General features: G+C 68.8%; 90 protein-coding genes. 36 read left to right on the forward strand and 54 right to left on the reverse strand.

All coding sequences use genetic code 11. From position 1 onward, the window contains the following. Positions 1-115 precede the first annotated feature (115 nt). Both msrA and msrB read right to left on the reverse strand, forming a co-directional pair. Positions 116-661 (reverse strand): peptide-methionine (S)-S-oxide reductase MsrA, encoded by a 546-nt coding sequence (gene msrA / locus CQ034_RS17625; RefSeq protein WP_105712095.1) that lies wholly within the window; start codon positions 659-661, stop codon positions 116-118. Next, on the reverse strand, positions 658-1,146 hold the full coding sequence (gene msrB / locus CQ034_RS17630) for a peptide-methionine (R)-S-oxide reductase MsrB (RefSeq protein WP_105712096.1): 489 nt from the start codon (positions 1,144-1,146) through the stop codon (positions 658-660). The genes msrA and msrB overlap by 4 nt, the downstream gene beginning before the upstream one ends. 173 nt (positions 1,147-1,319) lie before the next feature. Here msrB and CQ034_RS17635 point away from each other — a divergent pair, with 173 nt between their 5' ends. From CQ034_RS17635 to pnuC, 3 genes are read left to right on the forward strand one after another with little or no spacing between them, the layout of a single operon-like run. Then, positions 1,320-2,237 carry a DUF808 domain-containing protein gene (locus CQ034_RS17635; protein WP_091030665.1) on the forward strand — a complete coding sequence of 306 codons (918 nt, stop codon included), beginning with the start codon at positions 1,320-1,322 and terminating at the stop codon, positions 2,235-2,237. Positions 2,238-2,261: 24 nt separating this feature from the next. After that, positions 2,262-2,789, forward strand: a complete 528-nt coding sequence (locus CQ034_RS17640) for a GNAT family N-acetyltransferase (RefSeq protein WP_105712097.1) — start codon at positions 2,262-2,264, stop codon at positions 2,787-2,789. A 2-nt stretch (positions 2,790-2,791) separates the two neighbouring features. Next, positions 2,792-3,505 carry a nicotinamide riboside transporter PnuC gene (gene pnuC / locus CQ034_RS17645; protein WP_105712098.1) on the forward strand — a complete coding sequence of 238 codons (714 nt, stop codon included), beginning with the start codon at positions 2,792-2,794 and terminating at the stop codon, positions 3,503-3,505. Between the two features lie 49 nt (positions 3,506-3,554). On the opposite strand, the gene CQ034_RS17650 is transcribed toward pnuC, so the two are convergent. From CQ034_RS17650 to CQ034_RS17675, 6 genes are all read right to left on the reverse strand, one after another. Next, complete coding sequence (locus CQ034_RS17650; RefSeq protein WP_105712099.1) at positions 3,555-4,292, reverse strand: amino acid ABC transporter ATP-binding protein; 738 nt, start codon at positions 4,290-4,292, stop codon at positions 3,555-3,557. Then, positions 4,289-5,155: an amino acid ABC transporter permease gene (locus tag CQ034_RS17655; RefSeq protein WP_029264322.1), complete on the reverse strand. Its 867-nt coding sequence runs from the start codon at positions 5,153-5,155 to the stop codon at positions 4,289-4,291. The genes CQ034_RS17650 and CQ034_RS17655 overlap by 4 nt, the downstream gene beginning before the upstream one ends. Then, positions 5,152-6,006 (reverse strand): ABC transporter substrate-binding protein, encoded by an 855-nt coding sequence (locus tag CQ034_RS17660; RefSeq protein WP_105712100.1) that lies wholly within the window; start codon positions 6,004-6,006, stop codon positions 5,152-5,154. The genes CQ034_RS17655 and CQ034_RS17660 overlap by 4 nt, the downstream gene beginning before the upstream one ends. A gap of 94 nt (positions 6,007-6,100) precedes the next feature. After that, positions 6,101-6,529 (reverse strand): cupin domain-containing protein, encoded by a 429-nt coding sequence (locus tag CQ034_RS17665; protein ID WP_105712101.1) that lies wholly within the window; start codon positions 6,527-6,529, stop codon positions 6,101-6,103. Next, entirely contained in the window at positions 6,526-7,884 is a 1,359-nt protein-coding gene (locus CQ034_RS17670) for an amidohydrolase family protein (protein ID WP_258134260.1), read from the reverse strand. Before CQ034_RS17670 ends, CQ034_RS17665 begins: the two co-directional genes overlap by 4 nt. Continuing rightward, the gene (locus CQ034_RS17675) at positions 7,881-9,323 is read right to left on the reverse strand and encodes an adenosylhomocysteinase (RefSeq protein ID WP_105712102.1); all 1,443 of its coding nucleotides are present in this window, start codon (positions 9,321-9,323) and stop codon (positions 7,881-7,883) included. The genes CQ034_RS17670 and CQ034_RS17675 overlap by 4 nt, the downstream gene beginning before the upstream one ends. Positions 9,324-9,404: 81 nt before the next feature. Here CQ034_RS17675 and CQ034_RS17680 point away from each other — a divergent pair, with 81 nt between their 5' ends. The 7 genes from CQ034_RS17680 (at position 9,405) to CQ034_RS17710 (ending at position 14,871) form a co-directional block, all read left to right on the forward strand. After that, positions 9,405-9,983 (forward strand): AAA family ATPase, encoded by a 579-nt coding sequence (locus CQ034_RS17680; protein ID WP_029264317.1) that lies wholly within the window; start codon positions 9,405-9,407, stop codon positions 9,981-9,983. A gap of 60 nt (positions 9,984-10,043) precedes the next feature. Next, positions 10,044-10,292, forward strand: a complete 249-nt coding sequence (locus CQ034_RS17685) for a type II toxin-antitoxin system Phd/YefM family antitoxin (RefSeq protein ID WP_029264316.1) — start codon at positions 10,044-10,046, stop codon at positions 10,290-10,292. Then, positions 10,289-10,546, forward strand: coding sequence for a type II toxin-antitoxin system RelE/ParE family toxin (locus CQ034_RS17690; RefSeq protein ID WP_105712103.1), 258 nt, complete (start codon positions 10,289-10,291; stop codon positions 10,544-10,546). Before CQ034_RS17685 ends, CQ034_RS17690 begins: the two co-directional genes overlap by 4 nt. Before the next feature lie 683 nt (positions 10,547-11,229). Beyond that, positions 11,230-12,231 (forward strand): Abi family protein, encoded by a 1,002-nt coding sequence (locus tag CQ034_RS17695; protein ID WP_105712162.1) that lies wholly within the window; start codon positions 11,230-11,232, stop codon positions 12,229-12,231. An 84-nt stretch (positions 12,232-12,315) separates the two neighbouring features. Further along, positions 12,316-13,701 (forward strand): LLM class flavin-dependent oxidoreductase, encoded by a 1,386-nt coding sequence (locus CQ034_RS17700; RefSeq protein WP_181156367.1) that lies wholly within the window; start codon positions 12,316-12,318, stop codon positions 13,699-13,701. Between the two features lie 110 nt (positions 13,702-13,811). Continuing rightward, positions 13,812-14,219 (forward strand): hypothetical protein, encoded by a 408-nt coding sequence (locus CQ034_RS17705; RefSeq protein ID WP_105712105.1) that lies wholly within the window; start codon positions 13,812-13,814, stop codon positions 14,217-14,219. Positions 14,220-14,328: 109 nt separating this feature from the next. Then, positions 14,329-14,871: a dihydrofolate reductase family protein gene (locus CQ034_RS17710; RefSeq protein WP_105712106.1), complete on the forward strand. Its 543-nt coding sequence runs from the start codon at positions 14,329-14,331 to the stop codon at positions 14,869-14,871. A 41-nt stretch (positions 14,872-14,912) separates the two neighbouring features. On the opposite strand, the gene CQ034_RS19640 is transcribed toward CQ034_RS17710, so the two are convergent. Together CQ034_RS19640 and CQ034_RS17715 are read right to left on the reverse strand one after the other, a co-directional pair. Further along, complete coding sequence (locus CQ034_RS19640) at positions 14,913-15,089, reverse strand: hypothetical protein (protein ID WP_029264313.1); 177 nt, start codon at positions 15,087-15,089, stop codon at positions 14,913-14,915. A gap of 9 nt (positions 15,090-15,098) precedes the next feature. Continuing rightward, positions 15,099-15,464: a DUF4406 domain-containing protein gene (locus CQ034_RS17715; protein WP_105712107.1), complete on the reverse strand. Its 366-nt coding sequence runs from the start codon at positions 15,462-15,464 to the stop codon at positions 15,099-15,101. Between the two features lie 54 nt (positions 15,465-15,518). On the opposite strand from CQ034_RS17715, the gene CQ034_RS17720 reads away from it, so the two are divergent. Both CQ034_RS17720 and CQ034_RS17725 read left to right on the forward strand, forming a co-directional pair. Then, positions 15,519-16,268 (forward strand): DeoR/GlpR family DNA-binding transcription regulator, encoded by a 750-nt coding sequence (locus CQ034_RS17720; RefSeq protein WP_105712108.1) that lies wholly within the window; start codon positions 15,519-15,521, stop codon positions 16,266-16,268. Positions 16,269-16,303: 35 nt separating this feature from the next. Next, positions 16,304-16,933 carry a hypothetical protein gene (locus tag CQ034_RS17725; protein ID WP_105712109.1) on the forward strand — a complete coding sequence of 210 codons (630 nt, stop codon included), beginning with the start codon at positions 16,304-16,306 and terminating at the stop codon, positions 16,931-16,933. A 27-nt stretch (positions 16,934-16,960) separates the two neighbouring features. Here the strand turns inward: CQ034_RS17725 and CQ034_RS17730 are convergent, their stop codons facing one another. Continuing rightward, positions 16,961-17,878: a hypothetical protein gene (locus CQ034_RS17730; protein WP_146114875.1), complete on the reverse strand. Its 918-nt coding sequence runs from the start codon at positions 17,876-17,878 to the stop codon at positions 16,961-16,963. A gap of 65 nt (positions 17,879-17,943) precedes the next feature. Then, a complete protein-coding gene (locus tag CQ034_RS17735) occupies positions 17,944-18,642 on the reverse strand; it encodes a MerR family transcriptional regulator (protein WP_105712111.1) in 699 nt (232 codons plus the stop codon). Between the two features lie 85 nt (positions 18,643-18,727). On the opposite strand from CQ034_RS17735, the gene CQ034_RS17740 reads away from it, so the two are divergent. The 6 genes from CQ034_RS17740 (at position 18,728) to CQ034_RS17765 (ending at position 22,998) form a co-directional block, all read left to right on the forward strand. Continuing rightward, a complete protein-coding gene (locus CQ034_RS17740; protein ID WP_105712112.1) occupies positions 18,728-19,168 on the forward strand; it encodes a DUF6194 family protein in 441 nt (146 codons plus the stop codon). Between the two features lie 2 nt (positions 19,169-19,170). After that, entirely contained in the window at positions 19,171-19,701 is a 531-nt protein-coding gene (locus CQ034_RS17745; RefSeq protein ID WP_105712113.1) for a putative immunity protein, read from the forward strand. 54 nt (positions 19,702-19,755) lie between these two features. Beyond that, entirely contained in the window at positions 19,756-20,433 is a 678-nt protein-coding gene (locus tag CQ034_RS17750; protein ID WP_105712114.1) for a response regulator transcription factor, read from the forward strand. Continuing rightward, a complete protein-coding gene (locus CQ034_RS17755; protein ID WP_258134261.1) occupies positions 20,426-21,742 on the forward strand; it encodes a HAMP domain-containing sensor histidine kinase in 1,317 nt (438 codons plus the stop codon). The genes CQ034_RS17750 and CQ034_RS17755 overlap by 8 nt, the downstream gene beginning before the upstream one ends. Before the next feature lie 78 nt (positions 21,743-21,820). Next, positions 21,821-22,648, forward strand: coding sequence for a PepSY domain-containing protein (locus tag CQ034_RS17760; RefSeq protein ID WP_105712115.1), 828 nt, complete (start codon positions 21,821-21,823; stop codon positions 22,646-22,648). Between the two features lie 122 nt (positions 22,649-22,770). Next, on the forward strand, positions 22,771-22,998 hold the full coding sequence (locus CQ034_RS17765) for an RNA-binding S4 domain-containing protein (RefSeq protein ID WP_029264302.1): 228 nt from the start codon (positions 22,771-22,773) through the stop codon (positions 22,996-22,998). Between the two features lie 9 nt (positions 22,999-23,007). On the opposite strand, the gene CQ034_RS17770 is transcribed toward CQ034_RS17765, so the two are convergent. Both CQ034_RS17770 and CQ034_RS17775 read right to left on the reverse strand, forming a co-directional pair. Continuing rightward, positions 23,008-23,460: a hypothetical protein gene (locus CQ034_RS17770; RefSeq protein ID WP_105712116.1), complete on the reverse strand. Its 453-nt coding sequence runs from the start codon at positions 23,458-23,460 to the stop codon at positions 23,008-23,010. Positions 23,461-23,558: 98 nt separating this feature from the next. Continuing rightward, a complete protein-coding gene (locus CQ034_RS17775) occupies positions 23,559-24,182 on the reverse strand; it encodes a LysE family translocator (RefSeq protein WP_105712117.1) in 624 nt (207 codons plus the stop codon). A gap of 98 nt (positions 24,183-24,280) precedes the next feature. Here CQ034_RS17775 and CQ034_RS17780 point away from each other — a divergent pair, with 98 nt between their 5' ends. Beyond that, positions 24,281-24,736 carry an Lrp/AsnC family transcriptional regulator gene (locus tag CQ034_RS17780; RefSeq protein ID WP_029264299.1) on the forward strand — a complete coding sequence of 152 codons (456 nt, stop codon included), beginning with the start codon at positions 24,281-24,283 and terminating at the stop codon, positions 24,734-24,736. Positions 24,737-24,769: 33 nt separating this feature from the next. On the opposite strand, the gene CQ034_RS17785 is transcribed toward CQ034_RS17780, so the two are convergent. The 4 genes from CQ034_RS17785 to CQ034_RS17800 form a co-directional block, all read right to left on the reverse strand. Beyond that, positions 24,770-25,168 carry a siderophore-interacting protein gene (locus CQ034_RS17785; protein WP_105712118.1) on the reverse strand — a complete coding sequence of 133 codons (399 nt, stop codon included), beginning with the start codon at positions 25,166-25,168 and terminating at the stop codon, positions 24,770-24,772. Next, on the reverse strand, positions 25,165-26,064 hold the full coding sequence (locus tag CQ034_RS17790) for an RNA polymerase sigma-70 factor (protein ID WP_105712119.1): 900 nt from the start codon (positions 26,062-26,064) through the stop codon (positions 25,165-25,167). The genes CQ034_RS17785 and CQ034_RS17790 overlap by 4 nt, the downstream gene beginning before the upstream one ends. Before the next feature lie 25 nt (positions 26,065-26,089). Next, positions 26,090-26,860, reverse strand: a complete 771-nt coding sequence (locus CQ034_RS17795; protein ID WP_105712120.1) for an SDR family oxidoreductase — start codon at positions 26,858-26,860, stop codon at positions 26,090-26,092. Between the two features lie 100 nt (positions 26,861-26,960). Further along, positions 26,961-27,551: a hypothetical protein gene (locus tag CQ034_RS17800; RefSeq protein ID WP_105712121.1), complete on the reverse strand. Its 591-nt coding sequence runs from the start codon at positions 27,549-27,551 to the stop codon at positions 26,961-26,963. Positions 27,552-27,773: 222 nt separating this feature from the next. On the opposite strand from CQ034_RS17800, the gene CQ034_RS17805 reads away from it, so the two are divergent. After that, entirely contained in the window at positions 27,774-28,511 is a 738-nt protein-coding gene (locus CQ034_RS17805; RefSeq protein ID WP_105712122.1) for an SDR family oxidoreductase, read from the forward strand. A gap of 67 nt (positions 28,512-28,578) precedes the next feature. On the opposite strand, the gene CQ034_RS17810 is transcribed toward CQ034_RS17805, so the two are convergent. The 3 genes from CQ034_RS17810 to CQ034_RS17820 form a co-directional block, all read right to left on the reverse strand. Further along, positions 28,579-29,517: an alpha/beta fold hydrolase gene (locus tag CQ034_RS17810; RefSeq protein WP_258134262.1), complete on the reverse strand. Its 939-nt coding sequence runs from the start codon at positions 29,515-29,517 to the stop codon at positions 28,579-28,581. Between the two features lie 69 nt (positions 29,518-29,586). Continuing rightward, positions 29,587-30,330, reverse strand: coding sequence for an alpha/beta fold hydrolase (locus CQ034_RS17815; RefSeq protein ID WP_105712124.1), 744 nt, complete (start codon positions 30,328-30,330; stop codon positions 29,587-29,589). Between the two features lie 40 nt (positions 30,331-30,370). After that, complete coding sequence (locus CQ034_RS17820) at positions 30,371-31,321, reverse strand: alpha/beta hydrolase (protein ID WP_105712125.1); 951 nt, start codon at positions 31,319-31,321, stop codon at positions 30,371-30,373. A gap of 205 nt (positions 31,322-31,526) precedes the next feature. Here CQ034_RS17820 and CQ034_RS17825 point away from each other — a divergent pair, with 205 nt between their 5' ends. Both CQ034_RS17825 and CQ034_RS17830 read left to right on the forward strand, forming a co-directional pair. Next, positions 31,527-32,282, forward strand: coding sequence for an SDR family oxidoreductase (locus CQ034_RS17825; RefSeq protein WP_029264290.1), 756 nt, complete (start codon positions 31,527-31,529; stop codon positions 32,280-32,282). 98 nt (positions 32,283-32,380) lie between these two features. Continuing rightward, positions 32,381-33,136, forward strand: coding sequence for an SDR family oxidoreductase (locus CQ034_RS17830; RefSeq protein ID WP_029264289.1), 756 nt, complete (start codon positions 32,381-32,383; stop codon positions 33,134-33,136). A 58-nt stretch (positions 33,137-33,194) separates the two neighbouring features. Here CQ034_RS17830 and CQ034_RS17835 read toward each other — a convergent pair whose 3' ends face one another. From CQ034_RS17835 to CQ034_RS17860, 6 genes are read right to left on the reverse strand one after another with little or no spacing between them, the layout of a single operon-like run. Next, on the reverse strand, positions 33,195-35,723 hold the full coding sequence (locus tag CQ034_RS17835; RefSeq protein ID WP_105712126.1) for a VCBS repeat-containing protein: 2,529 nt from the start codon (positions 35,721-35,723) through the stop codon (positions 33,195-33,197). 49 nt (positions 35,724-35,772) lie between these two features. Then, on the reverse strand, positions 35,773-37,290 hold the full coding sequence (locus CQ034_RS17840; RefSeq protein ID WP_105712127.1) for a hypothetical protein: 1,518 nt from the start codon (positions 37,288-37,290) through the stop codon (positions 35,773-35,775). Then, complete coding sequence (locus CQ034_RS17845) at positions 37,283-39,859, reverse strand: family 78 glycoside hydrolase catalytic domain (RefSeq protein WP_146114876.1); 2,577 nt, start codon at positions 39,857-39,859, stop codon at positions 37,283-37,285. Before CQ034_RS17845 ends, CQ034_RS17840 begins: the two co-directional genes overlap by 8 nt. A gap of 19 nt (positions 39,860-39,878) precedes the next feature. Continuing rightward, on the reverse strand, positions 39,879-41,150 hold the full coding sequence (locus CQ034_RS17850) for an ABC transporter substrate-binding protein (RefSeq protein ID WP_105712129.1): 1,272 nt from the start codon (positions 41,148-41,150) through the stop codon (positions 39,879-39,881). Between the two features lie 51 nt (positions 41,151-41,201). Continuing rightward, the gene (locus CQ034_RS17855; protein WP_197021093.1) at positions 41,202-42,026 is read right to left on the reverse strand and encodes a carbohydrate ABC transporter permease; all 825 of its coding nucleotides are present in this window, start codon (positions 42,024-42,026) and stop codon (positions 41,202-41,204) included. After that, positions 42,023-42,958 (reverse strand): carbohydrate ABC transporter permease, encoded by a 936-nt coding sequence (locus CQ034_RS17860; RefSeq protein WP_258134263.1) that lies wholly within the window; start codon positions 42,956-42,958, stop codon positions 42,023-42,025. The genes CQ034_RS17855 and CQ034_RS17860 overlap by 4 nt, the downstream gene beginning before the upstream one ends. A gap of 158 nt (positions 42,959-43,116) precedes the next feature. On the opposite strand from CQ034_RS17860, the gene CQ034_RS17865 reads away from it, so the two are divergent. Beyond that, positions 43,117-43,983, forward strand: a complete 867-nt coding sequence (locus tag CQ034_RS17865) for an AraC family transcriptional regulator (RefSeq protein WP_167635406.1) — start codon at positions 43,117-43,119, stop codon at positions 43,981-43,983. A 25-nt stretch (positions 43,984-44,008) separates the two neighbouring features. Here the strand turns inward: CQ034_RS17865 and CQ034_RS17870 are convergent, their stop codons facing one another. Further along, positions 44,009-44,803, reverse strand: a complete 795-nt coding sequence (locus tag CQ034_RS17870; protein ID WP_105712130.1) for an SDR family NAD(P)-dependent oxidoreductase — start codon at positions 44,801-44,803, stop codon at positions 44,009-44,011. Positions 44,804-45,122: 319 nt separating this feature from the next. Here CQ034_RS17870 and CQ034_RS17875 point away from each other — a divergent pair, with 319 nt between their 5' ends. Both CQ034_RS17875 and CQ034_RS17880 read left to right on the forward strand, forming a co-directional pair. After that, on the forward strand, positions 45,123-45,749 hold the full coding sequence (locus tag CQ034_RS17875; protein WP_219860811.1) for an RNA polymerase sigma factor: 627 nt from the start codon (positions 45,123-45,125) through the stop codon (positions 45,747-45,749). Further along, entirely contained in the window at positions 45,736-46,857 is a 1,122-nt protein-coding gene (locus CQ034_RS17880) for a hypothetical protein (protein WP_105712132.1), read from the forward strand. Before CQ034_RS17875 ends, CQ034_RS17880 begins: the two co-directional genes overlap by 14 nt. A gap of 98 nt (positions 46,858-46,955) precedes the next feature. Here CQ034_RS17880 and CQ034_RS17885 read toward each other — a convergent pair whose 3' ends face one another. Beyond that, a complete protein-coding gene (locus tag CQ034_RS17885) occupies positions 46,956-47,924 on the reverse strand; it encodes a helix-turn-helix transcriptional regulator (protein WP_372467716.1) in 969 nt (322 codons plus the stop codon). Between the two features lie 156 nt (positions 47,925-48,080). Between CQ034_RS17885 and CQ034_RS17890 the strand changes: the two genes are divergently transcribed. Continuing rightward, entirely contained in the window at positions 48,081-48,482 is a 402-nt protein-coding gene (locus CQ034_RS17890; protein WP_105712165.1) for a RidA family protein, read from the forward strand. A gap of 156 nt (positions 48,483-48,638) precedes the next feature. Here the strand turns inward: CQ034_RS17890 and CQ034_RS17895 are convergent, their stop codons facing one another. The 6 genes from CQ034_RS17895 to CQ034_RS17920 form a co-directional block, all read right to left on the reverse strand. Beyond that, positions 48,639-49,667 carry a LacI family DNA-binding transcriptional regulator gene (locus CQ034_RS17895; protein WP_181156368.1) on the reverse strand — a complete coding sequence of 343 codons (1,029 nt, stop codon included), beginning with the start codon at positions 49,665-49,667 and terminating at the stop codon, positions 48,639-48,641. Positions 49,668-49,742: 75 nt separating this feature from the next. After that, a complete protein-coding gene (locus tag CQ034_RS17900; protein ID WP_146114877.1) occupies positions 49,743-50,519 on the reverse strand; it encodes a hypothetical protein in 777 nt (258 codons plus the stop codon). A 60-nt stretch (positions 50,520-50,579) separates the two neighbouring features. Further along, the gene (locus tag CQ034_RS17905) at positions 50,580-52,160 is read right to left on the reverse strand and encodes a hypothetical protein (RefSeq protein WP_105712136.1); all 1,581 of its coding nucleotides are present in this window, start codon (positions 52,158-52,160) and stop codon (positions 50,580-50,582) included. A 49-nt stretch (positions 52,161-52,209) separates the two neighbouring features. After that, positions 52,210-53,079, reverse strand: a complete 870-nt coding sequence (locus tag CQ034_RS17910; protein ID WP_105712137.1) for a carbohydrate ABC transporter permease — start codon at positions 53,077-53,079, stop codon at positions 52,210-52,212. Between the two features lie 4 nt (positions 53,080-53,083). Next, positions 53,084-53,959 carry a carbohydrate ABC transporter permease gene (locus CQ034_RS17915; RefSeq protein ID WP_105712138.1) on the reverse strand — a complete coding sequence of 292 codons (876 nt, stop codon included), beginning with the start codon at positions 53,957-53,959 and terminating at the stop codon, positions 53,084-53,086. A gap of 60 nt (positions 53,960-54,019) precedes the next feature. Continuing rightward, positions 54,020-55,291: an ABC transporter substrate-binding protein gene (locus tag CQ034_RS17920; protein WP_105712139.1), complete on the reverse strand. Its 1,272-nt coding sequence runs from the start codon at positions 55,289-55,291 to the stop codon at positions 54,020-54,022. A 181-nt stretch (positions 55,292-55,472) separates the two neighbouring features. Here CQ034_RS17920 and CQ034_RS17925 point away from each other — a divergent pair, with 181 nt between their 5' ends. Further along, positions 55,473-56,864 (forward strand): alpha-L-fucosidase, encoded by a 1,392-nt coding sequence (locus CQ034_RS17925; RefSeq protein WP_181156369.1) that lies wholly within the window; start codon positions 55,473-55,475, stop codon positions 56,862-56,864. Positions 56,865-57,050: 186 nt separating this feature from the next. After that, positions 57,051-59,543 (forward strand): glycoside hydrolase family 2 protein, encoded by a 2,493-nt coding sequence (locus CQ034_RS17930; RefSeq protein WP_181156370.1) that lies wholly within the window; start codon positions 57,051-57,053, stop codon positions 59,541-59,543. 22 nt (positions 59,544-59,565) lie between these two features. Here the strand turns inward: CQ034_RS17930 and dnaB are convergent, their stop codons facing one another. Then, positions 59,566-60,939, reverse strand: coding sequence for a replicative DNA helicase (dnaB, locus tag CQ034_RS17935; RefSeq protein ID WP_029264272.1), 1,374 nt, complete (start codon positions 60,937-60,939; stop codon positions 59,566-59,568). 531 nt (positions 60,940-61,470) lie between these two features. On the opposite strand from dnaB, the gene CQ034_RS17940 reads away from it, so the two are divergent. After that, positions 61,471-62,475 carry a hypothetical protein gene (locus tag CQ034_RS17940; RefSeq protein WP_105712141.1) on the forward strand — a complete coding sequence of 335 codons (1,005 nt, stop codon included), beginning with the start codon at positions 61,471-61,473 and terminating at the stop codon, positions 62,473-62,475. Positions 62,476-62,578: 103 nt separating this feature from the next. After that, on the forward strand, positions 62,579-64,132 hold the full coding sequence (locus tag CQ034_RS17945; RefSeq protein ID WP_105712142.1) for a chaplin family protein: 1,554 nt from the start codon (positions 62,579-62,581) through the stop codon (positions 64,130-64,132). Positions 64,133-64,393: 261 nt separating this feature from the next. On the opposite strand, the gene CQ034_RS17950 is transcribed toward CQ034_RS17945, so the two are convergent. The 5 genes from CQ034_RS17950 to CQ034_RS17970 are packed head-to-tail and all read right to left on the reverse strand — an operon-like array spanning position 64,394 to position 68,699. Further along, on the reverse strand, positions 64,394-64,729 hold the full coding sequence (locus CQ034_RS17950; RefSeq protein ID WP_146114878.1) for a hypothetical protein: 336 nt from the start codon (positions 64,727-64,729) through the stop codon (positions 64,394-64,396). Positions 64,730-64,737: 8 nt separating this feature from the next. Further along, positions 64,738-65,580, reverse strand: a complete 843-nt coding sequence (locus tag CQ034_RS17955; protein WP_105712144.1) for a hypothetical protein — start codon at positions 65,578-65,580, stop codon at positions 64,738-64,740. A 21-nt stretch (positions 65,581-65,601) separates the two neighbouring features. Further along, positions 65,602-66,465: an amidohydrolase family protein gene (locus CQ034_RS17960; protein WP_105712145.1), complete on the reverse strand. Its 864-nt coding sequence runs from the start codon at positions 66,463-66,465 to the stop codon at positions 65,602-65,604. Beyond that, positions 66,465-67,664 (reverse strand): CaiB/BaiF CoA-transferase family protein, encoded by a 1,200-nt coding sequence (locus CQ034_RS17965; protein ID WP_105712146.1) that lies wholly within the window; start codon positions 67,662-67,664, stop codon positions 66,465-66,467. The genes CQ034_RS17960 and CQ034_RS17965 overlap by 1 nt, the downstream gene beginning before the upstream one ends. Positions 67,665-67,694: 30 nt before the next feature. Next, complete coding sequence (locus tag CQ034_RS17970; protein WP_146114879.1) at positions 67,695-68,699, reverse strand: alcohol dehydrogenase catalytic domain-containing protein; 1,005 nt, start codon at positions 68,697-68,699, stop codon at positions 67,695-67,697. A gap of 193 nt (positions 68,700-68,892) precedes the next feature. On the opposite strand from CQ034_RS17970, the gene CQ034_RS17975 reads away from it, so the two are divergent. The 3 genes from CQ034_RS17975 (at position 68,893) to CQ034_RS17985 (ending at position 70,598) form a co-directional block, all read left to right on the forward strand. Beyond that, positions 68,893-69,969 (forward strand): ABC transporter substrate-binding protein, encoded by a 1,077-nt coding sequence (locus CQ034_RS17975; RefSeq protein WP_105712148.1) that lies wholly within the window; start codon positions 68,893-68,895, stop codon positions 69,967-69,969. Positions 69,970-70,074: 105 nt separating this feature from the next. Continuing rightward, on the forward strand, positions 70,075-70,344 hold the full coding sequence (locus CQ034_RS17980) for a type II toxin-antitoxin system Phd/YefM family antitoxin (RefSeq protein WP_055871358.1): 270 nt from the start codon (positions 70,075-70,077) through the stop codon (positions 70,342-70,344). Then, positions 70,341-70,598, forward strand: a complete 258-nt coding sequence (locus CQ034_RS17985; protein ID WP_105712149.1) for a type II toxin-antitoxin system RelE/ParE family toxin — start codon at positions 70,341-70,343, stop codon at positions 70,596-70,598. The genes CQ034_RS17980 and CQ034_RS17985 overlap by 4 nt, the downstream gene beginning before the upstream one ends. A 177-nt stretch (positions 70,599-70,775) precedes the next feature. On the opposite strand, the gene CQ034_RS17990 is transcribed toward CQ034_RS17985, so the two are convergent. From CQ034_RS17990 to CQ034_RS18015, 6 genes are read right to left on the reverse strand one after another with little or no spacing between them, the layout of a single operon-like run. Continuing rightward, complete coding sequence (locus tag CQ034_RS17990) at positions 70,776-71,609, reverse strand: ABC transporter permease (RefSeq protein WP_105712150.1); 834 nt, start codon at positions 71,607-71,609, stop codon at positions 70,776-70,778. Beyond that, a complete protein-coding gene (locus tag CQ034_RS17995; RefSeq protein WP_105712151.1) occupies positions 71,606-72,439 on the reverse strand; it encodes an ABC transporter permease in 834 nt (277 codons plus the stop codon). The genes CQ034_RS17990 and CQ034_RS17995 overlap by 4 nt, the downstream gene beginning before the upstream one ends. Beyond that, entirely contained in the window at positions 72,436-73,263 is an 828-nt protein-coding gene (locus tag CQ034_RS18000; RefSeq protein ID WP_105712152.1) for an ABC transporter ATP-binding protein, read from the reverse strand. The genes CQ034_RS17995 and CQ034_RS18000 overlap by 4 nt, the downstream gene beginning before the upstream one ends. A gap of 40 nt (positions 73,264-73,303) precedes the next feature. Further along, entirely contained in the window at positions 73,304-74,278 is a 975-nt protein-coding gene (locus tag CQ034_RS18005) for an LLM class flavin-dependent oxidoreductase (RefSeq protein WP_105712153.1), read from the reverse strand. Position 74,279: 1 nt separating this feature from the next. Beyond that, a complete protein-coding gene (locus tag CQ034_RS18010; protein ID WP_105712154.1) occupies positions 74,280-75,686 on the reverse strand; it encodes a dihydroorotase family protein in 1,407 nt (468 codons plus the stop codon). Continuing rightward, complete coding sequence (locus tag CQ034_RS18015) at positions 75,683-76,741, reverse strand: alpha/beta hydrolase (protein WP_219860812.1); 1,059 nt, start codon at positions 76,739-76,741, stop codon at positions 75,683-75,685. The genes CQ034_RS18010 and CQ034_RS18015 overlap by 4 nt, the downstream gene beginning before the upstream one ends. 153 nt (positions 76,742-76,894) lie before the next feature. On the opposite strand from CQ034_RS18015, the gene CQ034_RS18020 reads away from it, so the two are divergent. From CQ034_RS18020 to CQ034_RS18030, 3 genes are read left to right on the forward strand one after another with little or no spacing between them, the layout of a single operon-like run. Beyond that, positions 76,895-77,875, forward strand: coding sequence for a putative F420-0 ABC transporter substrate-binding protein (locus tag CQ034_RS18020; protein WP_105712155.1), 981 nt, complete (start codon positions 76,895-76,897; stop codon positions 77,873-77,875). Further along, positions 77,872-78,942: a putative F420-0 ABC transporter permease subunit gene (locus tag CQ034_RS18025; protein ID WP_374956824.1), complete on the forward strand. Its 1,071-nt coding sequence runs from the start codon at positions 77,872-77,874 to the stop codon at positions 78,940-78,942. Before CQ034_RS18020 ends, CQ034_RS18025 begins: the two co-directional genes overlap by 4 nt. Continuing rightward, complete coding sequence (locus tag CQ034_RS18030; protein ID WP_258134264.1) at positions 78,939-79,754, forward strand: ABC transporter ATP-binding protein; 816 nt, start codon at positions 78,939-78,941, stop codon at positions 79,752-79,754. Before CQ034_RS18025 ends, CQ034_RS18030 begins: the two co-directional genes overlap by 4 nt. A 14-nt stretch (positions 79,755-79,768) precedes the next feature. On the opposite strand, the gene CQ034_RS18035 is transcribed toward CQ034_RS18030, so the two are convergent. The 7 genes from CQ034_RS18035 to CQ034_RS19690 form a co-directional block, all read right to left on the reverse strand. Continuing rightward, entirely contained in the window at positions 79,769-80,236 is a 468-nt protein-coding gene (locus tag CQ034_RS18035) for a hypothetical protein (protein WP_105712156.1), read from the reverse strand. Between the two features lie 185 nt (positions 80,237-80,421). Beyond that, positions 80,422-81,420: a 2-phospho-L-lactate transferase gene (cofD, locus tag CQ034_RS18040; RefSeq protein WP_105712157.1), complete on the reverse strand. Its 999-nt coding sequence runs from the start codon at positions 81,418-81,420 to the stop codon at positions 80,422-80,424. Next, complete coding sequence (gene cofC / locus CQ034_RS18045; RefSeq protein WP_105712158.1) at positions 81,417-82,088, reverse strand: 2-phospho-L-lactate guanylyltransferase; 672 nt, start codon at positions 82,086-82,088, stop codon at positions 81,417-81,419. Before cofC ends, cofD begins: the two co-directional genes overlap by 4 nt. Before the next feature lie 9 nt (positions 82,089-82,097). Continuing rightward, entirely contained in the window at positions 82,098-83,123 is a 1,026-nt protein-coding gene (gene fgd / locus CQ034_RS18050) for a glucose-6-phosphate dehydrogenase (coenzyme-F420) (RefSeq protein ID WP_105712159.1), read from the reverse strand. Next, complete coding sequence (gene cofE / locus CQ034_RS18055) at positions 83,120-83,965, reverse strand: coenzyme F420-0:L-glutamate ligase (RefSeq protein WP_105712160.1); 846 nt, start codon at positions 83,963-83,965, stop codon at positions 83,120-83,122. The genes fgd and cofE overlap by 4 nt, the downstream gene beginning before the upstream one ends. Beyond that, positions 83,962-84,954 carry a TIGR03557 family F420-dependent LLM class oxidoreductase gene (locus CQ034_RS18060; protein ID WP_105712161.1) on the reverse strand — a complete coding sequence of 331 codons (993 nt, stop codon included), beginning with the start codon at positions 84,952-84,954 and terminating at the stop codon, positions 83,962-83,964. Before CQ034_RS18060 ends, cofE begins: the two co-directional genes overlap by 4 nt. Before the next feature lie 77 nt (positions 84,955-85,031). Then, positions 85,032-85,215 (reverse strand): hypothetical protein (locus CQ034_RS19690; RefSeq protein WP_219860814.1); only part of this gene is annotated, 184 nt, incomplete at its 5' end.

Raw genomic sequence — 85,215 nt, forward strand, 5'->3', positions numbered from 1 at the left:
CGCCCGTTGCGAAGGAGTTCTCACGGATTGAAGGAGCGGATGCCGCATCCGGTCCTTCATTCCGTGATTTCTCCTTCGTTCCGTGCGAGCGAGGTGAGGGGCGCGGGCCCCCGGCCTAGACGGCGGAGCTCTCCGCGCGCTGGGGCAGCACCCATCCCGCGCGCGGGAAGTGGCAGGTGTAGCCGTTGGGGTACTTGATCAGGTAGTCCTGGTGCTCTTCCTCGGCCTCCCAGAACGGACCCTCGGGCTCGATCGTGGTGACGGCCTTGCCCGGCCACAGGCCCGAGGCGTCGACGTCGGCGATCGTGTCGCGCGCGACCGTCTCCTGCTCGGGCGAGAGCGGGAAGATCGCCGAGCGGTAGCTCGAGCCGATGTCGTTGCCCTGACGGTCCTTGGTGGACGGGTCGTGGATCTGGAAGAAGAACGCGAGGATGTCGCGGTACGTCGTCTTGGTCGGGTCGAACACGATCTCCACTGCCTCGGCGTGGCCGGGGTGGTTGCGGTAGGTCGCGTGGTCGTTCGAGCCGCCCGTGTAGCCGACGCGCGTGCTGAGCACGCCGGGCTGGCGGCGGATCAGGTCTTCCATGCCCCAGAAACAGCCGCCGGCGAGGACGGCCGTCTCGGTCCCGGGCGTGCGGGTGATGGTTCCGGTGTCGGTCATGACTGCTCCTCAGAGATGTCGGTGGTGGGGGTGTTCGGTGTCTTCGCGAAGAGGGGACTGTAGCGACCGTACCCCTCCTCCTCCAGCCTGTCAGCCGGGACGAAGCGAAGGGCGGCCGAGTTCATGCAGTAACGGAGCCCGCCTTCCTCGCGGGGGCCGTCGTCGAAGACGTGGCCGAGGTGGCTGTCGGCGTTCGCCGAGCGCGCTTCGGTGCGCTTCATGAACAGCGAACGGTCGGTCCGCGTGGTGACGGCATCCGCCTCGATGGGCTTGGTGAAGCTGGGCCACCCGGTTCCGCTGTCGAACTTGTCGGTCGACGAGAACAGCGGCTCGCCCGAGACGACGTCGACGTAGATGCCGTCATCGTGGTTGTTCCAGTACGCGTTGCGGAACGGCGGTTCGGTCGCGTCCTGCTGCGTCACCTCGTACTGCAGGTTCGTGAGGCCGCTGACGGCCTCGGGGGTCTTGCCGTAGTCGTTCGACATGATCTGACTCCTTAGTCCGACGTCGCTGGCTGCGGCGTCATAGAGAAGAACCGTCGATGCGGTCGTTTTGGTCCCTCAGGGCTGGGAGCGCGCTGTGAGTTTCCACGAGTTCGGGGGACCCCTCGGACTCGATAGAGTTGCCTCCGCACTGCACACCGCCCGAGGGGAACCACATGTCCGTAGGACTGCTCGCCGTCGTCGACGACATCCTGAGCGCCGCGATGAAGGCCTCGGCCAAGGCGGCCGGTGTCGTGATCGACGACGCCGCCGTCACCCCGCAGTATGTGCAGGGCATCACGCCCGCACGCGAGCTGCCGGTGGTCGGCAAGATCGCGCTCGGCTCGCTCGCGAACAAGTTCCTCATCATCATCCCGGCCGCGCTGCTGCTCACCGCGTTCGCGCCGTGGGTGCTGCCGTACCTGCTGATCCTGGGCGGCGCGTACCTGTGCTTCGAGGGCGCCGAGAAGGTGCTGGAGTGGTTCGGCGTGCAGCACGGCCATGCCGACGAGGGCGCTCGCGACGAGAAGAAGCTGGTCCTGGGCGCGGTGCGCACCGACCTGATCCTCTCGACCGAGATCATGCTCATCTCGCTGGCGAGCCTCGAGAAGGGGCTCGACATCTGGGCGACGCTCGCCATCCTCGCCGTGATCGCACTCCTGATGACGGGGGTCGTCTACGGCGCCGTCGCCCTGCTCGTGAAGATCGACGACATCGGGCTGAAGATGGCGAAGAACCCGGTGCGGCGCGTACGGCACACCGGCACCCGGATCGTGCGTTCCATGCCCGCGGTGTTCCGCTTCATCAGCATCCTGGGCACGGTCGCGATGCTCTGGGTCGGTGGACACCTGGTGCTGGTGAACCTGGGCGAGGTCGGCTGGCACTTCCCGGTCGACGTGCTGCACGGCGTGGAGCACGCGCTCCACAACCTCGGCCCGGTCGTCGTCTGGATCGTCGACACCATCATCTCCGCGATCGCCGGTCTCATCCTCGGGCTGCTCATCGTCGGGATCGTGCTGGGCATCGCGAAGCTGTTCGGCAAGACGCCGAACTTCCACGAGGGCGAGGAATCCCCCGCCGACGTGCACGTCTGAGTCGGGAAGAGAGACCACCCGCCGATGACAGACGTCCGAATCAGGGATGCGGAGACCGCAGACCTCGAGACGATCACCGCGATCCACAACCACGCGGTGCTGCACACCACCGCGATCTGGAACGAGGATGCGGTCGACCTCGCCGACCGCAACGCCTGGCTCGCCGATCGCACCTCCCGCGGCTACCCGGTGATCGTCGCGGTCGACGACTCCGGCGTGCTCGGCTACGCGTCGTACGCGCAGTGGCGTCCGCACAGCGGCTACCGGCACACGGTCGAGCACTCCGTCTACGTCCTCGGCGGTCAGCACGGCCGCGGTATCGGCACCGCGCTGATGGCCGCACTCGTCGAGCGCGCCCGCGCCGCGGGGATGCACGTCATGATCGCCGGAATCGAGAGCGGGAACGCCGCTTCCATCGCCCTGCACGAGCGCCTCGGCTTCACCGAGGTCGGGCGGATGCCGCAGGTCGGGGCCAAGTTCGGGCGCTGGCTCGACCTGAGCATGCTCCAGCTCGTGCTCGACGACCGCGCCGAACCCGGCGCCGCATCCTGACCGTGGACCTGCTGCAGTGGTTCGTCGACGCCTTCAACTCGAACTGGACGCTGCCCGGCGGGCAGACGCTCCTCGTCCGTGAGGTCGTCGGCAACGCATTCGGCCTGGCGAGCGCGCTCGGCGGCATGCGCCGGAAGATCTGGGCGTGGCCGGTCGGCATCATCGGCAACCTGCTGCTGCTCACCGTCTTCCTCGGATCCGCGCTCAGCCCCGACCCCTCGCTGCCGCACCTGCTCGGCCAGGCCGGCCGGCAGATCATGTTCATCGCCGTCGCGATCTACGGATGGATGCGTTGGCGCAACGCCGAGGGTGGACAGATCGTGCCGAAGTGGGCGCCGACCGGGGCCCGCATCGGCCTGGTGATCGTGATGGTCGTCGGCACCGTCGCGCTGACCCCGCTGTTCCGCGCGCTGGGCTCGTGGGAGCCGGTGTGGGCCGACGCCTGGACCTTCGTCGGCTCGCTGCTCGCCACCTACGGCATGGCCAAGGGCTGGACCGAGTTCTGGCTCATCTGGATCGCGGTCGACGTGGTCGGCGTGCCCCTGCTCTTCAGCTCCGGCTACTACGCGACCGGCTTCATGTACGTCTTCTACGGCATCTTCACCGCGGTCGGATTCGTCATCTGGTGGCGGGCGCAGCGCACCGCCGCGCAGCCGGTCGTGATCCTGCCGCCGGACCCGAACCCGCGACGACCGGAAGACGACGAGCTCGCCTGAGCCCGCCGCTACCGGATCCGCCGTCGGCCGCGCTCAGTGCCGCACGAGCTCAGTGCCGCACGCGCGCGAGGAACTCCGAGGTCGCGGCCTGCTGCGGCGCATCGAACACCTGCGACGGCGGCCCCTGCTCGACGACCACGCCGTGCTCGAGGAACATGATGCGGTCGGCGACCTCGCGGGCGAACGACATCTCGTGCGTCGCCATGACGATGGTCGCGCCCTGCTGCTTGAGCTGACGCACCAGGTCGAGCACCTCGCCGACCAGCTGCGGGTCGAGCGCACTGGTGATCTCGTCGAGCAGCAGCACCTCGGGCTGTGTGAGGATCGCGCGCACGATCGCGACGCGCTGCTGCTGACCACCGGAGAGCCGGTCGGGGTATTCGTCGGCCTTGGCACCGAGGCCGAGCGTCTCGAGCAGCTCGCGCGCCTTGGTGCGGGCCTCGGTCTTGCGCATGCCGTGCACGCGGACGGCTGCGAGCGTGACGTTGTCGAGCACGGTCAGGTGCGGGAACAGGTTGAAGTGCTGGAACACGACCCCGATGCGGGCGCGCACGGCGTCGGCATCCACCCGCGGATCGGTGATGTCCTCACCCGACAGGAAGATCTGGCCGTCGTCGACGCCCTCGATGAGGTTCATCGTCTTCAGCAACGTCGACTTGCCCGAGCCGGAGGCGCCGATGAGCACGACCACCTCATGGGTGCCGACGGCGAGGTCGATGCCGCGCAGCACGTCGTGGTCGCCGAAGCGCTTGCGCACTCCCCTTGCCTCGATCACCGGAACGCTCATACGACCCCTCCGGCCTGCTCGCGCTTGTTCATCCGCGCGGTGACGACGTCGGTCAGGCGGATCATCGGCCAGCTGAGGATGATGAACATGAGCCCGGCGACGATGTACGGCGTGTAGTTGTAGGTGTCGGCGACCATCAGCTGAGCCGCGCGGACGGCGTCGACCACGCCGAGCACCGAGATCAGGCCGACGTCTTTCTGCATCGACACGAAGTCGTTCATGAGCGCGGGCACGACCTTGCGCACACCCTGCGGGATCACGACGATGCGGAGCGTCTGGCCGTGGGTCAGTCCGAGCGACCGTGCGGCGATGCGCTGCGATGGGTGCACGGCCTCCATGCCGGCGCGGAGCACCTCGGCGACGTACGCGGAGTACGTGAGGACGAGGGCGATCGTGCCCCAGAACATCGCGGGCATGCGCGGGAAGATCATCAGCGCGGGGATGCCGAAGCCGATCAGATACAGCACGATCAGCAGGGGGATGCCGCGGAAGAAGTCGGTGTAGGCCGCCGCGAGCGCGCGCAGCGGGAAGAACACCGGACCGCGCAGCGAGCGCATGGTGGCCAGGGTGGTTCCGAAGATCGCGACGCAGACCGCGGCGATCACCAGCACCAGGAGATTGACGAGCAGCCCCTGGAAGATCGGGCCGATGCTGTCGAGCGCGACCTGCGGGTCGAAGAAGGTCTGGCTGACGACTGCCCAGCCGGGGGTGTTGACGACGACGACCACCAGCACCGCGGCGACGACGAGGCTGCTGATCAGCGCGATCAGGACGGACCGGGTGGTCGCCCGGCGCCGCAGGACGCGGCGCGACAGCTCGAGCTCGCTCGGCTGCCACGCCGTGTCGACGGGCTGTGAGGTCATTTGAAGACGGGGACGTCGACCGCGTCGCTGAGCCACTTCTGCTGCAGCTCGTCGAGCGTTCCGTCTTCACGCAGGGCGTCGACCGCGTCGGTCACGGCCGGCGTGAGCGCGGATCCCTTCGGCAGCACGATGCCGAACTCGTCGCCGCCGTCGGCCCCGGCGAACTGTCCGGTGACCACGCCGTCGTCGAGCTGTGCGCCGACGACGTAGAACGCACCGGGGAGGTCAGTGATCATGGCGTCGATCTGGCCACCCTTGAGCGCGAGCACGACGTCGTCGACCGAGTTGAAGACGCTGAGGTTCGCCTCGCCGAGCTGCGCCTTGGCGACCGTGTAGCTGGTGGTGCCGCTGGCGACGCCGACCTTGGTGGCCTTGAGCTCGTCGATGGTCGTGGCGGATGCCGCGGGCGAGTCGCCGACCGCGACCACGGCCTGCGTGGTCGTGTAGTACGGCGACGAGAAGTCGACGGCCTTCTTGCGGTCATCCGTGATGGAGAACTGCTGCAGGTTGATGTCCCAGTCCTTCGGGCCCGGCGCGATGGCGCCGTCGAAGGTCGTGCGCACCCAGACGATGTCGTCGGCCTTGTAGCCGAGCTGCTCGGCGACCGCGTTCGCGACCGCACCCTCGAAGCCCTCGCCGTTGGAGGGGTCGTCGTCGACGAACCAGGGCTCGTAGTTGGGCTCACCCGTCGCGATGGTGAGCTTGCCCTCGGTCACGGTCTGGAGGCCCGAGTCGTCACCGCTGCCGGATCCGGTGTCGGCAGCGGGAGCGCAGGCGGCGAGTGTGACGGCGACAGCGGCGGCGGTTGCGGCAACGGCAACGGCGCGGCGGAGAGCGGGAGCGAAGGGCACGATGACTCCAGAGCGAGAAGGGTGAGGAGGAGGGTGGCGATGAGGCAGTCGGGTCTGCTTCTGCCGTGTCTGGTTCCGCAGAGACGGTCTGCCTCTACAGAGTAGGCGATTCGGCGAGACGCCAATCGGCGAAATCGAAACCTGGCGACACGAAGCACGAGACCAGGACCTCGTCGGCATCCAGCGGCCGGGCAGCCTGCCAGACGCCGGCCGGCACCAGCACCTGGGCGGCGTCATCGGGGCCGAGCACGACGGTCGTCGCCGCGCCCGGTTCCGCACCATCGCCGCCGAGGCTGAGCTCGAGCCGCCCCGGACCGTGCCAGAGCCACAGCTCGTCACTGGTCACGACGTGCCATTCGCTGCGCTCGGTGGGCAGCAGCAGGTAGTGGATGCAGGTGGCCGCGGGTCGTGGGCCGTTCGGCGTCTCCACGGGCAGCGGGCTCGTCCACGTGCGGCGGAACCACCCGCCCTCGGGGTGGGCGGCGAGGTCGAGGCGCTCGGCGGTCGCGGGGCGCTGTGTCATGCGGAACCTCCGGATGCGGGTTCGACGGGTCGGGATTCAGCGGGTGCGGATTCGGCTGGTGCGGATTCGACGGCGGCGCGTTCGAAGGAGTCGACCGCGAAGCGCACCTCGCCGGAGACGACTGTCGCGGCGGCGCGGCCGGCCCCGTGCTCGACGAGTTCGGCGACGGCATCCGGACCGGCCGGGATGTCGAAGAAGGTGAGGTCGGCGAGCGCGCCGACGGCGAGGTATCCGGTGCGGTCGGGGCCGACGTCGATCCCCATGGCGTGCGCGCCGCCGAGGGTCGCGGCGCCGAGCAGTCGCGCGTGCAGGTCGCGGTCGGTGTAGCCCTGCGAGCGGGCGATGCGGGCGAGCTCCGCCACATCGGCGAGCACGTCGAGCGAGGGGCTGGACGACAGCGAGTCGGTGCCGACGGCGATCGGGCTACCTTCGCGCAGGTACGCGGCGATCGGCGGCTCCTCGAGTCCGATGACGGCGTTCGAGCGCGGGCACAGGGCCACGGTCGTGCGGCGCTCCCGCAGGATGGCGCGGTCCCTGGCGCTCATGTACACGCCGTGCGCGATGTGGCAGTCGGGACCGAGGACCCCGAGCTGGTCGACGAACTCGGTGGCGCTGGTGCCGAAACCGGCCTTGCGCAGCTCTTGGAAGCTGGCGAGACCGGCCGTGTGCCAGGCCTGCGGATGCTCGTGCGCGAACTCGCTCTCGAACGCGGCCTCGCCGAGGTGGATATGGATGCGTCCGCCGCGCTCGCGCACGATGTCGGGGATCTCGAGCAGCGGCTCGATGTCGAGCGAGTAGGGGGCGTGCGGCGAGAGGCCGGTACCGGGCGGGGTGGGCAATGCGTCGAGGGCCTGCTCGACCTGCGCGCGTCCGGTGCGCGCCCAGTCGGCGTTGGTCCAGCTCATCACCTCCCAGTAGGTGATGCCGTGCAGTCGGGCGTCGTGCAGGGCGGTCGCCGCCGCGCGGTCGGTCACGACGTCGGCCACCGCGGTCGTGCCCGAGCGCAGCGCCTGTGCCGCGCCGTCGGCGGCATCCGCGGCCCAGTCGCGCCCGCCCTCGTAGACCGGGTCGAACGCCCGCACCCAGTCGTCGAACCCGTCGTACTGCCCGCGGCCGACCGAGGCCATGCCGGTGTACTGCAGGTGGGTGTGCGCGTTCACGAGGCCCGGGGTCAGCACGCCGGGCCAGTGCACCTCGTCGGCCTCGATCCCGCGCTCGGACAGCGACCGCAGCACCCACTCGCGCTCACCCACGTGCATGATGCGGCCGTCGCGCACGGCGACCGCGCCGTCGACGATCGGTGGCGCGGTGATCGGCACCACGAGCCCGGCGGAGTAGACGGTGACGGCGGTCATGCGGATGCTCCCGGGAATCGCGGCGAGCGCCACTCGCGCAGGGCGTCGACCTGCGCGGGGCTGCGCTCGTCGATGTGCTCTCCGCGGGCGGCGAGCGCGGCCGTGCCGATCGTGGTGTCGGCCTCGGGCGGCAGGGGATGCACTCCGGCGGGCAGGTCGTGCGTGAGCAGATACTCGACGGCGAAGAGCTGCACCGCGAACGACAGGTCCATGATCTCGATCGGGTTGCCCTCGCCGGCCGACAGGTTCACGCAGCCGCCGCGGGCGATCACGAGTGCCCCGTCTCCGGCGCGTTCGACGAACGGAGGGGCTTCGCCGTTCTCGCCTGCATACGGTCGCAGCGTCGAGGGATCGAGGTCGATCTCGTGCGGAATGCCGCCCGCGACCGCGACGACCGCCGCCGTACGCAGCACCTCGGCGTCGACCGTGTGCGGAGCGCCCGTGGCCGAGACGACGAGCGCGCCCGGGGCGAGGTCATGCAGCCGGCCGATGCGGTGGCCGTCGTGGGCGGCCCGAAGTGCGCGGACCGGGTCGGTCTCGGTGACCGCGACCTGCACGCCGAGCGCCCGCAGGTGCGCGGCGACGCCCTCGCCGACAGGGCCGTAGCCGACCACGACCGCGGGCTGGTCGCGGATGTCGATGCCCGCGGCATCCAGCGCATCGGCGATCGCGAACACGCACGACTGGCCGGTGCCGTAGCGGTTGTCGAAGGAGGTCTTGGTGAGGGCGTCGTTCACGGCGATGACGGGGATCTGGAGCACGCCTTCGCGCTGCATGAGCCGAAGCGGAGTGAGCCCGCTCGTGGTCTCCTCGGCCGCACCCTTCAGTTCTGTGGCGATCCCCTCCTCATGCGCGAGGCGGATCAGGTGCGAACCGTCGTCGAGCAGCAGGTCGAACCCGCGGCGCAGGAACGACACGGCGGCAGTGCGTTCGGCAGCACCCGAGAGGGTCGGGTCGCCGTCGACGGGGACGCCCCGGGCACGCAGCACCGCCGCGACCTCGACGTCGATCTCATCGGGGTGCGCGTAGACGGCGACCGTGGCTCCGGCATCCCGCAGCAGCAGGGCGAGTTGGGCGGTCTTGGGTTCGAGCACCATCGCGATGCCGATCCGGACCCCGCGCACCGTCCCCTTCTCGCCGAGGCGCCGGGCGAGGTCGGACGAGACGGGCATGTGACGTCCGGCCGCATCCACGCGGTCCTCGGCCGTCTTCCGCGCCGGAAGCGGGTGTCCGTCGAGCAGGATCTCGGGAGCCTCGCCCGTCACGAACGTCACGCCGCCGTCGCCGAGGTGCGCACCGAGCGCCGGCAGCAGCTGACGCAGTGCCTCGGCCACGGCATCCGACCCGACGACCGAGAAGTCACGACCCGACACGAGCAGGTTGGTCTCGCGGGCGAAGCGGCGCACCAGACGCTGGGCGGTCACGGTCTCGTCGGTCACCTGTCAAGGGTAGAGCCCGCGGGGGTGGGTGAATGCCAGCAGATGACGTCACATGATCCGCCCGAATGTGAGACTTGTGCGATGACGGCCGTGGGATCAGTGGACACTCGCCTCGTCGTGCTGCGCGGCGACTCCGGCTCGGGCAAGACGACGACGGCGACGGCGCTGCGCCCTCTGCTCCGCGGCAAGACCGCGGTCATCCATCAGGACCACTTCCGGCGCACGCTTCTGGCCGGCGGCGAGAAGGCGTCTCGATCCGCCGACGCCGCCGCGCTCATCGACACCGTCGCCCGCCAATCGCTGGACCTGGGATACGACGTCATCCTCGACGGGATCCTCAACCTCCGGGATTATGCCGGGCGGTTGGAACAGCTGTGGCGGGACCATCGAGGCGTCACTCGCATCTACCAGTTCGACGTCGGGTTCGAGGAGACCGTCCGACGCCACGAGACACGAGAACTGCGCGACGCCTTCAGTCCAGAGCAGATGCGCGCGTGGCACGACGGCTGGCAGCCGCTCGAGTTCGTCGAGGAAGGCCGTATCGGGCCGGCGGAGACGCTCCCTGAGATCCTCGCCCGCATCGTCGCGGACTTGCGGGAGGGCAGCTCGTCCCCAATCGCCGATTCTCGGAGGCCGAAGGATCGATTCGCGGATTCGTAGATGCCACCGCCTGGCCGCGGCATCATGTACATCTCAGACTTCAAGATGTACAATTTGCCCATGTCCACGATCAGCGTCGCCGACGCGCGCAACAACCTCTCGACGGTCATCGCCCGCTCCCAGGAGGAGGCCGTGTTCATCGAGCGACGCGGTCAGCGTGCCGCCGTCGTGGTCAGCCCGGAGCAGTACGAACGGATGATCGAGGCACTTGAAGATGCCGAAGACGTGGCCGCGTTCGACGAGGCGATGGCAGAAGAAGGCCCGGACATCCCCTGGGATCAGGTGAAGGCCGACCTGGGCTGGACGTGAGTTATCGGATCGAACTGCGCCCCGCTGCGGTTCGAGCATTGAAGAAGGTCGACCATCAGGATCGCGACCGGATCCGCGGTGCCATCGCCCTGCTCGGCGAGAACCCCCGCCCACCGGGAGCGAAGGCGCTGCAGGGACGCGACGGACTCCGCGTCCGCGTCGGGAACTACCGCATCATCTACACGATCGACGACGACCTGCTCATCGTCGCGGTCGTGACGCTGGGTCATCGGCGGGACGTCTACGAGCAGTAGCGAAGCCGGAGTGCTGGACGTCGCCGCCTAAAGCGAAGCCGATCCGATGCTTGCGGGGGCATCGACAACACAACGTAAGCCCCAATCGGTTCACGGGCTGCGGCGGCGTCACGGATGAGGGGCACCGGACGTTGGTGAACCTCACCCACAGCAGCGCACGGATCAGTCGCGCCGTTTGCCGCCGCGCTTGACGCGAAGGACCAGGTAACCGACGAGTGCGACGACGGCGATGAGCACGATCACCGTGATGACGAGGTACAGGGGTGCGATACCGGAAGTCATACGTGAGACGACCCTTCGTGTCGTGCCGGTTCCGCCCGGCGCCGGCGACGCACCCTCGCCCCGCCGAGGACCCCGCCGACAGTAAGGACCATGATTGCCGCGGAGACGTAGCCGTTCACGAAGAACGCAAGGACACCCACACCAACGACAATCAGGAGATCGGTCAGGGAACGCAGCCCGGTGTGGCTTCGTCGGGTGCTTCCAGGCCTCTGGATCACGTCGGTCCTCACTGTTCCTTCCGCGGCTCACTGGCGGCAGCAAGGGGTTCCTTCACGGTAACATGTTACACGCCGAATCGGGCTTAGGGCCCTCCTCACATGGGCTCGAGGATGCTAGTCTTGGAACATCACGATCAGCCCGCTCGCCTCACGGCTCGGGCTGATTTTCTTTTGGGGAGACACGTGGTCGAGTACACCAAGCCTTGGATGTCTATAAAGCAGCAGATTGCGCAACTCCAGGGCAGAGGTCTGATCGTCGACGACGAATCGGCCGCTGAACAGTTGCTCGAAGAGGTTGGCTACTACCGCCTCACGGGGTATCTCTATCCATCTCGCGAGTCGGAGAAGTTCATTGATGACCGCGGTCGCCAGTCGACTCGTATTCTGAGTTCGTATCGGAAGGACACCCGTCTGGAGCATGCTGCGGCGCTGATCGCATTCGATCGCGCGCTACGCCTGCTCGTTCTCGAGGCCGTCGAACGCATCGAGGTTTCGCTTCGTACTCAAGTCGGCTACATCCTCGGCCAGACTTCGGCCTTCGCGCACCTCGATCAACGATGCTTCACTCCGGCCTTCACCGCGCCATCCATCGATACGGGCGCTGGCGTGATGACGAGCAAACATGCCGAGTGGATCAGCCGCGTGGACGAAAGGCGAGCCAGCTCGAAGGAAGCCTTCGTCGAGCACTTTCGACGGAAATACGACGATCGAATGCCGATTTGGGCACTGACCGAGATTCTTGAACTCGGCCACCTCGCCAAGCTCTACCGCGGGCTGCAGAACGATCTCGCCACTCGGATCGCCCTTCATTACTCAGTACCCAGCAAGACTGTCCTGGCCAGCTGGATCGCGAGCACCAACTATGTACGGAACGTCGCGGCACACCAGGCGCGCTTGTTCAACAGAAAGCTCGTCGATGCGCCCACCAGACCAAAGAACAATGCGATTCCCGTGTTGGCGCACCTGCGTGAAGACACAGCGCCGAAGCAGGACTTCGGCCTCTACAACTCGTTGGCCGTAATCGCGTATCTGCTGCGCAGCATCGGTGGTTACGCCGATTGGACGCGGCGCCTCAAGGAATTGGTAGCCACCTTTCCGAGTGTCCCCCACGTGAGGATCGACAGCATGGGCTTCCCCGACGGGTGGGCTCAGCAAGGCCTCTGGAAAACCAGCGGATCGAGCTAGACCCATCGACCAGCATCCCCCGGAATGTGTCCGCGCATGTCGGCGGCCCTGGACCGCCCCGCGCCGTTCGCCTTTCATGGGGGCATGACCCGTCAGATCCGCTTCAACGCCTTCGACATGAACTGCGTCGCCCATCAGTCGTCCGGCCTGTGGCGGCACCCCGACGACCGGTCGCGGCAGTACAACACGATCTCGTACTGGACGGATCTGGCGAAGCTGCTGGAGAGCGCGACCTTCGACGGCATCTTCATCGCCGACGTGCTCGGCACCTACGACGTCTACGGCGGCACGAACGAGGCCGCGATCCGCAACGGCGCCCAGGTGCCCGTGAACGACCCGATCCTGCTGGTGAGCGCGATGGCCGCGGTCACCGAGAACCTCGGCTTCGGCATCACCGCGGGCACCGCATTCGAGCACCCCTACCCCTTCGCGCGCCGGCTGAGCACCCTCGACCACCTCACCCAGGGCCGGATCGGCTGGAACGTCGTGACCGGATACCTGCCCAGCGCCGCCCGCAACATGGGCCAGGAGGATCAGCTCGCGCACGACGACCGCTATGACCACGCGGACGAGTACGTCGAGGTGCTCTACAAGCTCTGGGAGGGCTCGTGGGAAGACGACGCCGTGGTCGAGGACCGCGAGCGCGGCATCTTCACCGACCCGTCGAAGGTGCACCCGATCGGGCATGAGGGGAAGCACTTCAGCGTTCCCGGCATCCACATCTCAGAGCCGTCGCCGCAGCGCACGCCGGTGATCTACCAGGCCGGTGCGAGCCCGCGCGGAGTGAAGTTCGCGGCCGAGAACGCCGAGGCCATCTTCGTCGCCGCCCCCTCGAAGGAGGTGCTCGCCGGCACGGTGAAGCGCATCCGCGATGCCCTGGAAGCCGCCGGCCGCGACCGGTACGACGCCCGCATCTACACACTGCTCACGGTGATCACTGCCGCGACGAGCGAGGAGGCGACCGCGAAGCACGCCGAGTACCTCTCCTATGCGAGCCCCGAGGGCGCGCTCACCTTCATGTCGGGCTGGATGGGCGTCGACCTCTCTCAGTACGCAGAGGACGAGCCGGTCGGGAACGTCGAGTCGAACGCGATCCAGTCGGTGCTGCAGCACTTGAAGGAAGAGGCCGACCTCGGCCGCGAATGGACCGTCGGCGACTTCGGACGCCACAACGCGATCGGCGGCCTCGGCCCCACGGTCGTGGGCTCTGGTGTCGAGATCGCCGACGAGCTGCAGTCCTGGGTGGAGGAGACCGACATCGACGGCTTCAACCTCGCCTACGCGGTCACACCCGGCACGTGGCAGGACGTCATCGAGCACGTGATCCCGGTGCTGCGCGAGCGCGGCGTCTACCCGAATGAGTACACGCCCGGCACCTTGCGCAACAAGTTGCAGGGCAAGGGAGACCGCGTGCAGGACACGCACCGCGCCGCGAAGTACCGGGTCGGGGCGTTCGCGCCGAGCGCCTGAGAGCAGTACTCCGGAATAGAACAAGTCGTATTTGTACTCGTGGTACAAGCATCATTGGTGCAGACCGCGTTCCCGAACACTCCGAGCGCATGGAATTGAAGGGCAGAGACATGACGACCAGACTCAGTGCCCGCGCCTCCCGCGATGACGACGGATCGTGGACGATCGAGATTCCGGAGCTCACCTCCGAGACGCCCAGCGGCGCAACGATCGTGGCGACGGGCAGCGCGCTCACTTTCCGCGGAATCAAGAAAGCCGCCTCCGACCTCGCGTCCGTCTGGCTTGATGTCGAGCCCACTGATGTCGAGGTCGACGTCGTCATCGATGCGCCCAGCCGAGTTATGCAGTTGCTCGCGGAGAGCAATGACGCGACGGCCGCCGGAGAGGCGGCGATAGAACGAGCGGACAGGCTCCGGCGCGAAGCAGCTCGTGCGCTCCGCGCCGACGGCTACCCTCTCGAAGCAGCCGGCGCTATCCTCGGCGTCACGTACCAGCGGGTGCAGCAGCTCGCCAGCTAGTACGCGCACGTTGCTGAGGCGCCCCGGTGGCGCCGGCTGGGGGCGGGTTGGATCACCAGCGCTCCGACGAAGCAAGTCGCTCGACTCACCTCCACGGAAGGAGCAGATCATGGCTCGAGTGATCGTCCACGCGACCGTGACCCTCGACGGGTTCCTGGCGGATGCGGACGGCGGAGTCGACTGGATGTTCGGTCGCCCCTCCGCTCCCGAAGACGATGTCGTCGTCGAGAACGTCATGAAGAACATCGGCGCCATCGTCGGCGGGGCGAACAAGACGCAGACCATCGACGACGGCGAGATCCCCTATGGCGGCATGCTCAAGGTGCCGGTCTACCTCATGACCCACAGCGAGCACGAGCCGATCGAACGCGACGGGATCACCTACACGTTCGTGGTCGACGACATCGCGCAGGCGGTCGAGTCAGCCGCGCAGGCGGCGGGCGACAAGTGGGTCAGCCTGCTCGGCGGGAGCATCTCGCGACAGTGCCTCCAGCTCGGACTCGTCGACGAACTCCACCTCGACGTCGCGCCGGTCCTGCTGGGCGACGGCATCTCCCTGTTCGCCGGGCTCGGGCAGCGCATCGAGTTGGAACGCCTCGAGACCTCGGCCTTCGCGAGCGAGACCCACCTTCGCTACCGCGTGCTCCGCTAGGACCTCTCGCCGAGAACGCGTCCGACGAGGGGGCCGCGCCGTCAGTCGTCGCTGCGGCTGAAGATCCCGCGCAGAATGAGGAACACCACCACGGCGACGACCGCGACGATCGCGAGCTTGAAGATGAACGCGAGCACCGAGAACAGCGCGCTCACGATCCACCACGCGATCACGACGGCGAGGATGACGCCGAGGATGGTCCAGATGTTCTTGGTCATACCTCCAGCCTACGGAGTCGAGGCTGGGGGGATCTCCTCGAGCGAGCGATAGACGGGCAACCCGCGCTCCTTCGCGATCTCGACATCCTTGTCCGCACCTGACGACTCACCGGGAAGGCGCAGCACGGCGTCGCAGTGCTGCAGCAGCCGGTACGCCGTCTCGTACATCACGTCCCCCTCACCGGCTTCGGCGGCATCGAGGGTGCGCAGGATCGGCAGCGCCGCCCATTCACCGATCATCGGCACGTGGCCGAGGCGGAAGATCGGCCCGGAGACCTCTTCGAGGCGCGCCAGGTTCTGGGCGATGAGTTGGGGGTCGCCGCCGGTACCCGAGCGGTACGGACCGGCGATCAGGATCAGGAGTGGTTTCGTCATGCGGATGACTGTAGTCTGAATCATGCAAGAACGTGCAACTTCGTGAGGAAACATATGCTGGCCGCGCAACGCAAGGATCACCTGCTCGCTCTCCTGGAGCGTGACGGACGGGTGGTGGCGAAAGCCGTCGCCGACGAGCTCGGCGTTTCGGAGGATGCCATCCGCCGTGACCTCCGAGAGCTCGCGGACGAGGGCAGACTCCTGCGCGTGTACGGCGGTGCGCTGCCAATCCCCGCTCCCGAGCCCCCGGTTCGCGAACGCGCCGCGCTGGCGACCGAGAGCAAGGAACGCGTCGCGCGCGCGGCGGTGGCCACCGTCCGCCCCGGATCGACGATCGTCCTCGACGCCGGCACGACCACGCTGGCGATGGCCCGGCTCCTTCCCTCCGGCACAGGGATCACCGTCATCACGCCGAGCCCCGCCATCGCCCTCGCCGTCGCCGAGCACTCGGACGCGCGGGTGATCATGATCGGCGGCGAACTCTCCCGACACTCACTGGTGACCGGGGGCGGCCTGGCCATGGAGGCGATCCAGCGCCTCGCTGCCGACACGTTCTTCCTCGGCGCCACCGGCATCGACCCCGAACGCGGCCTCACCACGGGCGAACTCGACGACGCCGTCACCAAGCGGGCACTCGCTTCGCGCTGCGCCGAGACAGTGGTGCTCGCGAGCGAGGAGAAGATCGGCGCTGCCGCTCGCTACCCCGTGCTGGCACTCGACGCCGTCACCGCGATCATCACCGACCCTGCCGACGACAACCCGCTCATCGCGGAGGTCGAAGCACGGATCGGCAGCCCGGCGTGATGAGCGCCGATGGCCGACCGCACTAGCGTGATCCCATGAGCTTCACGCCCCTCCGGTCCCGGTCGCGCAATCTCTACACCTGGTTCGCCACACGCCCAGATCTCTTCGTCTCCGAGCGCTCTCCCCGCAAGTCGGCGACCTGGCTCGTGATCGCCGGGCTCATGGTGGTCGTGATGCTCCTCGTCTACCTCAACCCGGAGGCGACGGTCGAACTGCTCGGCGGACGCGTGCGCAGCGGGCTCGCGATCGCCGGTGCCTTCTTCCTCCCGCCGGCTGTCTTCGTCGCCGCCATCGTGATGTTCTTCGTCAGTGCGCGGCGCTGGCGGATCAAGGGCGGCGGCGTGCTGACGAATCCGGTGATCCACGGTGTCGCCGCGGGATTCCCGCTCGATCAGGCCCTGTCCACGCTGCAGCGCGGCAGCTCGGACAGCGCCGGGATCGTCGCCGCCCTGAAAGACGTGATCGCACACCGGGGCGATGACCGACTCCTCACGATCTGGACGTCCGACGCCGACCGGGCGATGTACATCGGCGTGATCCGCGTCGCGGGGAAGGAATTCTGGATCGACTCCGAGCCGCTCGCGCTGGACCCGGTACTCTTCTTCGACGCGAAAGACCTCGACCTCGCCGCGATGCGCGAGCAGGCCGGCCTCGGCGGTCGCTGAACCGAGGCGGCATCCCGGAGGCGCGGATCAGGGCAGGGCGCGACCGAGTCCGGAGAACTCGAGCGAGGCCTGCTCCGGATCACGCCACGCGCGGTACGCGAGGGCATCGGGGCTCGTCACCCCATAGGCATCACGCAGCGCAGCGACGCACCGCTCGGCGAGTTCCCGGAAGTCGACCGCGTACGCGGGCAGCGGGAGCTCCGCGGTCCAGTTCGGCTGCGCGACCCCCGGCTCCTTCCACCCGGTGGCCCGCAGCACCGATTCGTCGGCATCCGCGACCACGTCGCCCCCCGGCGCCTCGGCGTGGAGCATCTCGGGGTCTCCGGCGAACTGCACGTAGCGCAGCGGGTCGCCATCGACCGAGACGATGAGGAACACGCGGTCGGTCACACCGCGGAGCGCGGTGATGAGACGGAGCGTGAAGGCTCCCCACTCCGACGGCTGCGCGTCGGACGGTCGCGGGACCGGGCGCTGCGCGACGGCGTCTCGGGTCGACTGCGCCCACGGCATCGGCTCCGGTGTGCGCGTGGTCGTGAAGGCGAGGTCCCGGTCGTCGACGGGCACGAACTTCAGCCACGACTGCAGTTCGGGCCGCTCGAACCCGAACCTCTCGAACCCCTGCTCGGCTGCGCGCGGATCGCGGGTGTCGAGGCGTGCCAATGCTCCGTCGCCGGGCTCGACCGTGACCGGGATGCCGCGATACGTGCCGTGGTGTGCGACGCGGAAGCACTCCAGCTGCTCGTCGGGTGCGATGTTGCGGACCCACCCGCTCCCGATCTTCCGGAAACCCTCGACCGGGGTGGGGCTCCAGAGCGCCCAGTTGCCTCCCGGAGAGGCGAGCGGGTACTCCGTGTTCCCCACGCGCACGTATCGCCCCGACTTCTGCATGGTCAGCACCCCGGCTTCCGGATCGGCGTCGCGAGCACGCGCATCGTCTTCGGCCACCGCGCGCTGCACGTCATACGAGCCACCCTAAGCGAGCCGTCCGACCTCGCGGTCGACGACGACCGTCAGTCTTCCTCACCCCGATCAGCGAGAAGCGCGTGCAGGTGTCCGGCGGCCGCGAGGAGCGCGACGCTGCGCCGTGTGAGCGCGACCAGCCGGCCCTGGAGGATGCGCTGCACCTCGCCCGTGTCGGCATGCTGCCGCACGTGTTCGAGGATGCGCGAGATCGCGGGGATGCCGTAGCCGCCCGCGCGCAGGGCGGCGACGATGCGCGCCTCGGTGATCGCCGCCGCGCCGTACGACCGCGTGGATGCCGTGCCGCGGAGCGGATGCACCAGCCCTTCCTGCTCCCAGTGACGGAGCGCGGACGGGCGGATGCCGAGGGCCTGCGCGAGTTCGCCGATGGTCATCGCATCCGCGTCGTCGAAGTCTTCGCCGGCTTCGACCAGAGCGACATCGAGACCGCGCAGCGCCTCGCGCACTCGGGAGCGCTCGGCCGCGAGACCGACATGCAGGTCATCGATGCGCTCGGCCGCGGCCCCGACCGGCGCCCCGATCAGAGTCGGCATCAGTCGCCGGGCGGGCACGGGGCCGATGGCCGCCGCCATCGCACGATAGGCGCGCGCGGCGGTCTCGTGCCGCCCCGCATAGCGGCGGTAGCCGTTGGCTCCGCGCTCGGCCGGAGGGATGACCCCGAGCCGCTCCAGGTCGCGCACCTGCTGCGTCGAGTAGCCCACGCGTCGACCGAGCGCAGCCGTCGTCATGACATCCTTTTGAGGGTTTGGCATGTGATTCGCCCTCCTTCCCGCTTCCAAGTCCACATAAGCACGTGAACCTCATCATTGAGGGATGACAATGCAGGAGATCATCGAAACAGTCCGTGGCTTCGACGGCGCCCTCGTCGTCACCCCCGAAGCGGGCAGCGACTTCCCTGCGCTTTCCTGGGGAGACGCCTACTTCTATCACGCACCGGACGGGCGGATGCCGGAGCGCACCCAGCCGTACGGAACGATCATCACGAAGGACTACCCCGACGACACGGCTTCCGCGCTGAATGCGCCAGGGCGGTTCCGTGTGAACATCCACGTCGGACGCGAGCAGGTGGCGTCGCTCGTCCCCGTGGATACCGCGCCGGCGGAAGTCGACGTGTTCCAGCGGCATCCGCTCTACGGTGCGGTCGGGTGGGTGTGCGTGATCGACCCCGCGGAGCGCACCTCGGAATCCGTGCTCGATCTGCTCCGCCAAGCGCACGAGTCCGCCCGGCAGCGGTCCCAGCGCCGGGCGAGGTGAACATGACCACCGTGCAGGGCATGACCGAGGCCGACCGCAGGATCGTCGCCGTGTGGGCGGCCGACTGCGCCGAGCGGGCACTGCCCCTGTTCGAAGCGGAGGCGCCGGACGACGACCGCGCCCGAGACGCCATCGCCCGGGCACGAGCATTCGCCCGGGGTGAGCTCAGCGCCGCCGAAGAGATCCGTCGGCGGTTCGTCGCGGGCAGGGCCGCCCACAGTGCGACCTCGCCGGCAGGGGCTGCCGCCGCGCGGGCCGCCGCACAGGCCGCGGGCGTCGCCCACATGGGCGCCCATGCACTCGGAGCGGCGGCATACGCCGCGAAAGCCGTGGAGCTCGCGCACCCCTCGGCGCCCGAGGCACGCGCCGAAGAGGTGCGCTGGCAACTCGCCGCCCTGTCCCCTGAAGCATCCGCCGCTCTGCGCGCACTCCCCCCGCTCGGCGAGGATTCCGCGGGCCCTCTCGGCCCCGGCCTGCTCGCCACCGGCACGCTGGGCGAGGTGATCCGCGAGATCCAGCAGCACCTCCGCTGACGCGTCCTGCCGAGCTTCAGCCCCGATTCAGCGTCGACCGGCCACACTGGAGGAATGCGGATCCTGGTGGTGGACGACGAGGTGCGCCTGGCCGAGGGTGTGCGCCGCGGCCTGGAAGCCGAGGGCTTCGCCGTGGACGTCGCGCACAACGGCGTCGACGGGCTCTGGCGGGCACGGGAGACGCGCTACGACGCGATCGTGCTCGACCTGATGATGCCGGGCATGAGCGGCTGGAAGGTGTGCGAGGCGCTGCGCGCCGAGGAGAACTGGACGCCCGTGCTGATGCTGACCGCCAAGGACGGCGAGTGGGACCAGGTCGAGGCGCTCGAGACCGGCGCCGACGACTACGTCACCAAGCCGTTCTCGTTCGCGATCCTCGTCGCCCGCCTCCGCGCCCTCGTGCGCCGCGGAGGCGTCGCTCGCCCCGCGATCCTGGAAGCCGGCGACCTGCGACTCGACCCCGCCGCCCACCGCGTCTGGCGAGGCGACATCCCCGTGACCCTCACCGCACGGGAGTTCTCGGTGCTCGAGTATCTGATGCGCCACCGCGGCCAGGTGCTGTCGAAGCGCGCGCTCATCGAGGGTGTCTGGGACGACGACTTCGACGGCGACCCCAACATCGTCGAGGTCTACGTCGGGCACCTGCGCCGCAAGCTCGACAAGCCGTTCGGCCGCGAGGCGATCGAGACGATCCGCGGCGCAGGCTACCGGCTGGCGGCCGACGGTGGCTAGGCGCAGCTGGCGCTCGGTGCGCGGGAGGACCACGCTCGGGGCGACGGTCGTCGTCGCGGTGGCGTTGCTCATCGGCGCGTTCTCGTTCTACGGCGTGCTCAGCGCCAGCATCCACAGCAGCACCGAGCGGGCGGCCGAGCAGCGCCTCGACGAGCTCACCGAGCGCAGCGACGGACCGGGCCGCGGCGGGATCGACGCCCTCGAGGACGAGTTCGTGCAGCTCATCGGCGCCGACGGATCGGTGCGGGCGGCCAGCGAAGACGCCAGGGAAGCGCTCGGTGCCGCGGCCCTGCCCGTGTCCGACGACCCGCAGACGCTGACCGTCGACGGGGAGCGGATGCTCGTCGTCTCGGACGACCTCGATGACGACCAGACACTAGTGCTGGCCGTTTCGATGGATGACGACGCCGAGACCCTGACGACGGTCGCGACTCTGCTCGCCATCGCCGTGCCCCTGCTCCTGCTGCTCGTCGCGGTGACCACCTGGCTCGTGGTCGGCCGGGCGCTCCGACCGGTCGAGCGCATCCGCGAGAAGGTCGACGGCATCACCGCCGAGCGCCTGCACCAGCGCGTGCCGGTGCCCGAGACGGCCGATGAGATCGCGGCACTCGCGACCACCATGAACGGCATGCTCGATCGACTCGATGCCGCGGCCACCGCGCAGCGGCGCTTCGTGTCGGACGCCTCGCACGAGCTGCGCTCTCCCCTCGCGACCATCCGTCAGCACGCCGAGCTCGCGCAGGCACACCCCGACGTGACGAGCATCGCCGAGCTCGCCGAGGTCGTCTCGGAGGAGGGGCTGCGCCTGCAGGGCATCGTCGAGTCGCTGCTGCTGCTCGCCCGGCTCGACGAGGGTGCGAGCACGCACGACGAGGCGGTCGACCTCGACGACATCGCGCTCGGTGAGGTGCGCCGGCTGCGGGCCGCCGGGCTCGACGTCGACGGCTCCGGCATCCAGGCGGCCAGGGTGAACGGCGATCCCCGTCTGCTCGGCCAGCTGCTGCGCAACCTCGCCGACAACGCGGTGCGGCACAGCCGCGGACGGGTCGCGATCGGCGTGACCCCCTCGGGCGGTCACGTGTTCGTGACGGTCGAGGACGATGGCGCCGGCGTGCCCGCCGAGGAGCGCGACCGCATCTTCGAGCGCTTCGTCCGCCTCGACGAGGCGCGCAGCCGCGATGCCGGTGGCAGCGGACTGGGTCTCGCGATCGCGCAGGGCATCGCCGCATCGGCTCGCGGAACGCTCGCGGTCGACGACTCCCGCTGGGGCGGCGCCCGCTTCGTCGTCACGCTGCCCCTCGGCGGCTGAGCGCTTGATCGGCCGTTCCTGAAGACCGCTTCAGGAGGCTTCAGGGAGGCTTCAGCGCCTACGCGAGACCATCGGGACATGGACGACAAGACACCCACCCCGGACCAGACTCCCGACCAGACCCCCGCGAGCACCCCGGATGCGCAGACCGTTCCGGTCACCCCCGCTGCGGACGCGGCCACGCCGGCAGCCGGTGTCGGGCAGCACCCCACGTTCCCCGCGGCCGAGCCGGTCGCCACCCCCGCGGCATCCGCGCCGAACCCCGGGCGCAAGCGTGCACTCCTCATCGGTGGCGGCATCGCGGCGGCCGTGATCCTCGCGGGCGGCGGTATCGCGGTCGGGGCGGCCATCGGCGATGAGTTCGGCGATGACGACGACCGGCCCGCGATGTCGGACGGCCCGCGTCACGACGAGGGAGCGCCCCACGGCGATCGCGACGACCGCCGCGACGACGACGACGGCTCGTCGAACGACCGCGGTCCGGTGACCGGCATCGGCACGGCATCGGCCGACGAGCTCATCGAGATCGCGGATGCCGCACGAGGCGCCGCCGAGGGCGAGGTCACGTCGATCGACGCGAAGCGTGACGGCACCTGGGAGGTGCAGCTCACGACCGCCGACGGCACTGAGACCGACGTCCGCGTCGACGAGACCCTCGCCGCTTCCGTGATCGAGACGGATCCGGCCGACGGCGACGACACCGGTCCCGCGCTCACCCTCGACGACGCGACGATCCGCTCGCTGGTCGACGCCGCGCTCGCGGAGGCCGACGGCATGATCACCGACCTCGATGTGGACGGCGACGACGTGAGCCCCTACGACGCGTCGGTCCTCACATCGGACAACCGCTCGATCGACATCGACTTCAGCGCCGACTTCGCCGTCGTCGGGACCGACATCGACTGAACCGAGGGCCTCGTCCCCGGGCTGTCCTGCGACGTCCGATACTCCCGATGCCGCCGCCCCTCCCCCGAGGCGGCGGCATCGTCATGCGCCGGGGCGGACACGGCGACGGCTAGCATTCAGGGATGAGCACCTCCGGACCGATCGACGACATCTCCATCGGCGGCGAAGTGATCCGCCTCGGACAGTTCCTCAAGTTCGCCGGCCTCCTCGACTCGGGCGGCGACGCCAAAGAGGTCATCATCGACGGATACGTGACCGTCAATGGCGAGGTGGACCGACGCCGCGGACGCCAGCTGCGCGACGGCGACCTGGTGTCGTTCGAAGGCCGAACGGTGCGCGTCCGCCCCTGACGCGGGAGCTCAGCGGACGTCGCGCGGCAGGACCTTCCGCACGGTCACGACGATCAGGGCGATCAGCAGGCCGACCAGAGTCACATCGGCCACGATGTACGCGTAGTGCGCCCAGTTGGTCCCGGCGGCGGCGAGTCCCGCGATCACCAGGTCACTGCGCTGGTTCAGCACGGGGCGGATGACGGCGACCTCGATGAGGTAGACGAACCAGATCGACCCGAGGATGCTCAGCGTCGCGCGCCCTGCCCGCGCGCGCACGTTCACCACCGTGAGCACGATCAGCACCACGCCCGCGAGCACGTTCAACGCCGTGAACACGAGCCGCCCGATGCCCAGCCCGATCGGGATCGTGACGCCCGGCGCCAGGAACTTCAGCGGCGCCTCCAGGAACGAGATGGCGATGATCGCGCCGAGCAGGAACGCCGGCAGCAGCAGACGGAGGGCCGTGGTCGTGCGTGCCATTCCCGTCACCGGTTCCCTTCGCCTGCAGATGGATCCGTGTCCGACGCTACGCCGACCTCTCGATCGAGGCGCCGCCGAGCACCGTGCTTAAGCGCTGCTCACAACCACTCGAACACCTGCTCGATGAGGATCCCGACACCGATGACGGTCATCGCGATGCCGGCGAGGCGGGTGACCAACGAGCTCGCGCGTGGGCGGGTGCGCAGCAGGCGGCGGGCGAGCAGTCCGACCGTCGTGTAGACGACGGCGATGTTGAGCAGATGCAGTCCGCCGAGCGCGAGCATCTGCGTCGTCGACGACCAGCCGTCCGGACTCGTGAACTGCGGCAGCAGAGCGAGCAGGAGCAGCAGCCCCTTGGGGTTGATGCCGCTCACTCCCGACCCGCGCAGGAACTGGGACCATCCGCCGGTCGCGATCGGCTCCCCGCTCTCGGTGATCGGCGCCGGGCGGCTGGCGAGCGTCGTCGCGCCGAGGAAGATCAGATAGAGCGCACCGACCACGGTCAGGGTCGTGAGCGTGACGGGATACGCGGTGACGAGTGCGCCGAGCCCCAGCGCGACGGCGACGATTACCACCGTGTAGCCGGCGAGCATCCCGAGGATCGAGGGTGCGATCGAGCGGGCGCGCAGCCCGGCCGATATCGCGTACGCCCAGTCGGCACCGGGGGTCAGCGCGAGCATGACCGCGACCAGCCAGAACTGCATGACCAGTGCGATATCCATCGGTCCTCCTCAATCCGAGGAAGAGACTACGAAGGATCCCGCGAAAGGTGCTTCGATTCTTCGCGTGCTGACGGCTGAATCCTGCAAGACTTGTCGCCATGGATGCACTTGACCGGGAGATTCTCTCGCTATTGCAGGATGACGGCCGGATGAGCGCGACGAACCTCGCTTCGCAGGTCGGTCTGAGCCTCTCGGCCTGCCATCGACGGCTCAAGGAGTTGGAACAGTCCGGGGCGATCGAGCGGTACCGCGCGGTGGTGGCTCCGAAGGCGGTCGGGCTCACGTTCGAGGCGATCGTGTTCGTGACGATCGGGCGCACCGACAAGGACACCATCGTCGCGTTCGAAGAGGCGGTCGTGGCCATCCCCGCGGTCGCCGAGGCACAGCGCCTGTTCGGCGACCCCGACTACATGCTGCGCATCCTCACCCGCGACATGAGCGCGTACCAGGAGCTCTACGACAGCACCCTCGGAGCGCTCCCCGGCGTGCAGCGGCTCACCTCGACCATGGTCATGAAGCGCCTCGGCGCCGACCGCGCGGTGCCGATTCCCTGACGGGCGGAGAAGCGTCACCGCACGCGGACGTGCCTATCGATTCCAGTGCCGAAGCTTGTCGGGGTTGCACACGATCCAGATGTTGGACAGCAGATGCGATCGCATCTCGGCCGTGAGCGCGGCGACGATGCGCTCCCCACGAACCAGCGTGAGGCCCGGCACACCGTTGACCGACGCGGTGGCGATGAAGGTCCCCGGCGTCATCAGCGCACGCAGCTCCGACGCGGCCGCCTCCGGCCCCGTCGCCGGCATCGGACCGGTCGGAACGTGACCGCCGCTGTCGATGACCACCACGACCTCCGGGTGGAGCAGCGCCCGGATCGCGTCCTCGTCCAGTGCGCAGAGTGCACTTCCGAAAGTCTCGATGGTGTCGGCATCGGCAGCATCATGACGGCGCCGGCGCAGCCACGCCGGGTAGTGCTTGCGGGTCATGCGGTGACCGCGTTGACGTGCCCGAGCTTCTGCGGACTCATCACCCAGAGCAGCTGCAGGATGCCCTCGCTCGACGTGGTCGCCGTGACCATGGTCGTGACCTCGCCGCCCTCGACGAGGGTGGCCGCGGGCTGGCCGTTCACCTGCACCCAGTCGATCGTCTTCCCGATCCAGAAGTGGTGCGCGAACGCCGCGACGAACTGCGCCACGCGCCCGCGACCCACCACCGGGATGCGGGCGGCGAGCTTGGTGCCATTGCCGTCGGTGTAGCTGACGACATCGGCCGTGAAGAGGGCTTCGAGCTCGTGGGCATCGCCCTTCTGGGCGGCCGTGAGGAACGCCTCGAGCAGCCGACGCTGCGCCACCGGGTCGACGTGGGCGTTGCGCGTGGACGACAGGTGCGCCCGTGCCCTGCTGACGAGCTGCCTCGCGCTCACGACACTGCCGGAGATCACCTCGGCGATGCGCGGGTACGGATAGTCGAACGCCTCGCGCAGGATGTACGCCGCCCGTTCGGTCGGGGTGAGCTTCTCGAGCGTCAACAGGATCGCGAACTGCAGCGCCTCCGCCCGTTCGGCGCCGAGCGCCGGATCGTCATCGGTGTTCACGGGCTCGGGAAGCCACGGGCCGATGTACGTCTCCCGCCGCGAATGCGACGACTGCAGCACATTGATCGAGAGCCGGGTGGTGATCGTCGTCAGGAACGCCACGGGTTCCTGGATCTTGCTGCGATCCGTGTTCTGCCAGCGGATCCATGTCTCCTGCACGATGTCTTCGGCATCGGCGACCGTGCTCAGCATCCGGTACGCGATGCCGAAGAGTCGTCGGCGGTGCGTGTCGAAGACCCGTACCGCCTCGTCGAGGTCTGCGGTCTCACCGAATCCGCTCTCGGCCATCGTCACGCCCTTCGCCCCCCTGTCTTCATCGGAGTCCTGCGACCAGGCGTCGGCCCTCTTCGTGAACCCAGGCATCGAGGGTCGTGGACGCGAGACGCAGCGGAGACCGAGGAAGCAGCAGGTCTCCGGAGATGTTGAAGCCCAGGGTAGTGGTGTCCTCGTCCTCGACGACATAGCGCGGGTCATGGTCGACGCGGAGCACGCGACTCACGAACTCGGGGAGGGCCATCTGCTCGGGGCCTCCGAAGTCGACCGCGCCGCCGAGCGGATCCCCCATCGCCAGGTCGACCAGCGCTTCGGCCACGTCGGATGCCGCGACGGGCTGTACGGGCTTCGGTGGCAGATGCACGGTGTCGTGTGCGGTGTTCCACTCCGCGATCTTCCGCGCGAAGTCGTAGAACTGCGTGGATCGGAGGATGGAGTGGGCGATCGGCCCCGACCGTACGAGGATCTCCTGCATGCCCTTGGCGGCGAAGTATCCGTCTTCCCCGGCGTGATCCGCGCCGACGATCGACAGCACGACGTGATGCTTCACTCCCGCGCGCTCCTCCGCCTCCAGCACACGCTGCGTGGTGGTCTCGAAGAACTCGCGTGCGGCGGAGCCCGAGACGTCCGGGGCGTTGGTGACGTCGATCACGGCATCGGCGAACTCGAGCGCCGCATCGAGGCCCTGCCCCGTGCGCGCATCCACGCCGCTCGCCGGCGCAGCCACCACGACCGCCTGAGCTCGACGTTCGAGTTTCTCGACGACCATCCGGCCCACCTGGCCGGTCCCACCCAACACGACGATCCGCATCTCGCTCGCTCCGTTCCTGGGTCCCGCGCCGTGCGCGCAGGGGGTTCTCGTCAACAGTGACCGGACAGCACCTCGAAGTGTGACAACAGTCGGAGAACTTTCACGTGGCAGCCCGGATCCGTCGTCGTTCGTAGATCAGGGTCGCGGTCAGCAGGAGCGCACCGATGACGATGCCCGCGGTCTGGGCGGGCAGCTCGGAGACTCCGAAGACCCCGACGAGCGCCAGGGTCACGAGGGCACCGCCGAGTACGGCATTCACCGCGCCGACCATGCTGGCCATGGTGAACAGGAACGAGGAGCGCGCGTACCGCACCCCGAGCTCGCCGGACTGGGGCGCGTCGAGCGCGATCAGCTCGGAGCCCCGCGGATGCAGGCTGACGAAGTACTCGCGGATCCGCTCCATGCGTCGACGCGCAGTGATGTTCTCGACGCTCGTGTCGACGAGTCTCACGACCGTGAACCATCCCAGCGCGAAGATCGCCGGCAGGACGGTGAACGCGAGAATACCGATCAGGGCGGGCGAGTTCGCGGCGAACCCGATGGCCACCAGACCGCTGGACAGGGTCGACAGGTAGATGGAACTGCGCGTTCCCGCTTCGCTGATCGTCGAGCTCGCCGCCGACTGCAGCACGAACAGCTCCGTGCCGACCGCGCTGTTCAGGGCCGAGACATCGGGCCTCTCATCGGTCATGATTCGCGCCGTCGCTCGGCGTCAGTGCGGGAGAACGCCTGCTCGCTGATGGTCGACATGTTCACCTTCCGGGTCGTGGGGCGCGATATCGCCCTGTCCACAGCAGAGACCGGGCGGGGGATCCGGTTGTGACAGGCCTTGAGCGAACAGCCCCTCCGAGGTGTCACAGGGCGAAGTGGTTCGCGGTCACATTGGCGTCCGAGAAAAGATCAGGAGAAGCAGATGGAAAGCAGTCTCAGAAGCAAAGTCGTGCTCGTGACCGGTGCGTCGTCGGGAATCGGCCGGGCCACCGCCCTCGCCCTCTCCCATGAAGGGGCGATCGTGGTCGCGGCCGGACGTCGCGCCGAGCGCTTGCAGACGCTGGTGGAGGAAGCGCCAGGAGAGATGGTGGCCATGGAGCTCGATGTGACCGAGCCGGAATCCGTCGACCAGGTCGTCTCTGCGGTCGTCGCCCGCTTCGGTCGGCTCGACGCCCTCGTGAACAACGCCGGTCTGATGCTCGCGGGCATGATCCTGAACGCGGACACGGACGAGTGGGTGCGGATGGTGGAGACCAACCTGCTGGGTTCGATGCGCGTTGCCCACGCGGCGCTCCCCCACCTCATCGAGTCGCACGGCTCGTACGTGCAGGTGTCGTCGACGTCGGGTCGCATCTCGTCGGCCGGGGCTGCCGCCTACTCGGCGACGAAGTTCGGCATCACCGCGTTCGCCGAGTCGTTCCGCCAGGAGGCGACCCCGTACGGGGTGCGGACGATCGTCGTGGAGCCCGGCTTCGTCGCCACGGAGCTCGTGAACCACACCACCGACCCGGTGATGCGGGAGGCGGCCGATCGCATCGGTGAGTCGATGCGCACCCTCCAGCCCGAGGACATCGCGGCGGCCGTCGTGTACGCCCTCGGGCAGCCCGATCATGTGGCGGTGAATGAGATCCTGGTGCGGCCCACCGATCAGCTGCACTGAGGATCACGGCTCCCTCCGTGTCGCGAATGGTGCGCCGCCGTCGTCCTGACGGCGGCGCACCTTCGGCTCACGGAGTTCCGGCACCGTCTCCCGGCGGTTCGGCGACGTCGGCCACCGCCTGGGCGAACGCGTGGGGCGCCTCGGCCGGGAGGTGATGCCCCGCGTGCGGGATCCGGCGATGCTCGCGCGGGCCGGTGAACAGGTGCGCCTGCGGCGTGCCGTCGGTCGCCGGGAAGTTGCCGTCCGCCATGCCGTCCAGCGTGATCGTCGGAACGCTGATGGGCGGGGCCGACGCCAGTGCGCGCTCGAGCTCGTCGTACTTCGGCGCCCCGGGTGCCAGTCCGAGCCGATGACGGTAGGAGTGGATCACGACGTCGACGTAGTCGGGGTTGTCGAACGCGGCGGCGGCACGATCCATCTCGGCATCGCTGAACGCCCACTCCGGCGAATTGCGGCGCCAGATCACGTCGGCGATCTCGCGTCGGTTGGCGTCGAGGCCTCGGCGTCCGCGATCGGTGGCGAAGTACCAGAAGTACCAGAATCCGGCTTCCAGGTCGGGACGGATCGGCGTCTGAGAGGCGGCGATGTTCTGGATGAGATACCCGTTCACCGAAACGAGGCCCGAGATCCGCTCGGGCCACAGCGCCGCGACGACACAGGCGGCGCGACCGCCCCAGTCGTACCCGGCGAGGACCGGCTCGTCCAGGTCGAGGGCGTCGATGAACGCCAGGAGGTCGGACCCGAGCGCCGTCTGCTCTCCGGTCCGAGGCGCGTCCTGATCGCGGAACCGGGTGCCGCCGTGGCCGCGCAGATACGGGACGATCGCCCGGTATCCGGCTTCGACGAGCATAGGCGCGACTTCGACATAACTGTGCACGTCGTACGGGTAGCCGTGCAGGAGCACGACGGGATCCGCCTGCGGGTCGCCGAGGTCGAAGTAGGCGACGGAGAGGTCTCCCGCATCGACACGGCTGGCGGCGGGAAACGCGGAGGGGGCAGTGGTCATGGTCATTCCTTCTCTGGCCGATGGTGCGGCGCCCCGCACCGCGGTGGCAGTGCGGGGCGCCGCGGTCTGTCAGGCCGCGCTCGACGTCTGGCTCGCGACGTACGCCTTTCCGGCGGCGGCGATGACCTCGGCGACAATGTCGGGGTTCGACACCAGAGCGGCGTGCGATGCCCCCGCGATCTCACGCGTCCCCTGCGAGGAGGCGCGCTCCGCACCGGCGCGGAAGACGGCGACGGGGATGTTGAGGTCCTGGTCGCCGAACACGTGCCAGGACGGGATGCCCTTCCAGGCCGGGTTCGCGGCGGTGATCGCATCCGAGAGCGCCGCCTCGGTGACGGGCCGCTGGGTCGCGGCCATGAGGGCGGCGACGTCCTCCGCCACATCTGCCGCGAACTGGTGGTGGAAGGCTTCCGTGCGAATGGCGAACTCGTTGCCACCGGTCGTCACGGGGTACGCGGTGAGGGTGTCGCCGAGGGTGCTTCCCGGCGCGCTCGTCGACAGGTCGAACGCGCTCTGGCCGGTCTCCGGGACGAACGCCGAGACGTAGACGAGACCGACGACGGCGGGGTTGTCGGCCGCAGCCTCGGTGATCACGATGCCGCCGTAGGAGTGGCCGACGAGGATGACGGGTCCGCCGATGGAGGCGATCACATCGCGCACGTAGGCGGCATCGACGGCGAGGCTGCGCAGCGGGTTCGCGGCGGCGACGACCGTCACGCCGTGGCTCTGCAGCCGGCTGATGACGCCGTTCCAGGACGCGGATTCGGCGAACGCGCCGTGGACGAGGACGATGGTGGGCTTTTCCGTGGACATGGTTTCTTCTTTCTTCGGGGGCGGGGTGGGTGGTGCGGGGTCAGGCGACGGTCAGGGCTTTGCGGAGCACGTGGATGGCCTGCTCGATGGCGGCCGTCGTGGCGGCGGAGCTGCGCAGCGGGTTGAGCATCATGAAGTCGTGGAGGGTGCCGTCGTAGCGCACGAGGGCCGTCCGCACGCCGGCCTCGATGAGCTTGCGACCGTATGCCTCACCCTCGTCGCGGAGCACATCGTTCTCGTCGACGATGAGGAGGGTCTCCGGCAGCCCCTCGAGTTCGCTGATCGGGGCGCGCAGCGGGGAGGCGGTTACGTCCTTGCGGGCTTCCACATCGGGCAGGTAGCAGTCCCAGAACCACGCCATCGCCTCGGCGCGCAGGTGGTATCCCTCGGCGTACTCGCGGTAGCTCTCGGTGTTCTGGCCGGCATCGGTGACCGGGTAGTACAGCGACTGGTGCAGGAAGACGACGTCACCGCGCCGCTTGGCGAGGATCGCGACCACCGCGGCCATGTTCCCGCCGACCGAGTCGCCGGCGATGGCGAGTCGTGAGGCGTCGAGGCCCTTGATCGCGCCCTCGTTCATGATCCACCGCGCGGTGGCATAGACCTGCTCGATGGCGACGGGGTGGTGCGCCTCCGGCGAGCGCTCGTATTCGACGAAGACGATCGCCGCCTGCACACCGTTCGCGAGCTCGCGAACCAGACGGTCATGCGTGCCGGAGTTGCCCAGCACCCAGCCGCCGCCGTGGACGTAGAGCACGACGGGGAGCTCCCCGGTCGTGCCGACGGGCTTGACGATGCGCACCTGCACGTCGCCGACCTCCGCGCGGACGGTGACCCACTCGTCGGTGACGTCGGCTTTCGCGATGGGCCCGGCCTGGACGTCGTCCAGCAGTGTGCGCGCGCCGTCGACGCCGAGGTCGGCGAGGAACGGGGGCTTTCCTGCGGCTTCGGCGAATGCCCGGGCTTCGGGCTCGAGAACATGGTCGGTCATGGCAGATCCTTTCGTGGGGTGCGAGCCGGTCCGGATCGTCACCGATCATGGGCTCTTGCAAGCCAGGACCAGGTGAGGCCGAAGAATGTGACGACATCTTCGGAGCCGGTCCGCCGCCCGTCGGTCGGTGTCACAACGCGAGCGGCTGCGCGGTCATGTTCGTACGGAGAGGATCCGGAACCGGCATCGGCAACGAGGGAGAGACATGCGAATCACGGTCATCGGCGGAACAGGACTGATCGGCACGAGGCTCGTCCGCACGCTGCGAACGAGCGGGCACGATGTCATCTCCGCCGCTCGCGCCACCGGCGTCAACTCGTACACCGGCGAAGGGCTGGAGGATGCTCTGGTCGGCGCGGACGTCGTCGTCGACGTCTCGAACTCGTCGTACACCGACGAGGAGGCCGCCCGCGACTTCTTCTACACCTCGACGATGAACCTGCTCACCTACGGCGAGGCCGCCGGAGTCCGCCATCACGTCGCACTCTCCGTCGTCGGCACCGACCGTCTGGCCCGTGCGGAGGGCGGTTACTTCGTGGCGAAAGAACAGCAGGAGCGGATGATCGTCGAGTCGCGACGCCCATACTCCCTCGTGCACGCCACCCAGTTCTTCGAGTTCATCCGCAACATCACCGACCAGGCGGCGCGCAGCGGCGCCGTCCGTGTCGCGGATGTGCTCGTGCAGCCGATGGCCGCCGACGATGTCGCCGAAGCGGTCGCTCGCACGGCCGTCGGCGAACCGCTCTTCGGCATGGTGGAGTTCGGCGGTCCGGAGGTCTTCAGCCTCGAACAGATCGCCGCCCAGGATCTCCGGGCCCGGCAGGACGAGCGTGAAGTGGTCGCGGACCCTCTCGGCACCTATTTCGGAGCGCGTCTGCAGAACCGCGATCTACTCCCCGAAGCGACCGCGACGATCGCTCCCACGAGGTACCACGAGTGGCGTATCGCGGCGACCGTCTGAAGACCAGACCGTGCGCGATGGCATCCGTCACAACGAGGGCTGCCACTCGGTCATAGCTGATGGGCACCCCTTCGGCGCCCCGGAAAGGAAGGCATGAAATGGCAAAGATCGTCGTCATCGGAGGAACCGGCCTCATCGGTTCGAAGGTCGTCGCGAAGCTGAGCGAGCACGGCCACGAGGCCGTCGCCGCCTCTCCCAACACCGGCGTCAACTCGCTCACCGGCGAAGGACTCGCCGAGGTCCTGGTCGGCGCGAACACGGTCGTCGACGTCTCCAACTCGCCGTCGTTCGAGGCCCAGGACGTCCTGAAGTTCTTCACCACCTCCACGCGCAACCTGCTGGCAGCCGAGGCGGAGGCGGGCGTGACCCACCACGTCGCGCTCACCATCGTGGGCACGAACCGCCCGCAGCACATCGACTACTTCGCCGCGAAGGTGGCGCAGGAGCAGCTCATCCGTGAGTCGGGCATCCCGTACTCCCTCGTGCACGCCACGCAGTTCTTCGAGTTCGTCGGCAGCATCGCCGATATCTCGACGGAGGGCGACACTGTGAGCCTGCCGGGCGCGCTGATCCAGCCCATCGCAGCCGAGGACGTGGCGACCGCCGTCGCGCGCGCTGCGGCGGGCGAACCGGCCGGCGACTTCGAGATCGCGGGCCCCGAGGCCATGGGCATGGACGAGTTCGCCCGGCGCGCGCTGACGTTCCGTGGCGACGCCCGCACGGTGGTCCGCGACGACACCGCTCCCTACTACGGCGCCGTGATCGAGGAGCGCACCCTCATCCCCGTCGAGGGCGCGCACATCTTCGAGACGACTCTCGAACAGTGGCTGCCGCTGAACCCGCCTCGCAAGTAACAGACCGCACCACGTAGCGGGCACCCTCCTCGACCGAGAAGGGTGCCCGCTTCGTCGCCTACTGGTAGGTGACCGTCGCGTCCCACGCCGTCGTGTCGTACGCCGCGGTGGAGCGCGCCTGGGTGACGAACTCCAGACGGTCGCCGGCCGCGACCGTCACCGGCACCCGGAACGTGCGCGCCGCGGCAGTCGTCAGAGTGGTGCCCGTCGTGCCGGTCGGCCAGATCTGAGTGTTGTTCTTGAGGATGCGAACGACCACTCCGTCACCACCCGCCTGCGGCTTGGAGACGACGCCCGTGACCACCGTGCTGCCCGCAGTCGGGGCGACATAGACGCGCGCGGCATCGGCTCCGACATCCGGATGCTGTGCGTCGGACCGGACCATGGTCCAGGTGGCCGTTCCCTTCCACCGGGTGTTGGCGGCATCCCACGTCATCGGCGTGATCACCCGTGAGCCGCTCGGGTAGGTCCACTGCTCGTACGACCACCCTCCGGCCCCCTGTGTGCTGGCGAAGTCGGACTTCGCATGATGCACGGCGTCCGGATGCTTCAGCTGGCGCACGAAGTCCTTCGTCATGTTCCAGTACATCGAGTTGTCGATCACGCCGTCGGTGTTGGTCCACTTCTCGGCGGGTGCCACGAGACCGCTCGTGTCGGCGATCTGCACCGATGTCTCCTCGGCGAACTCGTTGAACGAGTTGATCACGACGCTCTCGGGCGGCGTCGGCCGGTCGAGCACCCGCCGCCACGTCTTCTCGATGTAGTAGAGCCCGTTCTGACGCGAGACCGGGGTGTAGCCGGGCACGTTGTTGTTCCACCCGGGCATGGTGAGCATCACCTCGTCGTTCGACGGCGAGCCGTCGGGGCCGAGCTGCCAGCCGTACTCACCCGGCAGCGCGTTCGAGGCGAAGCGCACGGTGAAGTGGTTCGACGCGCTCTTGTCACCCGTGTAGGAGCGCCACGCGTTCTGCGTCGAGACCGGCGCGTACACCACGAGCAGCGGCTTCCCGTCGACCTGGTGGTAGTGCTCGGGCCCGCCGATCGTGGGGTCACCAGCGAACTCTGCCCAGGTCTGGGCCGCTTCCTGCTCGATCGTCACGGGGGTGCCCGTCCACTGCACCCGGCCGATGGCGAAGGCGTATCGGATGTCGCGCTTCGCGGGTTGCGCGTTGTGCACCGCGATGCGCGCCGCGACGTCGGCCGCCCGGTTGAGGATGGCACCGCTGACGTTGTTCAGACCGTTCGTCTCGTCGAGCAGGAGCCAGTCGATCTCCGCACCGGAGATGGTGTTCAGATGCTCGTCGATCACCGCCGAGTTGCCGCTGTCGTACGTCTGGTAGCTGCCGAGTGTGTACGGGACGTACCGGATCGCCGGCTTGCCGGGGAATCCCGCCCAGGTGTTGGTGGAGACGCTGTCCGCCGAGCGATATCGCAGAGCGTTCCAGGTTCCGCCGCCGACTCCGGCGGTGAAGGCGACGGTCGCCTTCCAGCCGTAGCGGTCGCCGGTGATGTTGCCCTGCAGGAGGCGCGTCGCCCCCACCCCGAACCCCGTGTGCAGCGCGATGTTCTCCGGCGAGATGGCTTTGAGCGCGCGGTCGTATTCGCGGCCCATCAGGTCGCCGCCCACACCGTCACCCGTGACGTCGGCGTGGAAGTAGACGTAGGGTTCCGCGTAACCGTCGCCGTTGCCGTCCGTGACGAACTGGTCGTTCGATCCGATGCCGTGCGTGGTGGTCCACGCGGCGGGGGCTCCGAACGCGGAACCGGTCGACGGGGTCGTGTACCAGGACCCATCCCACGCGGCGAAGTACACCGCATCCGCCTTGCCGTCTCCGGTCGTGTCGGCGAGGAACTGGCGGGTCGTGTTGCCGCCGAAACCGGTCCGCCAGGTCGTGGGGGCGGCGAAGCCGGTGCCCGTTGAGGCGCCGGCGTGCCACGTGCCGCTGTTCACCGCTCCGGAACCGTTGGTGAACGTGGCGAGATCCGCGCGGCCGTCTCCGGTCACGTCGGCGACGAATCGCGCATTGGCACCCGCCCCGGTGTTCGCCCTCCAGAGCGTGTACTGCTGGAACGATGACCCCGACGAGAGGGCGACGTACCAGTCGCCCGGCTGCCCGTCGCCGTTGCCGTCGGCGGCGAAGTAGGCGACCGCATCCGCGCGGCCGTCGCCGTTGACATCGGCCATGAACCGCTCACTCGACCCGGCACCGTGGCCGGACACCCAGGCCGTCGCGGTCGCGAACCCCGTTCCCGTCGAGAGCCCCACCCTCCACACGCCCGTGGCATCGAACGTGACGGCATCGTCCTTTCCGTCGCCGTTCACATCGGCGAGGAACTGGCTCGCACTGGAGGCACCGTGGCCGGTCGCGGAGGTGATCGGCAGTGCAGGGACCTTCGAGTACCAGGTGGCGTACCAGATGCCGACATTCGGCGTAGTGGCCGCGGTCGCGGCAGCGGCGGCCACGCCGGTGGTGGTGGCATCGGTGGCCGCATCGGCGGTGGCATCCGCGGCGACAGCGGGCGACACTGCGCCCGTGGCCACGAGCGCGACCGCGGCGAGCGCCCCGATCAGATTGCGATATCTCATGTGCTCTCCTTTGAGCGTCCGGCATCGGTGCCGGTCCGGTGTTCGGCTGTTATCGACGCCGCCCGTCGACGTCGAGAGTGACGATCAGGCGGGGGCCGGCCACGCCGGGGAAGGTGCCCGCGAAGTCGGTGAGCGGCCGCGGCGGCGCGTCGGGATCGTGTGCGTCGCGCACCCACAGCACCGGACCCACCCGCTCGACATCCGCGCCCGCGAAGTGTTCGCGGTGCGGCGCGAAGACGAGTTCGACGACCGCGGTCGCCCCGATCCGGGCCGGGAGCGTCACGGTGCGGACCACGTCTTCGACGGCGATCTCGATCATGAACTCCCCGGTCGTCTCCGGCGCGTCGACGACCGTGAACCCGACCGTCGTGTCTGCGGGGTAGCACGTCTCCTGGCGGATGCGCCAGACACCGACGTCCGTGTGCACCACGTGCGTGCCGGGGTACAGGTCGGTGACCACCAGCGCCTCCCCGCGCAGCCGGGCTGCGGTCTCCCGACTCTCCAGCAGCCCGATCGCTCCGCGGATCGTGCAGCACCAGTGCGCATCGGGTTCGACCGCCGCGAGGATCGGATCGCTCGCGGTCGCGATCGTGTCGAGCCCGAAGCTGCCGTCGAGGCGCTCGGCGAAGGACAGCCCGTTGTGCGCGATGCGGGCGGCATCCACTCGGTACCGGCCATCGCCGGTCAGCTCGTGGAGGGATCCCGCGACGCCGATCGAGTCGACGATCGCGCACGGCTCCGTCCAGCTGTCGGGGCGGCCGAACCAGTTGAAGGTGGCGTGGTTGAGCGTGCGGCCCTGGCGCGCGTATGTCTCGTAGAGCACGGCCGCGACATCGGCGGCCTGTGCGTCGCCGGTCGCGACCGACCAGTCGGCGAGGTTGCGGGCGGCGGCGAGCACCGCGTGCAATTGGGCCCGGTGCGCGACGACATCCAGCGTGCTCACGGTCTGTGTCAGCTCGACGATGAGATCGGCGAGATCGGAGCGCCCGCTGAGGAGAGCCGCCGGCACGAGGGCGTTCAAGGAGAGCAGCACGCACCACACGTCGCTCGAGACGGCCCACCCGTCGATCACCTCGGTGGCGGTGCCCGATGGCGCGCCGCCGTAGGTGGGGACGATGCGTGCCCACGGGTAGTCACGGCGCCGGAGAGCCGGGGCGATGAGCGCGTCGATCACGCGGAACGCGGCCCGCCGGGAGCGTTCGTCGCCGGTGACGTGGAAGAACTGCAGCAGCCCCGCGGCCACCCACCCATGGCAGGCGACCTGCTGCTCATCGCTGATCTCCCCGACCTCGGGGCCGAGATACCCGCGCGGCACGAGCGCGTCGAGCATCGCCTCGTTCAGCTGCGTCGCACGCTCGAGGGTCGGCATTCCGGCCCGCGCGTACCGGGAGAGCGAGAGCAGCAGGCGCCCGGCGAGGTCTCCCGGCCAGTCGCTCTCGAGAGTGCTCCGCATCACGTCGGCCACCTCGTAGTCGTCACGCAGCAGCCTCTGCACCGAGGCGCGGAGCGCGTGATCCTCCTCGAGTGCCGACACGAAAGCCGGCGTGCCGGAGCGCACGTCAACCATGAGCGCTCACCTCCGCCGTGGCCATGACCGTGTCGGCATCGTCCGCAAAGTAGACGTGCGTACCGGGGCCGACGTCATGCGCCGCGACGCCGGGGATCAGCACGCTCGCCTGCCCGTCGACCGGAACTTCGATCTCCACACGCACGCCCGCCCCTTCCCGGTGCCATGCCACCCGATAGGTGCCGCGCACCGAGTGGTAGACCGATGCGGCGCTCGGTACCGCGGCCAAGAAGACCGGCGCGATCACGGCGGATCGCCACGCGATGGAGGTCGGGCTCTGGCGCAGACCCGCGACATCGCTCTGCAGCCAGTGGTCGATCATCCCGAGCATGAAGTGGTTGTTGGAGCCCTCGCCGACGGTGAGCCTCTCGGCCGACCAGGTCTCCGCGAGGGCGGTCACCCCGCGGGCGAGCTGCATGCCGTAGCCGGGAGCATCGGTGCGCGAGATCGTGCGATGCACGAGCTCGGCATGACCCCGGCGGTGCAGCAGATCGACGAGCAGCGCGAAGGTCACCTCGCCGACGGTGAACGCGTCGCCGTCGGCCGCGATGCGCTCGAGCAGCGACGCGAAGAAGGCGTCGGATGCCGCGTCGTCACCGCGCTTCTCGGCGATGTCCGTGAGGATCACGAGCTCGGTCTGACTGGCATCGGCGCCGGGAGCCTCGTGCCGCCGGAGCGCGTGGAGGACGGAACCCGCCAGCGCCCGGAGCTCCGACGACCACGCCTGCTCGCCCACGATCTCCGCGATCACCTCAGCGGACTCGAGCACGCGCAGGAACCCGTGCGAGGCCACGAGTTCGCGGGAGGCCGAGGCGTCGATGGCGATCCAGTCGCCGAGGCCGAAGTCGATCAGCCCCGCCACCTGACGGCTTGCGAGATAGGCGACGTACGCCTTCATGGCAGCGATGTTGTCTTCGAGCACGCGTCGGTCGCCGTACTCCCGGTAGTGCGCGAGTGGGAGATGCACGATGACGCCGCCCCAGTTGACGTCGAACCGGAACGCATCGTCGTCGTCGAGGTAGGCGTGCCCACTGAAGTCGACGAACTCGGGGACGGTGTTCGGAATGGCGCCGGAGGGCAGCTGCGCCGTCCTCGCGTGATGCAACATGTCCCGCAGGTGCGCTTCGACGTCGTAGCCGCGCGCGATCGCGTCGAAGCAGAAGTGCAGCTGCTCCAGCCAGCCGAGTTTCTCGCGGTGCGGGCAGTCGGTGAAGACGCTGTGCATGTTCCCCTGCACGGCGCGGTCGATGACCTCGTGCAGTCGCTGGAGGAACGGCTCCCCACTCGTGAAACCGCCGGCGCGCATGTTGGCGGCCCGGATGACGTGAGCGGAGACATCGATCCCCGCGCTGGGTCCTCGGAGCTCGACGTACCGGAAGCCGTGATACCCGAACCGGGGCGACCACGAGCCGGCTGTTCCCGCCGGGATGCGCACGCTGTCGAAGATCGGCGTTCCCGTGCTGTCCTGGTCGACGCCGTCGCCGCTGATCAGCTCGGCGGGGTGCAGCTCCACGACGCGGTCCTCCGCGGCGGGCTGCCACCGGACCTCGGGCACGCCGGCGACATTGACCCCGAAGTCGACGACACGTCCGCGCGAGCCCTCCCAGGCGGCGCTCGCCTCCCGCGTCTCCACCACGGCGAGGGGCGGATGCTCCGGCCACCAGATCTTCGGGGAGGGGGCGCCGGCCGCGACCGCGACCGTGTCGGCGCCGTGCTCCCACGGTTCGGGGACGCCCGCGTCGTAGTCCTCGCCGCCGTACCAGTGCGCGGCGAGCGTCGCGCCGCGGCCGGTGCGCGTACGCCCCGCCGTGGTCGTCGCGACGCGGGGGCTCGCTCCGAACTGCTCGATCGCGGCGAGCAGGCGGGGAGCCTGATGCTGCGCGGCGAACTTCCGGTAGCGCGCGGGGTCGTCCGAGATCCAGTACGGACCCGATGCCATCTCGATCGTCACCGTGTGCGGCCCCGGGGCGAGCAGGCCGAGGTCGTGCGTCGCCGCAGACGCCTCCGTGCGCAGGTCGCTGTAACCGGGGCCGAGCAGGCCGTCGCGCCGCAGACGTCCGTCGACGCGCACCTCGACCACCCCGGCGGCTGCCAGGTGAAGGAGCGTGCGGGTGTCGGAGGCGCGGGACTCGATGTCGAAGGCGAACCACACCGTGCGGTCATCACCCTCGGCGCGAGCGCGCGCCACCGCGGGATGGGCGACCCACTGCGCCCCCGTCGATTCGAGATCGGGGGCGGTGGTGAAGCCGCGCGGGGCATCCCACGCGATTCGACCTTCTCGCCGCACTCCCACCCGCCACTGCACGAGCCGGCCTGCCGGTCGGGGCAGCACGATCGACCGCGCATCGGCGCTCAGCACGTGCAGGTGATCGGTGGCCGAGTCGCTGTCGAGCTCGATGACGATGAGGTCGTCGGGCCGCAGCGGCTGGTCGGCACTCCAGCTCAGACGCACCGACGTCGAGTCGACCCCGAGTGGAGAATCGAGCCCGTTGACGCGCAGGCGGGAAAAGGTGTGGGGCATCAGCTCGTTCTCCGTGAGGACGGGCAGCGCGGGTGGCGGGCCGGTCATGGCCCGCCACCTCACGTGCTCAGTTGTCGGCGAGGTCCTTGGCGAAGGCCGCATCGAGCCGTTCGGCCGCGGCCTCAGGCGAATCGGAGCCGAGGATGACCGTCTGAGTCACCTCGTTCAGTTCGAGCTGGGTCGCCGTCCCCGGCCATCCCTGGTCGGGCCAGGTCGCCGTCTTGCCCGAAACCACATACTCGAGCACCGTCGCCTGGTTCGGGCTGTCCGGCGAGAAGGAGTCGTTCGGGAGCGAGGGCGCCCCCTTCGACGCGGTCGCGTAGGCGTTCTGCGCATCCGCTGTCGCGAGGAAGTCGATGAACACCTTCGCGGCATCCTGGTTGTCCGACTTGGCGTTGATGCCGAAGCCCGAGGAGTCGGCGGCGGCGAGGTAGTTGTCACCCGAGTCGTCGACCGGGAACGGGGCGATCGAGAAGGTCGCGCCCTCCGGAGCCACGTCTTCCAGCGACGTGGTGTCGGAGAACGCGAAGGTGGCGAGCGCCTGACCGGTGGCGACCTGCTCGAACGAGACGTTCCACTCGGTTCCGGTCGGCCCCTCGTTGAAGCATCCGGCGGCGAGCATCTCCTGCTGCATGGCGAAGGCGTCGACCCACTCCGAGTCGGCGAAGGACTGGTCGCCCGCGATCTGCTCGACGGTGAAGTCGGGGTTCGGGCCATAGAGGAGCGGCGCCAGCATGGCGTAGCTCGGGATCGAGCTGCCGCCCTTGAGGAACATCGTGTACGCGACCTTGCCGTTGTCCTTCGCGGCGGCGCACAGGTCGAGCACCTCGGAGTAGGTCTCGGGAATCTCGAGGCCGAGCTCCTCCATCGTCTGGTCGTTGTACACGGGCCCGAGGCCGAGCGCGCCGATCGGCACCGACAGCAGCTTGTCGTCGTTGCTGAAGAGGTTGTTCTGCGTGGGCGACAGCTCGCCCGCCCATTCGGCCCCGCTGAGGTCGACGAGCTGGCTGGCTTCGTCGAGCGGAACGACGCTCACGACGTTGCCGGCGCCGGGGAACGTGCGGATGACGTCGGCGGCGGTGCCGGCGGCGAGACCCGTGCGGAGGAAGGTCGGATAGTCGCTGCCACCGTCCTGGATCTCGACGGTGATGTCGGGGTGGGCTGCCTCGAACTCTTCGACGACCGCCTCCAACGGAGCGACGTTGTCGGTGGCGATGGTGAGCGTCTTCTGATCGCCGGTCGATCCCGTGTTCGTGGGTTCGTCTGACGTCGAGCAGGCGGTGAGGGCCAGGACGGCGACGATGCCGACAGCCGCCGCGGGTGCACTGCGTTGTAACATGCGGGTTTTCCTCTCGGGTGGGGCAGGGTGGGGCAGGGGGTGGCTGAGGGCTCAGCCCTTCAGACCGCCGGCGAATCCCTGGATGATGTACTTCTGCAGGAAGAAGTACGCGATCAGGATCGGGGCGGCTGAGATCAGGAGCGCGGCGAAGACCGCCGGCCAGTCGGCGTGATACGTGCGCACGAATCCGCTGATGCGCACGGGCAGTGTCTCGTTGCCGGTTCCGGAGAGGAACAGCAGCGGGATGAAGAAGCTGTTCCAGATCGAGATCACGTTGAGGATGGCGACGGTGCCGATCGCGGGCCGCAGCAGCGGGACCACGATGTGCCAGAAGGTGCGGATCGGACCGCATCCGTCGAGGGATGCCGCCTCCTCGAAGTCGCGCGGGCTCTCGCGCAGGAACATGGTGATGATGAACACGGCGAACGGGATCGAGCTGCCGGCCCCGGCGAGGATCACCGAGAGCAGGCTGCCGTTGAGACCGAGGTCGCGGATGCTCAGGAACAGCGGCAGCACTCCGAGCTGCGCAGGCACGACCAGCCCGACCATGAACAGGTAGAACATCCCGCGCGACCAGCGCGAACCGAGCCGCGCCAGCGGATAGGCGGCGAGCGAGGCCGCCACGAGCACCAGCACGATGCTGACCACGGCCACGACGGCGCTGTTCATGAGAGCGGCGCCCAGGTGGCCGTCCTCCCACGCGCGGCCGAAGTTCTCGACGCTGTACTGGCCCGAGATGACGAACGCGCCGGTCGGGTTGTGCGGTGCCTTGAGCGAGAGGTTGACGAGGGCGAAGAGCGGCAGCAGGAAGACGGCCGCGACTGCCCACAGTGCGATCTCGAGCGTGAGGGTGCGCCCCGTGTATCGGTTGATCATCGGTCGACCTGCTTCGAAGTGAGGCGGTATTGGACTGTGGCGAGCACCGCGACGACGATCGCCATCACGGTGGCGAGCGCGGTGGCGTAGGGCACGTCGCCTCCTTGGAATCCGACCTTGTACACGACGGTCGAGATGGTCTCCGTGGCCCGCGCGGGCCCGCCGCCCGTCATCGCGTACACCTGGTCGAACTGGGCGAGGCCGTTGATGAGCGTCAGGAGCAGGTTGATGACGACCGCTCCGTTGATGAGCGGCAGCACGACGGAGAAGAATCGGCGCACGGGGCCCGCACCGTCGATCACGGCGGCCTCGATCACCTCGGACGGCAGCGCCTTGAGACCTGCGAGATAGATGACCATCGAGAAGCCCGTGAACTGCCACAGGTACGCGACGCAGACGGCGCCGAGCGCGAACTGCGGATCCCCCAGCCAGTTCTGCTGCAGCGAGTCGAGTCCGAGGGCTCCGAGCACGGCGTTGACGCCGCCCGTCGGCGCGAGGAGGTAGCTCCAGATGTATCCGCACACGAGCGGGGTCAGGACCACCGGGGCGAAGAAGATCGTGCGCAGCAGCCCACCGCTCTTGACGACCGTGTTGAGCGCCAGTGCGAGCAGTAGGCCGAGTCCGTTCTGCAGCACCATCGTGACCGCGGCGAACACGAACGTGTTCACCAGCGCCGCTGTCGCGAGCGGGTCCGTGAACACCTCGACGAAGTTGCCGAACCCGATGAGGTCGAAGTCGGCGCTGATCCCGTCCCAGTCCGAGAAGGCGAAGACGGTGCCGCGTGCCGAGGGCACGAGTGTGACGAAGGCGTAGAGGAGGAGCGCGGGAACGATGAACCAGAGCGGAACGTGCGCTCCACGCCACCGCCGTCGACGAGCGGGTGCGAAGGCACTCCTCATCGGTGGTGCGGTCTTCTGTTCGGCATTGAACATGCGTGTACTGCTCCCTGATTTCTCGCGTCGTCGCCCAGCGGGGGATATCGACAATCCTGTCCGGCGCTCCGTGCCGCTGCCAGCACGATGCTGTTCATCACTAGCACGATCCTCGCGGGTGTCTTCTCCGATGAGGTCCGCTATGTCAGTGTGGGGTGGTGGTCGTCCGTTACCCCTCCATCCAGCGCTACGAGGTCTTCCGCGCCGGTGCCCTCCCCATCGCCTCGAACGACGTGCCCGCTCTGGGCGGCATCCCCGAGCACACCCACGACTACCTGGAGATCGCGGTGGTGTCCCGGGGAACCGGGGTGCACGTGACACGTGAGGGGCGTCTGCCCATCGCCCGCGGGTCGGTCATCATCATCCGTCCCGGCTCCTGGCACGCCTATCGTGACACCGATGAGCTGTGGACCTTCAACCTCTACCTGGCCCCCGAGCTGCTGCTCCGCGAGCTCTCGTGGATCGTGGAGTATCCCGATCTCGCGCGTGCGCTCCTCGGAGGGGAGCCCAATCTCGGTGAGTTCGACGAGGAGTCGTGCGCGCGGGTGCTGAGCTGGCTCGAACAGATCACGCAGCACTCGCGCACGGTTCACGCGCCGACGCTGATCGGCCTGGCGACCTGCGTGCTCGACTCCTTCAGCACCCTTGCGCTCTCCCCGCAGCCGGCGACGGATAGCACGATCGCGCGCTCGGTCATCACGATGATGAATCTGATGCAGGACGATCTCAGCGCGCGCTGGACGATCGCCGACCTGAGCAGGGTCGCGAACTTCTCGCCCGCGGTGGTGCACCGGGTGTTCAAGACGCATGTCGGCATCTCCCCCATGGCGTGGCTCACCCGCGCACGGGGCGAAGCGGCCGCGACGCAGCTCGCGCTCACCGACAAGAGCGTCTCCGAGGTCGGCCAGGCCGTCGGATGGGACGACGCGAACTACGCGAGCCGGCGCTTCCGCGCGCTCTACGGCCTCACTCCCAGCGAGTACCGGAGCCGCTTTCAGCGCGACGACGCCGCGATCCTCCGCTGAGTCGCCCGCGTCACCCCGCCGGCGCTCACGCCCGCCGGAACCGCGCGGCCAGCGCCGGGTCGACGTCGACATCGCCGAAGGATGCCGTCCACGCCCCGTCCACCGCGATCGATTCGCCGCTGAGGTACGGAGCCTCGTCGGAGAGCAGGAAGGCGGTCACCGCGGCCACTTCTTCGGCGCGGGCGATGCGTCCCATCGGCGGCCCTTCGGCGAGTCCACGCTCCTCGGCGGCCGGGTCGGGCGCTGCGGCGATCTTGGCTTCGAGGTGCGGCGTGCGCACACCGCCGGGGGCCACGGTGTTGGCGCGGATGCCGAGGCGGCCGTAGCTCACCGCCACGCTGCGGGTCAGCGCGTCGATGCCGCCCTTGGTGAACTCGTAGGCCGCGTGGTCGGGGTGGCTGGCGCGGCCGTGAATCGAGCCGACGTTGACGATCGCTCCGGCGAGGCCCTGATCGATGAAGGCCGATACTGCGGTCGAGCAGCCCCAGATGTAGCCGAAGCCGTTGATGTCGAGGATCTCGCGCACGACGCTCTCATCGAGCTCGTGCAGCGGGGTGTGCTTCGTGATGCCGGCGTTGTTCACCCAGCCGGCCAGGGGTGCCCGTGCGATCGCTGCCTCTGCGGCCCGCTGGTGGACGGCGCGGTCGGAGGCGTCCCCGAGAACGACCTCGGCCACGATCCCCTCCTCGAGCGTGCCCGACCCCGGAGACCGCTCCAGCCCCACGACGATCCATCCGTCGGCGGTCAGTCGCTCGGCGATGGCGCGACCGATGCCCTTTCCGCTGCCGGTCACCACGACGCTGCGTGCGGATTCGGTCATGATGTGTCCCTCTCGGCGCTGAAGTGGGTCGGATGCACTTCCCGTTTGCTATAGCAATCACGAGCATAGCCGGGAGGATGGTCGTCAGCGCAAGCGGATCAGCCTCGAACACTGCCGAGGCTTGTCGACGAGGACGAAGACTCCTCAGACGGCGACCACGCTGATCGACGCATGGGCGCGACGACCGTCCTGCACACGGGTCCCGCTGTCGACGACCGCGAAGCCCGCCCGTTCCAGGTGCGCGGACATCCCGTCGATCGTCACGACTCAATTCCGGGTCAGGATGGAACCGGATGCCGGCGGGAGACGAATAACCAGTGTGAGCAACGACAACGACATCATCCGTGAATCGTTCGACGCCGCGGAGCGATTCTCCGAGATCTTCGAACGACATATCGACGCGGTCTCCGGCTATGTCGCCCGCCGCGTCGGACCGGCGGCGAGAGACGACGTCGTGAGCGAGACCTTCCTGATCGCGTTCCGCAAGCGCGGGCGCTACGACATGTCCAGGCCATCGGCGCTGCCGTGGCTGATGGGCATCGCGACGAACGTCCTCGGCCAGCATCGCCGCGCGCAGGCCCAGCACTGGCGAGCTCTACAGGCGTCCGTCGCCCAGAGCGACCCGATCGCCGCGGACGACCACGATCGATCGACTGCGCAGCTCGATGCGGCCGGGGAGATCGAGCGCCTCTATCCGCGGATCGCAGCCCTCTCCGCCCGCGACCGGGAAGTCCTCTTCCTGCACGCGTGGGGAGACCTCACCTACGAGCAGATCGCCGCCGCGCTGCGGATCCCGGTCGGCACGGTGCGATCGAGGCTGAGCCGCATCCGCACCAAACTCGCGGCCCCACCGCCGTCGCCACCGCCGAAGGCTCCGCATGAGCCCCGGCCCGCGACCGCACACATCCGACTTGCTGAGAAAGAGATCATCCATGGACATCCTTGACACGGTGCGCGAGATGAAGCCCACCTACCCCGCGTCTTCGCAGGCTCCCCGTCGCGCCCTCCACCAGGAGATCGCCCGGTCACGACGCCGACGCCCCCTCGGACGCATCGTCGCGGTGGCACTGGCAGGCACGGCCGTCGCCGCGGTGGCGGTCACAGCCACCGTCCTCATTCCCCCGGGAGTCGTCGGCCAGCCGCAAGCGGCCTCAGCATCGACGTACCTCAACGAGACCGCGGCCTCCATCCGCGCCGCCGTCGCCGCGCCGATGGAAGTGACGATCACGACGCGGCACCTGGGCATGATCGGCGGCCCGAACGAGAAGTTCCTGCCGTTCGGAAACCTCAGGTCGGATGCGACCGCTGCCGTCGTCACCGAGTCGAGCGCGAGCTATCTCAGCACACCGGATCGCAAGTTCTCCGAGACCTCTCACACGGAGTTCCACGCCTCCGAGATCTTCGGCGATGAGGCGGCCGCCCATGCGGCGTGGACGTCGTACTACGGCTCTTCGTATCCGATCGGGAAGGAGCCTCGGACGCTCGCTGAGGTTCACACGTATGACGCCTTCGTCGAGGACCTCCCCGTTCCCACCTCCGACTTCCCGTCCGAACCCGCGGCATTCCTCGCCGCGTGGGAGAGCGGCATGGAAGACCGGCTGATCGCCGAGAAGGCTGAGGCGGCGAAGATGCCTCAGGACGGAGAGCCGGAGACCAACGGGTTGTACGAGAGCATCGAAGAGAAGTACGAGATGCCGGCCGCCGAGTACATGTTGAACGAGCTCCTGTGGTCGGTTCCGATCCTGACCGCATCCCCCGAGTATCGAGCGACCTTCCTCGAGGCGCTCGCTCTGGCTGAGGGGATCACCGTCGAGGAGGGTGCCACGGCCGACAAGGTGCTCGTCTACGAGACCGACGACGCCCGGTTCCGCCTGACGGTCAACCCCGAGGCGGGCGCCATCGTCGAGATCGAGAAGTTCCTGCTCCGCGTGCTCCCGGAGCCGTGGAGCAACCACACGAAGGACGACCCGCTCGTCGAGGTCGGCACGACCCCGTTCCTGCCGGAGGGAGTGGCGGACTTCTCCGCATCCTTCACGACTGCACCTGCGGACTGACGCGTCCGCCCTTCGTGCCCTTCTCATCCGCGATACCGGGTGAGGAGGGCACGTCGCCGTTCACGGCACAATCGTCAGAGTCTCCGGCCTGGCCTCCGCTAGGCGTCGGTTGCGAGCGTCGGACCGCGGGGCGAGTAGCGGGCCGCGATCTCGACTGCGTGCTGATGGAGCACATCCCTCAGCTCGGGAGGGCTGAGGGCTTCAGCGTCGACTCCTAGTTTCCAGATCGCCCATGCCGCGTGGCGCAGGTCCTGAAAAGTCAACTCCATTCGAAGCCAACCATCCGACTCGGCCGTCTCGTGAACGATCGCGAGAGCCGTCTCGGCGAGTTCCTCTCGTCGCGCGGGGTCTAGCCGGGCGGCGACGATGAACTGCACTTCTCCGGCACGAAAACGTGCACTGCGCGCTTCCCAGAGTTGGGCGAGGTTGACCTCACTCGGGCGTTCTGCAGGAGCGGCGAGTGCCTCTGCCGCCAGAACCCGAGAGAGACGGTAGGTGCGATCATGGCCATCGACCAACGCGAGAAGGTAGCTCCTCTCCCGGACCGTCACGAGGCCGATGGGGTCTACGTGCCGCCAGGCGGCGTCACGACCTTCGGCGGCGTAGTGAATGCGCAGTTTGCGTCCGTCGAGCACAGAGCGGCGCACCTCGTTCATGACCGTCTCCGAGATGCCTTCGGCGAGCCGGTACCGGGACAGGAGATCCGCTTGAGGTTCGAACAGTATGCGCTGCGCGGCGTCGGTCGCCGCGGCTTGATGGCCGGCCGGTATCGCGTCGACGACCTTGCGCATGGCGGAGGACAGCGCCGATCCCAGGCCGAACACCTGTCGCCCCCCGATGCTCCCGGCCGTGAGCAGGGCGAGGGCTTCCTCCTGGTTGAGGCCCATCAGCTCGGCACGAAATCCAGGGAGCAAAGAGAAGCCGCCGTTGCGACCGCGGTTGACGTAGACCGGCACCCCGGCGGCGGACAGCGCCTCGATGTCTCTGAGAATGGTGCGCGTAGACACTTCCAGCTCGTCGGCGAGCTGGGATGCAGAGAGCGAACCCCGTTGCCGCAGGAGCAGCACGAGAGAGACCAGGCGATCGGCACGCATAGGAAACTTTCTCAGAAATACATGACAAGAGGTGTCGTGTATCGCTGCGAGGCTCGAAGTGTCGTCGATTCGGACGGCGATCGGCTGGACCGGATCACCGGCACGGCACACACAACGAATGGAGAAGAGATGACACTCGAACGCACCGCAGTCAACCCGGTCACGTGGTCGCTGGAAATGGGGTTCAACCAGGGTGAGGTCGTGTCCGCTGAGTCCCGCACGTTGTACATCTCGGGGCAGACCGCGATGAACAAAGAGGGACAGCCCGAGCACCACGGCGACATGGCCGCTCAGCTCGCGCTCAGCATCGACAACCTCGAGGCGGTGTTGACGGAGGCGGGGATGACCCTCGCGAACCTCGTGCGCCTGAACGTCTACACGACCGACGTCGACGCACTGTTCCCGCACTACGGAGAGCTCGCCGGACGGCTCGGCGCCGCGGGCGTCTCGCCCACGACCACAATGCTCGGAGTCTCGCGCCTTGCGATCCCCGGCCAGCTCGTCGAGTTGGAAGGTACGGCGGTCGCCTGATCGGACGGCTCAGACGACCGCCACGCTCGACGCCGTGCCTGCGACGTCGAGCGTGGCGGAGCCCCGTCGGGCGCATCCCTCGCAGGAATGAATCGGTGTCCGTCCGAAGATGGCGGTCCGTGGGTTCGGTTTCGCCTCGGTCTCAGGCGTGGAGACTCATCTGAGCGCGATCGCGCCCAGACCGTCGGAGGCGATCGCTCCCGATGACATCCCTGGAACGAGGACGCACGGCTGATAGCTGACGCCCGGCTGCCGGGCTGCGGGGTCGTCCGCCAGCAATGCCTCGGCTGCCACTCGCCCCAGGCTGTTCAGCTGAGGATCCACCGAGGCGAGGAATCGATCGGGGCTCCCGCTGTACTTCGACCAGTTGTCGTAGCCGACCAGTGCGACGTCTTCCGGGACCCGGACCCCGGCCTGTTCGAACGCACGGGTGACGCCCAGAGCGATGTAGTCGTTGCCGCAGAACACGGCGTCGAACTCGCCCCGCCGTTCGAGCAGCTCGAGACCGGCCCGGTAGCCCCACGGAATGGTCCAGTCGCCGAACAGGGGTTCCGACAGCGCGATCTCCACGCCGGCATCAGCGAGCTCGGCACGAAAACCGCTCAGACGATCCTGGACCGCCCGCGAGTACTCCATCGCGGTCACATGCGCGATCCTCGTTCTCCCTTGGCGAAGGAGGTGCGCGGCGGCCAGACGCCCTGCCTGCACATCGTCCGGGAGAAAGCACGTGTCCTCGGGGTTGTCCGAGACTCCGAAGACATGGATCACCGGCGTCTGGAACGACTCCGATATCGAGGGGAACGGAACGTCCGTGCCGTCACCCACCACGATGATCCCGTCGACTCGACGGGCCTGCAGAGTGCGAAGGTTCTCCGGCCGGGCAGCGGCGTTGTCCTCATCGTCGTAGACGAGCACGGCGACGTCGTGCTTGCTGAGTTCGGCGATGATCCCGGTGATGACCGGAGTCGAGAAGTTGCCCGATGCCTTCTGGGCGAGAACACCGACCGTGAAACTGCGCCCGAGCGCGAACGACTGCGCGAGCGCATTGGGCCTGAAGTCCAGTCGTGCCGCGGCCTCATGGATGCGCTGCCGCGTCTCGACGGATACATGTCCACCGCCGTTGAGCACGCGCGAGGCCGTGGGCACAGAAACACCCGACTCTGCCGCGACATCCTTCAAGGTCACCGGCCGCCTCATCGCGCTCCTTCCCGATCCCTCATCCTCTCAGGATCCCACGAGCCGCCGAGCACCGCTCATCTTCTACGACCCCACCAGATCCGAGATCGTGAGCCCGGACAACCAGGACTCCTTCATCGTGACCTCGGCGTCGTCGACCGCGCGCTCGTGCGTGGATTCGAACATCCGGCGCGCGAGGATCTGCGCGGCGATCGCACGATCCTCAGGAACGGCCATGTCCAGGCCCTCGGCGACCTCCGGTCGAGCGCGTATCAATGCATCCAGGGCGCCCGGATCGTCCGTCAACGCGGTGGCGTCCGCCGTCTCCTGCTCCGATGCCGCATCGGCCATCTCCTGGAACTCATACTGTTCGAGGGTCTTCTCCACCGGCCCGTAGAGCACTTCCCCTGCTTGGGAGGACGCGTGACGTGCGGCTTTGTCGGCTTTCCACCGCTCGACCAGGCTTTCGAAGGACGCGTCATCGATGAATGTGAGGGCGACCGCGCCCTGCCGACGGACGACCCCGTCGACGCAACGCGCGGCTGCCTGGTCAACCAGAAGTTCGCCCGCACGGCTGTCGCGCACCGGGTCCGTGTCGTCCACGACCCACCCCTTCTTGGACGCGGTATCCATGACCGTGGCTCGAACCTGACTGACGCAGTATCGGAACTCATCCGCATGAACCGGTGTTCCGTTCACCTCCATGGCGGTGCCGTTCTTCGCGGCACCCGGTGGTACGGGCGCGGGAGCGCACGCGCAGAACCCCAGCGCCATGAAGAGGGCGATGCACGCCGCAACGTACGGTCGTCTCACTGGTGCTTCCTTTCGGTCTGTTGCCCTGGCCACCGCTTCGGCTCCCACCTCCGCAGGGTGTTCGTACGACCGATGCGCCGACCGTTCGAACACCCTGCGCTCGGACGGCTACGGCTTCTTGGCCACGACCGGGCCGTTGTAGGCACCGATGTTCGGTGCGGTCGTCCCCGACACCGCATTGCCCCAGTAGTCGCGGCCTCCGTTGCCGGAGATGATGCGGCCGGCCCCGATCGCCGGAGATCCGGCCGTCAGCTTGTACCCGTCGACGGTGTTGAGACCGTCGCGGCCCGTTCCCGGGTTGGCGAACAGCGGATCGGCGTTGATGGCGTTGACGTCCGCAGCGGGGCCGGCGAACCCGTGGTAGACGTTGCGGTCGACGGTGATCCCCCGATCGGTGTCGAACCGGGTCAGGCTCGAGCCGACGAAGATGTTGTTGGCGACCACCGAGTTCGCAGCGAGCCGGATGTCGAACGCGCCGCCCGGGTTGTAGAGCGTGTTGTTGTACATCTCGAGCTTGACCTTGGCGTTGCCGCCGCTGCCGGCGTTGACGATCCCCTCACCCTGCGACACGTTGTACCGCACGACCAGCTGGGGGGTGTCGGTCTGTGCCGGACCGAAGCAGGTGAGGCACTCGAGGTAGAACCCTCCGGCGTTCTCATGGCTGTAGTTGTACTGATACGTGCACGACCCGGTGATGCCCCAGTCGCAGTCCCAACCCATCGAGTCCGGGCCCGGCTCGGTGCGGGCCGACTCGTTGAACTGGAGAACCGGATTCGCGCTCGTATAGGCCCAGATGCCGGCGATCGCGCCACGGTTGACCGCGTCGTGTCCGGCGTCATAGCTCAGGTTGCGCTCGACCAGGGGGTCGACGGAGACGCCGATCAGGATCGAGTCGGCGGCCGCGCGAAGCACGGAGTTGCCTCGGACGACGACGTTGCGGTTGTGGTTGATGGTGTCGTCCCCATTCGGGGAGCCGACGATCGCGATACCCATCGATTTCACGTCGCGGATCGAGTTGTCCTCGATGGTGACGCCGTCGAAGTATCCCGTGAGCCCGCTGGATTTTGCCGGCAGACGAACCTGGATGCCCGCCGAGACATAGCGGTCGCTGGCGTTTCGGTCCGAGCGGCCGGTGACGTCGTGGACATCGAGGTTTTTGACGGTGATGCCCGATCGCACCTCATTGCCGGTGTTCTCCACGAGCACGCCGCTGCGCTTTCCTTCCGCCGCGGCGATGTTCGTCACCTCCAGGCCCTCGACTGTCCAATAGCTCACATCCCTGACGACGATGGGCGCTTCGACACCACCCCCGCCGTTGATGATCGGCTTCGCGCCGGTGCCGTAGCTGCCCAGAACGATCCGTTTCGCAGAAGTGCCACTCCCCGACGCCGTGAAGGAACCTGCGCAGGTCGTGCCGGCTTTGAGCCTGATCGAGTCTCCCGCAGCGAAGGCACCCCCCGGAGCCTGGATCGCGGCGAGCGAGTTCCATGGACTGTCCTGCGTGCCGGTCCCGTTGGCGGTCGCCGCGCAATCGACGAAGTACGCCGAATCTGCGGCCTGCGCGGGCGATGCTCCGGCCCCGGTCAAGGCGCTCAACACGACGGCGGCTCCGACGGCAGCAGTGATCGCGGCCCTCCAGCGGCCCGGCTTCTGTCGCGTTGCCGCGACGGCGGATGGAACAGACTGCATGTTGCACTTCCTTTCTTCGGAGGGTCCGAGCGGGCGCTCGGACCGGAGGTCAGGTCTTCACGGCACCCGCCGACATGCCGGCGACGACGTAGCGCTGCAGGAAGCTGAACACCAGGATCAGCGGCAGGACGCCGAGAAGCGCCGCCGGGAACAGCGTCGTCGGCTCCACCGTGTTCGGGTCGATCAGGGCATAGGCGTTCGCCATGATCGTGCGGTTCTGCTCGCCCTGGAGGAACACGAGGGGAACGATGAGGTCGTTCCACACGACCAAGCTGATGAACGTCACCAGCGTCGCGGTGACGGGTGCGAGCAGCGGGAAGATGACGACGAAGAAGATCCGCAGCGGACCCGCACCATCGATTGCCGCGGCCTCCTCCAACTCCGTCGGCACCTGGCGCATGAAGCTGGTGTAGAAGAACACGGCGATCGGAAGGTTCATGGCCGTGTAGACGAGGATCACGCTGAGATGCGTGCCCAGGATGTGCAGATCCCGGATCATCAGGTACAGCGGTGCGATGAGCACATAGATCGGGATGGTGGTCCCGATGATGAACACGCGGTAGGTGGTGTTCGTCCAGGAGCGCCCGATCCGGCTCAACGGGTAGCTGGCCATGGCGCCGAAGGCGACGGTCAACAGGCAGGAGCACACCAGGATGATGAGGGTGTTCGCGACGCTCTGCGCGTAGTTGATGCGCTGGAACGCATCCACGACGTTGTCGAGCGTGAGGTGTTCCGGCCACCCGAGCGGATTCGCCGACACGTCAGCGGCCGGTCGGATCGCGGTCAGCACGGCGAACGCGAACGGAGTCACGAGCAGTGCGACGCCGACGATGAGCCCGATGTCGCCGAGCCGACGTTTGCCCGCGTTCCACAGGCGGTGGTCGCGTGACCGGGCCGGGGCGGGGAGTGATGCGGACATGGATTCAGATCCTTTTCTCGCGCATGCGCAGAACGGACGTGGCGACGCTGCTGAGCACGACGACGATGACGAGGAGGAGGACCGCGATCGTCACTCCGTAGGCGAACTCGCCCGCTCCGCCGAAGACCTTTCGGTAGACGAGGAGGGTGAGCGTTGTGGTGGATCCCGCCGGGCCGCCGTTGGTCAGCACGAAGGGGAACTCGAACACCTTCAGCGAGCCGATGAGGGAGAGCGTGATGTTCACCGTGAGCGAGGGGGCGAGAAGAGGCCATTCGATCGTGCGGAATCGGCGGAATCCCGTCGCACCGTCGAGGTCGGCCGCTTCGAGGACATCGGCAGGTAGCGCGAGGTATCCGGCGAGGAAGATCGCCGCGGAGTAGCCGGCGAACATCCAGATGTTGACCAGAGCCACCGCGCCGAGTGCCGTGCTCGTCTCGCCCAGCCAGATGCGGGTGAGGGAGTCCAGCCCGAGGGCGCGGAGCACCTCGTTGATCGTTCCATCCGGTGCGTAGAGATACGAGAAGATGAACGATGCCATCACCGGGGCGACGAGCGTCGGCATGAGGATGAGGACGCTGACCGGTTTGCGGATCCGCGGCCGGTTGTAGAGCGCTCTGGCCAGGAGCAACCCGAAGAGGTTCTGCAGGACGACGACGATGACGGCGTAGAGCACGGTCGTGCCGACCGCTCGGATGACCTCCCCGTCGGTGAACAGTCGTGAATACTGCTCGAGACCGACGAAGTCTGCCCGAGGGCCTCCGCTGCTGTCCGTGAAGCTGAGCCAGAGGCCGTTGACCAGCGGGTAGAGGATGAGGAGCCCGTAGACGACGAGCGCGGGAAGGAGGAACCCGAGAGCGACGAGGGGACGTTTGGAGATCATGACAATCCTTCAGCGAGAGCGGTGCGGCCGCCGGAGAGGGCGACCGCACCAGGAACGGGACTAATCCGCCTTCTTCGCGATTCCGTCCATCTCGTCGAGGAACTCGTCGGTCGTGATCTCACCGAGGAACAGCGCCTGCAGGCGAGAGCCCATCTGCGTCTGCACGTCGCCCGCCATCCAGGTGTTCGTCTGCATGAAGCGGTAGTTCCCCGCCTCGTAGGACGCGAGGAACTCACCCGTCGCGTCGTTCTTCGGGCTGGTGCCCGATTCGAACGGAGAGATCGCGTTCTCCGCTTGGAGGAACAGATCGAGGTTCTCGGGCTGGGACCAGAAGTCCACGTATTTCTCCGCGGCGTCCTTCACGGGGGACGCCTCGTTGACACCCCACATCGTTCCCACGAACAGCAGTTCGTTCGGATCGACGCCCGGCTCCCCACCCGGCCAGGCCGTGAACTGACTCTTGATTCCGGCTTCGGCGACGCCGCCGAGGTTCCAGGCGCCCTGGAGCCAGAAGCCCGTGTCGCCCGCCGTGAAGTCGTCTGCGCCCTGCGACCACTCGTCTTCGCCGAGCTCGGTCTTCCAATCGATGAAGCCCTGCTCCTGCAAGTCGAGCAGCTGCTCGACCGCCGGCTTCCAGTCCGAGAAGCTCGCATCACCCTCGGAGAACTCTTCGTCCCAGCCCTTGTCGACGGTCGTGGCCGCAGCGTTCAGCAGCGCCATCGCGCCCGTCCACCCGGCCTTGTCGGGAAGAGTGATCGGGTCGTGGCCGGCAGCCTTCACCTTGGCGAGCGCGTCGAGGAAGCTCTCCCAGTCCTTCGGCACCTCGTTCACACCGACCTCGCTCAGCAGTTCCATGTTCGAGTACAGACCGACACCGATGGCCTCCATGGGCATGGCGAGCACGGCGTCGTCATAGGTCGCGAAGCTCTCGACCTCGGGGGTGATGTCGTCGGCCCAGGACGCCGAGGACAGGTCTGCGAGGTATCCGGACTTCCCCCATGTCGCGAGAAGGTTGCTGTCCAGCATGATCACGTCGGCGGCATTGCCGGCCAGCAACTCAGGCTGCACGCGCTGCGAATAGGCCTCGTTCGCGGGGATGGCCTCGAACTCGAGCTTGATGTCGGGGTTCGCCTTCTCGAAAGCCGCGTTGATCTCGGCGACGTTCGCCGGCTCGCCTTCGCCGCCCTTCCAGCCGTACACCGTCAGAACGGTCCGGCCGTCGTCGGTCGTGGTCGACGAATCGCCGGACGAACAACCGGCCAGAGCGAGTGCCGTCACGAGGGCGGTGAAGGCACTGGCGGAACGAATCATTCGCTGCTGCGACTTCTTCATTGAAGGATCTCCTTATCGGGACGCGAGGACGTTGTCGATGGTTGTCCCATCACCGCACCGATATTTAGGTAACCGGTTGCCTAACGTTGCTGGCGAGCGTAAATTGATGCGCGTCGCCTTGTCAAGTGCTCGCATCTGCGGGCGATCCGCCCCTGATCACGCCCTGGACGAAGAGAAGCAGATGCCCATCGCCACGCCTCCCATTCCGGCATCTGCCGCCGTGGGTTCCCCCCGCCGTTCCCGCCTCGACTGGTTCCGTTCCGCCTCGTTCGGGCTTTTCATCCACTTCGACCAGGCGAGCCGACTCGGCGTCGATCTGTCTTGGCCGATGGTCGGGCTCACCAGCGATGACGGCACAGGAGTGCACGCACGAAGCGCGGTCGACTACTTCCGGCACGCCGACGAATTCGACCCTCGTGAGTGGGATCCTCGCGCCATCGCACAGGCAGCGAGGGATGCGGGGATGCAGTACGCCGTCTTCACGACGAAGCATCACTCGGGTTGGGCGTCCTGGCCGAGCGAGGCGACACCGCTGAACATCTCCACCTCTCCCTACGGGGCTCGCGGAGGCGATCTCGTCCGCGACTACGTGGATGCCTTCCGGGAGGCAGGACTGCGCATCGGCTTCTACTACTCGGTGTCCGACTGGTCGGATCCCGACTATCCGGCGTGGCGCGCCGAGTTCGCACCGTACGCGTTCGAGGAGTACCCGCGCGCGACGCCCGAACAGTGGGTCAGATTCCGCGAAGGGATGAAGGCCGAACTCAGCGAGCTGCTCACGAACTACGGGCCGATCGATCTGCTCTGGTTCGACGGCGGGTGGGAGCGCACAGAGGAGGAATGGGACAGCGCGGAGCTGGAAAGGCACATCCGATCCCATCAGCCGGACATCGTCCTCAACGACCGCCTCCCCGGCATCGGCGACTACGTGACGCCGGAGCAGTCGATCCCTGCGGAGCTTCTCAGCGACGCCTGGGAAGCGTGCATCACCATGAACGACACGTGGGGATGGGATCCGAGCGACCACGACTACAAGACCACCGCGCACCTGATCCGGACGCTCGTCGACTGTGTCGCGAACGGCGGCTCGCTCCTGCTGAACGTGGGGCCGAGCAGCACCGGCGCTCTGCCGCACGAAGAGGAGAAGTCGCTCCACGAGATCGCCGGTTGGATGCGCACCCATCGCGAGAGCGTGATCGGCGCTCGACCGGGGCTGGAACCGTGGCAGTTCTACGGTCCGACGACGATGAACGCGGACGCCCTGTACCTGCACCTCGTCGCCTGGCCGGACGAGACCGCCACCGTGCGCGGCATTCGACCTCAGTCCGTGCTCGGCGTGGAACTCCTGACGACCGGGGAAGACCTCGATTTCCGAGCCGTCGTCGATCCCGCGCACGCCCGCGACGACGACCCTTTGGGCAACCTGGTCATCTCAATCCCGCAGGATCGGCCGATGGGCCCGCTCCCGGTGATCCGTATCCGTTTCCGCGCGGGCACAGCGGGGACCGATCGGTTCACGCCGGTCTCCGTGGGCGGCCGCGGAGAAACGCCGGCACCAGGATCCGCCGGGTAGTCCTCTCGGAGAGATGGCGCCGGCCGGGATCGGTGGACCCGCGCATCTTCGCCCGACTCGTCCCGCAAATCCGTCTCCCGGTCGACGAAGCTGCGAAGCTGGATGCCGTCATCATCCCCCACCCCCGTCGCCTTCATGCTCCTTCCAGAGTGGGAACTGTAGAGGCGTCGAAGCAGGAGCCGTCCCGTGAGCGTCGCGTCCACCCTTCCCCTCATCCGCCGTCCGCTCGCCGAGGGCTGGCGCGTCCGCCCGAACGGCGGCCCCGCACAGGTGGCCGATGCGTGGATCCCCGCCGTCGTCCCCGGTGTGGTGCATCTCGACCTGCTGCGGGCGGGCCTCATCCCCGACCCGTACCTCGACGACAATGAATCCGCCCTCGCGTGGATCGGTCTCGTGGACTGGACCTACGAGGGCAGCTTCGCGCTCGAGTCGGAGGAGCAGGCGGCCGATCGTCACGAGCTCGTGTTCGACGGGCTCGACACCGTGGCGACCGTCACCGTGAACGGGCAGGTGATCGCCGAGGTCGCCAACCAGCATCGCTCCTATCGACTGGACGTGACCGACCTGCTCACCACCGGCGACAACACGGTCACCGTCGCCTTCCGCAGCCCGGTCCGGTACGCCGACGCGCAGAGCGTGGCGCTGGGTGCGCGCCCACGCCCCTACCCCTCGCCGTTCAACGCCCTGCGCAAGTCGGCGTGCAGCTTCGGGTGGGACTGGGGCATCGCCACCTACTCGAGCGGCATCTGGCGCGAGGTGCGTCTGGAGTCCTGGTCGGACGCCCGGCTGAGCGACGTCCGCGTCCATGCGACACCGGACGGCACGGAGGGCACGGTGCGCGTCGCCGTCGAGATCGAGCGCGCCTCGGCGCTCCCGCTCGACCTGACGGTCCAGGTCGCGGGGACCGTGCAGACGGTTCCGATCGCCGCCTCGGAGACGTCGGCGGAGATCGAGGTCCGGGTGAGCGACGTCGAACGGTGGTGGCCCGCCGGCCATGGCGCTCAGCCGCTGTACGACGTCGAGATCGCCCTCCTGGACGACGGCACGGCGCTGGACTCCGCGACCAGACGCGTCGGGTTCCGCGACTTGCGCTGGGACACCACCGCGGATGCATCCGGCACACCGTTCACCCTGTTCGTGAACGACCGCCCGATCTACGTGAAGGGCGTGAACTGGATTCCCGACGACGCATTCCCGAGCAGAGTCGACCGGGATCGGTACCGCACCCGACTCGAGCAGGCGAAGGCAGCGAACCTCAACCTGGTCCGCGTCTGGGGCGGCGGAATCTACGAGTCCGAGGACTTCTACGATCTCGCCGACGAGCTCGGCCTGCTGGTCTGGCAGGACTTCCTGTTCGCGTGCGCCGCGTACGCGGAGGAGGATCCCCTGCGCGCCGAGATCGAGGCGGAAGCGCGGGAGAACGTCGCGCGCCTCGCTCACCGGGCCTCACTCGCGCTGCTCACGGGCAACAACGAGAACACCTGGGGATATGAGGACTGGGGCTGGAAGACGCTGCTCGACGGCAAGACCTGGGGCGCCCACTACTACTACGATCTGTTCCCGGCGATCATCGACGAGCTCGCGCCGCACGTGCCGTACGCACCCGGAAGCCCGTTCAGCCCGGGCACGGGGTGGGACGGGCGTCAGCAGACCGGACCGCATCCCAATGACGAGGCGCACGGCACCATGCACCTGTGGGAGCAGTGGAACCGCCGCGACTGGCCGACGTACCGCGACCATCACCCCCGGTTCGTCGCCGAGTTCGGGTGGCAGGGGCCGCCCGCGTGGTCGACGCTGACGCGGTCCATCTCCGACGATCCGATCACGCCCGACTCCCCCGGCATGATCGTGCATCAGAAGGCGGCGGACGGGAATGCGAAGCTCGGTTCCGGCCTGGTCGCGCACTACCCGATCCCCGACGACATCGAGACCTGGCACTGGGCCATGCAGCTCAATCAGGCGAATGCGGTGGGTTTCGCGCTCGACTGGTTCCGCTCACTGGCCCCGCACAACGCCGGCGCGATCGTGTGGCAGCTCAACGACTGCTGGCCGGTGACGTCGTGGGCGGCGATCGACGGCGATGGCCGCGAGAAGCCGCTGCTGTTCGCCATCAAGAACGCCTTCGACCCCCGCGTGGTGACGGTGCAGCCCTCGGGCGACGGCCTCGAAGCCGTGCTGCACAACGACACCGATGGCACCTGGTCGGACAGCCTCTCCCTGCGACGGATCGGCTTCGACGGCACGGTGCATGCCTCGGTCGAGGTGGCGGTGTCGATCGCTCCGCGGGAGTCGACGCGCGTTGCGATCCCGGATGCCGTCGCCACGCCCGGTGACGCTTCCGCCGAGTTGATCGCCGCCGAAGCGTCCGGAGCCCGCGGGCTCTGGTGGTTCGCCGAGCCCCGGGACAGCGCCCTCGCCGAGCCGCGCCTCACCGGCGAGGTGGAACGCATCGACGGCGGCGGGCACCTGCTGACCGTCACGGCGGGCGCACTGGTGCGCGACCTCACCCTGCTCGTCGACCGGCTGTCTCCCGACGCCCGCGTCGACCGCGGCCTGGTGACCCTGCTTCCGGGCGAGCGGGCGGTGTTCCGCATCGACGGCGTGGCCGAGCTCGACGCCGCCACCGTTCTCGGTCCGCTGGTCGCGCGATCCGGCAACCAGCTGGTCGCCGGGCGGTAGCACCCGGCTGACACCGTCGGCGTCAGTTGAAGTCGCCGCCCGGGGCCATGTCCATGAAGCGGGAGTAGTGGCCCTGGAACGCGACGGTGATCGTGGCGGTCGGTCCGTTACGGTGCTTGGCGACGATCAGGTCGGCCTCGCCGGGACGCACGTCTTTGTCGTAGACCGAGTCGCGGTGCAGCAGGATGACCATGTCGGCGTCCTGCTCGATCGAGCCGGACTCACGCAGGTCGCTGATCGCGGGCTTCTTGTCGGTGCGCTGCTCGGGACCACGGTTCAGTTGCGACAGGGCGATCACCGGAACCTGCAGCTCCTTGGCGATGAGCTTGAGGCTTCGCGAGAACTCCGAGACCTCCTGCTGACGCGACTCGACGCGCTTGCCCGAGGTCATCAGCTGCAGGTAGTCGATGATGACCATGCGCAGGCCCTCGCGCTGCTTGAGGCGACGGCACTTCGCGCGGATCTCGACGAGCGTCATGTTGGGGCTGTCGTCGATGTACAGCGGAGCGTCGTTGATGCGGCCGCGGGTCGCGGCGACGGTGGTCCAGTCGCGGGGGTCGAGGTTTCCCTTGCGCATGTTCTGCAGCGGGATCTGGCCCTCGGCGCTGAGCAGACGCATCGCGATCTCGCTCTTGCCCATCTCGAGCGAGAAGAAGACCGAGGGGATGTTGTGGCCGATGGATGCCGACCGCGCGAAGTCGAGCGCGAGGGTCGACTTACCCATGGCGGGACGCGCGGCGACGACGATCATCTGCCCACCGTGGAGGCCGTTGGTGAGCTCGTCGAGCTCACGGAAGCCGGTGGGGACACCCGTCATCGAGCCGTCGCGACCGCTGGCGGCCTCGATCTCTTCGAGCGCCGCGTCGACGGCGATCTGCAGCGGGACGTAGTCCTCGGCGGTCTCGGATCCGGTGATCGAGTAGATCTCGGCCTGCGCGTTGTTGACGATGTCGGTCGCGTCGCCCTCACCCGCGTAGCCGAGCTGCACGATGCGCGTGCCGGCGTCGACGAGGCGGCGGAGGATGGCGCGCTCCGAGACGATGCCCGCGTAGTAGCCGGCATTGGCCGCGGTCGGGACGATCGAGGTGAGGGTGTGCAGGTAGTCGGCGCCGCCGGCGCGACCCAGCTCGCCGGTCTTGATGAGCTCGTCGGTGACGGCGACGACGTCGGTCGGCTCGCCGTGCGAGTAGAGCGAGAGGATCGCCTCGAAGATGAGCTCGTGCTTCGGGATGTAGAAGTCGGCGCCCTTGAGCGTCTCGATCACGTCGGCGACGGCATCCTTCGAGAGGAGCATTCCGCCCAGCGCGCTCTGCTCGGCGAGAAGGTCGTGAGGAGGGGTACGCTCGGGCGCGCGCTTCGCGCCCATCCGCTCCTCTGAGATGTCGGCGATCGACACAGTCTTCCCTTCGATGCGACGTTTCCGATGCGATGTTCTGATGAGGCGTTCCGACGGCGGGCCGCGTGGCTCTCGGCCAAGAATTGCCGCTTCGCACAGCGAAACAGGTGCCTCCGACATTCGGTCGCTCGCCCACGCTACGAGCGACTGTTTCCACATGCAACACGGCCTGTGGATAACCATGTGGAAAGCGTGCGGACAAAGTCGGAGTGTCTGTGCACAACGGGTGTGGATAACCCCGTGGATGGGTGTGACTTCAAACTTTTTTCTTGGCCCTGACCAGGGTTTAACTGTTTCCCCAGCCTGTGGATGGGAATCAGTTTAAATCGCGCATTGAAGGTTGCCCCTCTCGGGAGGGGGATGTGTAGAACCTGGGGAAAGTCAAGCCGAGATTTCACCGGGCGCGTCACAACCCGACATCCCCGGAAACGCGCGCAAAACCCCCTAGACAGACGGTCTGCTCGCGAGTATCGTCACCCGCAATCGATGCACCTGCGTCGAGGTACGTTGCCTTCGGAGGGGGAGGTCGACGTGGACGTTCCGGCCACCCGACGCGGCGTTCCTGCCGTGGTCCTCTGGAGCGCCGTCGGAGCGCTCGCCTGGGCGACACTCACCCTCTTCTTCGGGGGCGGATCGGCGCACGCGGATGAGCAGCAGGACGGCCCGCTCGACGGGCTCACCTCGATCGTCAGCGAAACCGTGTCGGCCGTCACCGCCCCGGTGACCCCCGTCGTCTCGAAGGTCGTCGCACCGGTCGTCACGAAGGTCGTGGCCCCTGTGCAGCAGGCCGTTCCCGCCGTCGTCGAGACCGTGACGGAGACGGTCGCCAAGACCCCGGTCGTGGGCCCTGCGACCGCGCCGGTCGTGCAGGCCGTGACCGAGAAGGTCGACGCGGTCGTCGCCCCGGTCACCGAAGTTCTGACGGATTCGCCGGTCGCGCAGATCACCGACCCGATCCTCGACACCGTCGCGGGCGCCCCCGTCGTCGGCGGACTCGTGACCGACCTCGGCGTGGTCACCGCGGTGCGCGATGTGGTCGGAGTGGTCGATGACACGACGGCTCTCCTCGGAAACGTGACGAACGGGACCGTTCCGCCGGTGCTCGAGGCACTCGATCCGACGACCCCCGATCCGACCCCGGGTACCGGTGTCGTGGATCCCCCCGTGAGCCCGACCGCCGTCGCCGCCGTCTCCGCGACGCAGGCGACTTCCGCACCGATCCTCGGCGCTTCGGTCGCCGCATCCGCGCGCGCATCCGCCGCGTCGTCCTCGGCCGCGGACCTCGTCTCGCACGAGTCCGCCCCGGCCACGGAAGACACGACGACGGCACCCACAGGCACTCCGTCCGGGAGCCCGCCGGGCGCCCCCGTACCCGCATCTTCCTCCGCCGGCCCCGGCGGAGGGTCCAGCCCTGCCCACGCGCGCCTCAGCGACGTGGACCCTGCTCCGCTCCGTGCTGGCGAGCGGACATCCGGCGCAGCCGACGACGTGCTTCCTTCGTCGCCGGTCGCCGACACCGACGTCTCTCCTGACTGACGGACCGTCACGTCGTTCCCCCGGGGACGACAGATGCCGTGCTGCGCGCGCACTCTGATCGCGCGCACCCATCAGACGATCCATCCAGTCAGGAGAAACGATCATGCGCACTTACCTCAAGCGAGCCCTGTGGGGCACGCTCATCGCCGGGGGCATCACGCTCCTCGGTGCGACGGCCGCCAACGCGGCCGAGACATCCGGAGACGACGGACTGCTCTCCGGCACGCAGGCGGAGACAGCGATCTCGGCACCGATCTCGGCGGTCGGCAATGCGATCTCCGTGCTCGGCGACGTCGTCGCGGCGCCCGCACCCGCACCCGCACCAGCACCTGCACCTGCACCTGCACCAGCGCCCGCCCCGGCCCCCGCACCCGCTGCGGAGACCAGTGGGTCCTCGGGCACGGCATCCGGCACCCAGGCCGTGGTGACCGTGAACCTGCCCGTCACCGTGTCGGGCAACGCCGTGAGCGTGCTCGACGACAGCTCATCGACCAGTGCCCCGGCCGCAACTCCCCAGAACTCGGCTCCCCAGGCCGAGACCCCGGCCGGGGCACCTCTCGTGACCACGAACGGCGTGGACGGCGTGCTCTCGGGCACGCAGGCACTGCTCGCGGTCAATGCACCGATCACCGTCACGGACAACGCCGTGTCGCTGCTCGGCGACTCCGAGAGCGCTACAACGAGCGGGGAGGGAGCCGCAGCACCGGCATCCTCCGCTCCGGCCGCATCGGGCACGACGTCCGGTGACGACGGGATCGGCAGCGGCACTCAGGTGGTCGCACCGATCACGGCACCCGTGACGGTGTCGGGCAACGCGATCTCGCTGCTCGGCGACACGAGCTCGACCGGTTCCGGCACGGCCGGCACCGGGGGCACGTCCGCCCCCGCCACGACGGGGGGAACCTCCGGCGATGACGCCATCCTCGGCGGCACGCAGGCGATCGCACCCGTGACGGCACCGGTGACGGTGTCGGGCAACGCGATCTCCCTGCTCGGCGACAGCGCGGCGACCGGATCCGGCACGGCCGGCACCCCGGCACCCACCGCGCCCGCGACCGGAGGCAACACCACCACCGGAATCGACGGCATCCTCGGCGGCACCCAGATCACCGCACCCGTCACCGCCCCCGTGGCCGTGACCGGCAACGCGATCTCCGCCCTCGACGACGCCACCGTCACCGGCAACGGCGGCACCACCACCGCACCCACCACCCCCGCCACCGGAGGCAACACCACCACCGGAACCGACGGCATCCTCGGCGGCACCCAGCTGGGGCTGCCGGTGACGCTGCCGATCACGGTCGGCGGGAACGCCATCTCGGTGGTCGGCGAGGCGACGGTGACCGACCCCGGTCCCGGAACCGATCCGGGAACTGACCCGGGGACGGACCCCGGAACGGACCCGGGCACCGACCCCGGAACCGACCCGGGTACCGACCCGGGTACCGACCCCGGAACCGACCCCGGCACCGACCCCGGAACAGACCCGGGCACGTCGACCGGTGCCGCGACAGCCTCTGGCGCGGTGACCACCGGCCAGGCGGAAGGGCTCGCCATGACCGGCGGCGCTCCGACCGAAGGACTGATCGCCCTCGCCGCAGCCCTGCTCCTCCTCGGAGGGGCCGGACTCCTGCGCCGTCGTCGTCTGACGGCGTAGCGAAGACGCCGGCGGTGCGGTCGTCCTCGGGGGAGGAGACCCCGCATCGCCGGTGCGCACGGCGTCCATCCCCATGCCGACGAGTCCCCCGCTCGTCGCTCGACGCCGGCGCGACAAGGGCGGATGCCCCGTGGACCCCACCACGGGGCATCCGTCGCGCCCTACCCGCTGCAGTTCGCTCGGAGAACAGCAGTTCCCTCGGCCTCTCTGCAGGAAAGTGGCCGAGGGAACGGCGAATCTCCGACGGGGATGCGGAACCGATCAGGGGATGTCGTCGACCTCGCCGTGCGGGATGATCGCGGCACGGTAGCGCTCGACGAGTTCACGCCATCCGAATCCCTCGGTGTACTCGTGCTCGTAGACGGCCTCGGTGAAGTGCCACAGCAGGTACGGATGCGCGCCGAGGCCGTACAGCGTCCCGTAGTCGCGGTTCACGAAAGCAGTGCGCTCCTCGGGCGTCAGCATCCGGTCGTCGGTGACCGCATCGGGTCCCGCTCCCCCGGCGAGCCAGCCGTCGACGAACCCCGCGGTGTCGGCGACGTAGGCGTTCACGTTCGCGGTGCTCATCTCGACGGCGCGGATGAACTTGTTCATCATGTACCGACTCACGATGCGGCCCTCCATAGGAAGAACGGACTGGATGCGAAGCGCGAGGTCGTGGCCTCGGCGAGTTCGGCCGGACGCCCCTGCATCGCGGCGAGTGCGGCAACGATGTTCACGTACTGGTAGGTGACGTTGCCGGCGGCCATGATGCGGTCGTAGCGGCATCCGGCGATCGCGCCGTCGAGGTCGCCGTCGCGCATCCACGCCACCGCCTCGGCGTCGAACTCCGGGTCGGGTGAGCCGTTGAACGTGCGCGGCCCGCCGACATCCGTGGCCATGTGCCCCGAGGTGAGCAGCCCCACCCTGGCGTCGCTCTCCCACGACTCGACCGCGGTGCGCAGATGATGGCCGAGCGCGGCGAAGCGTGCGGCGGTCGGCAGCGGCGGCAGGATCGAGTTCGCGTGGATCGGCACGATCGGCAGGTCGAGCTCTGGGCGCACGTACTGCAGCGGCAGCACGAAGCTGTGGTCGAGCCGCCACTCGTGCGAGACCGAGAAGTCGATCGTCTCGGGCAGCACCTCGCGGCCGGTGATCTGCGTCGCCAGCTCCGGGTCGCCGGTCAGCTCGGCGTACTCCATGCCGAACGTGCGCACCTCGTTCTCGTAAGTGCCGTGGTACGACGCGGCCTTGCCGACGATGAACGCGGGCGAGTTGTCGGAGAAGAACTGCCGCACATGGTCGGTGCCGAGCACGATGAGCGTGTCGACACCGGCATCCGAGATCGCCTCGCGGATGCGACGGAAGTTCGCCTCGACCTGGACGAGATCGTCGGGCATCGGCTCCCGCATCGCCCGCCACAGCAGCGGGTTGTGCGGGGTCGCCGCGGCCATCACCAGTTCAGCCACGATCGGCTCCTTCCTTGCCGCTCACAGCCGGAACAGCTTGCGTGCGTTGTCGAGCAGGATCTTCCGGCGCGACTCCTCCTTGAGGCCGAGCTCGTCGAACTCGGCCATCCAGCGATCCGCGGTCATCACGGGCCAGTCCGATCCGAACAGCACCCGGTCGGAGATCAGCGAGTCGGCGTAGCGGACCACCTCGGGCGGCAGGTACTTCGGCGCCCAGCCGGAGAGGTCGAGGTACACGTTCGACTTGTGCCACACCATCGCCAGGTTCTCGAGGTGCCACGGCCAGGCCGGGTGCGCGCTGATGATGTTCAGCTCGGGGAACTCGGCCGCCACATCGTCGATGTACGGCACGGGCCGGGCGTTCTCGAGGCGATAGCCGCCACCGCCGGGGGTGCCGGCACCGGCGCCGGGGAAGCCGGAGTGGAACATGACCACGAGTCCGAGCTCGGCGCAGGTCTCCCAGATCGGGAAGAAGCGCCGGTCGTTCGCGAGGAACTTCTGCCGCGACGGGTTCAGCTCTCCGACGCCCTTGATGCCGTACTCCGCGTGCATCCGACGGATCTCGGCGACCGCCGCTTCGCCCTTCCACGGATCGATGCCGGCGAACGCGAGGAACACATCCGGGTGGTCCTGCTGCGCCTTGCCGAGGAGGTCGTTGGGCGCACCCTTGATGCCGCTCGTCGTCTCGGAGTCGGAGTTCACGATCACGGCCATCATCTTGCGGTCGCGGTACTGGTCGGCCTGCTCGGCGAACGACACGACCGGCCGTTCGCGCCCGAAGTGCGCCGACATCTGCGAGTGCCGCTGGCCCATCGCCGCGATGAACTCCTCGGTCTGCGGGTGGGTGTGGACGTCGATCGCGACGAGGTCGTCGATGCCGGGCATCAGGCAGCCCCTTCCTTCGCTGGTGCGGGTTCGGTGTCTGCGGATTCGGATGCGGGGCGCAGTCCGGTGATCGCCTCGGTGTCGGCGCCGAGCCCCGGGGCGTAGCGCAGCTCGGGACGCCCGGATCGCTGGAATCGGATGCTGGGCACGGGCACGCGCAGCGCGCCATCCGGGCCCTCGATCTCTTCCACCAACCCCATGCTCGCGATCTGCGGATCGTCGAACAGGTCGCCCATCGTGTTCAGCGGGCCGTGCGGGATGTCGTGCGCGGCGAGCCGGTCGAGCCAGTACTGGCGGGGTCGGGTGGCGGCGATCTCCTTGAGCACCACGTCGAGCTCGTCATAGTTGCGCACGCGCCCCTCGCGCGTAGAGAACCGCGGGTCGTCGGCGAGGTCGGGCCGCTCCAGCACATCGAGCAGCCCGGTCCAGAACTTCTCGGGCACCGACATGTGGATCACGAACGCCTTGTCGTCCGACCCCCGGCAGGCGTAGGCCTGGGCGCGGCGGGGTCGCGAGTCGGGAGACGAGACCTGGCCGGTCTCGAGGAACGCCGAAGCCGACTCGGTGAGGAAGTCGAGCAGCGCGCCGACCATCGTGACCTCGACGTGCTCCCCCACCCCGCTGACATCGCGGGCGTGGAGGGCGGCGAGCACCGCCTGCACGGCCGACATCCCCGACAGCAGATCGGAGAACGCCGGCCCGAGCGGACGGATCGTGGATGCCGGGACGACCTGGCTGTACATGCCGCCGGTCGCCGAGATCACGGTGTCGTACGCGGGGCGCTTCGCGGCGGGTCCGGTCGGCCCGAAGCCGGTGATCGAACACGTGATCACGCGCGGGTTGCGAGCGTGCAGTGCCTCGGGGCCGAAGCCGAGCCGCTCGGCCACGCCGGGGCGGAAGTTGTCGAGCACGATATCGGCATCGTCGACCAGGCCGAACAGGGCCGCGAGCCCCTCGGTGGTCTTGAGGTCGAGGACGACGCCGCGCTTGCCGCGGTTGTAAGCGGCGAACTGCGGGCTCATCGTCGCCCGCCCCTCCCAGCGGCGCATCGGGTCACCCTCGGGCGACTCGACCTTGACGACGTCGGCGCCGAGGTCGGCGAGCAGCTTGGCCGCGAACGGACCCGAGATGTACTGGCCCAGCTCGACCACTCGGATCCCGGCCAGCGCTCCGGCGCCCGGCGATGCAGTACTCGTCACTTCTGGTCTCCTCTTCGATACCGAGGGTGGTCAGCGCACATCGACGACGACCTTCCCGTCGCCCTTGCGGGGAAAGTCGCGATACGCCGTGGCGATGTCGTCCAGCGCGTAGCGGGTGCCGACGAGCGAGGGCAGCGCCCCCGACCCGGCGAGCGCGAGCGCTTCGGCCACGTCGGCGTAGCGCGCACTGGCGACACCCGACAGCTGCTTGCGGCGCAGGTAGAAGTCGCGGGCGTCGATGCGGAGATCGCTGTCGACGGATGCCGCACAGAACACGGCCCGACCGCCCCAGCGGAGCGCGGAGATCCCGGCGCTGAGGGTGGGGGCATGCCCGGACACGTCGAGCACGACGTCGAAACCCTCTCCCCCGTCGAGTGCGGATGCGAGGGCGGCAGCATCCGATGCCTGGATGATCTGCTCGTCGCCGAGGGGGGCGATGGCGCGGCGTGACGCCGCGACCACGTCGGCGCCGCGGGCGAGGGCGATGGCGACCGCGGCTCGTCCGAGCGTGCCGCCGGCGCCCGTGATCAGCACCCGGTCGTCTGCGGCGAGCGCGACGGTGCGGGCGGCGTTGATGACGATCGAGGCGCTGTGGACCAGCGCGGTCGCCTGCGCGGCGTCGAGTCCGTGGCGGTCGATCGCGTTGCGGGCGGGGACGGTGACGAACTCGGCCGCTCCGCCGTCGCGGTGCACCCCGATGACGGTCTGCGCCGGGCAGTTCGCCTCGTCTCCGGCCAGGCAGTGCGCGCAGGTGCCGCAGGCGATGTTCGGCTTGACGACGACGGCCTGGCCGATGCGCCTCCGGTCGACCCCGGCGCCGACGGCGACGATCTCGCCGGCCGGGTCGATGCCGAGGATGCGGGGGAGCTGCGCCTGCGCTCCCGGCCCGATGCCGGCGATGACGTTGAGGTCGAGCTGGTTCACGCCGACGGTGTCGACGCGCACGAGCACTTCGCCCTCCCCGGGCGTCGGCTCGGCCGTCTCCTGGACGGTCAACCCGTCCAAGTCATGACGGCTCAGCACGGCGGCACGCATCTTCACCTCTTCATCGCGGGAATCTGTTTGGGATACTGTATCCAATTTTCATCACGGCCGTCTAGACCCTGTTCGAGCACGATATCCCGCAAAGCATGGACACCGGATTCCAAATTGGATACCGTATCCCAAAATCCGCGTGAGGCGCCCCACTCCACGGAGGAGTCGCACGCACTTGCCCGAATGGAGAGTCATGCGCACGACACGAAACAGACTCGGCATCGCCGTGGTCGGAGGAGCCGCAGCACTGACGCTGCTGGCCGCCTGCGCCTCGCCGACACCGACACCGGCAGAGCCCGTCGACCTCGGCGACGGCGAACCCGGAGCCGCCGAAGACACCGACATCACGGTGGCCATCCCCTTCCCCGACATCACGATGTACTCGATGTTCACCCTCGCGAGCGACCTCGGCTACTACGAAGAGGAGGGCCTCACCGTCGAGGTCATCACCGCCGACAACGTCACGGCCGCGGTCGCCAGTGGCAGCGCCGACATCGGCGTCGAATCCACCGGCACCGTGATCGACGCCATCCGCGGCGGCGTCGAGATCGACCTGGTCTCCGGTCACTACTGCCGGCAGAACTTCGACTTCGCGGTGCAGTCCGACGTGAAGAGCGTCGACGATCTGGACGGCACCTCGATCGTGCTCGCCGGAACCCCCGGCGACCCCGCCGAGTTCCAGCGGGCGCAGGTGTTGAAGGAGGAGGGCTGGGACGTCTCGTCGATCAACGCCGAGGTCGTCTACCCGGGCCCGGGCTCGGAGTCGTGGACGGAGTTCTTCGTCAACGACAAGATCAGCCTGCAGCCGTTCTATGCCGACGACCGGGCCGCCCTCGAGGCGCACGGCGCGAACATCGTCGTGGAGTCGCTGCGCAACTGGGCCAACGACGTGCAGATCGCCGGCACCCAGTGGGCGCAGGAGAACCCGAACACCCTCGTCCGGTTCCTGCGCGCCACGCTCAAGGGCACCGACTTCATGACGGCACCCGCACCCGGCGAGTTCCCCGAGAACGCGGAGGAGGCACTGGACATCTACGAGGCCAACGACTTCGACGTCGCGGAGCTGCGGGAGTCGGACAGCGTCTGGATCCTCGACGGCCACCTCGCCTGCCCGAACCTGTACTTCGACGGCGAGGCGTGGGACACCACCATCGAGACGCAGAAGCTCGAGCCGCTCGAGTTCGACGACGAGCAGCTCGTGTACCTCCGCAAGGCGCACGATCTCCTGGGCCTCGACAACGAGGGGCCTGCGACGCTGACGTACCCGTGACCCGCTGAGTCACACGAGAGGCCCCACCGTTGCGCATGGCGGTGGGGCCTCTTCGTGTGTAGATGATGCAAACCGATCAGTTTGATCGTTTGGTACCATAAGTCCATGACTGATGTGCTGCCCGTCTCCGATGCCAAGCGTCAGCTCGGCGCGCTCGTCGATCGCGCCCACCTCACGCACGAGCCCGTGTTCCTGTCCCGCCGAGGGCGCCGCGTCGTGGCCATCGTCGACGCGGATGAATTCGATCGCCTTCGCGAGATCGCCGAGGACGCCGAGGACGCGGCCGCCGCCGTGGCAGCACGCCGCGAAGCTGCGGAGACCGAATCGCTCCCCGTGCCCTGGGAGGAAGTGAAGGCGGAACTGGGGCTCGTGTGAGCTACCGGATCGACATCGCGGCGCCGGCACAGCGGCAGTTGCGGAAGCTGGATCCGCAGGCCCGGCGCCGACTTCAGGCAGCGATCGAACTCCTCGCCGAAGAACCTCGACCGCCTGCGGCGAAGATGCTCGTCAACAGCGATGGCGCGTGGCGCGTCCGCGTGGGGGATTACCGTTTGATCTACGACATCGAAGACGATCGCCTGGTCGTGCTCGTCCTCGCCGCCGGGCATCGCCGCGAGATCTACCGCTGAGCGAGTAGCCCTACGACCCCGGCGGGATAGAGGGGCAGCGCCTCGGCATCGTCATCGCCTTCACCCGGATGTGGCTTCGATCGATCGGCACCCGGCAACGCTACCCCGTGCCCGCCGAACAGACCCGGCCCCCGTCGCGCATGAGACGGGGGCCGGGAGTCGGGAGTCGGCGCGGGGTCAGCCGACGATCTTGCGCTCGTCGTACCAGGGCGCGAGCCGGCGGCGGAGCACGGAGATGAGCAGCAGCGTGAGGTTGGCAATGATGACCATCACCACGACCATCGCGATGGCCTCGTCCATCCGGAACTGGTACGCGGCGAATTCGAGCAGGTGGCCGAGGCCGCCGGTGCCGCCGAGGAACTCGCCGAGCACCTCACCCGTGAACCCGAGGGCCGCACCGCGCTGGATGCCGGAGAGGCTGTAGGGCAGCGTCGCGGGGAAGATCACCTTCCACCCGAGGCCGATTCCCTTCGCGCCGTAGACCCGGGCCGCGTTGACGAGCGAGGGGTTCACCGTGACCGCACCCTCCATCGTGTTCAGCAGGATCGGGAACACCGCGAGCAGGATCACCAGCGCGATCTTCGACTCGCTGCCGAGTCCGAGCCCGAGGATGAACAGCGGCGCGAGCGCGACTTTGGGCGTCGAGTACAGCACCCACAGGAACGGCGCGACCATGAAGCGCAGCACCGGCGACCAGCCGACCGCGAGACCGACGACCACACCGACGACGATCGCGATCGCGAGGCCGATCAGCAGGTTGGTGACGCTGAACGCGAAGGCGCTCCAGAACTCCGGGTCGACCATGAGCTGCCCGAACGCGACAGCCACCGCGGTCGGTGCGGGCAGGAACGCCTCGGGGATCCAGTGGAACCAACTGACGGCCGCCTCCCACAGGAGCAGCACCGCGGCGATCACTCCGATCAGGAGCAGCGTCCACTTGCCCTCGCCCGCGCGCACCACACGCCGCGGCCGCACGATGCGGACGGTTCCGGTTGCCGAGACGACGCTCATCGCTTGCCTTTCCTCGTCCACGGCGCGACTCCGCGCTCGATGGCCGTGACCACCTGGGTCATGCCCACGCTCCACAGCACGACCACCGCGATCGCGGCGAACGCCTGGTCGGTCTGATAGGTGTTCGAGGCGCGGATGATGAGCGCGCCCATGCCGCTCGACGAACCGGCGAGCTCGGCCACGACCATGCCGATCGTGGCGAGCACGACCGCCTGCCGCAGGCCCGCGAACAGGAACGGCACCGTCGACGGCAGGTACACCGAGCGGTAGAGCCGCATCCGACCGGCGCCGTAGACGCGGGCGGCGCGGATGATCGAGGGGTTCGTGGTGCGCATGCCGGCGGCGACATTCAACAGGATCGGGAAGATCGCGCTGATCGTCACGAGGAAGATCACCGGACCGATGCCGAAGCCGAACCACGCCTTCGCGAGCGGCTGATAGGCGATCGACGGCGTCGCGTAGATCGTCCAGGCGATCGGGCCGATCACCCGGTCGACCGGAAGCGAGGCACCCATGAGAAGCCCGACCGGGATGCCGACGACCACCGCGAGCGCGAAACCGGTCAACCACGCCTGCACCGAGATGCCGGCGTTGGCGGCGAGCGAGCCGTTCGCGACGATCTCGCCGAAGCCCTGTGCGATGGCGAGAGGCGGAGGGAGGAAGACCGGGCTGATCCACCCGAAGACCCCCACCACGAGCTGCCACAGCACGAGGAGGATGACGACCTCGATCGCGATGACCGCGGCCTTGCCTCGGGCGCTCAGGCCGGCGAGCCAGGCCGCGACACCACCCCTGCCGAGGTTGGGCCCGGTGGCGAGGAGCGCGGTCATTTCGACACCGCTGCCGCCGTCGCCTCACCCTCCAGCGCCTCCCAGAGGTGGTCGCGGAGTTCGAGGAAACGCGGATCGTGCTGCACAGACCGCTCCGACCGCGGGCGTGGGATGCCGGTGGTGATGATCTCTTTGATCGCGCCGGGGTGGCTCTTGAACACGACGATGCGGTCGCCGAGGAGGATCGCCTCCTCGATCGAGTGCGTGATGAAGAGGACGGTCTTGCCCGTCGCCTCGATGAGCTTCTCGATCTCGTCGCGCATCACCTCACGGGTGAGGGCGTCGACGGCGCCGAGCGGCTCGTCCATCAGCAGGATGCGGGGTTCCGCGACGAACGCGCGGGCGAGACCCACGCGCTGCTGCATGCCGCCGGAGAGCTCGCGGGGATACGACGACTCGAACCCCTTGAGGCCCACCATGTCGATGGCCTCCTGCACCTTCGCCCGCCAGTCGGCGGTGCGCAGGCCCTTCTGCATCTCGAGCCCGAACTTGACGTTGTCGAACACGGTGCGCCAGGGCAGCAGTGCGTAGTCCTGGAAGACCACGGCCCGGTCGGGTCCGGGACCATGCACCTCCATGCCGTCGACGAGGACCGAGCCGGTGCTCGGCGCGACGAGGCCGGCGATGACGTTCATGAACGTCGTCTTTCCGCACCCCGACGGGCCGAGCACCGTGATGAACTCGCCTTCGAACACGTCGAGGTCGACGTCCTCGATGGCTATCAGCTTCTTTCCCGTCCGCGCGACGTCGTAGCTCACCGAGAGTCCGGTGACCGAGATCAGCGGATCCGCCGAGTCCCGTGCGGTGTCGTTCACGTCAGTCATCGTCGACCTCTCGTCTCATCGCCGCGCGCCGGTGCGCGGCTTATCGCAGCTTAGGAAGCACCTCGGTGCCGAGCAGCTCGATCTGCTCGAAGAACCGATCGAACTTGAAGCGGAAGTCGAACACCAGGTGCTCGGTGCCGACCTCCTCGAACCGCTTGATCTGCTCGACCGCCTCGTCGGGGCTGCCGACGATCAGCTGACCCTCGAGGTCTTCGACGGTCTCGAAGCTGCCGGAGGGCGGCTTCACCGCGAACTTGGCCTTGTTCGCCCAGGCGAGAAGCCCCGGGATGTTCACGTGCTTCAGGGCCTCCTCGCGCGTGTCCTCGATCGAGGTCGGCGGGATCACGGCGATGGTCGGCATGGGCCGGCCGTTCTCGTCGGTCATCTCGCGCATGGTCTGGATGCGCTTCTCCATCGTGAGCAGGCCCGTGCGTCCCGGCATCCATCCGTCGGCGAACTCCGCCGCGAGACGGGCCGAGCGCGGGGTCGCGCCGCAGTACCAGAACGGGATGCGTCCACCCACGGGCTTCGGCTCGATCGTGACGTTGTCGAACTTGAAGATGCCGTCGTCGTACGTGACGTCGTTCTCGGTGAACACGCGCCGCAGGATCTCGGCGTTCGAGCGCACCATCTCCACGCGGTCGAGGTCGCCCCAGCCGATCGCGTCGAACTCGTGGTCGAACGTGCCGGCGCCGAACCCGAGGATCAGGCGCGGGCCGAGCAGCTGGGTCATCGTGCCGGCCATGAGGGCCGTGACCAGCGGATGGCGGAACGGGATGAGCGAGCCGGTGCCGAGCTCGATCTTGTCGGTCACGGCGCCGATGGCGGTGAGGGTCGTCAGCGCGTCGTAGAACGTGCGGTTCGGCTTCTCCATCTCGCCGTGCGGCTCGAACACCAGGTGATCGCGCACCCAGACGGAGTCGAATCCGAAGCTCTCGGCGAGCTTGGACCCCTCCAGGAGCTTCTCCTTGCTCGCCTCCTCGCCGAAGTGCGGCAGCAGCAGTCCGAATTTCATGTCAGTTCCCTTCCGCGGCGAATGCCGCCCTGTCTTCCGCCGATGCGGCGAGCTTTCCGAATGTGCGATCGCCGACGACCTCGTCGCCGACGTAGACGTCGACACCGCGCACGAGGGTGCGCTGGATGCGGGCGGTGATCGTGCGCCCGTCATACGGAGTCCAGCCGATCTTCGACAGCACGCCGTCGTTGGTGATGGTCCACTCCTCGGCGAGGTCGGCGATGACGATGTCGGCATCCGCCCCGATCGTGAGCGAACCCTTGACGCCTTCCAGGCCGAACTTGGCGGCGGGGATGTGGGCGACCATGTCGATCGCGCGCTGCAGGTCGAGCTCACCCTTGTTCACGGCGTCGAGCATGAGCTCGTAGTAGTACTGGATGCCGGGGGTGCCGGTGTGCGAGCTCCACATCTGCGTCCACCCGACCTCCTTCTCCTCACGCGTGTGCGGGGCGTGGTCGCTGGCGGCGATGTCGATCGTCCCGTCGCGCATGCCCTCCCAGACGGCAGCGCGGTTGTCGTCGGGCACCCAGTAGCTGAGCGCGTACGGGCCGAGCGTCTCGACGTCGTTCCAGGTCGACAGGAACGGCGCCCAGTGGTTCACCTCGCAGGTCACGTCGATGCCGTTCTGCTTGGCGCGGCGCACGGCCTCGATCGAGCGGCGGGTCTGGATGTGCGCGATGTGCACCGGGCAGCCGGAGGCCTCGGCGAGGCGCAGCACGACGTCGATCGCGGTGTCCCAGATCACTCCCTCGCGGGCGGCGTAGGCCGAGGCGTAGCCCTCCGGGGTGTTCTCGCCGCGGGCGAGGTAGGCGCCCTCGATGTAGTCCATGAGCGCCTGGTCGTGCGGGTGCACGATGAAGCGTTTGCCGGTCTGGGCGATGTGATCCATGATCTCGAGCAGGTGCCCGTGGTTGTGGATGCCGGTGCCGGAGGGGTGCGGGTAGTCGCGGCCGGTGTCGACGACCATGTAGATCTTGTACGCCCGGATGCCCATCTCGCTCATGCCGGCGATCTCGTCGAACTTGGTCGGCGCGGGGTTGTGGTTCCAGTCGACGATCGACGATTCCTCGTACCGGTGGAACACGTCGGTCAGGGTGGCGACGTCGGTGGTCGGCGGCTTGAGGTTCGGCATCCCGAACATCGTGGTGACGCCACCGGCCGCGGCCTGCAGGCTCGTCGTGTAGATGTCGTCCTTGTGCTCGTAGCCGGGTTCGCGGGTGTGCACGTGCACGTCGACCATGCCGGGGAGCACGAGCTTGCCGGTGGCGTCGACCGTGCGCTCGGCGGCGATCTCGGTGCCGGCGGCCACGATGCCGGCGATCTTGCCGTCGGCGACGAGCAGGTCGGCGACGACCGGGCCTGCGGGGGTGACGACGGTGCCGCCGGTGATCTTCAGATCCACGCTCATCGCGCGACCTCCTCTTTGCTGACGGACTGTGCCGGAACGGATTCGGTGGTGACGGACTCGCCGATCGCGGGCGACGGCGAAGACCGGTGGATGAGGTGCGCCGGGCGCACGTACCGGTCGAACCAGCCGACGATCACCGGGGTGGTCTGCTCCCAGTACGCGTCGTACGCGGCGTAATGGGTGGTGTGCCGCTGCATGATCAGCTGCTTCGGACCGCGCGCGGCCTCGTACAGCGCCTCGGCGTGATCGGTCGGGGTGGTCGCATCGCCCTCGACACCGATCACGAGCAGCGGCGTGGTCAGACGGGCGGCCGCCTCGATGGGCCGGTAGGCGATGATGCCCTCGGCGCATGCGAGCGGCACGGCGGTGGGGATGCGGTCGTCGACGTCGGCCTTGATCTTCGTGGCGCGACGCTCGGCCGTGGGGATCATGATCTCCTCGCGGGGATGCACGATGCGCCCCTCCCCCGTGGCGACGCGCTGGCGGCGGTCTTCGGCGAGGGAGTTCTGGAAGTCGAGCCATTCGTACTCGCTGCGCATGCGGTGCAGCCAGTCCTCGCCGTCGGCGACGGGGACCTGGCTGACGGCGGCCTTGATGCGCGAATCGGCGTCGGCGAGGAGCACGGCGTTGCCGCCTCCGGTGCCGCCGGTGCCGAAGACGCCGATCGCGTCGGCGATCACGTCGTCGCGGGTGGTGAGGTAGGTCACGGCGTTCACCAGGTCCTGCAGCTGCCAGGCCGGCGAGAGGTAGCCGCGGTCGCCCTCGGAGTCGCCGAAGCCGCGGTAGTCGATCACGAGCACGGCGAAGCCGGCCTCGACGAGGGCTTCGTGATAGCGGACGTAGAGCTTGGCGTCCTTGAGTCCGAGCCAGCCGGGCCCCTGCACGATCGCGCGGTACGGTCCGTCGTGGTCGGGCGTGCGCCACACGGCGGAGATGCGCTGACCCTCGCTGAAGTACGAGACGGGTGTGGTCTGCATGGGTTCCTCTCGGCTGAACGCGGCATCGCGGTCGGCGATCTGTGCCGCTGCGGTGGGGCGGTTCCCATCTTGACCCATTTTGGATCCAGAATCCAGTATTGATCTGGATCCAGTATCCGCGGTAGCATGACCGCATCACGTCGACCCGATTGGTCGATGCCGGTGGTCCCGACCTGGACTGCGAACGTGCTCTCTCTTGCGCCCCTTCCCGTCCTCGTCTCCCGGAGAACCATGCCTGCCACCGCCCGCGCTCTCGGCGCCGCCCCTGCCCTCGCCCTCCTCCTCGCCGCCGGCTTGAGCGGATGCGCCGCAGCTCCCGCCGCTCCCGCCGCTGCCGCCGCTCCGAAACCCGTCGTGCTCGACAACTGCGGCACCGAGGTGTCGGTCGATGCCGCACCGCAGCGGATCCTCACCGTCAAGTCATCGACGCTCGAACTCGCCCTGGCGCTCGGCGCGGGCGACCGGATCATCGGATCCGCCTTCTCGGACGGCCCGCTGCCCGAAGACCTCGCCGCGGCTGCCGAGGACATCCCGGTCGTCTCGGACAAGGTGCCGTCGAAGGAGGCCGTACTCGAACTCGAACCCGACCTGGTGTTCGCGGGGTGGGAGTCGAACTTCTCGGTCGACGGAGCGGGCGAGCGCGCCGACCTGGAGGCCCTCGGCATCACCACCTACGTCGCTCCTGCCGCGTGCAAGGCCGAGGGCTACATGCCCGATCCCCTCACGTTCGACACGGTCTTCGACGGCTTCACCGAGGCCGGGGAGCTGCTCTGCGAAGAGGAGGCCGTGGCGGCGTTGGTCGAGGAGCAGCGCGCGGCGCTCGACGCGATCACCCCCGACGACCGCGGCCTCACCGCCGTCTGGTACTCGTCCGGCACCGACCAGCCCTTCGTCGGCGCGGGCATCGGGGCACCGCAGATGATCATGTCGACGGCCGGGCTCGACAACGTGTTCGCCGACGTGCACGACACCTGGACGTCGAGCTCGTGGGAGCTGATCGCCGAGGCCGACCCCGACGTGATCGTGCTGGTGGATGCGGCCTGGAACACGGCGGCCTCCAAGATCGCGCTGCTCACGTCGAACCCGGTCACCGCGCAGCTCGACGCCGTGCGGAACGAGCGGTTCGTGATCGTCGACTTCCCCGCGACCGAGGCCGGCATCCGCAACGTCGACGCCGTCGAGTCGATCGTGACGCAGCTCGGAGAGCAGTGAGCGTCACGGTTCCGCTGCGGGCGGCGATCCCCCTCGCAGCGGCATCGGCCCCGCGCCCGCGGCGGCGCACGGTCTCGGCGATCGCTGTGCTGCTGCTCGCGCTGGCCGGAAGTGTGGTCGCGGCGGTCGCGATCGGTCCCGCCGACATCACCCCGGCCGAGCTCGTGGCGAGCGTCTGGTCGCACCTGACCGGGGCCGCCAGCGGGCTCACCCCGATCCGCGACGCGATCATCTGGGAGGGCCGCGTGCCTCGGGTTCTGACGGCCGCCGCGGTCGGAGGCGGCCTGGCCCTGTGCGGCGCGGTGATGCAGGCGCTCACCCGCAATCCGCTCGCCGACCCGTATCTGCTCGGGCTCTCGTCCGGGGCCTCGACCGGCGCCGTGATCGTGATCGTCCTGGGCGCCGCGGTGGCGCTGCCGTTCGCCGCCTTCGCCGGTGCACTGCTGGCCCTGGCGCTGACGCTCGGCCTGGCGCGTGCGGCCGGTTCCGCGGGGGCGACCGCCGTGGTGCTCGCGGGGCTCGCCGTGTCGGCCGTGCTCGCCGCGCTGACCAGTCTGGTGATCTTCTGGAGTGCGACCAACGACAGCTACCGCGAGATCCTCGCCTGGCTGCTCGGCTCGCTCGGCGGCGCCGATTGGGCGGATGCGGCCCTGGCCGGGGTCGCCGTGGTCGTGTGCGCGGTGCCGCTGCTGGCCGCGGCCCGCCCGCTCGACAGCCTCGTGCTGGGCGACACCGCCGCCGAGGCACTCGGCATCCCGGTCACTCGCCTGCGGGTGCTGCTCTTCGTGTGCACGGCACTGCTGACCGGAGCCCTCGTCGCGGTCAGCGGCTCGATCGGCTTCGTCGGGCTGATCCTGCCGCACGCGGTGCGCGCGGTCGTCGGCGCCCGGCATCGCGCCCTGCTGCCGGTCTCTTTCCTCGCCGGGGCGGTGTTCCTCATCTGGGCCGACACCATCGCCCGCACCGTGTTCGAGCCCCGCGAGCTGCCGGTCGGCATCGTCACCGCCCTGATCGGCGGCCCCGTGTTCGCGCTGCTGTTGCTGCGCATGCGGAAGAGCCGCGCATGACCGGCATGCGGGCGAGCGGCCTCGACGCCCGCCGCATCCGGTTCGGTCACGGCGACCGGCTGATCGTCGACGGCATGCACATCACCGCTCCCGGCGGCGAGGTGACCGCGCTGCTCGGCCCCAACGGCTCGGGCAAGAGCACCCTGCTGCGCCTGATCGCGGGCACGCTGCGCGGCGAGGTCGAGGCTCTCGCGCTCGACGGCGCCTCCCTCCCGGCGCTGCGGCGACGCGAGCGTGCACAGCGGGTGGCCCTGGTCGAGCAGGAGTGGTCGGCGGCGGAGGGCATGACCGGTCGCGACATCGTCGGTCTCGGGCTGCTCCCGCACCGCGGATGGCTGTCGTTCGAGGGCGAGGAGGCGGATGCCGCGGCCATGGATGCGGCCATGATGCGCGCCGGTGCGCTCGAGTTCGCCGACCGTGACGCCGCGACCCTGTCCGGCGGCGAGCGCCAGCGCGTGAACCTCGCGCGGGCCCTGGCTCAGCGTCCATCGCTGCTGCTGTGCGACGAGCCGACGAACCACCTCGACATCCGGGCACAGCTCGACGCGCTCGTGCTGCTGCGCTCCCTCGCCCGCGAGGGCATGACCGTGCTCGCCGCGCTGCACGACCTCAACCACGCGGCGGCCTTCGCGGATCGCGTGGTCGTGGTCGCCGACGGGCATGTGCAGGCGGCCGGTTCGCCGCACGAGGTGCTGACGCGCGAGCTCATCGCCCGTGTGTGGCGCGTCGACGCGGAGGTGCTCACCCGTCCGGGGAGCGATCGACCGCTCATCGTCTTCGAGGACGCGATGGCTCCGACCCCGGGGCGCTGAGAGCCTCAGTCGACCTAGGCGTGCGCCAGGCTCGGCGCGCGGACGAACGCGCTCAGCCGCAGCGAGAGCTCTTCCGCTTCGGCTTCGTACTCCGCCACCGAGATCGCCGAAGGAACAGCACCTGGCGACCCACCCCCGACTCCGGCGAGCGCACAGGAGCGAGCCGGAGCCATCAGCTGGTCGAACGCCATCGGCAGGGTCTCGCATCGCGCGTGCCCGCACAGCACGTGCGCGAGCTCGTGCGTCACGACGTGGAGTCGGAACCACCGCGGGTCGGAACCGCGCACGGGAATCCGCACGCGATCGCCCTCGGCCAGCACGAAGGGCGCGACCGCCATCCACTCCTCGTCGGCGAGGACGTCGATCTCGACGTCCATGCCGGTCAGCGCCGACACCCGGTCGGCGAGGCACTCCACGCTGGTGCCGCACTCGGCCTCCAGCTCTTCGAACAGCCGCTCCACGCGACGTCGATCATTCATCATCGCCCTCACCCCTCCTGCAAGTCCGGCCCCCTTTCGGCCGAACATTCCCTCACCGGAAGAGACGGCGCCGGGGGTCCAGTCATTACGCCGAAAGGCCGAAAACCTTCGGCCAGTCTTCGCGCGGCGGTCTACGACTTTTGGCCTATCGGGCGGCTCGTGCGGCGGGACCAGCTCTGGCGAGCCGATCAGGCGGGGAGCGCGATGTCGAGCGCATCCGCGGCGAGACGGGCCGAGGTGTCGAGGTCGCGCATCCACAGCGGACGCACCGGCGTGCGAAGACCCTCCGCCTCGAGCACCGCGGCGAGCGCCGCATCCTCCTCGCCGATGAGCCAGGTGTCGAGCAGACCGCCCGTCGCCCGTGCACCGTAGTGCCGGCCGACCGCATCGGCCATGGCGGGGATCCCGACGGCGGCGAGGCAGGCGTCGGCCATGCCCCGAACGGGGGCGCCCGCGATGATCGGCGATACCCCGACCACGGTTCCGGATGCTGCGCGCACCGCAGCGGCGATACCGGGCACGGCGAGGATCGGGCCGACCGAGACCACCGGATTCGACGGGGCGAACAGGATGGCGTCGGCCTCGGCCATCGCTGCGAGCACGCCCGGCGCCGGCGTGGAGTGCTCGATGCCCGGCCAGTCGAAGCTCTGCGCCGGAAGGGATGCCCGGTGCCGGGTCCACCACTCCTGGAAGTGCATCCGGCCCTGAGCGGTCGTCACATGCGTGTCGACCTCGGCATCCGTCATGGGCAGCAGCCGCACCCCGAGCGGCCAGCGCGACGCGAGCCGGGCGATGACCTCGGTGACCGAAGCGCCCTCGCGCAGCCACCCCGTCCGGGCGATGTGGGCGCCGAGATCGAGGTCGCCGAGCGTGAACCAGGGCCACCCGGCACCCCACCCGTGCAGTTCCGCGGCGACGCGCTCCGACTCCCCCGTGCGCCCCCATCCGCGCTCGGTGTCGTTGACTCCGGCGAGCGCGTAGATCATCGAGTCGACGTCGGGCTGCAGTCGCAGGCCGCTCAGCCACAGGTCGTCGCCGGTGTTGGCGATCACCGTGATCTCGGCACGGGTGCCGCCCGCGGCATCCGGCCACCGCCGCCGCGCTGCTTCGCGCACCCCGACGACGAACTTCGACCCGCCCACGCCGCCCGCGAGGACGACGATGCGCGGCGCGCCGGATGCGGTCATGAGGCGAGGACCAGGGGGCGGTCGACGAGTGCGGAGGTCCGCGGACCGAGACCTGCGCGACGCGCGTCACGGAGATGCTCGGCGCGGTCGAGGTCACGACGCAGTCCGCTCAGCACGGGAAGACCGACCTCGACGAATCCGGCGGCGCGATGGGCGGCCGCCGATTCCCCACCGAAGCGAGTGTGCAGGTCGAACCCCGCCCGCGCCGTGGCGAGCACGGTGCCGGTTCCCTCCGCATCCGGCACGAACGCCCGCGGGTGCGACGAGGCGAACGCGAGCGCCCTGGCGAGCTCGTCCGGACGCAGTGCGGGGAGGTCGCCGAGCAGCACCGCCCGCGGCCGGTCACCCGGTGCCGCACGCACCCCCTGCTCGATCGCCGCCGTGAGACCCTCGCTGCGGTCGCGCACCAGACGCACCCGGGGCAGCAGCCGCAGCGCGGTCGCCGTGACCTCGTCTCTCGTCACCACGATGACCTGGGCGACCCGCTCGCACGCGGCCGCGGCCTCGACCGTGTCGAGCGCGATCGCGCGGGCGAGGGGCTCGCGATCCACGCCGGGGATCCGCAGCCGTGACTTGCCGATCTCGGCACGCTTCACCGGGATCACCACGACCCATTCCCGTGCGGGGGCGCCCGGCAGCGGCACCCCGATTCCCGAACCGCGGATCATGTCGGACGCCTAGCCGCGGGTCGTGTCGCGCAGCCGGGGCGCGATGTCGCGCTCGAAGAGCTGCAGGAAGCGACGCTGGTCGTGTCCGGGCGCGTGGAAGACGAGGTGGTTGAAGCCCCAGTCGATGTAATGCTGGATGTCGGCGGCCACGGCATCCGGGTCGTTCCCGACGATCCAGCGCTTCGCGATGGTCTCCAGCGGCAGCGCGTCGGCGGCCTTCTCCATCTCGACCGGGTCGGTGATGTCGTGCTTCTGCTCCTTCGAGAGCGACAGCGGCGACCAGAAGCGCGTGTTCTCCAGCGCCGCCTCCCGCGTCTCCTCGTAGGAGAGCTTGATCTCGATCATCCGGTCGTACGTGTCGAACGAGCGCTCGGACTGCTCCAGCCCCTCCTTCACCGCGGGGAGCAGCTGGTCGACGTAGAGCTCCTGCCCCTTGCCCGAGGTGCAGATGAAGCCGTCGCCCGCGCGGCCGGCGTAGCGCGCGACCATCGGTCCGCCCGCGGCGATGTAGATCGGGATGCCACCCTCGGGGCGGTCGTAGATCGAGGCGTCGTGCGTCGAGTAGTACTCGCCGTCGAAGTTCACCCGGTCGCCCGACCACAGCGCCCGCATCAGGCGCACCGACTCCCGCAGCCGCGCATAGCGCTCCTTGAACTCGGGCCACTCCTGCTCGCCCGCGCCGCGGAACCCGGTGGCGATCTCGTTCAGCGCCTCACCCGATCCCACACCGAGGATGATGCGGTCCTGGTACAGGCAGCCCAGGCTCGCGAACGCCTGCGCGAGCACCGCCGGGTTGTAGCGGAACGTCGGGGTCAGCACCGAGGTGCCGATGCGGATGCTCGACGTGCGCTCGCCGACCGCCGCCATCCAGGTGAGCGAGAACGGGGCATGCCCGCCGGTGTGCCGCCAGGGCTGGAAGTGGTCGCTCGCGAACACGGACTGCATGCCGTGCGCCTCGGCCGCGACCGAGATCTCGACGAGCTCCCGCGGGTCGAACTGCTCCGCGCTGGCCTTGTATCCGAGGGTCAGTGTCATGTCGCATCCTTCTGTTCGTGTTCCGGCTGTTCATGTTCTTGCAGTTCGTGTTCTGGCTGTTCCTGCTCGCTGAGGTCTGCCAGGGCGGCGGCGTAGCCGTCGCGGTAGCCCTGGTCGAGCGCTTCGGCGGTGCCCAACCAGAACAGGTCGCGCTCCGAGGCGCGCACGATGCTCGACGCGCCGGGGAGGTCGAGGGGTCCGACGAGGTCGGCGCGACCGCGCACCACGGCCACCGGGTTGCCACTCGCCTTGCCCTTGACGAGATCGGATGCCGCGGCGAGCTCATCGGCCACGCACGGGGTCGTGACGCTGAGCACCTTGCCCGCCTGGTCGGTCGTCCCGCGGAGGTCGGCGATCATGCGCACGCCGCCGCCACCGATCGCGACGTCGGTCTGCCCTTCGCGCCAGGGCCTGCCGAGGGTGTCGCTGAGGATCACTCCGACCTCGGCGCCGGTGGCCGCACGCAGCCCCGCGGCGAGCGCACGCGCCGACCGGTCGGGGTCTTCGGGCAGCAGCAGCACCCAGCCGTCGGGGGTGTTGCTGGCGTCGACGCCGGCGGCCGCGGCGACCATGCCCAGGCGGTTCTCGACGATGCGCATGGTGTGCCCGTCGAACGTGCGGGAGGCGACGAGGCGCACGGTCTCGGCGGTGATCGCCTCTTCGCGGTCGGCGGCCTGCACGTAGCGGCCCTCCGCCTTGGAGACGATCTTCGAGGTGACCACGAGGATGTCGCCGTGCGCGAGCTCGACGCCGGTCGCGAGGATCAGGGCCACGAGGTCATCGCCCGGCTGCACCTCGCCCATGCCGGTGAGGGCGAAGACGGTGATCGCGGGGGCGCTCATGCGTGCACCTGCGGCAGCACGTCGCGGCCGAAGACCTCGAGGAACTCCCGCTGGTCGGGGCCGACGTTGTGCAGGTAGATGCGCGTGAATCCGAGGTCGGCGTAGCGCTGGATCTGCGCGCGGTGCACGTCGGGGTCGGCGGAGATGAGCATCGAGGCGCGCATGTCGTCGGCCGTCACCCCGCGCACCAGTTGCTCGAAGTCGTAGGGAGAGCGCACGTCGCCGCGGCGCATCCGGAGTCCGGCGACCGGCCATTCGGTGAGCGCGTTCGCGAGGGCCTGCTCCTCGGTCGGCGCCCAGGAGAGGCGCAGCTGCAGCACCTTCGGGAGGGTCTCGGGGTCGTGGCCCGCCTCGCGCGCTCCTTCGGCGAACCGGGCGAGCAGCGGTGCGAGGCGCTCCACCTCGGCGGAGGTCGTGATCAGTCCGTCGGCGTTGCGGCCGGCGCGGCGCGCGGTGGCGGGGCCGGCAGTCGCGACGTAGACCGGCGGGGCGGCGGGCGGCATCGTCCAGAGCCGGGTCGACTCCATGCGGAAGTGCTCGCCGCGGTGGCGGGTGTCGCGACCGGCGATCGAGGCGGTGAAGAGCTTGCGGATCAGGTCGACGGCCTCGAACATGCGGTCGATGCGCTCGGCGGGCTCGGGCCAGTAGTCGCCGACGATGTGCTCGTTCAGGGCTTCCCCCGACCCGACGCCGAGCCAGGTCCGCCGCGGATACAGCATCGCGAGGGTAGCCGCGGCCTGTGCGACGACGGCGGGGTGTGTGCGGAAGCCGGGGGTCGTGACACCGGGACCGAGGTCACCGGTGGTGTGCGCGCCGATCGCGCCGAGCATGGTCCACACGTGCGCGGCATTGCGGTGGCGCGGCAGCCAGGGCTGGAAGTGGTCGGTGGCCATGATCCCGCGGAACCCGTGCGCCTCGGCGAGGACGCAGTTCGCGATCACGGCGGTCGGCTCGACCTGCTCGAGCATCACGGCGTACCCGATGTGCATGTCGCCTCCTGACCCTTCTTCTCCTGTTGTTCCCATTGAATGGATACTGGATCCAAAAGTCAAGAGCGGCGCCCTCCTCACCCTCCTCCCGCTCCCTCGCCCTCGCCCTCTCCCCCGACGCGCCCCGAGTGCACGGCATCCTGCCGAGCGCACGGCTTCTTCGCGTCGAGAAGCCGTGCACTCGTCGCCAAGCCGTGCACTCGGGGCGCGTCGGGGGAGAGGGCGAGGGCGAGGGAGCGGGAGGAGGGTGAGGAGGGCGCC

The organism is Microbacterium sp. MYb45 (assembly GCF_002979655.1).
Classification (GTDB): Bacteria; Actinomycetota; Actinomycetes; order Actinomycetales; family Microbacteriaceae; genus Microbacterium.

Bases quoted from the DNA above. Each gene is read 5' to 3' on its own strand.
- msrA (WP_105712095.1), bottom strand. From the start codon at position 661: ATGACCGACACCGGAACCATCACCCGCACGCCCGGGACCGAGACGGCC.
- msrB (WP_105712096.1), bottom strand. From the start codon at position 1,146: ATGTCGAACGACTACGGCAAGACCCCCGAGGCCGTCAGCGGCCTCACG.
- CQ034_RS17635 (WP_091030665.1), top strand. From the start codon at position 1,320: ATGTCCGTAGGACTGCTCGCCGTCGTCGACGACATCCTGAGCGCCGCG.
- CQ034_RS17640 (WP_105712097.1), top strand. From the start codon at position 2,262: ATGACAGACGTCCGAATCAGGGATGCGGAGACCGCAGACCTCGAGACG.
- CQ034_RS17650 (WP_105712099.1), bottom strand. From the start codon at position 4,292: ATGAGCGTTCCGGTGATCGAGGCAAGGGGAGTGCGCAAGCGCTTCGGC.
- CQ034_RS17655 (WP_029264322.1), bottom strand. From the start codon at position 5,155: ATGACCTCACAGCCCGTCGACACGGCGTGGCAGCCGAGCGAGCTCGAG.
- CQ034_RS17665 (WP_105712101.1), bottom strand. From the start codon at position 6,529: ATGACACAGCGCCCCGCGACCGCCGAGCGCCTCGACCTCGCCGCCCAC.
- CQ034_RS17670 (WP_258134260.1), bottom strand. From the start codon at position 7,884: ATGACCGCCGTCACCGTCTACTCCGCCGGGCTCGTGGTGCCGATCACC.
- CQ034_RS17680 (WP_029264317.1), top strand. From the start codon at position 9,405: ATGACGGCCGTGGGATCAGTGGACACTCGCCTCGTCGTGCTGCGCGGC.
- CQ034_RS17685 (WP_029264316.1), top strand. From the start codon at position 10,044: ATGTCCACGATCAGCGTCGCCGACGCGCGCAACAACCTCTCGACGGTC.
- CQ034_RS17700 (WP_181156367.1), top strand. From the start codon at position 12,316: ATGACCCGTCAGATCCGCTTCAACGCCTTCGACATGAACTGCGTCGCC.
- CQ034_RS17705 (WP_105712105.1), top strand. From the start codon at position 13,812: ATGACGACCAGACTCAGTGCCCGCGCCTCCCGCGATGACGACGGATCG.
- CQ034_RS17710 (WP_105712106.1), top strand. From the start codon at position 14,329: ATGGCTCGAGTGATCGTCCACGCGACCGTGACCCTCGACGGGTTCCTG.
- CQ034_RS19640 (WP_029264313.1), bottom strand. From the start codon at position 15,089: ATGACCAAGAACATCTGGACCATCCTCGGCGTCATCCTCGCCGTCGTG.
- CQ034_RS17715 (WP_105712107.1), bottom strand. From the start codon at position 15,464: ATGACGAAACCACTCCTGATCCTGATCGCCGGTCCGTACCGCTCGGGT.
- CQ034_RS17720 (WP_105712108.1), top strand. From the start codon at position 15,519: ATGCTGGCCGCGCAACGCAAGGATCACCTGCTCGCTCTCCTGGAGCGT.
- CQ034_RS17725 (WP_105712109.1), top strand. From the start codon at position 16,304: ATGAGCTTCACGCCCCTCCGGTCCCGGTCGCGCAATCTCTACACCTGG.
- CQ034_RS17735 (WP_105712111.1), bottom strand. From the start codon at position 18,642: ATGACGACGGCTGCGCTCGGTCGACGCGTGGGCTACTCGACGCAGCAG.
- CQ034_RS17740 (WP_105712112.1), top strand. From the start codon at position 18,728: ATGACAATGCAGGAGATCATCGAAACAGTCCGTGGCTTCGACGGCGCC.
- CQ034_RS17745 (WP_105712113.1), top strand. From the start codon at position 19,171: ATGACCACCGTGCAGGGCATGACCGAGGCCGACCGCAGGATCGTCGCC.
- CQ034_RS17750 (WP_105712114.1), top strand. From the start codon at position 19,756: ATGCGGATCCTGGTGGTGGACGACGAGGTGCGCCTGGCCGAGGGTGTG.
- CQ034_RS17760 (WP_105712115.1), top strand. From the start codon at position 21,821: ATGGACGACAAGACACCCACCCCGGACCAGACTCCCGACCAGACCCCC.
- CQ034_RS17765 (WP_029264302.1), top strand. From the start codon at position 22,771: ATGAGCACCTCCGGACCGATCGACGACATCTCCATCGGCGGCGAAGTG.
- CQ034_RS17770 (WP_105712116.1), bottom strand. From the start codon at position 23,460: ATGGCACGCACGACCACGGCCCTCCGTCTGCTGCTGCCGGCGTTCCTG.
- CQ034_RS17775 (WP_105712117.1), bottom strand. From the start codon at position 24,182: ATGGATATCGCACTGGTCATGCAGTTCTGGCTGGTCGCGGTCATGCTC.
- CQ034_RS17780 (WP_029264299.1), top strand. From the start codon at position 24,281: ATGGATGCACTTGACCGGGAGATTCTCTCGCTATTGCAGGATGACGGC.
- CQ034_RS17785 (WP_105712118.1), bottom strand. From the start codon at position 25,168: ATGACCCGCAAGCACTACCCGGCGTGGCTGCGCCGGCGCCGTCATGAT.
- CQ034_RS17790 (WP_105712119.1), bottom strand. From the start codon at position 26,064: ATGGCCGAGAGCGGATTCGGTGAGACCGCAGACCTCGACGAGGCGGTA.
- CQ034_RS17795 (WP_105712120.1), bottom strand. From the start codon at position 26,860: ATGCGGATCGTCGTGTTGGGTGGGACCGGCCAGGTGGGCCGGATGGTC.
- CQ034_RS17800 (WP_105712121.1), bottom strand. From the start codon at position 27,551: ATGACCGATGAGAGGCCCGATGTCTCGGCCCTGAACAGCGCGGTCGGC.
- CQ034_RS17805 (WP_105712122.1), top strand. From the start codon at position 27,774: ATGGAAAGCAGTCTCAGAAGCAAAGTCGTGCTCGTGACCGGTGCGTCG.
- CQ034_RS17810 (WP_258134262.1), bottom strand. From the start codon at position 29,517: ATGACCACTGCCCCCTCCGCGTTTCCCGCCGCCAGCCGTGTCGATGCG.
- CQ034_RS17815 (WP_105712124.1), bottom strand. From the start codon at position 30,330: ATGTCCACGGAAAAGCCCACCATCGTCCTCGTCCACGGCGCGTTCGCC.
- CQ034_RS17820 (WP_105712125.1), bottom strand. From the start codon at position 31,321: ATGACCGACCATGTTCTCGAGCCCGAAGCCCGGGCATTCGCCGAAGCC.
- CQ034_RS17825 (WP_029264290.1), top strand. From the start codon at position 31,527: ATGCGAATCACGGTCATCGGCGGAACAGGACTGATCGGCACGAGGCTC.
- CQ034_RS17830 (WP_029264289.1), top strand. From the start codon at position 32,381: ATGGCAAAGATCGTCGTCATCGGAGGAACCGGCCTCATCGGTTCGAAG.
- CQ034_RS17835 (WP_105712126.1), bottom strand. From the start codon at position 35,723: ATGAGATATCGCAATCTGATCGGGGCGCTCGCCGCGGTCGCGCTCGTG.
- CQ034_RS17840 (WP_105712127.1), bottom strand. From the start codon at position 37,290: ATGGTTGACGTGCGCTCCGGCACGCCGGCTTTCGTGTCGGCACTCGAG.
- CQ034_RS17845 (WP_146114876.1), bottom strand. From the start codon at position 39,859: ATGACCGGCCCGCCACCCGCGCTGCCCGTCCTCACGGAGAACGAGCTG.
- CQ034_RS17850 (WP_105712129.1), bottom strand. From the start codon at position 41,150: ATGTTACAACGCAGTGCACCCGCGGCGGCTGTCGGCATCGTCGCCGTC.
- CQ034_RS17855 (WP_197021093.1), bottom strand. From the start codon at position 42,026: ATGATCAACCGATACACGGGGCGCACCCTCACGCTCGAGATCGCACTG.
- CQ034_RS17860 (WP_258134263.1), bottom strand. From the start codon at position 42,958: ATGTTCAATGCCGAACAGAAGACCGCACCACCGATGAGGAGTGCCTTC.
- CQ034_RS17870 (WP_105712130.1), bottom strand. From the start codon at position 44,803: ATGACCGAATCCGCACGCAGCGTCGTGGTGACCGGCAGCGGAAAGGGC.
- CQ034_RS17880 (WP_105712132.1), top strand. From the start codon at position 45,736: ATGGACATCCTTGACACGGTGCGCGAGATGAAGCCCACCTACCCCGCG.
- CQ034_RS17890 (WP_105712165.1), top strand. From the start codon at position 48,081: ATGACACTCGAACGCACCGCAGTCAACCCGGTCACGTGGTCGCTGGAA.
- CQ034_RS17905 (WP_105712136.1), bottom strand. From the start codon at position 52,160: ATGCAGTCTGTTCCATCCGCCGTCGCGGCAACGCGACAGAAGCCGGGC.
- CQ034_RS17910 (WP_105712137.1), bottom strand. From the start codon at position 53,079: ATGTCCGCATCACTCCCCGCCCCGGCCCGGTCACGCGACCACCGCCTG.
- CQ034_RS17915 (WP_105712138.1), bottom strand. From the start codon at position 53,959: ATGATCTCCAAACGTCCCCTCGTCGCTCTCGGGTTCCTCCTTCCCGCG.
- CQ034_RS17920 (WP_105712139.1), bottom strand. From the start codon at position 55,291: ATGAAGAAGTCGCAGCAGCGAATGATTCGTTCCGCCAGTGCCTTCACC.
- CQ034_RS17925 (WP_181156369.1), top strand. From the start codon at position 55,473: ATGCCCATCGCCACGCCTCCCATTCCGGCATCTGCCGCCGTGGGTTCC.
- CQ034_RS17945 (WP_105712142.1), top strand. From the start codon at position 62,579: ATGCGCACTTACCTCAAGCGAGCCCTGTGGGGCACGCTCATCGCCGGG.
- CQ034_RS17950 (WP_146114878.1), bottom strand. From the start codon at position 64,729: ATGATGAACAAGTTCATCCGCGCCGTCGAGATGAGCACCGCGAACGTG.
- CQ034_RS17960 (WP_105712145.1), bottom strand. From the start codon at position 66,465: ATGCCCGGCATCGACGACCTCGTCGCGATCGACGTCCACACCCACCCG.
- CQ034_RS17970 (WP_146114879.1), bottom strand. From the start codon at position 68,699: ATGCGTGCCGCCGTGCTGAGCCGTCATGACTTGGACGGGTTGACCGTC.
- CQ034_RS17975 (WP_105712148.1), top strand. From the start codon at position 68,893: ATGCGCACGACACGAAACAGACTCGGCATCGCCGTGGTCGGAGGAGCC.
- CQ034_RS17980 (WP_055871358.1), top strand. From the start codon at position 70,075: ATGACTGATGTGCTGCCCGTCTCCGATGCCAAGCGTCAGCTCGGCGCG.
- CQ034_RS17990 (WP_105712150.1), bottom strand. From the start codon at position 71,609: ATGAGCGTCGTCTCGGCAACCGGAACCGTCCGCATCGTGCGGCCGCGG.
- CQ034_RS17995 (WP_105712151.1), bottom strand. From the start codon at position 72,439: ATGACCGCGCTCCTCGCCACCGGGCCCAACCTCGGCAGGGGTGGTGTC.
- CQ034_RS18000 (WP_105712152.1), bottom strand. From the start codon at position 73,263: ATGACTGACGTGAACGACACCGCACGGGACTCGGCGGATCCGCTGATC.
- CQ034_RS18005 (WP_105712153.1), bottom strand. From the start codon at position 74,278: ATGAAATTCGGACTGCTGCTGCCGCACTTCGGCGAGGAGGCGAGCAAG.
- CQ034_RS18010 (WP_105712154.1), bottom strand. From the start codon at position 75,686: ATGAGCGTGGATCTGAAGATCACCGGCGGCACCGTCGTCACCCCCGCA.
- CQ034_RS18015 (WP_219860812.1), bottom strand. From the start codon at position 76,741: ATGGGTCAAGATGGGAACCGCCCCACCGCAGCGGCACAGATCGCCGAC.
- CQ034_RS18020 (WP_105712155.1), top strand. From the start codon at position 76,895: ATGCCTGCCACCGCCCGCGCTCTCGGCGCCGCCCCTGCCCTCGCCCTC.
- CQ034_RS18030 (WP_258134264.1), top strand. From the start codon at position 78,939: ATGACCGGCATGCGGGCGAGCGGCCTCGACGCCCGCCGCATCCGGTTC.
- CQ034_RS18035 (WP_105712156.1), bottom strand. From the start codon at position 80,236: ATGATGAATGATCGACGTCGCGTGGAGCGGCTGTTCGAAGAGCTGGAG.
- cofD (WP_105712157.1), bottom strand. From the start codon at position 81,420: ATGACCGCATCCGGCGCGCCGCGCATCGTCGTCCTCGCGGGCGGCGTG.
- cofC (WP_105712158.1), bottom strand. From the start codon at position 82,088: ATGATCCGCGGTTCGGGAATCGGGGTGCCGCTGCCGGGCGCCCCCGCA.
- fgd (WP_105712159.1), bottom strand. From the start codon at position 83,123: ATGACACTGACCCTCGGATACAAGGCCAGCGCGGAGCAGTTCGACCCG.
- cofE (WP_105712160.1), bottom strand. From the start codon at position 83,965: ATGAGCGCCCCCGCGATCACCGTCTTCGCCCTCACCGGCATGGGCGAG.
- CQ034_RS18060 (WP_105712161.1), bottom strand. From the start codon at position 84,954: ATGCACATCGGGTACGCCGTGATGCTCGAGCAGGTCGAGCCGACCGCC.